Below are 100,017 nucleotides of genomic sequence, written 5' to 3' on the forward strand. Positions count from 1 at the left end.
CCAGGTGCAGAACCTCGTGAATCTTTTCTGGAGAGATCGGGATTTGGACCCGTTGACCGGCGTTTTGCAGTGGGAGCAGTTTTTGAAAAAGGCACGGGACACGCTGGCGGAGGTGGAGCAGGACAAGAGGCCACGGTCGCTGTCCATCATCTTCTTAAATATGGACCGCTTCAAGGTGTTCAACGATCTTTTCGGTCGGGCCGCGGGCGACCAGCTTTTGCGGAATCTTGCGGCAAAGCTGACGGCGATGCGGGGCGTGATTCAGGTGGGCCGCGTGGGCGGTGACCGCTTTGTGCTGCTGTGCCGCACGGAAGAACTGGAGCTTTCCCGCTTCAATCGGCTGGGCGCCGAACTGATGCGGCGGTTGCATCTGAAATATGCGCTGCATCTGTGCTGCGGCGTTTATGAAATTGATGATCCCACGCTCCCGGTAGCGGAGCTTTGCGACCGCGCACAAATCGCGCAGGAAACCGTTTCCGGCCGCAGCGACAAGAGCGTGGCTCTTTATGACGAGGAGCTGCGCCGAAGCCTGCTGTGGGAGCAGGAGGTGGCCTCCGGGATGTATGAGGCGCTGGAGCAGGGCCAGTTTCAGGTGTATCTCCAGCCAATTTTCAGCCTGTCGTCCAACGCGCCGGTGTCGGCGGAGGCGCTGGTGCGCTGGGACCACCCCAAGCGTGGGCTGATTCCACCTGATCAATTTATCTCTATTTTTGAAAAAAACGGCTTTATTAACCGGCTGGACCAGTATGTATGGGAGCGGGTATTTCAATATCTGGCGGAGCTGAAGGCATCGGGCTATCCCGACGTGACCATTTCTGCCAACATGTCGCGGCTGGATATTTACAGCGCGGATATCTGCGGGCAACTGACGGGGCTTGCGAAAAAGTACGATGTGAACCCCGCCGTCTTTCGGATAGAGGTGACGGAAAGCGTCTATATGGAGGACCCGGGGCAGATGCTGGATTTGACTCGGCAACTCAACGCGGCGGGCTTTGCCGTTTTGATTGACGATTTTGGCAACGGCTACTCCTCACTCAATATGCTGATGAACATGACGGTGTCGTCTTTGAAGCTGGACATGGGCTTTATTCGCAGCGTTGGCAGCGACGAGCGGACCAACTGCGTGGTCAGCAGCATCGTGCGCATGGCCAAGTGGCTGGAGATGAGCGTGGTGGCGGAGGGTGCGGAGACACAAACTCATGTGGACTATCTGCGCTCTATCGGCTGCGACCGGGTGCAGGGTTATTATTTCTCCCGCCCTGTTCCCAAAGACGATTTTTTCTCCCTGCTGGAGCGCTACCGGTCGGCTTCCGCGCTCGAGCGACCCCGGATTTTTGACAAGACGGCGGACACCCGGGCCGTGTGGGGCGCTGTGAAGTCCTATGACAGGATGATGCGGGGGAGAATGGACGCGGCGGCCATGTTTGAGCAGTTTGGAGACGCGGCGGAGATCCTCAGCGTGAACGACGGGTATTACCGACTGATGGAAAGTTCTCCCGAGCTTTTGTTCCGCAGCGGGCAGTTGATTACTGACTGGCTGGAGGAACGGGACCGTCCCGCGTTTCTCGGCGCGATGGACGCCGCTTCGGAAACGGGAGAGCGGCAGGAGCTGGTGATTCGGCGGTATATGGATTCTTACCGGATTAAAAGTCTGATGGTCAGTGTCTGCTATATGGGGCGCAAGGACAGCCGCAAGCTGTTTTTGGCACTGTTTCGGGATATCTCTTTACTGAAGCTGCCTGCGGAGTTTGGCTGCATGGTGCCCTCCGCCGCCCCCCGCGAGGAGGATGGGCAGCCCCGGCAGCCGCAGATATTGGGCTGCCGTACCTGCCCCAAGCTCTTAATTGTGGAGGACAACCGGGTGAATCAATTGGTGCTGGAGAAGATGCTCTCTTCTCAATACAGCATTCTGGAAGCGTCCAACGGCAAGGCGGGGCTGGATGCCCTGCGCAGCGGGGAAAACATCGGCGTGGTACTGCTGGATATCATCATGCCCATTATGGACGGATACGAATTTCTGCAAAAGAAGGCGCAGGACCCGGCTCTGAGGGACATTCCGGTGCTGGTGCTTTCCCAAACGGATAATCTGGACAGCGAGGAAAAGGCCCTGCGTCTGGGGGCCAGAGGCTTTGTGCGCAAGCCATATGACCCTGAGGATTTGAGAAAAACGCTGGATGCGCTGGCGAATGGAATCTGATGATTGATAAAAGCACCCCTGCAACTCGCGGCGGCAGCCTTTGCCGCCGCGAATTTTGCGGGAACGCCGTGCAAAAGCATGAAAACGAGGAGACAGCAAACCCTATGTTGAAGTCAAAGGCTTATGAAATTGATATGTGCAGCGGACCGATTCTGAAAAAAATGCTGCGCTTTGCCGTGCCGCTGATGGCCTCCGGTGTGCTTCAGTTACTGTTCAACGCGGCGGACGTGATTGTGGTGGGACGGTTCTCCGGGGACAATTCCATGGCTGCGGTGGGGTCCAACGCGGCGCTGATCAACCTGCTGACAAATTTGTTTGTCGGGCTCTCCGTGGGCGCAAACGTCCTGGCGGCCCGGTATTTCGGGGCAAAGCGGGAGCGAGAGCTCCACCGCGCGGTCCACACCACCATGCTTCTTGCCTTTTGCAGCGGCATGGCGCTGATTGTGGTGGGCATCGCCATGGCCCGGCAGGTGCTGGTCTGGATGCAGACGCCTCCCGCCGTGCTGGATTTGGCAGTGCTGTACCTGCGAATCTACTTTTTGGGGATGCCCGCCCTGATGCTCTATAACTTCGGCGCGGGTCTTCTGCGTTCCAAGGGAGATACCCGGCGCCCCCTGTATTACCTGCTGCTGGCGGGCATTGTGAACGTGGCGCTGAATCTGCTGCTGGTCATCGTGTTTGATCTGGACGTGGCGGGCGTGGCCATTGCAACCGTGGTGTCTCAGTGTATTTCCGCGGCGCTGGTGGTTGCCTGCCTGATGAGGGAGACGGGGAGCTTTCATCTGGAGCTGCGGGCGCTGCGCTTTTACAAGGAGCAGCTCCTCGGCATTTTGCGGGTGGGTCTGCCCGCCGGAGTGCAGGGCATTATTTTTTCGCTGTCCAACGTGGTAATCCAGTCCTCCGTCAACTCTTTGGGCGAGATTGTCATGGCGGGCAGCGCCGCCTCCAGCAATATCGAGGGGTTTGTATACGTGGCGATGAACGCTGTCTATCAGGCAACGCTGTCTTTTACCAGCCAGAACGTAGGCGCGGGGCGGATGGACCGCGTCAATCGCATTTTGATGACGGGGCTGGGCTGCGTAACGGCCACGGGACTGGTGCTGGGCGTTGGTGCGTGGCAGGCAGGACGGCTTTTGCTTGGAATCTACTCCAGGGACCCGGCGGTGGTGGAGGCTGGCTTTGTGCGCCTTGGCATTATCTGCGGGACCTATTTTGTCTGCGGCATGATGGACACGATGGTAGGCGCTCTGCGGGGCATTGGCTACTCCGTGATGCCCATGATGGTGTCGCTGATGGGGGCCTGTGTCCTGCGTCTTGTGTGGGTTGCCACGGTCTTTCAGATTCCGGCGTATCACACACCGGAGTGCGTTTACTGGTCCTATCCCATCTCATGGATAGTGACCCTTTTAATCCATGTGCTCTGCTATCTCTGGGCCAAGCACAGGGCAGACCAACGCTTCGCCGAAGCGCAGGCGAGACGGGAAGTTGCGGAGATTTCTGGCCAAAATACTAAATAGGGTATTGCAAAATGAATTGATACACTATATAATGTGGTTATTATAAAACCGTTTGGTTGACATAAAAGTAAGTTGGGAAGAACTATTTTGGCTTTTCGACAAGAGGGAGCGGCAGAAAATCATGAAAATTATTAAAAGAAACGGCAGTGAAGCGGGCTTTGACCGGGAGAAAATCGCGGCGGCGGTGGAAAAATCAAACCTTGCGGACGGGCAGACGCCGGAGCTGTCCCATGCGCAGGTGGAGCAAATCGCGCTGAACGTCGAGACCACGGCGGAGAAGGTTGGCCGGACGCTGAACGTGGAGGAAATTCAGGAGCTGGTGGAGACGGAGCTAATGCGCCACAGCGCCTATGAAACAGCGAAGCGCTATATCCGCTATCGTTATACCCGGACGCTGGCCCGGGCCGCCAATACCACGGATAATCAGATTCTCAGCCTCATCGAGTGCAACAACGAAGAGGTTATGCAGGAAAACTCCAATAAGAATCCCACGGTGAACTCCGTCCAGCGGGACTATATGGCGGGCGAGGTGTCCAAGGACATCACCAAGCGGCTTCTGCTGCCGACGGAGGTTGTGCAGGCCCACGAGGAGGGCGTGATTCACTTCCACGACATGGACTATTACGCCCAGCACATGCATAACTGCGATCTTGTCAATCTGGAGGACATGCTGCAAAATGGAACGGTGATTTCCGGCACGCTGATTGAAAAGCCCCACAGCTTTTCCACCGCCTGCAACATTGCCACCCAGATTATTGCGCAGGTGGCTTCCAGCCAGTATGGCGGGCAGTCCATTTCCCTTGCCCATCTGGCGCCCTTCGTGCAGGTTTCCCGAGATAAAATCCGGGGCGACGTGCTGGCGGAGGCCGCCGCAATGGGCGGTCATCCCGAGGGGGAGGTTTTGAACCGGATTGTGGAAAAGCGCCTTCGCGCGGAAATCCGCCGGGGTGTGCAGACCATCCAGTATCAAGTGGTTACGCTGCTGACCACCAACGGGCAGGCCCCGTTCGTGACGGTGTTCATGTATCTGGGCGAGGTGTCCGACCCCCAGACCAAGCGGGACTTGTCGGTGATTATCGAAGAGACGCTGACCCAGCGGTATCAGGGCGTGAAAAACGAAGCGGGCGTGTGGATTACCCCGGCGTTCCCCAAGCTCATTTACGTGCTGGAGGAGGACAACGTCCGCCCCGGAACACCCTATTACTATCTGACGGAGATGGCGGCCAAATGCACTGCCAAGCGGATGGTGCCGGACTATATTTCCGAAAAGGTGATGCTTCAGAACAAGATTGATAAAAATGGGCAGGGCCACTGCTACACCTGCATGGGCTGCCGTTCCTTCCTGACCCCCTATGTGGACCCGGAGACGGGAAGCCCCAAGTATTACGGGCGGTTCAATCAGGGGGTGGTCACCATCAATCTGGTGGATGTGGCCCTGTCCTCCGGCGGAGATATGGACCGCTTTGAGGAGGTTTTTTCCAAGAGGCTTGAGCTTTGCTACCAAGCGCTGATGTGCCGCCACAAGCGGCTCAAAGGCACTCTCTCCGATGCGGCCCCCATCCTGTGGCAGTATGGTGCGCTGGCCCGACTGAATAAGGGCGAAACCATTGACAAGCTGCTTTACGGCGGATATTCCACCCTGTCTCTTGGCTATGCGGGGCTTTACGAGTGCGTGAAGTACATGACCGGGAAATCTCACACCGACCCGGAGGCCACGCCCTTTGCGCTTTCCATCATGCGTCGGCTCAATGAGGCTACCGCTGCGTGGAAGGCCAAGGAAAACATTGACTTTTCCCTGTACGGCACGCCGCTGGAGTCCACCACCTACCGATTCGCCAAGTGCTTGCAAAAGCGGTTCGGCATTGTCCCCGGTGTGACGGACAAGGCCTATATCACCAACAGCTATCACGTCCACGTGTCTGAGGAGATCAACGCCTTTGACAAGCTGGAGTTTGAATCTCAGTTTCAGGCGCTGTCCCCCGGCGGGGCCATCAGCTACGTAGAGGTTCCCAACATGCAGGACAACATCCCCGCGGTGTTAAGCGTGATGGAGTATATCTACGACCATATTATGTACGCCGAGCTGAATACCAAGAGCGACTATTGCCAGACCTGCGGCTACGATGGAGAAATCTCTATTGTGGAGGACGATGGCAAGCTGGTTTGGGAGTGCCCTAAGTGCGGCAGCCGGGATCAGAACAAGCTGAACGTGGCCCGGCGGACCTGTGGCTATATCGGGACCCAGTTCTGGAATCAGGGCCGGACGCAGGAGATTCGGGAGCGGGTGCTCCACCTCTAAATCAACGAAAAAAAGCCCGCCGGAGGTCCTCCGGCGGGACTTTTCGAGGTGTGCCATGAATTATGCCAATATCAAAACCTGCGACATTGCAAACGGCGTGGGGGTGCGGGTCAGCCTGTTTGTCTCCGGCTGTACCCACGGCTGCCCCGGCTGCTTTAACGCCGAGGCGCAGGATTTCCAATATGGAAAGCCCTTTACACGGGAGACGGAGGAGCTGGTGCTCCGGGCGCTGGAGCCGTCCTATGTGGCGGGACTGACGCTGCTGGGGGGCGAGCCCTTTGAACCAGAAAACCAGCGTGCGCTGCTGCCCTTTCTCCGCAGGATACGGGCCGAGCGCCCGGGAAAAACCGTGTGGGCCTTTTCCGGCTATACCTGGGAGGAGCTGGCGGTGGAGAGCCGCGCCCGATGCGAGGCAACGGACGAGCTGTTGGCCCTCACCGATGTACTGGTGGACGGGGAGTTTGTCCAGTCGCTGAAGGACATTTCCCTGCGCTTCCGCGGCAGCGCCAACCAGCGAATTATCGACGTGCCCGCGTCTTTGCGGGAGGGAGAAGCGGTTCTCTGGAAGGGCTGACAAGATAAAGCCCCTTCATGTGCAGAATGGACGGAGGGGGTTTGCACAAGCCCGCCGGGACCGACGCGGCAGAGGGGGCTCGCCCTTGCGAGGCGGCGGAGAATTACCCACAGCGGGCTGCGGAAGTGAATTTCGCAGCCCGCTGTGTTTTTACCGCCCGGGGCTTGAAAATGGGCCGGGCCTTTGTTGGGAAAACAAACCGCAGGACAAGGCAGGCAAGCGGATTCTCGCTTTTGGCCCTGCCCGGCATGAAAGCGCTTCCCTCCGCATACATCCAAACAGCCGGGTGAAACTGTTTCACGGGGGAGGAGGAGAAGCAAATGAAAACCCCACTTTCCAAAGCGGAGTCAACGGGATGCTCTTCCGGGGCTGTCCCCGGTCTGAGGACGCTGAAAAATCTGCTGACAACCGCCTTAGTGCCAATGGGGAGCGCGCTGTACATCTACGGCGGAGGGTGGAACCGGGAGGATACCGGCGCGGGCCCTCAGGCGGTCCGCATCGGGCTTGCGCCGGAGTGGTGCGCATTTTTCAGGGCGCAGAACAAATGCTATTTTTATCGGGACTATTATCCCGTATTGGGTAGAAACATCTATTATTACGCGGGGCTGGATTGCTCCGGTTATCTGGGCTGGACGGTGTACAACACGCTCCATGACCAAGACGGCCTTCCCGGCTATGTGTACTCTGCTGCCGAGATGGCAGGGAATTTCGCCCGTCGTGGCTGGGGCCGTCTGACGGAAATCGGGGAGGGAAATGCGCTTTGTCCGGGGGATATTTGCAGCATCGCGGGACACGTCTGGCTGTGCATGGGGACCTGCGGCGACGGCAGCGTTCTGCTGGCCCACTCCACGCCTTCCGACAGCCGCGTGGGCTGCCCCGGAGGGGGGGTACAGCTCAGCGCACTGTCACCCGGTAATTCTGATTGCTGCGAAGCGCTGGCGCTGGCGGAGACAGTGATGCGGCGCTGTCCCGCGTGGTATGCACGTTATGCGGCGGTTAAAAAACCGTGGGAGGTTTATATGGCGTTTTCCGGCGGTGTGTTCCGTTGGGCGCTTGACGGGGGCGTGCTTACTGACCCGGAGGGGTTTGCCACTCTCTCGGCGGGGGAGGTGCTGTCGCAAATTTTCGGAGGGACGGGGCTTTCTTGTTCTCACCGGTGAATGGAGGTTGGGATTTCCCTGATGAGAACCCGCTCTCTTCCTTTGAGTGTCGCGCAAGAAAACGATTCTTCCCAGACAAAAGCCCCCGCTTTTAACGCCGCTGCGTCCCAAGCTCGGGCCGAAAAAGTGGAACTCCTTTTCTTTTAGAACTGCTCGTTTCCACACAAAAGCTTTGGAAGCTTCTATGTAAAAACGCAAAAAGGTCCGGGGGATCAACTCTGTTGATCCCCCGGACCTTTTTTCCTTACATGGACCGAAATATGTCCTTATTCTGCGTAAAATACTCCACGCCGGAATACAGAGTGGTCACCACAATCACCCACACGCATGCGGTGTTTAGCACCTTTGGGATGGGCAAAAACATCAGCACAAGGCAGACCATGGTGGCCGCGGTTTTCACCTTGCCGGACCAGCCGGCGGCGATGACGCGCCCCGCGTCAGACGCCAGCATTCTAAGCCCGCTGACGGCAAATTCCCGGCAAATGACAATCAGCAGGGCCCACGCGGGCATCTGTCCGATTTCCACAAACCAGAGCATGGCCGCAGTGACCAGCATTTTGTCGGCGAGAGGGTCTGCAAACTTCCCAAAATCCGTGACCAAATTTCTGGACCGGGCAATGTGGCCGTCCAGCAAATCGGTGAGACTTGCCAGAATGAAAATGGCCAGCGCCGCGTAATTCGCGCCGGGAAAGCCCCAGTACAGCACCGTCATGAATACCGGAATCAGCAAAATGCGCAGCAGGGTCAGCTTATTCGGCAGATTCACCGTGGCTCACTCCTTTTCTCCGGTCAGCTCGCCGTCCGTGGTTCCGGTGAGGCGGACATTTATAAATTCTCCGGGACGGGCCTCGTCGGCATCAAACCAAATGCGTCCGTCAATATCCGGGGACTCGGCATAGCTGCGCCCGTAATAGCGCTGGGCCTGAGGGTCAAAGCCCTCGCACAAAACCTCCCGCACAGAGCCGAGGACGGATTCGTTGTACCCGTCGATCACATCGGACTGTACGTCCACCAGCAGCTCCGCCCGGCGGCGGGCCTCGTCGGCATCCACATGGTCCATTTTGGCGGCGGGAGTTCCCTCCTCGGGAGAGAAGGGGAACACGCCCGCCCGCTCGATTTTCGTCTCCCGCAGGAATTCGCAAAGCTCTTCAAAAGCCGCGTCGTCCTCCAGCGGCAGTCCCGCGATGATGCTGGTGCGCAGCACCAGACCGGGAATGCGCGCCCGCAGTTTGTCCAAAAGGACCAGTAGCTCCGCCTTGGTGTCACGGCGGTTCATGGCCTTTAAAATCACGTCGTTGCAGTGCTGGATAGGAAGGTCGATATACTTGAGAATCTTCGGTTCCGCCGCGATGACCTCCATCAACTCATCATCGATCTCGTCAGGGTAGAGGTAGTGGAGCCGAATCCAGTGGAAGTCCAGCTTGCACAGCTCCCGCAGCAGGGGAGCAAGCTGATGCTTACCCGTCAGGTCCGTTCCATACCGGGTGATATCCTGCGCAATCACAATCAGTTCCTTCACGCCCCGGTCCGCCAAATCTCTGGCTTCCTCCAAAAGGTGCTTCATGGGGCGGCTGCGGTATTTTCCGCGCAGAGAGGGAATGACACAATAGGCGCAGCGGTTGTCGCAGCCCTCCGCGATCCGCAGGTATGCGTACCAGCCGGGAGTGGAGAGAACCCGCTCCCCCTCTTGCTCCGCCGTGTGGATGCTGCCGAAGCGGCAAGGCCGCTCTCCGGCCATCACGGCTTCCACGGCGGCGGCCACGTCGCCGTAGCTTCCGGTGCCCAACACGCCGTCCACCTCCGGCAGCTCGCCCAGCACATCCTCCTGATACCGCTGGGCCATGCAGCCGGTGACGAGAATTTTTTGGACCTTTCCTGCCTTTTTCAGCGTACCCATCTCCAGAATGTTGTCAATGGCCTCCTCGCAGGCAGAGGCCAGAAAGCCGCAGGTGTTCACCACCGCCACGTCCGCGCCCTCCGGCGCGGGGGCAACGGTGTGGCCCGCCGCCGTGACGGTGGCCATCATCTGCTCGCAGTTCACCTGATTCTTCGCGCAGCCAAGGGAAATAAACGCAACACTGTACTTCAAAATAGCTCCTCCATTGCATGGGTTTCGATTTGCGGGCCGCGCCAAGAGCGCGGCCCAATGTGTCCTGATGGTTTTGACGCGGCCTGATTGTTACAATGCGGACTTGCCTGTTTTTACACAGCTTCTGCCTTCATACGGCTTTTTTAAAACAACTCCGGCCTGTTTCGGCGCAGACAATGCCTTAAAAAAAGGATACTCAGGAATCGTCCGGCAGCTCTGCCCACGCGGACAGCCCGGTTCTCACGTCGCTCCAGCCAAAGCCCCGGCGCGCCAGCGCGCCGGCGGCACGGCGGTGCTCCCGCTCGTCCGGCGGACCCTTGCGAAAGCGGTCTTGCAGATACGCCGCGATAATGTCCGCCGGGTCCGGGGCGGAAGACATGGCGTCTTCCCACAGTTCCCGGGGGACGCCGTGTTTGTAAAGCTCGTCCCGGTAGCGCGCGGGGCCGTAGCCCTTTTCCGCCAAGTGGCGCACCAGAAGGGCGGCATACTCCCCATCGTCCAGCGCGCCAATGGCTTCCAGCCATTCGGCGGCGTAGCGAGCCTCCGTTTCCGACGCGCCTTTTTCCGTCAGCTTTCGCTCCAAATCCCGTCGGGACATTGCCCGCCGCCCGATCAGCTCCGCTGCCCGGGCCTTTGCGTCGGAGCCGGAGGCGGAAGCCTTCAGCCGCCCCAATGTCTCTTCGTCCAGCCCGTCTCCGGCCCGCAGGCCAAAGTCCAGAAGCTCCTGCTCGGTGATTTTCAGCAGCGTCCCATCCTCAAGAAACACCAGAACTCGCCCGGAGACATGCTTCGACCGCTCTAAACGGTCAATTTTCATCGTTAAAATCGTCTGCGTCCACATCCACGGCCCGGCCCGCCGCCTTGGCCGCCACGCGGGACTGACCGGTGAGCAGTTTATCGAAGTTGGCGCGGATATCCGCTTCCAGTTTTTCCATCACTTCCGGGTTATCACGCAGGTAGTTTTTCGCGGTGTCACGGCCCTGACCGATGCGGGTTTCCCCCATGGAGAACCAAGACCCGGATTTCTGCACCAAATCCAACTTAATTCCCAAGTCAATCAACTCTCCGCTGCGAGAGATGCCCTCGCCGTACATGATGTCAAACTCCGCCTCACGGAATGGTGGGGCCATTTTATTCTTCACCACCTTGGCCCGGGTACGGTTGCCGATCAGCTCCGTGCCGTTTTTCAGGGCCTCGATGCGGCGCACGTCGATGCGGATGGAGGAATAGAACTTCAGAGCCCGGCCGCCGGTGGTGACCTCGGGATTTCCGTAAGTAACGCCCACCTTTTCCCGGAGCTGGTTGATAAAGATGACGATGCAGTTGGTTTTGCCGATGGCGCCGGTGAGCTTGCGCAGGGCCTGGCTCATCAGCCGGGCCTGAAGGCCCACGTAGCTGTCGCCCATGTCGCCCTCGATTTCCGCACGGGGAACCAGCGCGGCTACGCTGTCAACCACCACCACGTCGATGGCGCCTGAGCGCACCAACGCTTCGGTGATCTCCAATGCCTGCTCGCCGGTGTCCGGCTGGGAAATCAGCATGTTCTCAATGTCCACACCAAGAGCCCGGGCATAGGTGGGGTCCAGCGCGTGCTCCGCGTCCACGAAGGCCACCTCGCCGCCCTTCTTCTGGGCCTGTGCCACTACATGCAGGGCCAGCGTGGTTTTACCGGAAGATTCCGGCCCGTAAATCTCAATGATGCGGCCCCGGGGCAATCCTCCCACGCCCAGCGCCAGATCCAGCGCCAGCGACCCGGTGGGTACGGTGTCGATCTCCAGGTTCGACCGATCTCCCAGCCGCATGATGGAGCCCTTGCCATAGGCCTTTTCAATCTGGGCGATGGCGCTTTTAATGGCCTGATCCTTGTCCGAGGCGATTTCCGCCTTCTTATCCGGCAGTGAGGATGCGGCTGCTTTATCTTTTGCCATAGTCTTCTTCCTCCTTATTTTTAGGACCGTGCAGTAAAAACTCTTTTAAAGCGCGCAAACAGACACACATTGGTCCGTTTGTCCCGGCTTAAATCTCGGCGCACAGCGTTCCAAACACCACGCGGGGAATCCCGTTTGTGTCCTTCACCACCTGAATGTCCCCGAAACCGGCGGCGCGCATGATGCGCAGTACGCTGTCCGCCTGCCCGATGCCCACCTCGAAGTACAGCCGCCCGCCGGGGGCCAGCGCCTGCCGCCACCGCTCCACAATGTCGCGGTAAAAGTCCAGCCCGTCCGCGCCGCCGTCCAGCGCCAGATGGGGCTCATAGTCCCGCACCGCCGCATCCAGCGAAGGAATGTCCCCCACGGGGATATAAGGGGGATTAGACACGATGCAGTGAAACTCCCCCAAAGCGGGGGAGGGCTTTTGCCGCGCGTCCGTCTGCATGCAGACCGCCCTTCCGGAAAGGCCGCAGCGCCGCACGTTCTGGCGGCAGATTTTCAGCGCCGCTTCGCTTAACTCGCCCAGCACCACCCGGGCCTGAGGCACCCGGCAGCCGATGGCGAGTCCCACGCAGCCGCTGCCGGCGCACAAATCCAGCACCCGGCACTCGGACAGAGCGCCGCAAAACTCAATGGCCTGCGCGGCCAAAACCTCCGTGTCTGTCCGGGGAATCAGCACGGCGGGGGAGATGTCCAGCGGCAGGCCGAAAAATTCCCACTCGCCCACAAGATACGCCACCGGCTCTCCCGCCAGACGCCGCTTAAGCAGGTCGTGGGCCCGCTGCTCCAGCTCCGGCGAGGCGTACAGCGCCCCGTCCCGCACCAGTTCTTCCCGGTTCTTCCCGGTGGCGAAGCACGTCAGCTCCCGAGCCTCCAGTGTGGCCATTTCCACACCGGCGGCTTTCAGTCCGGCGCGAAGGTCCATATATAAATTGTTATAGGTCTTGGTCACGTTTGCTTCATCCTTTTTAAAAAAGCTGTGATTACCAGGCGTCCTGCCCCTTTTCGTTGGGCAAAACCAGCTCCAGCGAACGGATAGCGCACTCAATCATAGAGTCTTCCGGCTCGTTGGTGGTGAAATTCTGCATCCACATGCCCGGGGCGGTCAGGGCCTTTGCAAGGCCGGAGCTGCTGCGGCCCACCCAGCGGTTGAACTCATAGGTAATGCCCACCACCAGCGGCAGCAGCACCAGATGTACCAGTGTGCGCAGCCACACGTTGGTGATCGGCCAGATACCGAACACCGCGGAGGAAATAAGGATGGACACAAAAATCACCACAAATAGAAAGCTTGTGCCGCAGCGGGGATGGTGCCGGGGTTGAATGCGGACGTTTTCCACCGTCAAGGGCAGGCCCGCTTCGTAGCAGAAGATGGTTTTATGTTCCGCGCCATGGTACTGAAACACCCGGTAGATGTCCTTCATTTTCGAACAGGCCACCAGATAAATCATAAAGATAATGATTTTCAAAACGCCTTCCACCACGTTGCGCCCCCACAGAGGGAAGCCGGGGAAGAAGTGGAGAATCCCGCCGGTGATAAACGTGGGCAGCACCAGAAACAGCAGCAGTGACATTCCAACGCCCACCACGGTGGCCACCGCCACCAGCATTGCCTCCAGCTTTTTGCTGGATAAGTGCTTTTCAAGCCACAGATCAAACTTGGACGGCTTTGCCGCCTCGTCCTCCGGGTAAAAGTCCGCGGAGTACATCAGGGCCTTCACGCCCTTGACCATGGAGTCCAAAAAGTTTACGGTGCCCCGCACCAGCGGCCAGCCCAAAAACGGATGCCGCTCCTTGATAAGGTGGAGCTCTTCCACCTTTTCCACCAGATTTCCCTCGTGATCCCGCACGACAATGGCCTGCTTTTCAGGCCCGCGCATCAAAATGCCCTCGATCAAAGCCTGTCCGCCGATGCTGGTGCGGAAGGCACAGGAATTGTTTTCTGCCATGTGTGGTCCTTTCTAGTTACTTAGAATAGCACAAAATTTCCGTAAATGCAACATTTGTTCTACAATATTTTTGCCGCCCGCGTGATCCGGCGGCAAAGACGCCCGTGTGTCTGCCACAAAAGGCGGCGGACGGCAGGGGCGGATTTTTTAGTTTCCGATTGGCAGGGAGATGGTCACCACCGTGCCGCCGCCCTGTGCGTTGGTAATGTCGAACTTTCCGCTGTGCAGGGTGACAATTTCGTTGCACACAGCAAGGCCGATACCGCTGCCCCGGGCTTTGGAGGAGCCTTTGTAAAATTTCTGCTTCACGTAGGGCAGCTCCGCCTCCGGAATGCCGGGGCCGAAGTCCCGCACCCGAACCACCTCGTATTCGTTTTCAAGAGCCACAGAGGCGGCGATCCGTTTGCCGGAGCCGCCATGTTTGGCGGCGTTATCCAGCACGTTGCAAAACACCTGCTTCAGCCGTTCCGGGTCCGCGGAGATAGGGGGGAGGTCCTCGCCGTCGGCGTCGTAGTCCAGCTCAATGTCCTCCTGACGGAACAGCTCGCGATAGGTAAAAATCGCGTCCTCAAACTCGCTGCGAAGGTCTACACCCGCCTCTACCCGCAGGGTGAAGCGCCCGTCCTCCATTTTGGAGAATTCTAAAAGCTCCTCCACCATGGTACTTAGGCGGCGGGCCTCCCGCAGAATAATGCGGATGCCCTTGCGAAGCTGCGCCGGGTCGCCGGAGGCGTCTGCCAGAATTGTCTCGCCCCATCCGTTGATGGCGGTGAGAGGGGTGCGCAGCTCGTGGGACACGGAGGAGATAAACTCCGTTTTCATCTTCTCGTTCCGCCCGATTTTCATCGACATGTCATTGATATTATTCACCAGCTCGCCCAGCTCGTCGGTGTACCTATTTTCAATTTGAAGCCCGTAGCCCCCGGCGGAAATTCGCTTCGCCGCATCGGACACCACCGCCACCGGCTCCACCACCCGATTGATGAACAGGAGGTTTGAAACCACCACCATCGCCATGCAGACAGCCGCAATCAAAAATACCGCCAGCACGGATAAAAGCCCCTGCCGGTCCACGTCCCGCAGCGCCGTCACCAGCCGCAGCACGCCCACTACCCGGCTGTTAAACATCAGCGGGTAGGACACGGAGAGGATGCGCTCTCCCGTGGCGGGGTCCTCACCCTGAAACACGGCCTTTTCCCCGGTGGAAACCGCATCGGGAATGTCGGCTGTTTTGGGAGAGGTTCCCACGGTGAGTCCGTAGCTGGAGGCCTGAATGCGTCCGCTGGGGCTGATGAACTGCAATTCAATGCGGTCCTTGTCCTCAAAAGAGTCAGTGGAGTACACCGCCATCTGATAGTACTCCGCATAGCTGTTCATGAAATAGCTGTTGAAGGAGTCCGCCGCTTCCTGCGCCCGAATCTCCAGGCCACGCTGCATCCCGCCGTAATAATAGCTGGCAACGCCGGCGGAAAACAGCGTCACAATCAGCACCAGCAGGGCAAGTACGGGCATAATGGTGTTGAGAATCCACCGCTGGCGCAGCCCGCCGATGTGCAGATATTTTTTTCGCATACTTCCGCCTGTTTTCGGCATGATTCTCCGTCCTCTTTTTCCTTTTATCGTAAGCGCGGCGTCACAGGCCCCATTTGTAGCCGTAGCCCCAAATGGTGGTGATAAACGCGGGGTTTGCCACGTCGTCCTCAATTTTTAGACGGAGCCGCCGAATGTTCACGTCCACGATTTTCAGCTCCGCAAAATAGTCCCGGCCCCAGACCGTGTCCAAAATCTCCTCCCGGCTCAGGGCCTTTCCGGGATTCTCCATAAACATCTTCACAATGGAATATTCCACCTGCGTCAGTTTAATACGCTTGCCGTTTTTCTCCAGCGTGCGGTTCCGGGTGTTCAGCAAAAAGGGCGGCTGGTTTAACTCCCCGGCAGGCGCTGGGTCCTCGCCCCCCGCCCTGCGAAACAGGGCGTCCACCCGGGCGGTAAGCTCGGCAGGGGAGAAGGGCTTTGTCACATAGTCGTCCGCACCGGTCATCAGGCCCGTCACCTTGTCCATCTCCTGTGTGCGGGCGGTGAGCATGATGATGCCGATTTTCGTGTTGGTGGCCCGAATCCGGCGGCAGACCTCAAACCCGTCGATACCCGGCAGCATAATGTCCAGCAGCGCCACCGTCACGTCTGGGTTTTCCCGCAGCCGATCCATGGCTTCCTCGCCCGTTTCCGCCTCGATGGCGTCGTAGCCTGCCCGGCGCAGATTGATGACAATGAAATCGCGAATGCTGGACTCATCCTCCAGCACCAAAACTTTTTTCATGAGTGCTCCGTCCTTTCCAAGTATTCTCAGTTGTCTCCCGCCAGCCATTCTCCCGTGATGAGGCTGAAAGCGGCGCGCAGTTCGTCCTCCGTCATGCTCAGTGGCCAGGTGTTGTTGGCTTCCGGCAACAGCTCCGCCGAGTAGACCGTTTCGGCCCGGCGGCTGAGTATGAACCGCCCGCCCCGCACGGCTTTAATCTCCCGGCTGCTTCCGGTGACGGCACTGATTTTCAAAAATTCCCGCGTCCCGGTATCATCGCGGTAGGAGAAGGTCACGGTGGCTTCCTCCGGGCCGGAGTCCCGCCGCACCGTCACCTGATTCAGCCAGCTTTCCGGCAGGACCAGATACCAGCCATCTTCCACGTCATGGTAGGTAGACGCGACCCGCGTGGAAGCGCCTGAAATGTCGTAGCCCCGCCACTCGATGCGGTAATAACCCTGCCCGCCCTCGGACATGGCGATCAGCGCCGGAACCGGCGCTTCGGTGGTTTTGTCGCCATTGATGTCCGTGGGGTAGAGGGAGAGGAACCGGGCGATCTCGGTGGATATCCCGGTAATGTCGGAGAGCACAATGTTGTCCAGCTCCCCGTCCCGGTCCACCAAAATATCTGTGATGGCGGTGGTGGAATCAGAGACGCCTACCACAAACAGCGCCGGCGTTCCGTCCTGCAAGGCGCCGGATACCACCCGGCCCAGATTGCTCAGCTCCGCCATGGTGACGGATATTTTGCAGGAGGATTTCAGCGCCATGGTTCCATCCTGCCAGACATACCGCTCGGCGACACCCATGCCCTCCGTGTCCGCCCGGAAGGCCACCAGCTCGCTGCGGCCGTCTGCGTCCAGATCGGTCAGGACGTACTTGACATAGGTGGTGCGCAGCAGCTCCTCGGGCTGCTGGCCGCGCAGGGCGTAAATCGTCAGCGCTTGCATCTCGGAGGCGGTCTTCCAGCCCACCGCCAGCTCCGTGTAGCCGTCCCCGTCAAAATCGCTGTATACGATGCTGAAGATGGCGCTGCCGCTGCCTTCAATCACGGCGGAGCGATGGTAGCTTCCGTTGCTGGCGCTGAAGATATAAATTTTCAGAGGCTTTTCCTCGTTTGGTTTGCGCATAAAGGCAAGGGCTTCCTCTTGTCCGTCTCCGTCCAGATCCACCAGTTGCACCGGCTGGATGTTGGACCCGGAGGTGGGGGCGGCGTATTCCGCGCCTTCTTCAATCAGCGTGTTGATGCTGGCCTCCAGCTCCCGGTATTCGGCAGGAAGACTGGGTAGGCTGTAAAGGTCCTCCGCAGTTTCCGGCTTTAGCCCGGCGCAGCCGCTCAAAAGAAGACAGAGAGCCGAGAAAAGCGAGACTGCGGCCATACACCTCAGCTTGTTTTTCAATAGGTCCGCCTCCTTTTTGCCGCCCCGTTAGGGTCTAAACTCTTTTTATCTCAATTATAACAGTATATCATACCTTTTATCGGTTTGGTAGTGTTTCTTCACGTTTCCGGGCGCAATTTACCGACTGTTCACGTTCCGAAATTTTCCCCGCGGCGGTTCAGCACCAATTTTCGCAAAATTGCACTTTACATTTCCAAAAATCATGCTATAATATCATTTGTCTCTGGCTCCGGAGAATTCTGGTGTGCGCCCTGCCTTGGGGGAGCGCCTTGCTTGGCTGGAGCCGCAGCCGGTAAGTCTGCGGGAAATATTTGGGGGCGTAGCTCAGCTGGGAGAGCAAGTGGTTTGGTTCTATGCCCTCTCGTTTTGGGGCGTAGTTCGTTTGGCTGGCATTTGGTTCGCATCACACAAGAAAACTAAAAATTTAAAAAATCTGGGGGCGTAGCTCAGCTGGGAGAGCGTACGGTTCGCATCCGTAAGGTCGTGAGTTCGATCCTCATCGTCTCCACCAGATAAACCGCGAAATTATATGATTTCGTGGTTTTTTCATAACCTTTTTAGGGCTTTGCGTGGGATGCGAACCGCTTGCCTGCAAGCCTTTTTGCGGAATTTCTGGAATTGTCCACCACCCGGTTCGCATTTCAAAAATGGCTCTCACTTCTATATCAGGCCGTAGGCTGGAGCATTGCTGCTCCGGCCTTTTTGCGATCCTCCCCCGCCTCGTTGGGGCACAGGGATTGAAAGTCCTCAAAAGATACGTTAAACACAATTTCAAGCTCATAGTCGCGGCGGACATAGACCGCCTTGACAAACTGGATAAGGTAGAATAAGTTGCGCGAATTGAAGAAGGAATAAAAAGAGACATGGTTTGCAGCTCTTTGATAGAATGAAGTCACGACACACCATTCTGAAAGGAAACAGCAAACCATGTCTGAGAGAATTGTACAGTTTAATGAGGAAGTAATCAAGGGCAAATCAAGGAATTAGTCCGTGGGAGTGTGGAAGAAACGCTCAACGTGCCTCGACTCAAAGGAATTTCCTCCGAGACTGCCATCATTGAGCGGTATCGCGGCTGGATCGCGCAGCGCGTGGGCGTATAGCAAACGCCGTCTGTCACTTGCTCCATGTCCGTCTCTCAAAAGCCGAGACGCCCGTAAATCCCCAATGCGGAGTGCGGAGAATTTATCGTTATATGCCCCGTGGGATTCTCCCGGCCTGGCGTATAGGAAAATTCAATATTGGTTATTCCATTGCCCTCCTTTAATTCCAACAGTTCATCGTCGCACAGCTCCCGTATTAGTGGAAACAGCTCCGATCTTGTGCCAAATGTAACGCGGCTGATCTTCGAAACGCCGTTGGGGTGGACAAACCTCTTTGGCTTGGGATCGATGTTAAAATAGGTCATCAAGAATGGAATTTGGAGATCATTCGGGGCGCCCACCCTGAATCGAAGCTTGCGTCCCTTCGTATCGTTGCGGCGAGAAGGCGTTTGAAACATTGTATACCCATATTTTTTAAGAATGGCGCTCTCGCTCTCCAAATTTTCCGCGTAGTTTTCCAGCGCCAGCTCGCAGGGACCGCCTGCGTGGGCATCATAAGAATCCAGACGATCAACCAGCTTTCCCTGTCCCAAAAGGCGAAACATTTTTTTCGCCGCTGCGGGCATTTTCGTGCCTGCCAGAAGCTCAAAATAAGGGCCCTCGGAAAAGTAAACCAAGGCATTGATCGGATTTTTCTCTCTGCCGTATTCTACCACAAAGCCTTTTTCTCGAAACGCTTCCACACCCTGCTCCAAATTCTGAACACGGTATATAATGTGACTGACTTTCACCCTTCTTTCCTCCTATAAAAAAATACCGCCGAGTATTTCCTCCTGCAGGGCAGAGGTTCTCGCAAACTTTGGTTAGTTTTATCTAACTGCATTTTACTCCTAAACAATTTCAAATTCAAGAAAAATCTGCGAGCAGTTAAAAAAAGCGCAGGAGTGCAGGCCGTCGGCCCGCACTCCTGCGCTTTCGCCATTGTATGGAAATCCATTTTCTTTAAATGTTGAAGATATTTTCGGTCAATTATTGTCCGAGCTGCCAGCTTCCCGCGCGGCTCTGTTCCTCCCAGAGATGGGCATACAGGCCCTCACGGGCCAAAAGCGCTTTGTGAGTCCCACTTTCTGCCACACGACCATTTTCCAGAACGATAATGCTGTCCGCGCTCATTATGGACTGAAGCCGGTGTGCAATCACAACCACGGTTTTATTCGCCACCAGCGCCGAGATGGCCTGCTGAATCAACACCTCGTTTTCCGGGTCCAGCGAGGCGGTGGCTTCATCCAGCAAAACGATGGGGGCATCCTTCAGCAGAGCGCGGGCAATGGAAATCCGCTGCTTTTCTCCACCGGAGAGCGTTGACCCGCCTTCTCCAACCACGGTCCGGTATCCGTTTGGAAGCGCCATAATAAAATCGTGGCAGGCCGCCGTTTTTGCCGCCGCAATAATCTCTTCCGGCGAGGAGTCGGCGCGCCCCATCCGAATATTTTCCTCAATGGTATCGTGAAACAGGTAGACGTCCTGAAATACAATGCTGACGCGCTCTAAAACCTCGTCGGCTTTCATATGCCGGATATTCGCACCGCCAAGGCGGACCTCACCCTCCATCGGGTCCCAGAAGCGGGCAGCCAGACGCGTAATTGTGGATTTTCCAGAGCCAGAGGGACCAACCAGCGCTGTCACGCTGCGCGCGGGGAAGCAGAGAGAAATGTCGTGGAGAACCTCCGTCTTCCCATACGAAAAGGAAACGTGGTCAAAGGTAATGTCCGTGCCATTGGGAATCTCCTGCTCTTCTGGCTCGGTCAGCGGCTCTTCCGCGAAAAGGTCTGCGATTCGCTGCCCGCTGCGGCGGGTCCGGGCAAAGTCGGCAATAAAGGTAAAGAGGGTCAGCACAGGCTCATAAATTGTAAGCGTGAGGATCAGAAACGCAATGTAGTAAAAGGGATGGAGTTCGCCCCGGGTGAGAAGCACGGCGCCCATTAGCATCACAATGCCCATTCCGCAGTTCAGCACAAAGCGGCCCAGCATACTTACGGGAGCCGCCGCCCCCGTCTCCAGCCGAATGGCGGAGCTGCGCTGCCGCTCGAAGGACGCTTTCAGACTTTCAAACTGCGCACCTGCCATGTTAAATGCCTTTAGGGTCTGAATCCCGCCCACATATTCCAGAATGCGGGACGAAACCTCCTGCTGAGATTTTTGAAGGTCCGCGCTGATATACCCCATTTTCCGCAGACTGAGAAACGCAAAGGGCAGCGCCAGCGGAATGACCAGAAATACCGAGGCCGTCATCCGCCAGTCGAAGGTGGAGAGCACCGCGATGGCCAAGGCAAAGCGGATCAGAATGACCGCCACCTGAGGCAGCAATTGCTGAGCGAGGTCCCCGATGGTCTGATAATCCCGCAGAAGGACCGTAGAGAGATTTCCGGCGTCCCGATTGGAGTAAAACCCCATGGACAGACGGCGCAGGTGCTCTCCCAGCGTAATTTGGGAATCCCTGATAATGCCGGCAAAGCCCGTGCACGCGTCCAGATAGGTCTTTTGGCGAATAAAGTTATAGGCAATAAACTGTGCCAGCAGGCCACCGGCAAACATCCATAAATTTTGCACGGGCAGCGGTGTACCCGGGCTTTCCAAGGGCACGAGCAGATAATAGACCGCCCCCAGCATCAATCCGTAGGGTACGCTCATCACAATGCTGTCGAATAAGCTCCAGCGCAGCAGCCGCAGATATTGCCCGGGCTGTCCCAGCGTCACGGTTTCAAACCACTGCTTCATATTCATACGCAAGCATCCTCCTGCCGAATGCTCCAGCGGTCCCGCCGCTCATTGGCATCCACCAAATTTTTATACAGCTCACAGTCCCGCAGCAGCTCGCCGTGGGTTCCGCTGCCCACCAAGCGCCCCTTTTCCAAAACCAGAATACGGCTGGACTTTTCCACCGTTTTCAGCCTGTGGGCAATCATCAGCACGGTTTTGTTCTTGGAAAGCGCAGCAAAGGCTGCCTGTATTTTTGACTCGTTATCTGCGTCTGCATAGGCCGTGGCTTCATCCAAAATTACAATGGGCGAATCCTTCAAGAAAATGCGCGCAATGGCAATCCGTTGCTTTTCTCCGCCGGAAAGATACGCGTTTGAATCGCCTACCACCGTCTGATACCCATTGGGCAGTGCCTGAATTACGTCATGGATACCTGCATTTTTTGCCGCCTGCTCCACCTCTTCAAGACTTGCCTGCGTATTTCCCATGCGGATGTTCCGTTCCACCGTATCGTGAAACAGTACGGAATCCTGAAATACGCAGGACACCAGATTCATCAGCCGGTTGGGCGGAATTTCCCGTATGTCCACTCCGCCAATTTTAATGCTTCCCGCCTGCGGTTCGTAAAATCGCAGCAGAAGCTGCGCCAGCGTGGATTTTCCGCCGCCGGACGGCCCCACAAGGCCCACCACGCTTCCCTGCGGGGCGGAAAAGCTTACCTCCGACACCGCTTGAAGGTCCTGCCCATAGGAAAAAGATACGTTTTCAAACGTAATGTCATAGGTCTGAGGATTTCCTGTGCCGTCTTCCCCCAGCTCCGGCTGTGTCAAAATATTGTCGATTCGGTTCACGCCCTCTACAATCCGGTTTGACATAATTACCATCTGCATCATATTTTCCATCGGCTCTTTCAGTCCGCCGCCCACCAGAAAAAATAGCAGGATTACCGGCAGAAAATCAAGATAGCTTTTTGCTGTGGGAAGCAGCACCAGCGCCGCAGGTAGCAAAAACATGAGCTGGGCACCAAAAAAAGCGTAATATGCGCCTATGGGCTTTGCGTTGGCATGGGCCGTGCGGCTTACGATATCGGCAAAGGCGTTCAGGTCGTTTTCATAGCGCCGAAACGCGCTGAGGGACCGGTTAAATACCTTTACAACGCTCATCCCGTGAATGTACTCGACAATGGTTCCCTGCATTCTTTCCTGACTGTCGTGCAGCTCCACCTGTAACGCCGCCTTGTCAGGCTGCTTCAGACAGGCGGAAAGCAGGCACAGGGAAATGCAGATAGGCAGAAGCGTTACCAGCGTCAGCCGCCAGTCCATTCCGAAGAGATACAGCAGGGTAAACACCGGCGTGGCAATTGCCGCGGCAATATCGCAGATGTGATGGGCAATAAATGCCTCTAATTGCTCCGCGTCGTCCGAAATAATTTTTTTAATGGCGCCCTGTGTGGTGCCGGTAAAATAGCCGGAGGAAATCCGGGCCAGCTTATCCATCAACTGTATGCGCAGCTCATAAATAATGTCGTAAGCCGCCGTGTGTGATATGGCGGAGGAGAAATAGGCGCATACACCGTAAATCAGCGCCGCCCCGAACGTTACTTCGGCAAGAAAGACAATGCGTCCGCCGTCCACCTCCGCCGCAAGCGTGTAATGCACAAGCAGCTCCCGCACCACGCCATAAATGGTGAAAAATGGCACAATTCTTGCCGCTGAGGAAAGCACCGCAAGAAAACACGCGAAGACCAGCTTTTTTCTTTTTCCGCCTGCAAGTTCAAAAAGGCGGGAGAGCCCCTGCTTTTTTGGGGGAGTCTTTGGCAATTGCTTCATATTATTTTTCCTTTCTCAAGTTAGCTTTAGCTAACCTCTGAACAAAAAAACACCGTTTAGTCGCTGTCTTCAAAAACAAGATAGAACAGAAGCCCGTAGATATGCTCCAACGTTTCATCCAGCACATCGGCGTGCAGCGCGTCTCTGTTGACTTTTGCCAGTGTCATGAGCTTAATTAAATTTGCAACAACATGGATATTCAAATCCTTGCGCACATGCTCCATATGGTCGAAGAGGGCGTGCATAATCCAGGCTTCCCGCTGATCGTAGACACTGTCGTCGGGATTGCAGTATTCAACAGGCGAGATAGCTTTCAGCTTTTCCATATCCGCCGCCGTGAGATATTGGTAGATGCTGTCCTGGCTGAAAACAATCTTTTTCAAATACGCTTTGCCCTCGGCGGCAGTCATTTTTTCCCGCCCGTCAAGAAGCTGGTCAAAATACTCTTTGGAACGGTCCCTCTGAAATTCAATAATTTCGGTAACAAACTGCTCCTTAGACGAAAAAAAGTTGTAAAATGTGCTTTTTCCAAGTCCTGCCGCCTGCGTGATTTTTTCCACGGAAGCGTGGGTCATCCCGTGCTGCTTAATCAGGGCAAAGCCCTCGTTCAGCATCCTTACCCGCAGATCCTCCCGCTCCTTCATGGTAAATACTCTGAGGGGCATCCTATCATCTCCCTTTCTTGGCTTGCGACCGATATTGCATGATTGGTCGCAAGCCAAGTGTAGCACCGCCGATCCCACTTCGTCAATAGGGATACGAACTTTTCTAAAAAACATTTGTATGTTTGACGATTTATGTGCCTCCGCTTATCGCTTTATACAGCTTTAAGGACCCGCCCGCGTTCATAGACGGGGAAGTATGCCGGATTGGGGTATTGCGTACGGGCGGCATGGCATATGCTTTTCCCGGGAGGATAAGGAGAAGCTCCGGGAACGGGCCAGATTAGGACGCAGGGGTCAAAGGCGGCCGAAAAACGTGGTGGTCAGCATTGTCCGGGATATTTTTCACTGGTTTGTGCTGGACGACATGAGTAAGCGGGGCATCGCCCTCAAGCTGAATGAGTTGAGAGTTCCAAACCTCACGGCCTATAAGCAGCAGATTCAAAAGCTCAAGTATCAGAATCCCGGAGCCAGACAAAACGACGGACTGTGGTCCGCCAGCAATGTGCTGAGTATTCTGAAAATCAGGTGTACATTGGCAGCATGGTGCAAAAACGATATGGAGTAATCAGCTATAAGGTGCACACGCAGGTAAAAACAATCTAGAATAAATGGTATGTTGTTTCAATTGCCCATGAAGCCATTATCAGCGAAGAACTGTTCCGTCAGTCCCAGACCTTGAGTGACACGCTGGAAGCAATTCAAAAGCGCCCTGTTGTAAACTCCCAATTTAATCGGCTCAGCGAGATGCAAACGCTCCGACAGGAAGAGCTGGATAAAGTGGGCAGGGCCGTCAGCATCAGTAGGGTGCACCTATAAGAAAAATGTGAAACGCCTTATTCGGAATAGAAACTCTCAAAATAAAACATGTGCTGCCACCTTTACACAGTATATAGGACAGATGGTTAATTTGCCCCCAGTGCGGTAGGGGCAAGGTGTTGAAGCTAAACCCAGGAACCAGAGCAAAAGACCTGACAGTGTTTTGCAAGGTCAAATCTATTGTAAATATTGACGAGTGCCTGTGCCACATGATCCGCGATCTGCGGAGACATGCTGGTGCAGGCACTTCTATTTTACAGTCTATGGTGGAGGTGCTGTCGGCGGCCCGTTTGCTCGGGCTTTGGTTGACAACGGCCTTGGAATCAGATATAAAAAAGGTGCGCGGGTAATTTCAAGCGGCCGATGCGTTGCCTGAACTATGTTCGGGCCGGAGGTTTTGGGTAAATTTGAAGCAGGGGCTTCACATGGTTTTTGTACGGAGAAATGATATATGGAAAGCTTAAAAGCATTTTTAGCACGGAAAGACATCGTGATTTCGCTCAGAAGATACGGAATTGACGCAATGGGCGCGATGGCGCAGGGCCTGTTTTGCTCTCTCTTGATCGGTACGATTATCAATGCAATGGGGGCCCAGCTTCACATCCCGTTTTTGATCGCGCCGGTTGTGACGGTCAATGACGTCGCCTATACAGTCGGTTCTCTGGCCACGATTATGAGCGGTCCCGCGATGGCCGTTGCCATCGGATACGCACTGCGCTGTCCCCCGTTGGTCTTGTTCTCGCTGATTACCGTTGGCTTCGCTTCCAACGCGCTGGGCGGTGCGGGTGGTCCGCTGGCCGTGCTGTTTGTTGCGATCTTCTCCGCCGAAATCGGGAAGGCCGTGTCAAAGGAAACAAAGGTGGACATTTTGGTAACGCCGCTTGTCACCATCGGAACCGGCGTGGCCCTTTCCGCGTGGTGGGCCCCCGCGCTGGGAAGCGCCGCCATGAAGGTGGGCGGCATTGTCATGTGGGCGACAAACCTGCAACCGTTTTGGATGGGGGTTTTGGTATCCGTCGTCATCGGCATTGCGCTGACGCTTCCCATTTCTTCCGCCGCAATCTGCGCGGCGCTGGGCCTCACGGGAATTGCAGGAGGCGCGGCCGTCGCAGGGTGCTGCGCGCAGATGGTGGGGTTTGCAGTGATGTCCTTCCCGGAAAACCGATGGAGCGGACTGGTGGCGCAGGGGCTGGGGACTTCTATGCTGCAAATGGGAAATATCGTGAAAAATCCGAGGATATGGATTGCACCGATTCTCACGTCCGCCATTACCGGCCCGCTGGCTACCTGTTTGTTTCATCTGGAGATGAACGGCGCCCCCGTATCCTCCGGAATGGGAACCTCTGGCCTTGTGGGCCAAATCGGCGTGTATACCGGCTGGATAGACGATATCGCGCGGGGTTCCAAGGTGGCCGTAACCTCAGGGGATTGGATTGGATTGCTTCTAATTTCGTTTCTCCTTCCGGCTGTCATCTGCCCGTTGATCAACCTCGTTTTAAAAAAGATCGGATGGATTAAAGACGGCGACATGACGTTATCGTAGGCGGCGCTCGGGTTTTATCAATGCCGATTGTTTCGGCGAAGCCGGATGCACCCGCTTCGCGGCGCCTGTTTTAAAATGACTGATAGGAAAGAAAGGTTGTAAAAACAGAATGGTGAATACGATTCTATTTGATTTGGACAATACCCTGCTGGATTTTAACCAGGCGGAGAGCATCGCGCTGACACAAACCCTGCTTCGACTGGGGATTCATCCGAATGAGGCCGTCATCCGCAGATACAGCGAATTGAATCTGGCGCAGTGGAAGCTGCTGGAGCAGGGGAAGCTGAGCCGAAGCGAAGTGAAAACGCGGCGGTATCGACTTTTGTTCGATGAGCTTGGCGCGGCGTGTTCAGCCGAGAAGGCGGCGGAGATTTATGAATCCCTACTGGAAGTCGGACATTATTTTATAGAGGGAGCGGAAGAGCTGCTGCGGGATATTTCCCCCCATTATCACCTGTACATCGTCACAAACGGAACGGCAAGCGTCCAGAGAAGCCGCATCAAAAGCGCCGGCCTTGAAAAGTACATGGAGGGTATCTTTATTTCGGAGGAGATTGGGTTCAACAAGCCCAGCAGCGACTTTTTCGATTACTGCTTTGCGCAAATTCCACACGTTCGCAGAAGTGCCGCAATGATCGTCGGAGACAGCCTTTCCTCGGACATTCAGGGTGGCATAAATGCGGGAATTCAAACGGTGTGGTTCAATCCGGCACGGCTGCCCAACGATTCGGGCATCCTGCCGGATTATGAAATATATGCGTTAGAGGAGCTTAGCTCCTTGCTGGATAGAAAAGTGCAACCTCAACGCCGGAGATAATGCGTATTTCATCTCTACGAAGCCGACAATCTGATCCACGGTTTCCCTTGCAGAATCGGCGGAAGAAGATGCCTTCTATCAGAAAAAACCATTATAGTTTTTCAAAGGTCATGGGCTGTACAATTCTCCCCAGGTCAACGATTGTGTCTGATAATGCCAGAGCGATCGGGAAGTCCACCGTTTTAATTTGCAGATTTTCATATGTATTAAAAAAATATTTGCATGTGTGCAGGTCAATGAAGGCTGTATACTGCGTGTAATCGTTCGTGTCTCGTACGGTCACAACAGCCCCTTGGGGGATTGACACACTTTTCATAATCTGGAAGAACGAGATGACTGCGGCCTCGGTATTTTCCGGTGGGGGAATATGTGTTTTTAGATATGCTACCCGGACAAAGCGCTCCGGAGAGGTATACCCGCCAGGTAAAGGCATTGTTCCCCCTCCCTGGCCGAAGGGCATCAGTTGAACATCGCCCCAAACCGCTTTCTCCATCTGCCGGGGCGATGTATTCATGTAATTGCGCAGGTTCGTCATATGCCACGGAAAATCAGGGCTGTTGGCTAAAACACCGATTGAGTTGTGGAACATCTCGGCACCTCTGTCCGTCAGCTCCAGAACAACACAATTTCCAGTGCGATCCTCGGCAATCCAGTGTAGCGGAGCCACCGTTTGAGTCAGTGGATCTGATACGCCTATGATATGAATATGATCCATCTGATTCAAGAGGTCTTCCACAGACGTGCAATGCCCCAGAATATAAGTGAGAAAATCATAGGATGCCACCTGAGTGGCCGACGCATCCCGCATGGCGGCGTCATCATACTTGGCATATCCGGCAAAGTACAAAGCGGCGGCCGCAAAACCGTGTTCGTTGACCCCATCGAAAAAGCCGAGAACCCCGTCCAGCTCCTGACCAATTCCCATGAAACTGTAAGGGTTGCATATGTCTTCATGGGTTATCGTGTTTGTCCATCGGTAATTTTCTGGTGCAAAATAAAAATGGGGCTGGAGCAAATAGGAGAAGTCCATGGTCCTTCCAAGGGAGGCTGCCCCCGGCAAAGACTGTAATGTAATGGCCGTACACATGGGTTTCACCGCCTATCAAAATAAACTATAAGTTATCTTATGTGATTGGCACTTTCTGGGTGCTTTATAGACTCCGTCTTGATTTTACGGCATCTTAAAGATAACCGCCTCGACTGTTTTGAGGCTAGTCTGTTTTTATAACGATACCCACTGAATACTGTGAAATCGGTTTTAAGGCTTGAAACTTTACAGGGCAAGCCCAAGGGTGGTATCCCTTGGGCTTGCCCCATTAAATATTAAGCGGAGCACCTTACAGCAGTTTCACAAAAACTGCAAGGAGTTCAGCGTGCAAAAAGGCTGTCTGCGGCGTTGTCGTCCTTGACGGGCGTCAGCCCGCCAGCGTCCTCCGTCTTGCAGCCAGCCGTCTTACGCGGCTCCCTTTTTCGTATTCCTCTGTAAAATTTAATTTAATAGATCATGCGCGTCGCCTGTAAGTGGAATGAGGTCGCTCCGGTCCAAAAGCGACAAATTAAATTTCCTGTTCAGCGCCGCAAAATGGGCGATGCCAAAACCGATTTTTCTTAAATAGGAGAAGACTCCAATCGCGCCGGTGGGGTAACTACGTGCCTCGGTTCCATAGATGGCGCAGAGATCCGGCAAATCACCGAAAATTTCTTCCACGGTTGAACCGTACTTTTGAAACAGGGGGCGAACGGTTCCATTCTTAATTTCATTTCCGATCCTCTCGCCCGTCATAGCCGCCGCCATGGAAGCACGGCACAGGCCGACACTTTTCACCAGCCCATCACCAAAGGCAAGCGCCTTAAATACCTGGTCTTCACTGGCGAAACCGCCCGTTATCGTAATTGCAGGAAGGGGCAAATTCTCGCGTTGGAGCTTTTTTGCCAAACGCACCACTTGATTTTCAAGCATAATGGTGGGGTAGGACCACTCGTTCATCATTTTTGACGGACTGTAGCCCGAGCCGCCGCCAGCGCCATCAAAGGTCACCATATCAACGCCGTTGACGCTGGCCATCCTTAAAACCCGCTCCAAATCAACGGAGTCATACCCCGCCATTTTGAAGTAAATGTTTTTGGCCCCCATGGAGCGAAGCAGTTCAATGTGCTTTGAAATCGTTTCTTCCGTCCACATGGGGAGCCTGCCGTATGTATAAAAATTGGGACAGACACCGTTTTCATATGCTTTTTGCACCGCTGGGTTCTCCGGGTCGGGATGGACCAGATTTCCCAGCGCTTTCTTTTTCAGGGCGGTTTCCATATCCTTGATTTTTATAACAGGCTGGACGCCCTTTGCCGACTGCCCAAACTTAATTTCAATCGCATCAAAGCTGTATTTTTGCAAAGCAATCTGGGGAACGCCCAGCAAATCGTCGTCGGGGTTGCACTGCAAGATCATTTGACCTTTGCCTCGGTAATACGGCTCATAGCTTTTTCTGATGGAGGCGAGAAAGGGAAAGTCCACAACCTGCCCATTTTTAATAACGAGTTCTGAGTCGTTATTTCTGGCGTGCTCACCGATTACACAGCTTACGCCCGCCATGGCAGCGCCGGCAAAATAGTCCTTCCAGTTGAGCTTTATCAGCGCGGGCAGAATCAGGGGCAAATCCATCTCAATTTGATTGCGCGTTCCATAGGTCGTGGATAAATCCATGTTAAAAACCGTAGCTTGCTCCATATCCTCCGCAATTCCCCGCGCGCCGAATACCCGCCCGTTCATATTGAAATGAGAGTAATCAACGGGATAATTTTTTTCGGAGGCAATCTGATTGTCGCCCGTTGTTATGGGGTATACAGTTTGAGCGCCCAGCACCGCCGAAAGCGCAATTTCGCAGGTGCCCGGGCAGTCTCTGGTGCACATGGAGCACATGCCGGATGTGGAACAGGTGGTCTTGCTCTTGTTCATACCGCCGGTGAATGGGGAACTCAAGTTCGGTGAATACGACATTTTAAAACCTCCTCAAGATTACATTTGCTATGATATCTTTTTACAAATAACTGTACCATATATCGGTTAAATTGCAAGCAATTTGCACAAAAAGCAATATGCCGTAATCATTAAGCGAAGTTTCACTGTGCAAACAAACTGCGCAGCTCAATCAGTTCTTGCAATACAGCGTCGAAACGTATAACATAAAGAATAATATTTTAAGTTAAGCAATTATATGGTGAGCCACCGCTGTAAAGAGGTCGGCTGTGTCCCCGCCACCATGTGAGATCATATGCCATTCTCTCAGGCAATTTGCAGCATGCCCTGCGTCTGTGCGGGATGAGGGAAATCCTCTGCACTCCGACCCATGAAAACTGAAGCTGTGTGTAACAGAGAAAAAGTAGAGGACGGTGACCCTATATGCATAGCTCGGCTTTCTCAAAAAGACACTTTTTGCAGCTCTATCTGCTAAGTATATTGATTGTGGTTCTGCTGGCAGCTCAGATCGGCAATGCGGTCATCCAAGGCGGCTGGTTTGCCGGTGTTCCAGAAGTAAAGATAGCAGCCGACAATTCCTATGAGAGGACATTACGCGTAGTGGGAGACATTGATTTTGCGCCGTATTCCTCCGTTGCGGACAACGGCTCCTATACCGGCCACGACATCGAGTGCATCAATGAAGTTGCCAATCGGCTTGGTGTAAATGTTGAGATTCACCTGACGACCTGGACAAAAGCCACTGAAGCAGTGAAAAACGGGAGCGCGGATATCGTCATGGGGCTGGAGAGCATCTCCAATCGAAATGACGGGCTGATGATTACCTCCATCGTGGCTGATGACGCGTTCGTTGTATATGGAAAGGCACCCATCAGCGGTGTGAATGATCTGAAGCAGGGGCGCCTTGCCACCATTAACGGAAAAACCGAAGTTGATATCTATGGCATCGAGGAAAACGCGATTTACTATGATACTTATTCTCAGGAACTGGAAGCGCTGGAAGCCGGAGAAATTGACTACGCCGTTATGCGCGCATCCGTGGCAAAGATGCTGATTCAGCAGGAAGGATATACAGATCTGCTTCAAGTTTTTGCGATGATGGACAGTGGATTGGGTCTGGGCGTCCGGGAGGGCGAAAAGGAATTGGCGGCAGAGCTTGACGGTGTGATCCGGGAGATGCAGTTGGACGGGACACTGTCCTCCCTCCAAAGGAAGTGGTTTACCACCTATGTGTTTACCCGTTCTCTTCCAGAGGTTCTGCATGAAAGCAGCACGTTTTATCTGGTTACCACCTGCGTGATCCTTTTGAGCGCCGCGGGAATCGGTGCCCTCATCCAGCGGGAGCGGGCAGCCGCCCGAGAAGCACAAGCGGAGCGGGAACTTGCCCTGAGTCAGGCGGCCTTGGCGATTAAGGAAACCGAACTGGCAGATGAACGGGCCAGAATTATCCTGTCTCAAATCCAGCCCCACTTCCTTTTTAATGCCCTTGGAACGATTGGACAGCTCTGCCGTAAAGATTCCGAGCAGGCCGCGATCGCCATCGACACCTTCGCCCGGTATCTGCGAACCAATCTGGAATCAATGGAAAATGTCAGGATGGTTCCATTTACTCAAGAATTGCAGCACATAAAAACGTACCTGTGGCTGGAAAAAATGCGCTTCGGAAACGACCTGAAGGTGGTATACGATATGGCGTGTGAGAATTTCTATTTGCCGCCCCTGACGGTGCAGCCAATCGTGGAAAACGCCGTAAAGCATGGGCTGGGACAAAAAGAGGAAGGCGGCACCGTGATTATTCGAAGCAGGGACCTGGGAAGCATCTGTCAGGTGCAAATTGAGGATGACGGCGTTGGGTTTGACGAAAAGACCGTGCTGGAGGACGGCCGCATCCACATTGGCATTGAAAATGTGCGTCGACGGTTGCGATTCATGTGCAGCGGCAGCTTAATCATTGAGAGCCGCGCGAACAAAGGCACCGTCGTAACAATTTGCATTCCGAGGGATGAGTGACGTACGGAGGTGGATTCTATGAGAGTTCTTGCTGTGGATGACGAAGCAATCATGCTGGAGCGGCTGGAGGAGTGTATCCGCGAGGTGCTGCCCGATGCGGAGGTCCATGGTTTTCGCCGCCCCTCGGAGGTGTTGGCTTTTGCCGAGGAAAACCCGGCGGATATTGTGTTTTTGGATATTCAGATGCGTGGAATGGATGGAATTGCGCTTGGTAAAGAGCTGCAAGTTCTTCTGCCGAAACTCAACATCATCTATATTACCGCCTATGCAGAGCACGCGTTCGACGCCTATCAGCTCAATGCCAGCGGTTATCTTCTAAAACCGGTAGACCCTCAGGAGATGCGCAAACAGATGCAGCACCTGCGATATCCGGTTCCTCGGAAAAAGCGGATTACCTTTCACTGCTTCGGCAATTTTGAAGTGGCCGTGGACGGGCAGCCGCTGAATTTCAAGTACAAGCGCACCCGGGAGCTATTGGCTTATCTGGTGGATCGCTGCGGTGCCAGTTGTATCATAGACGAAATCATGTCCATTCTCTGGGAGGATGAGACTCACCCATCGTATTTTCAGAATCTGCGAAAGGATTTGCAGGACACTCTGCGTGGGGTGGGCTGTGAGGACATCCTTGACAAGCGGCGAGGAAAGCTGGCGATAAAAACAGAGCTGGTAGATTGCGACTATTACCAGTGGAGAAATCGCAATGCAGCCTGCAAGGATTTATACCGAGGGGAATATATGGCGCAATATAGCTGGGCGGAAGCAACCAGCGGAATGCTCAGTAATTCCTCTGCGGGCAGGAGCGGCGGAACGGGTACGTCCTCAGGCGGCGGCTGATAGCTGGCGAAGCTGTGTGATTTAAGTGTGACTCTTGCTGTGATATGATTCTCTTATAATACCCATCCAAAAGATGGATTAAGAGGAGGAGAAATTATGGCAGAAACCACCAAGAAAAATTCAAGCAACGCAGTAAAATTCATTTTGTGCAGTCTCTTAGGATTCTTCATGTTCTTCGTCAGTATTCCGTTCAACGGGAAAACCACGATTCCTGTGGATCATGTCACCACTCTGCTTCGAAATCTACTCGGCACCACGGTTCAGGGATACATCGTTTTGATCGTCGTCGCGATCGGGGCGATTCTGCCCTTTGTCAAAAAGACTTGGAACAAAAGTGCAAAAGATCTTGTATTCTCGATTTTCAAAGTCATCGGTTTAATCTGCGCTGTTATGTATGTATTTCATGTGGGACCGGAAGAGCTGCTGTCAAACCCCGATCTTCTGCCCTATCTGTTTGTGACGCTATGCTGCAGCCTTTGTTTTCTGATTCCCATTGGAGCGGTTTTCCTCTCTTTTTTGACTGACTACGGCCTGATGGAATTTGTCGCCGTGTTTTTGCAGCCGGTGATGCGCAAGATTTGGAAAACGCCGGGCCGGTCTGCCATTGATGCGGTTGCCTCCTTTGTGGGAAGCTATTCTCTGGCGCTCATCATTACAGACGACATGTATCTTAAGGGGCGCTATACCAAAAAGGAAGCGTATATTATTGCCACCGGCTTCTCCACCGTATCCACCACCTTTATGGTTGTGGTCGCCAAGACGCTGGACTTGATGGATCGCTGGAACTTCTACTTCTGGACAACGCTGCTAATCACTTTTGCTGTAACTGCCATCGTTGCGCGCTTCTACCCCACATCGAAGGTTCCCGATGAATATATGGAAGGTATTACACCCAATCCGGAGGCCACTGTTACCAAGGACCACCTGAGAGTTGCTTGGCATGAGGCGCTGGAGGCAGTTGACCGCTCTGGAAATATAGGGACCAACGTTCTGAAAAATACGAAAGACGGTTTGCGGATGATTACCAATATCCTGCCGACTATTCTCTCCATCGGTCTGCTGGGTATGCTGCTGGCGCTCTATACTCCTATTTTTAGCATTATTGGATACATCTTTTATCCTTTTACGCTGCTTGTCCAAATTCCCGATGCATTGCTTGCCGCCCAGTCTTTGGCTACAACGATTGCTGAAATGTTTCTGCCGGCAGCGTTTGTTACCGGTGCGGCGCTGGCGACACGATATGTCGTTGCGGTATGCTGCATCTCCGAACTGCTGTTTTTCTCTGCTGTGATCCCCTGCATTCTATCCACCAAGATCCCTGTTAAAATTGGAGAACTAATTGTCCTCTGGATCGAGCGCGTGATCCTGTCGATCCTGCTGGCAGGGATTGTTGCACTCATCGTTTTCTAAGCGCCTGATTTGATGGTGTACATTTCGAAAAACGGGAAAATGCATCATCACGTTGGCGGATGGCAGGCTCTAAAAAAAGCAAAGTCAGAACAGTTGCGTGAATATGTCACGCAGCAATGCTTTTAAATTTGCTCGACAGACATTGCTTAAAAATATAAACCCGAGGCGAAGATGTAAATCTTTACATCTTTGCCTCGGGTTTGTTCTTTTGGTGACGGATGATACAGTAATAGAATGTGTCATTCTGCACGATTTGATTTTTATTAAAATAGAAGCAACTATACAGAATAAGTCATTGGGACAGGGCTTTCATAAACTGTTTATCCAAGTTTCTATCAGATTGTTACAATCTGTGACATTGTTTGAAACACTTGCAAAAGCGATGTGTCATCCGCAGAATTTTCCGACCAAGCAAATTAAAACATTTACCATTGTCTCCAGCGCCTCTACGGAGATGAACTCAAACTTCCCGTGAAAGTTTTCGCCGCCCGTGGAGAGATTTGGACAGGGAAGCCCACAGTATGACAGCCGCGCACCATCTGTGCCGCCCCGGATAGGAGCCACACGGGGAACCACGCCGCAGTCGGTAAACGAAGCTTTTACAAGATCAATTAACTTCATATGTCCGGCGATCTTTTCCAGCATATTATAATAGCTGTCCGTGATTGTCATGAGAACGGTATCCCGGCCATACTTGTCATTCAAATATTGAGCGATCTTTTCAAGGGACTTTTTCTTATCGTTGAATTTCTGCATGCTGTGATCCCGGATGAGGTAGTGCATCCGGGTTTTACTGACATCGCCATGAATGGACACGAGGTGGAAGAATCCCTCATAGCCCTCGGTATACTCGGGCCTCTCACCCGAGGGAAGCAGCGCATTCAGTTCCATAGCGATCTGGGTGGAGTTCCTCATTTTGTTTTTGGCGGAGCCGGGATGAATATTGATACCATTGATCGTAATATCTGCGTCCGCGGCATTGAAGTTTTCAAATTCAATACTGCCCAATGGGCCCCCGTCCACCGTATAGGCAAACTCCGCGCCGAATTGCTCTACATCAAAGTACCGGGTTCCCTGCCCCACCTCTTCGTCAGGCGTAAAGGCCAGACGAATCTCCCCGTGAGGCAGTTCTGGGTGCATCAGCAGGTATTGAGCGGCGGTGACGATTTCAGCAACACCCGCCTTATCGTCCGCCCCCAGCAGCGTGGAGCCGTCCGTAACGATTAGGCGGCAGCCCGTGTAATCTCTCAATTGTGGGAACATCTCTTCCGACAATACAATCTGACCTTTTTTGTCCAGCGGAATGTCGCCGCCCTGATACTCCAAAATGCGCGGCCGGATGTCGGAACCCCGCATTTCGCTGCTGGTGTCTATGTGGGCCAATAGACCCAAAACTGGCACGCCAGCCCGGTTTGCCGGCAGCGTGGCAGTCACATAACCGTAAGAGTCCAGCTTTACGCTGGAAAGCCCAATTTCTCCCAGCTCTTTTGCAAGTGCCTGTGCAAATTCCAACTGGGAAGATGTGGAAGGATAGCTTTCGCTGTGCATACTGGAAGTGGTGTCTTTGGAAATGTACTTTAAAAATCTATCTAACACGACTGACATGGATTTGTCTCCTCGTTATTGTTCTTCGGCATAAATTGTAATCAACTCCTGAAGCATCCGAACCACCTGATCCATCCCCTCTATGGTGATATGCTCATACGGGCCGTGGAAGGCCTGACCTCCGGTTCCCAGATTGGGGCAGGGAAGGCCCATAAAGCTGAGACTCGCACCGTCGGTGCCACCTCGGGTCACCCTGATTTTCGGCTGGATTCCGGCGCGGCACGCAGCCTTCTGCGCATTTTCGATGATATGGAAGCAAGGCTCTATCTTTTCCTTCATATTGTAATAAACGTCGTTCATTGCAATAGAAACTGTGTGTTCTCCATACGTTTCATTCATCTGCTCCACGATCTGACATAGCAGTTCCTTGCGCTGGCGGAACAGGTCTGTGCTGTGCTCGCGGACGTTATAGGTTAACTGGGCGTATTCCACGCTGCCGTGAAAGTGCAGCAGATGGAAAAACCCCTGGCGCCCCTCGGTCTTGGAGGGAATCTCGGCGGGTGGCAGCAGATTGTTGATTTCAATGCCAATTAGCTGAGCGTTGATCATCACGCCTTTCGCCCTGCCGGTGTGCATGTTTTTTCCGTTGATGCTGATCACCACGCTGGCGGCATTGAAGTTTTCATAGACGATTTCGCCCTCTTCCCAACCGTCCAGTGTATAGGCATATTTTGCCCCGAACTCATCCAGATTAAATCTGGCGATTCCGGTACCGACCTCCTCATCCGGGGTAAAGGCAATGCAGATTTTCCCGTGGGGACGTTTATCCTGAATCATTGCCTCCAGGGCTGTGAGAATTTCAGCAATGCCAGCCTTATCATCAGCCCCCAGCAGAGAGGTTCCGTCGGTGGTAATCAGGGTGCTGCCCTTCAGCGTCTTCAGCCGCGGAAAGTCCAAAACGCGCAGCACCCGTCCGGATGTACCCAGCGTCACATCCTCCCCGTTATAATTCTCAAGAATCTGCGGGTGGACATGCCGTCCGTTAAACTCCGGGGAGGTGTCCATATGCGCAATGAAGCCGATAGGCGTGACGTGCTCATAGCCGGGCGTTGCTTCAAGGCTTCCGTAGACAAAGCAATCGTTGTTGATGCGCGCGTTGTCAATGCCCATGAGCTTAAGCTCATAAGTCAGTTGATGTGCCAGATCGAACTGACGGAAGGAGGTAGGCATCGTGTCGGCTTCCGGATCGCTTGTCGTCCAGAAATTCACATAGTTTAAGAGCCTCTCATATGCCCGCATTCTTTTGCCCTCTTTCGAAAATATAAGGGGTTTCAATCTCGACGCAACACACAAAGCAGACGGGGACAAATCTTGCCGCCCTGTGCGAAAGCTGTGGCTGCCGCTTGCGCGGCAGCCACAGACCGGACTTTTATAAAGCGAAGGTTTTATTCCTGAATCATCAGCCTGCGGTCCTTCACCGCCACGCTGACACTATAAAACTTCTCGCAGATCCGAGTGAAGTCTAAATAATCCTGCACGCCTGCTGTCTCATAGGGAGAGTGCATGGCAAGCTGGGGGAGCCCAATGTCCACGGTGTTGACGGCAACCTGATTGCCGGAGAGGTTTCCCAGCGTGGAGCCGCCCAGCATATCGGAGCGGTTGTGGAAATGCTGCGGCGTGGTCCCTGCCCGGTCGCAGATACAACGGAACAACGCGTCCGACACGGCGTCGGTGGTGTATTTCTGATTAGCGCTATGTTTGATCACCACGCCGCCATTGAGATGGGGGCGGTTGGTGGGGTCACTCTTGTCGGCATAGTTGGGGTGCATGGCATGTGCGTTATCCGCCGAGACCATAAAACTACACGCAATGCTGGTGAGGTATTCCTCCTCGCCGCGGCCCGCACTGCCGTTAATCCGGTGCAGTGTATCCCGCAGGAAAGTGGACGCCGCGCCCTGTTTGGTCCCGCTGCCCACCTCCTCATTGTCAAGCATACAGAACACCGGAACGCTGGCAGAGACGCTGCCATGCAAAAAGCCCTGCAAAGAACCATAAGCACATTCGATGTCGTCCAACCGAGGGGCAGAGAGGAAGCGTCCGCCGTCCCCCCACACGCAGCCGTGCATCCGATTGTAGAGGAATAGGTCACTGCCGCGGATACTGTCCGGCTCGGCACCGGCTTCCCGCGCCACCATGGAGAGGAAACTCCCCTCCTCCGCAGACCCGTCTCCCCAAAGGGGCAGCAAATCCTTTTGAACGTTATAGGAGTAGCCGTCGTTGACGTCTCGGTTCATATGAATGGCCAGACTGGGGATCAGCAGCAGATCCCGGTCTACCCGCACCAGCCGGGACTCCAGACCATTCGGCGTCTCTACAATCAATCGGCCCGCCACAGAGAGAGGGCGATCGAACCAAGGCGCGCAAAGCATCCCACCGTATTTTTCCACATTCAGTTTAACGTACTGGTCCTCCACCCGCATCTCAGGGGATTCCTTGATCTTAAAAGAGGGAGAGTCGCCGTGGCTGGCCACGATCTGGAATCCTGAATACTTCCGCGTGGGCAGCCGGAAGGCGATGAGCGCCGACTGGTTGCGGACGACAAAGAATCGTCCTCCTTCATCAAGTTTCCAGCTCTGGCTCTCCTCCAGCTCCGTATATCCCGCCGTCAGTAGCTGACGGCGCATATTCTCCACAGCCTGAAAAGCCGAGGGGCTCTGTTCAATAAAAGACAATAAATCGTTGATCTGATCTGACATAAGAAACTCCTTACTTACCAACAATGTTCTGTTCACTGGAGTTTTGCGCCTTCATACGCTCCCGCTTCGCAAAATACGGCATGATAAAGCCCAGTCCAATGAGAATGAAAGGCGTGATGATGTTCAGCATCAGACGGAACGGGTCGTCGGAGTAAATACCGCTTAAACAAGCATAGGCCGTCAGAGCGAAACACCAGCCGCCCAGAAACATTCCCAACCGCCGGTTTTTCACAAAACGATAGGTCGCGGGGAAACGCTCTCCCGCCTTCTTCAGTGCGATATAGGCGGCAAATACCCACAAATAACGCAGCGGCATACACACGGAGTTCAGCTTGACCAACCACTTGACCAGCACATCCACATTGCTGATGCCCAATGCCGGTACAATAATTATAACAGAAACGATTACAAAAACAAGCTTCAAGCCGTTGGAATAAGCGCCGTATTTGTTCTGCTTCAGTAACGCGGAGGGGACATACTGCGTATCGACGTTATTGAGCATGATGCGCAAAGGCGCGTCCACGGAGAGGATGATAACGGATACCTGCGTGATAATGTTGCAGATTGCGTAGAGAATCAGGAACAGGTCGCCCAGTCCGTAATGCACGCCCAGTTGCTGGAAGGCATAGTAAGCGCCGTTGGTCATCAGGTCACCCGGAATATGATTGGAGTCAAACATCATCCCCAGCGCAATCGTACCCAGCACTGCGCAGAGAACCACCATGCCGGTCAGGGCGATCATGCCCTTCGAGAAGTCCCGGGACGGATCTTTCATCTTATTGACATAGGGAGACATTTTTTCGCAGCCGCCCACGGCGTAGACCAGAATGGAAATGTTCAGGAAGAAAGCCGGATTAAAATTCGGGGTAAAAGTAGAGGGCGTCCAGTCGATGGACAGAACCTCCGCATTCGTCAGCGCGGGAGCCGCGATCATCAGCAGGATGAAGAGAAGCGACATGGCAAACATGGCGGTTCCGGCCAGTGTGGAAAGACGGCGCAGAACGCGGATCCCCCGGCTGGCCAGCAGCAGAGCCATAACAAAGATTACCAGTCGAATCAACTGCATGGTCATGGTGCTCATCTGGCTGACACGGTTATCCCGGAAAATTGCCCAACTGCAGGCAATGATGACGCTACCGGGTTTTTCCGAGATGTAAGGCATATGGACGACCCAATAGGTCCAGCCGGCAAAGTAGGCCATTTTAGGACCAATCGTCTGGTTGATCCAAGAACTGACGCCGCCGCCCTCGTTTTTGAACGTGGAACCAAGCTCGCCCACCATCAGAGCGTATGGAATAAAGTAAATTGCGAAGATCAGAAGCCACGCCGCAATTGCTTTCAGTCCGCCGTACTCTGAAAAGCCGTTGATGATGTTGCCGAAGCCCCACACAGTACTGAAGGCCATTACAGCCAGACTATACCAGAGAATTTGGTTGCTGCTTTCCTTCTTCATATAAAATCTCCATTTCTTTTGCTATTTTTGTTGCATTTTTTGGTAAATTTATTTTACATCCATTAAATATTATTCGCAAATACATATACCTATATAGTAATTATAATAGTTGTGTTATAATACGAGCTGTCAACTGCAAAATTTTTCAACAACCAGCTCATGCATGCCACAACCTTTTAAATTCCGCTTTTGGCGGCACAGAGCGTCAACTTCTATGCGGTGCAAATTCAGGCAGTCCAAGTATTTATTGTGACAAACATCTTAACAAAGGAGAAAACCGGTCATGTTTCATGGTATGGAATATGTTTACGAGGTCTATAAGGAACAAAGTTTTTCCAAGGCTGCCCGAAACCTCTATATCTCCCAGCCCGCGCTCAGCAGCAGCGTCAAACGCGTTGAAGAGCGGGTTGGTATGCCGCTGTTTGATCGCAGCACCACGCCGGTAAAGCTGACAGAGTGCGGCGAGCAGTACATTCAGGCGGCGGAACAGATTTTCAGTGCCCAGCGGAGCTTTTCCGACTATCTGGCCGATACCCGCAAGCTGGAGGCGGGGCAGCTGACAATTGGCGGGATCGGCATGTTTGCATCGTATATTCTGCCGCCGCTGATCTCAGAGTATAAAAGCAAATACCCCAAAATCTCCGTCAGCATGATGGAAGAGAGCCAACCACAACTGGAAAAGCTGCTGATTAAGGGGACACTGGACCTTGTTGTGAATTATCAGGAATTTGCGCAGGATGCTTTTGAAACCTGTCCCTATCGGGAAGAGCATCTCCTGCTGGCGGTACCGCAGCAATTTCCTGTCAACAGCTCTCTTCTTGCGTGGCGGCTCAGTTTGGATAATGTTCTCTCCGGAGATTATCTGGCGGAACGATATCCCGCGGTTCCATTGGAGGCTTTTGAAAATGAACCATTTATTCTGCTCCGCCCTAACAGTGACATCAATCAGCGAGCGATTCAGATGTGCCAAAGCTGCGGCTTCACGCCTCGGGTAATTTTGACGCTGGAACAGCAGTTGACTGCCTATAACATGGTCAGTACGGGCATGGGCATTGCCTTCGTCAGCGACACGCTGGCAAAAAATATTCTGCCCCACCCGAACATTGCCTATTATAAACTGAATAGAGAACTTTCTCGACGAATTATCTATTTTTACTATAAGAAAAATCGCTATATCAGCCGAGCAATGGAGGAATTTTTGGAGATTGCCCGCCAGAAGGAGGAGTAAACTCCGGGCCCGGTGCTTTGGAATTTCCCATATTCGGATTCCTGCCTGCGGCTGGTGATAACCTGCTTCGTGGAGTATACCGAGGGCAGGTCTGTTCCAATTAGTCAATCATCGGCAATTTGCTAAGCAAGGCGGAACTGTTTACCAAGTGTACCATCCGTTGCCAAATGTCTGGCAAGTTTATTGCTGGGCAGATGTACTTGATTTTGTTACTTCAGCAGTCCGGAACCGATGCAATATGCATCTTGCCGTTCGGACAGGAACTTTGTGTCTCTTTTTGCGGGTCACATGGACGCCGGAGTCTCTATGGTGGACTTCGGCGGGTGGGATGGGAACCGCCCCCTCGGGTGCGGTAATTCCAATTCTCTCTATGCCGCTGGCGAGGATGGCAGTGAGTTTTTCTTCGCAAAAAGGCGCTTACATGGGGAGCGGAGCACTGAAAAAACAATCCGCCGCCTATCAGAAAATCATGAATCGAGACTTCAGCGAGATGGATGTGCTGCCCAGATGCATCATGCCCATCACGCTGCTTGATCGAGGTGTCATGCGGGCGGGAATGCCGGTTTCCCGCGCGAAATATCGGCTGGCAGTTGACCTTGTTCATAAGCGGGCTTTGGTATAAATACTGAAGCGGCGGTCAGACCCAACCGGGCCTGACCGCCGCTTTTCAAAGGTTCTTATTTGCTGCGCTTCAAAATCTCACAGACCAGTTGGTACACTCGCGCCGTGGAGGGGATGCTCAGCCGCTCCCGGGCAGAGTGTACGTCGTGAAGCTCCGGCCCCATGGAGATGGCGTCCAGTCCGGGCAGCTTTTCGATGAACAGGCCGCACTCCAAACCGCCGTGGGTGGCGGAGATAATGCCGTCCTTGCCGCTGATGTCCTTATAGGCTGTAAGAGCCAACTCCCGAAGGGAGGAAGCCCGGTTATACTGCCAGCCGGGATAGGAGCTGCGCTCCGCCACGGTGCCCCCGGCGTGTTCCACGATGGCCCGGACCCGCTGAAGCAGCATGGTCTTCTGCGTGGCGATGGAGGAGCGGATGGAGACGGTGAAGTGGAGGCCGTCCGCCTGCATTCCCATCACGCCCAAGTTTAAGGAGGTTTGCACCAGACCGGGGAAATCAGCGCTCATGGCCTGAACGCCCTGAGGCAGGGGCAGGAGGACGTGGAGCAGAGAGAAGGTGGCGTCGGCGCTGAGGGCGGCGGGAACCTCTTCCGTGGAACAGGAGAGGGACACACCGTCGTCGCAGCCGGCGTACTCGTTCTTGAGAGTGGCGTCAAATTCGGCGAGGAAGGACTCGAAGTCCGCCGCCCGGTCCGCCGGGACGGTTACCAAAGCGTCGTTTCGGGGGCAGATGACATTTTCAAATCGGCCACCCCGGATGTCCGCCAGACGCAGGCCGGGGACACGTTCCATGGTAGAGTAAAGAACTCGGCCCATCAACTGGTTGGCGGAGCCGCGGCCTTTGTGAATCTCGCCGCCGGAGTGTCCTCCCTGAAGGCCGGAGAGGGTGACGCGATAGCCCGTTTCGCCGCCTGTTTCCTCCATTTTGACGGGCAAAAAGCAGTCTGCACGAACGCCTCCGGCGCAGGACACGCAAAACTCGCCTTCCTCCTCGGAGTCCAGATTCAGGAGCTTTCGTCCCTTCAAATCGGAGCAGTCCAGAGCGAATGCGCCGCCCATGCCCGTTTCTTCGTCCACAGTGAAAAGTGCCTCCAAAGGAGGATGGGGCAATGTGTCGTCCGCGAGAATGGACAGAATCATGGCCACGGCGATGCAGTTGTCCCCGCCCAACGTGGTGCCTCTGGCCCACAAAAATTCGCCGTCGGTTTCCAAATCAAGCCCTTCCACAGACATGTCCTTGGTGCAGCCCTCCGCCACGGCGCAGACCATGTCCATGTGGCCCTGCAAAATGATAGGCTCGGCGTGCTCATAGCCGGGGGAAGCATCTTTCCAGATGATCAGATTGTTGCAGGGCTCCTGCCGGTAGCGCAGTCCCAGGTCCCGGGCAAAGCCTGCGCAGAGATCGCTGATATGCTTTGTATTTCCGCTGCCGTGGGGAACGGCGCAGAGCTTTTCAAAATAGCTGAATACGTCCTGAGGCTTACAATTTGATAACAAAGACATGCCAATCCTTCTTTCTAGCAAGGCAGCCCATGCGAAAGCATGGGCTGCACAGTCAATTATTCCGCGGGGACTTCCTCAGTGGTGGTCATGCCAAATTCGTCCGTGATTCCTTCGTCGCCAGTCTCCTCTTCCTCGGCGGGAGCGGATACGAACTCGGAGAGATAGGCATCCTCGGGCAGCCCCGCAAGAAGGGCCGGCAGGTTGAGGATGATGCCGTCCATATTGCGGGGCAGGGTCAGCGACACTTCCTGTGTCTCTTCCGTTCCGCCCTTTTTCTGGGTGATTTCCAGAGTCATGGAAAAGTTCTGCCCGATCCAGGTGGACATGCCCCGTTCCTTGCCATAGAGCTTGGCCACTTGCTCGTCGTTCACATAGACCACGACCTTATAAGGCGTTTCATAGGTCTGACCGTTGTAATCCAGACGTTTGCTGTCCATATACACGGTGTGTCCGCGGCCAATGATGGTCATGCTGTACGCAATGACGGCAAGAAGCAGCACTGCGCCCACACGGAACAGGAGGGCACGCATAGGAATCTTTTTCATCGATTCTCCTCCTCACGTTGCGCAAGCAGAAGCTGTTGCCCGATTTTTCCTTTGGCCATGCGCTTTTTCGTCTCATACATCACAAGGGCAATGGTGATGACGCCATAGGAGGCAAATACGCGGAAGTATTCACCGATCATGGAGTCGCCCGTAATTTTGGCGCCTGTGGCCGGAGCCACGATGAACATGGTATGGAACAGAATCACGCCCAAAAACACATTTCCGATAGACGCTTTGTCCACGGACGCGCCGCCCACCAGCAGCGCCGCGATGCAGAACATACCGATCTGTTTGTGGGAGCTGTAAGTAGAGATATTGCCCATGTTTTGCAGATAGATGACCATGCCGAGACCGGCGAACACGGTGGACATCACGATGGCGATGATGCGGGTGCGCTCCACCTTGATGCCGGCGTCCCGGGCCACGTCCATATTCTGGCCCACGGCGCGCATGTCCTGACCCAGCTTCGTCTTGCGGAACCAGACGATGAACAGGCAGAAAATAGCAATGACCGCAAGGGTCAGAACGGGGATTTTAACGCCGCCGATATGAATGGCGCCCAAGTTGTCCAGAGATTGCCGCATATGCAGCAGGCTCACCGTATTGCGGATGCCGTATCCCCGGGGGAGCTTCAGGGTAGAGTGGAGGATGGGGATGACAGGCCCCATCATGAACAGAACCAGAAGCTGATACAAGCCGTCCACAAAGAAGGCGATCATATAGCTGGTGATCATTTCTTTGCCCTTGGCCCGGTTGAGGATCTGCCCACAGAGGACACCCAGCAGGACGGAAATGGGAATAGAGAGGATCATGGCCAGAACAATGCCGGGGATGCCCCAGACTTGCCAGTCGGCTGTAAAGATCAGCGCGATCTCCGCAGCCATGGCCCCTAACGTCATGGCAAAGTTCAGGCCCATGCCCGCCATGATGGGGAAGATGAGGCACAGGATCAAAAACGCGTTTCGGCCCAGCCGGGTCATGATCTCGTTGACCAGATATCCGGGAGAAAAGCCGGAAACGGGAATGCAGATGGCGCAAATCAGAATGAACATGACTGGCACGCTGTTATTTTGAAGCTGCTCGACAAAGCTGCCGCCCTGCTTCTTTGGTTTCAAATTCATTTCGCTCCCTCCGTCTTTCTGGTCAGAGCATACAGGATCATTCCGTTGGAAACGATGATGCGGATGACCTCACTCATGTCCATATGGATGGCAGCGTTCATGACGGTCGGCGTCATGGTGATGATGCCCTGAAAAAGGAACGTACCAATGACGACGTTGGCAATGCTTGCCTTGTTCACCGATGCGCCGCCGATGAGAATGGCGGACACCGCGGGAATGGCCATGTTGAACGGGGCCATATAGAGCTGGATAAAACCGAAGCCCTGCTGATAAACCAAAATACCCACTGCGGCCAGCCATGTGGACATGATAACGGAAAGCATTCTCGTCCTGTCGATGTTGATGCCCGAGGCCTTGGCGAAAAAGGGGTTGGAACCCACGGCAGTCATGGCGGTGCCGGCCTTGGTGTGCAGAAAGGCCCACATCAAAAATGCCAGCACGGCAAAAAACAGCAATGAGCCCACGGGGATGGAGAGGTGCCCGATGTTAATTTGCAGAAAATTGGCCAGCACCTTGTCGTAAAAGCCCTCCAGAGAGATGGTGGTGCGCAAGCCCTTGCCGGACAGGCCCCAAACCATTGTGGGGCTGGTGTATGGAAGCAGCAGCCACATCATGCACATGAAGGACACCGAGGAGAAGCCGACGTAGGTGGCGATCATCATTTCGCCGCCCTTGATGCGGTTGAGAAGCCAGCCGTATCCGCCGCCGGAAAGCAGCGCAAAGGGCGTGGCGATGACAATAGCCATGACGAAGCTCATGCCGCCGGTAAAGCCGAACTGGATGGACATAGTACCGCCCAGAAGGCCGGAGATTATGCCCAGAGGCAGACCGAAGTTTAGTCCGCAGCCGGAGTGCACCATCGGCACCATGGCCAGCACCAGCACCGCGTTCCAACTGAAGCGGTTGATGGTATTGGTGAGCTGGGTGGTGAAATCGGCGCCGACGAGGGGCGCCATGATGAACAGAAACAAAAGAAATCCGGTGATAATCAATCTCGGCAGGCCGAAGTTGTCAGCCAGCTCCCGGAATTTTGTCTTGTTTCCAAGGGTAATGGCTTCGTTTGCAGTTTTGCCCATATTGCCTTCCTCCTTATTTAACCTGGCTGACCATCAGCAGACCGAACTCCTCGGAGGATTCGGTCGCCGGCAGGATTCCAGCAATTTTTCCGCCTGAAACGATGGCGATGCGGTCGCAGGCCATGCGCAGTTCCTCAAGCTCTGAGGAGATCATGACGACAGTCACGCCGTGCTCCCGGTTAAAGTTTTTCAAGGCGTCCAACACCAGAGACTTCGCTCCTACGTCGATGCCGCGCGTAGGCTCGGATACAAACAGAAATTTGGGGCTGAGGGCAAAGGCCTTGGCCAGACAAATCTTTTGCTGATTGCCGCCGGAGAGCTCCTTTGCCTTCTGGGTGGAGCTGGTGCACTTAATGGCCAGCTCGCCGATATATTTCTTCGTCACCTCGTGGATGGCCTTTTCATCCCGCCAGGAGATGAGGCCGCCCAGATATTTCTTGAGGAACTTATCCTGAATTTGCATGGCGGAAAACGCCACGTTCCACTCCAGAGATTCGTCCAGCAGCAATCCCACATCCCGCCGGTCCTCGGACACAAAGGCCAAGGATGCGTCCAGACACTTCCGGGGACTGTTGAGGGGTATGGGCTTGCCGTCAAACTCCACGGAGCCGCCCGATTCATAAAGCCCCATGATCCCGTTGGGAATGCCCAACTTGCCCTGCCCGGCCAATCCCCCGATGCCCAAAATCTCGCCCTCCCGGATGTCCAGATTGACGTTGCGCACGGTCTCGCCTGACATATCGACCCACAGGTTGCGGATGGACATGATGGTTTTGGCGTTGGGGTCGATGCGGATGTCTTCCCTGACGGAGGATTGAACGTTGCGGCCCACCATCCACTTGGTGATGTCGGGAATGTTCGTCTCCTTGGAGGGCACGTCCTTGACCACATAGCCGTCCCGCATGATGACCACCTTGTCACAGACGTTCAAAATCTCATGGAGCCGGTGGGTGATAAAAATGATGGCGATGCCGCTGGCGGCCATGTTGCGGATGGACGTCAGCAAAGCCTCGGCTTCCTTTTCCGTCAAAACGGCAGTGGGCTCGTCCAGAATCAGCAGCTTCAGATGCCCCTTGCTCAGCTCACGGGCGATTTCGGTAAATTGCTTGTGGCCCACGGGCATGTCGCTGATGGCCATATCAGCATCAATTTCGACGCCCATTTTTTCGATGGCTTCCCGGGAAAGCGAGGCCATCTGCTTATAGTCCAAAGTGTCCAAGCGGTCGCCGAAAATCTCGGAGATCACATTTTTTTTCTTGGGTTCACGGTTGAGCAGGATGTTTTCCGAGGCGGAAAAGCCGGGGATCAGGGAGAACTCCTGATGCACCATACCGATGCCCGCCGCCAGAGCGTCAAAGGGCGTGGAGAAACTGACCTTTTCGCCGCTGATCAGAACGTCGCCGCCGTAGCCGCCGGTCTCCCGGATGACATCCATGCCGAAGAGAATCTTCATCAGGGTGCTCTTACCGGCGCCGTTTTCGCCCACGAGGCCCATGACCTCGCCGGCCTGCAATGTGAAATTGATGTCCGTCAGGACCTGGTTGCCGAAGAAATCCTTCTTGATATTTCGCACCTCCAGCAGGGGGGCGTTATTATTCATCATAGTCCTACCTCGCCTAAAACAGCGGGGGGAGGGATGTACCCGCCCCCCGCTATCCGAACTTGTTATTTTGAATGGGAAAATTACTTGACAGTGAAGTATTTCTCGGGAACCTCAATCTGTGCGTTGCCCATGAAGTGGCCGGGATCACCCATAATATAGGTGTCCTGATACACCAGGAACACGTTGTCGGCCTTGACGCCGGTTTCCACGTTGGTGTAGTTGGAGCCGCTCCACTCCGCCTTGGGAGAGAAGACCTGATACGCCTTGGCAATATCGTCAATGTCGCGAAGCTCGCTCTCGCCGTTGATGACGTTCAAAGCGTGCTGGGCAAGGCCCGCAGCGGTGGTGTAGCCATAGGAGTAGGCCCAGGTGCCGAAGTGACCGGCGCCGCCCTTTTCGTTGATGGTGGATTCCACCTTGGCCAGAATCTTCTCAAAGTCGCCGGCCTCGGCGGTCAGGTCGATGCCCAGAGCGCCGGGATAGCCCAGCAGGGGAGAGGGCAGGTCGGCTTCGATGAAGTAGCCGCCGTATTCCATCAACTGCTTGAGCAGAGGCTCGGTATGAGCGTCGTTGGTGCAGAAGTAAGCGGCATTCTCACCGTACTTGCCGACCCACTCGGGAACCTTCTCCAAAATGTAAGCCTGCGCGCCGGCGACGCCGACGTCGGAGGTGGGATCGGGAGCAGTTTCCATGACGAACTCCATGCCGAATTCCTTGCAGGCTTCCTTCATGACGGCCACGCGGCGGCTCATGGTTTCATAAGCCATGTGGCGCGGGAAGGAGATATGTACGAAAGTATCGCAGCCCAGCTCGTGGGCGGTGCGGATGATCAGGTAGCCACGGGCCACAAAGTCGTTGTTGCAGACCAGATCGGCGGCGCTGCCAATCTCGGGCAGATCTTCGTGGGACTCGCCGGCGATGCAGAGGATGTCGGGGCGGGTCTCCTTGATTTTACGGAAGGCCTCGGTGGTGCCGGGGACAGACTGATTGACAATGATGGCCTTCATGTCGGGATCGTCCGACAGGTTGACGATGGTCTGAATGGTGGTTTCCAGCTCTTCGGTGAAGTTGTCGGGATAGATGGCCAACTTGACCATATCCTCGCCGTACATGTCACGGAAAGCCTCGGCGCCGCGGCGGTCGTCCTCAGCTTGAGAAACGGAACCGGTGACGATGCCGATGTGGACGTTCTGGGCGTCAGAGCCCTGAGCGCCGGAGGACTGTGGGGTGGAAGATTGGGAGTTGCTGGGAGTAGTGCCGCAGCCGGCAAGTGCGAGGAGCATGGTGGTCGCAAGCAAGATACTGACTAGCTTCTTCTTCATTTCTAACCTCCAAAATCTTTATTAACAAGGGATACGATGACCTTTATATTTTATCATGTGTTCATGGATTGTCAACAGTTCACAAAATGTTAGTTTTTGTAGAACCATGCTTTGTATAAACTGGTTGGGATAAAAACAACTGCTTTTTCGCATAAAAATAAACTGCCTTTTGTGCATTTTTCTTGATATTACAGGCTTTTTGACAAAAGTAGATATCCCTTCCTTGGCCGAAACCTGCTTCTTTAAGCAGTACCCGGCCAAACGTGTGCTTTGAAAAAGTTTTTTGGTTTCCGTTGTTTTTCCAATTGAAAAGGCATGCCGCAGTAAAAAACCATGCGAAACGGCAAGGCCGTGGAGGCGAAAAATTTGGCGGCACTTGTTGCCGCCGTTCTCTGATTGAATTGCAGTCTACGGCATCCACACGCGACAGGCCCCATGCACATAGTATGAACTATTCTTACAGACTTCAAAGGTAAGGAGTAGCTTATGATAAATCTTTCTCTGATACATGTTTCATATCTCGTGTTGATTGTTATATTTCTGATAGTCATGGCTTGCAAAAAAAGCATTGTAATTCCATGTGCTCTTGGCATCGTGTTGCTTGGCGCAATCGTAACCAGAAGTCCAATTGGCGCAATTCAGACCTTGTTTAACGCGCTAGTCTGGGCGGGATCAGAGTTCTTGGGAATTATTGTGGTCATTGCATTGGTGGTGGCCATGAGCCGGTCCCTCATCTCCATTGGAGCGGATCGGATGCTGATTTTTTCTCTGAAAAATCGAATGGGAGGACCCAGATCGGCTTTCTTTATTCTTGGGTTCGTGATGTTTGTTGTATCAATTTGCGTATGGCCATCCCCCGCGGTGGCACTGGTGGGAACACTGCTGCTGCCAATGGCTGTAAGAACTGGAATGCCCGTTCTTTGGGCGGCGGTTGTTATGAACATATTCGGCCACGGTATGGCGTTGTCGGGTGACTTTTTTATTCAAGGCGCACCCACAATCACTGCCAAAGCGGCCGGAACGGATGTTGGAACCATGATGTCCCAGTCGGTGCCGCTGTGGGCCATTATGTGTGTGGTAACGGCGGCAGCGGCCTTTTTATGCTATTGCAGGGATATGCGAAGCTCGCCCGTGCAGACAGTTGATATGGATGCAGTTCAAATGAAAGCCGTGGGGCGGTTTGCACCGTTGATGGCTGTGCTGACGCCCGTCATTTATCTGGGAAATATCGCCGCAATGCTGGTATTTAAGCTTCAGGGCGGAGACGCAACGGCACTGGTGGGCGGGTCCGCATTACTTTTGCTGGTGCTGTGCGCGTGCCTTGATAAAGGTGTTTCCCACGCGCTTGACGACGTGGGAGATTATCTAAAAGAGGGGTTTGGCTTCAGCATAAAAATCTTTGCCCCGGTCATTGTCATTGGCGGCTTCTTTTTCTTAGGCGGAGAAGGCGGCAGTCAGGCGGTGTTTGGCAATCAGATGACAGGAATTTTAAGCGATATTGGCAGGTATATTGCAGAAAATGTTCCTGTAAATCGTTTTTCCGCAATTGTCACACAAGCTGCGGTGGCAGTCATTACAGGATTGGATGGATCCGGCTTTTCAGGGCTGCCCATTGTAGGCGCAACTGCCAAAACCTTTGCAGATGCTCTTCCGCTGAATAAAGAAGTTCTGGCATCCATGGGACAGATCATCACCATTTGGGTTGGCGGCGGGACCCTGATCCCGTGGGCGGTTGTCCCGGTCGCGGCAATTTGTGATGTGAGTCCGGCGGAGCTGGTGCGTAAAAACTTTGTTCCGGTGATGTGCGGATTAGTGTCCGTTGCGATTGCAACGTTTTTCTTGTTGTAACTCTGCCAAATCCGGAAGTTGACACACCCATAGAGAAATTTTTCCTGCAAGCTCAATCTTAGGGCATCAGCGCACAAAAAAGACGAACCTCGGGAAAACTCTTCCCGAGGTTCGTCTCATAGGCCTGTGGTAACCTTGACTGTTACAAGCGCCTACATAAATTTGAGATTTTTCAAATTGCACCTTATAAAAATGTGCGGGAGGCATATCCGGCGTGATGGTGTGGCGAAGACGAGATACGATTACATCTCCGAGGGAGCGGCAGCGCCCCGCGGCTCCGGTGCTTCCTTCGTGTCTCTGGCGGCAAACATATTGGCCACGATGGGGCCCACCACCTGATGAACCACGGTGGCAAGCACACAGGGAAGGATGGCCATGGTACCGGGGAAGGAGGAGTTTGCCAGCGTGCAGGCAAGGCCGCTGTTTTGCAGACCTACCTCCAGAGAAAGCGCGCGAACCTTGGCCTCATCAAAATGAAAGACCTTTGCAATGCCGTAGCCTGCGAGCAGTCCGAGAACGTGGTGAAGCAGCACGGCCATGACGCTCACGCCCACCACTGCCAGACCGTTCTGGGTGAAGCTGCTTTGGTTCGGGCCGACGCACATGCCGATCACCAGCAGAATGCAGACGGTGGAAACCAGCACCAGCAGTTTCTTCATCTGTTCCACCAGCTTAACGATGGCGGCGTGTACAGCCAGCCCCAGAAAGATGGGCAAAAGGACGATTACAACAATGGAGAAAAACATGCTCCAAAAATTGACCTCGACCCACTGTCCGGCCAGAGCCAGGGTCAGCGCGGGCGTCAGCGCGGGCGCCAGCAGAGTGGTGCACATGGTAATGGTGATGGACAGGGGCACGTCGCCCCGGGCCAGAAAGGTCATGACGTTGGAAGCGGTTCCGCCCGGCACACAGCCCAGCAGCACCAGACCAACCGCCAATTGGGCACAGACCTCCGGACCACCCACGCCGGTTAAAGTCAGCAGCTTTGCCACCAGCCAGCCGAAACCCGCCATGCACACATACTGACTGCAAATTCCAATCAGCACGTCCCGGGGACGGCGCAGAATCAGAGCGAAATCTTCTGCACGCAGGGTCATTCCCATGCCAAACATGATTACGCCCAGCAGCAGATTTACAAGACTGAGCTTTGGAAAGTAAGTGCCCATAAACGGCACCCACGCCAGATTGACGCTGACGCTGCCCGCCAGCTTCACCCACACGGAGGGGACGACCAGCGCAAACGCCGCCACGGCGACGGCCAGCAGCGCCAGATTTTTATTGAGAAGGTCGGCAGCACGGTTCATCGCTTTCATTGTACTCTCTCCTTTTATATACGGCGGTTACTGTTCGGTTGCCAGCAGGGCTTTGCCTGCGGCGTCAGCGTCCCGCATAGCCTGCATGAATGCCTCTTTTGTGACGGGGTAGGGGGCCTTTGTCCACTCCAGAACGGTGGCGGCCTTGTCCGCAATGGTCTGGAGATTTTCCTCTGACAGATCAATTTCGCCCAGTGTGACCGGCAGACCGATGGAGCGGTTGAAGCACATCACGCGGTCGCGTTCCTCAAACTGCTTGTCATAGGTCAGCAGCGTCAGCACGCCGAAGGCCACAATCTCACCGTGCAGGTGCTTTCCGCCGGAGGCGGGAACCATTGTGGAGCCGTAATAGACACAGTGAGCCAGGCTGCTGTTGTAATAATACTTTGTGGCGTCCGTGGTCAGGTTGGAAACGATGCCCGTGGACATCACGATGGCCAAGGAGACCTGCTCCAGTTCGTAACCGGGAGTGTTTTGACGGCACTGTTCCATGGCTGTGGCGCCGTATTCCACCATGGGGTTTGTGCAGGAGTGGGCAAGCTGGGCGCCCAGCAGCGTGGTGTGAAACAGCTTCTGCCCACGGGAGGCCAGCTCCACCTCGCACTCCTTGGACAGCCCGTCGCCGATTCCGGCCCACAGCAGGGCCTCCGGCGCTTCCGCGACGATTTTCGTGTTCAGGAACGTATGCTCGGGACAGCGGGTGGGGTAAAAGTAATCCCGGAAGGTATCGTCGGGATTGTAAAACACGCCGATTGCCGTGCAGGCCGCACAGTTGGAGGCGATGGTGGGGAAGGTGAACAAAGGTTTGTCCAGATGTTCGGCCACGGCCTTGCAGGTGTCCACTGCCCGTCCTCCGCCCACGGCGAAAATCATGTCGGCGGATTTGACGGCGTCCAGCACTTCCAGCGCGGCGGCGTTTTCATAGGTGGCGTTGTCGCCGTACCAGACTGGCTCGGACAACATGAAGGGCGTGCCGCTCAGGGCCTCCTTCAGCGACTCGTAGGCCTTGGAAAGCGCGGTTTTGCCGCCAATCACGGCGGCGGTTTTGCCGAAGCGGCGGACGATGCCGTAAACGTCCTTGTAGCAGTCGGGGCCAACGCTCCAGGCGGGCAGGCAGTTGGTGTAGCTCATAGTATTTATCCTCCCAATTTTACGGGACAAAACAAAAACAGCCTCGTCCCAAAGTTTTACTTTGAGACGAAGCTGTAAATCAACTCCGCGGTACCACTCAAATTGCACGGCGGCGAAACCATGCCACTTTACAGGCTCCAACAAGCCCATGGCACTAACGCAGCCTGCGCGTGCGACTCTACTTACCAAAGTGTTCGGTCGCCGGCTCAGAAGGGATTGCTTGGACGATACCCGGTTACCTGCTTTCAGCATACGCAGGCTCTCTGTGAACCATCTTTCGTCGGCGTTCTTCGTCATTGCCTTTATTGTTTTTAAGAATAGCAAACTAAAGCACGAAATGTCAATGGCGACATTGCCATAATTACAGCGTATCCGTTAAAAATAATTATGCAAAACACAACATTTCAGGCGAAAACTTTCTTTTATCCGGCCCGATCAGTTCCGGTCGACACCTGTGCTCGAGCCGACGAAATCCTTGCATACTGAATGATCAAAGGAATCGGCGGTTGACAACTATAACTAAATGTGTTACTATAAAAGCACTCAATATAATTTCTTCGTATTCGCATATTTTGTAGGACATTGTTTTGATGTTCCGCAAAATATGTGAGTTTTGTTTTTATTGGAGCGTTCACTGCTGTACATCATATTTCTAAAAGCGAAGCGGCTGGATAGATTGCCGCTCGTTAAAACTGGATGAATGGGTGAGTTAAAATCAATCTTGTACACGAACAGGTAAATCATCCGAAATTTGGAACCGGGACGATTATTGCGCAGGATTCGTCAACGATCACGGTCCAATTTGCGGAAGAAAGCGGAGCAAAAAAGTTTTTTTATCCCGCGGCATTTAAGTCGTTTCTCAGTTTGTGCAACCCTGCTGCAAAGGATCGAATGAACAATGAGATGAAGCTGACGCAGGCATTTGCGGAAATAGAGCTGAATAACCGCCTTGCGGAGGAAGAAGAAAAAAAGCGCGCCTTGCTGGAACAGAAGGCCGCCTTAAAGAAAAGAGCCCCTGCAAAAAAGAGCACCAAAAGCCCTTGACTGAGGGGGAAGAGACTTTATAAGCAGGACACTTAAATTGATTGAAACGAGGAAATCCATGACAAATCAAACCTTTTCCCAACTCGCCCTTTCCGAGGAACTGCTGGAGGCGGTGACAGAGATGGGCTTTACGGAAGCCACCGATATTCAGGCGGAGTCCATCCCTCTGATCCGCACCGGCGTCGATATTCTGGCGCGTTCCCAAACCGGAACCGGAAAGACGGTGGCTTTCGGCATTCCCGCTGTGGAGTGCATTTCGCCTGATTCCCGGAATGTACAGGTTCTGGTGCTTTCTCCCACACGGGAGCTGGCACGCCAGTGCGGAGGGGAAATCCGCAAGCTGGCCCGTCACCTTCCCTATATAAACGTTGCCGATATCTTTGGCGGCGGAGACTATCGGGGGCAGTTCCGGGAATTGCAGTCTGCCAATGTGGTCATTGGCACCCCGGGGCGAATTATGGACCATATGCGACGGGGAACCCTGAATCTGAGCCATTTGAAAATGGTGATTCTGGACGAGGCCGACGAAATGCTGAACATGGGCTTCCGGGAGGATATCGAGGTTATTTTGCAAGATGTGCCGGAAACCCGGCAGATCGTGTTGTTCTCCGCCACCATTCCGGAGGAAATCCTGACCATTGCCCAGCAGTTTCAGCGGGATCCGGTTCGCATTGAGATCAACCGCGAGCAGATTACGCTGGAAAACATTCGGCAGGTCTATGTGGAAATTCCCCCGAAGAAGAAGCCGGAAGCATTGACGCTTCTGCTTCATTATTATCAGCCCTGCCGAGCCATCATTTTCTCCAATACCAAGACCATGGTGGACGAGCTGACCGAGCAGCTCAGCGCCGCCGGATTCTCTGTGGAGGGTTTGCACGGAGATATGAAGCAGCTTCAGCGTACCACGGTGATGAACAGCTTCCGTCAGGGCCGCGTCTCCATTCTGGTGGCCACCGACGTGGCGGCCCGGGGAATCGACGTCAGCGACCTTGACTATGTAATCAATTTTGATATTCCAAAGGAACCCGATTCCTATGTCCACCGCATCGGACGGACCGGACGGGCCGGACGGGCCGGCACAGCGGTGACCCTCTGCTGCGGACGGATGCAGGTGATTCAGCTTCAGCGGCTGGCCGCGCGCACCCGTTCCGGCATCGAGGCGATTTCTCTGCCCAGAGTGTCCGACATTGAGCAGGTCAATCGTGAACGGACCCTCAAGGAGCTGGAGCGGGCCATGAAGTCGGACCCTCTTCCTTTCCATACGGAGGTGGTGGAGGAGCTGATTCGGCGCGGACATGCGCCGGAGCGCATCGCCGTCACACTTCTGGGCCTTTCTCATCTTCATGACACCAAGGCGCTGAAGGATTTGAGCGTCCCCGGAGCCACGGGGAAAAAGACCAGAGTGCAGGAGCGCCGCCCCATGTCTGCCTTTGTGGTCAGCGTTGGCTCGGCCAACAGAACCACGGAGCGGCATATCATCGGCGCCGTCACAGAGCGGGCGGGCGTCAGCTCTCACGACATCGGCAAGGTGCAGATTTCCGAATCCTTTTCCACTGTTCAGGTCCCCTCTGATCTGCTGGAGGAGGTTATGCGGGCCATGCGTGGGTGCAAAATCTGCGGCAAGCCCGTTCATGTTATGCCGGTTCCGGAGCAGCAGGTCCGAAAGAAACCTGCGCATCACGCCGCCGCAAAGCCCTGGGCAAAAAAGCCGAAACACCGTACTTTTGGCGCGTAAATATGCGTCCGGTGTATTGAGCTGCGGACATCTGTCGCTGCAAGTGCTATATTAGATAAAGCGCTTTGGTTTCAGGCGCATTATTTTAAAAAAGGGCCCTCTCCGGAAGGAGAGGGCCTTTTGCTTTGCAAAAAGCTTTGGGCGGGAGCTTGACCATTTGCCAGCGTCTTTTAAAAGACACGCTCTGTTAAAAATAAATTGGAATTATAGCTCCGCTGCCTGATCCACATAAATTTGACAGGCGGCCTTGAAGCTAATCTGAACGCGCTTACCTTCCAGTTCAAGCGTAAGCGGCCCCTCATAGGCGGCTGCTTCCAGTATGCGGACAGAATTTCCAATTTCAACGCCGCTGGTTTGAAGATAGTCCAGCAGCTCCTTTTCTTCCATGACCCGGCGGATATGAGAGGGCACACCCACGGGGAGAAGGGTTAGCGGCTGCATCGGAACCATGTCCACCTGCCCGTCAGGATGTGGAATCGCACTGCCGTGGGGACAGTACGCCGGGAAATTCAAAAAGTTGTCCAGTCGGGAGATCAGCCGGGGGGGAGTGATGTGCTCTAACAGCTCCGCGTCCTCATGGGCCTCGCTCCAAGAGTACCCCAAATGGCGCATGAGAAACACCTCCCACAGGCGATGCCCGCGCACCAGAGAGATGGCCGCGCTCACACCGCCGTCCGTCAGGCGAGAGCCTTTATAGGGCTCATAATGAATCAGCCCTTCCTTTTTCATTTTTCCCAGCATTTCCGTCACCGAGGCGGGCGAAATCTGAAGAGCTTCCGCAATCTGCTTATTGCTCACCAGATTTTTCACACCGCCCAGCTTATAAACGGCTTTCAAGTAGTCTTCTTTATTCGGCGTCATGTCGTTTCCCTCCGCTTTTTCGCAATTGCGCTGCACCGTGCCGCTTGATGCCCTATCCTGCAAACAGCTTTGCAAGCGTGCCAAACAGCAGAACCAGAGCGATTGCGGTTAATATCGGAAGTTTACGAAGCAGCAGCCGTTTGATATAAGCGTCCATAGCTTCTCCATTCGTTATCCGCACGTTGTTGATTTTAGGCATACCTAAATATATTTTAAGTATATGCCAAAATGCATCGGACTGCAAGTGTTTTTTAAAATATTAAGGTAATATTGCCTGCACCTTTCCGCTGGGAAACGCTTCGCCGCTTCGTGCGGCGTTTTAATCTGATTTTTGCATTGCTTCCCCGTTTTTGTGAGACGCTCATGATTTAAGCGATGGTGCCAGCCTTTCCAGTGACTGGGAAGATGTGCACGCCTGATTACGCGAGCGATTGCCAATTGTAAACAATTTGCGTCTTTTGTCACGGAGGACTTGCTTTCCGAAAATATGTGGGATATAATGACATTACACCAGTTAGCAATAACTAACCAAATTAATTCAGGAGGTTTAAATATGTACACACAATATAAGTTGCCTTATGCTTACGACGCTCTGGAGCCGCACATTGATGCGCTGACCATGGAGACGCATTATTCCAAACATCATGCCGCATATACGAAAAACCTCAACGACGCGGTGGCAAAGGCCGGCGTCAATAAGGAAATTGAAGAGCTGCTGCGCTCGCTGGGAGACATTGAAGACCCCGCTGTTCGGCAGGCCATTCGCAACAATGGCGGAGGGTTTTACAACCACAACCTTTATTTCTCCACCATGGGGCCCGACGGTGGGAAGGAACCCACGGGAGCTTTCTCAAAGCTGCTGGAGCAGGAATTCGGAAGCGTTTCCGCCCTTCAGGACAAGCTTGGAGCATTGGCCACGGGCCAGTTTGGTTCCGGCTGGGCATGGCTGTCCGCCAATCGTGATGGAAAGCTGGTGCTTTCCTCCAGCGCGAATCAGGACAACCCCCTCATGGAGGGAATGGGCTATGTCCCCATTCTGGGCATCGACGTGTGGGAGCATGCGTATTACCTCAAGTATAAAAACCTGCGGGCCGACTATGTGAAGGCGTTTTACAACGTTGTTCGCTGGGATACGGTGGCGGAGAACTATGAGAGGGTAAAGCGGGGAGAATAATCGTCCCAGCTGCTCTGCAAGCGATAAAATAATGATAAGGAGGAGTGCTTTATGAGCGCAGACTTGTATGAAAAAATGAACGTCTACCTTGCAAATCAGGAGGTTGCCTATATCAAGCTGCACAATCTCCATTGGTATGTGAAAGGGCGGAGCTTCTTCACCCTCCATACCAAGCTGGAGGGACTTTACAACCAGACCGCGGTCATCATTGACGAGGTGGCCGAGCGGCTGCTGGCTCTTGGGCAATTCCCCGTGGCCAGCCTGAATAAGGCGCTGACCATGACCACCATTAAGGAGCGGGAGGACGTGCCTGTTTCCTCAGAGGACACCATGCGAAGCCTTATGTCAGACGTGGAATACTGGATTCGGGACACAAAGGAGATTGCGCAGCTCGCGGACGAGGCGGGCGACGGTGCCACGGCCGATCAGTTTAACGGCTATTTGAGCGAATACCAGAAGCTTTTGTGGATGCTCCAGTCTTATCTGGGATAGTCGAATTTCTCCATACCGGAAAAAATACGAAAAACAGTACGGCCATGAAGGCCGTACTGTTTTCTTTTGTTAACAGGCAGGTTGGCCTGCACTTACAGAAAAAATTTAAAACGTTGGAAAAACAACGTGAATATTTACCCTGCCGTGGTATACTTCAGATATAAAAAACAGATACAAGCAAAGAGCGGACAAAACCGAACAGACCTGAAAGGAAGGCTTTTATGGCAAATTATTTTAAGGTGACGGACAGCATTTACGATATTACGGAGAAATACCCCGAGCTGATTGCCTTTTTGGCGGCCAACGGCTTTGAGCCGCTGAAAAACGAGATGATGAGAAAAACGCTGGGTAAAACCATTTCACTGGAAACAGCTCTGCACAGCAAAAAAATCAATGTGGAGCTGTTTGTAAAGAAGCTGGAGGACGCAATTGAGCAAAGCCAGTACAGCGTTTCCACGGGACTTACCCAGATGAAAAAGGAAACCGGGGCCGATGTACGCATCGAGGGCGTGCTGCCCTGTCCCATCCGTATTCCTCTGCTGGAGCGGTTTGAAGGCTGGTTCAACAAAAAGAAGGACAGCTTTGGCTTTGAAGTGGATTACAGCTTACAGGCCGCCAGCATGGGCCTTGACCACATCAAGGCGCGGGTGCTGGAAGCTAATGGAAATCCCGGCGCACTGTCTGATTTGTACCTGTCGGCGGGCTTTGATTTGTTTTTCGATCAAACGCTGATGGGGCAGTATCGGGATGCGGGAGTATTCGAGGAGATCTCCGGCGTGGAGCATTTGAACCCGGATTTTGAAAACGAGCGCCTGAGCCTGAGGGACCTGAAAGGGCAGTATGCCATCATCGGCGTGGTTCCCGCCATTTTCATGGTGAACACCGCCGCGCTGGGAGACCGGCCCTGCCCCGAAAGCTGGGAGGATTTGCTCCGCCCGGAGTTTGAAAACAGTGTGTCTCTTCCCACCCGGGATTTGGATTTGTTCAACGCGCTGCTGCTGCACATTTACCGTTATTACGGCGAAGAGGGCGTCACCAAGCTGGGCCGCGCCATGCTGCGCAGTATGCACCCGGCTCAGATGGTGAAATCCCACATTAAAAGGGGAGAGAACGCAGTTCCCGCCGTGACCATCGCCCCGTATTTCTTCACCCAGATGCTGGACGCCAAGGGCCCCATGATTCCCGTGTGGCCTAAGGACGGCGCGATTGTCAGCCCCATTTTCCTTCTGGCAAAGGGCGCCTCCAAGGAAAAGATCAAGCCCTTTGTGGACTTTTTGTTCTCGAAGGAGGTGGGGGAGGTCTTCACCTCCGGGGGCAAATTCCCCTCCACCAATCCGTTGGTGGAAAACGGTCTGCGCCCCGATCAGCACTTTATGTGGCTGGGGTGGGACTATATCCACCAGCATGACATCGGGCAGTTGATTAAAACCACGGAGGAGCTGTTTTTCCGGGCATATAAGGAGGATTGAATATGAATCTGACGATTTTTTCAGGCCCTCCCTCGTCGGGGAAGACCGCGGTCATTCTGAAAACCATCGCGTCCCTGCAAAGCCGGGACATCCGGGTGGGCGTGGTGAAATTCGACTGTCTGTATACCGACGACGACGTGGCCTATGAAAAGGCGGGCGTACCCGTAAAAAAGGGGCTTTCCGGTGCGCTGTGCCCTGACCATTTCTTTGCATCCAATATCGAGGAAATCGTCCGCTGGGGAAACCACGCGGGGCTGGATTTGCTCATCAGCGAATCTGCCGGACTGTGTAACCGCTGCTCGCCCTATATCAAGGACATCAAGGGCGTGTGCGTCATTGATAATCTCTCCGGCATCAACACGCCGAAAAAAATCGGACCCATGCTGAAGTCTGCCGATCTGGTGGTCATCACCAAGGGGGACATCGTTTCTCAGGCGGAGCGGGAGGTGTTTGCCTCCCGGGTCAGCTCAGTGAATCCAAAGGCTGTCACCATGCATGTCAACGGCCTGACAGGCCAAGGGGCCTACGAGCTGGGGACTTTAATTTATGACGCATCCCAGCGGGTGGACTCGGTGCAGGGGATGCAGCTCCGCTTCCCCATGCCCGCGGCGCTTTGCTCCTACTGTCTGGGCGAAACCCGCATTGGCGAGGCGTTCCAGATGGGCAACGTGAAGAAAATGGACTTGGGGGTGGACCGCAAATGATGGACTTGAGCATTGCCCGCCTGCTGGCGGAGTATCCTTACGCGGCGGCGTATTTCGAGCAGAATAAGCTGGACGTCTCTGGCTATGAGGAGCTGACCTTTCCCCAGTATTTAAAACATTTTACGCAGGACGAGCTGGAGGATTTGGCCATTGACCGGGAAAAGCTTCTCTCTGACCTTGAGGTGTTTATTGCCCAGATGCAGGAATTTCTGGGGCTGGGTGCGTCCAATCAGGTGCACTCGCTGACCATTCTTCCCGGACATGACAAGTCCGGCGGAGCAGAGGGCTTTGCGCGGTTCACAATTCACGCCTCCGAAATTGTCTCCATTGTCGGACCCACCGGCTCGGGAAAAAGCCGCCTGCTGGCGGATATCGAGTGGGCTGCCCAGAACGACACGCCCACCGGGCGCAGCATTTTAATCAATGAAGAGGTTCCCGACAACAAGTGGCGGTTTTCCTCCAACAACAAGCTGGTGGCCCAGCTTTCACAGAACATGAACTTTGTAATGGATTTGACCGTGCGGGAATTTTTGGAACTTCACGCCCAAAGCCGTCTGCGGGAGGATCCGGACGCAGTGATTGACCGCATCATTGAGGAGGCAAACAGACTTGCGGGGGAGCAGTTCCGCATGGACACCCCCGTGACCAGCCTTTCCGGCGGACAGTCCCGGGCGTTGATGATTGCCGACACTGCGATTTTAAGCTCCTCACCCATCGTACTGATCGACGAGATTGAAAACGCGGGCATTGACCGTAAAAAGGCGCTGGAGCTGCTGGTGGCCGAGGATAAAATTGTGCTGATGGCGACCCACGACCCGCTGCTGGCGCTGATTGCCGACAAGCGCATCGTCATCAAAAACGGCGGCATCAGCAAGGTGGTTGAAACTAGTCCCGAGGAAAAGGCCCTTCTGGCGGAGCTTGAAAAAATGGACGCCGTGGTCCAGCACGCGCGGCATAAGCTGCGCAGCGGAAGCGCGCTTTCCGCGGCTGACTTAAACCGGGAAAACTTCGAAGCTTAAAACGATTGATATAGGTCGCTTGCAGGAAATTTTTAATTCGGATATTAAAAGCGTGTTACTCCTCCAGCTCCCAGGCAAAGGGGTCGGGCAGGGTCTGCCAGTCGGTCTGCATCTCCGCGTCCGTCAGCAGGCAGCCGTCAAGCTCTGCCACAATTTCATCCCGGTTTAGGTTGATGCCGATAAAGACAATCTGATTGCGCCGGTCGCCGTATTCGGCATCCCATTTTTGGACAAGTTCCGGCTCGTCTTTCAGATATTCTGCCCGGTCCTCCTCCGACATGGCGGCGGCCCAGTAGTCCACGGGAGATATTTCAATGTTTCTGCCTGCCTGCTCCATCAGGATCACCACATCGTTGTGGTTGGGAAGCCACATAAATCCTTTGGCCCGCACCACAGACTCGGGGAAACGCTCCATCAGAAAAGCGTTGATGCGCTGGGGGTGGAAAGGTCTGACTCTTTCATATACGAACGAGGTAATGCCAAACTCTTCCGTTTCCGGCGTGTGGGATTCGCGGTTAAGCTCCTTCAGCCAGCCCGCAGAATCATAGGCCCGTTCAAAATCGAAACGTCGGGTATTTAGAATCTCGGAGGGAGGGACCACGCCCCGCACGGAGCGGAGCAACTTTGCCTCGGGCTGGAGCGTCTGCAGAACGGCCTCCACTTGGGCAACCTCCTCCGGGGAGAGAAGGTCGCACTTGTTCAGCAGAATCACATTGCAGAACTCGATTTGAGAGATCAGAAGGTCCGTGATATCCTCCGATTCGTCCGTGTCCATGTCCTGCCGTGCGATGAGCGCGTCGCCCGGTCCGAAATCAGACCAGAACCGGTGGGCGTCCACCACCGTGACCATGGTATCCAACCGGGTTTTCTCCGCCAGATTTACGCCCTGGCTTTCGTCGTAGCACACAAATGTCATGGCGATGGGGATGGGCTCGCTGATACCGGAGGCTTCAATGAGGATGTAGTCGATGGTTTCAAGGGCGGAAAGCCTGTCTACTTCCTTGAGCAGGTCGCCCCGCAGAGTGCAGCAGATGCAGCCGTTCTGCATCTGTACCAGCTCCTCCTGGGCGCGGCTGAAGCCGCCCTGCTTTACCAGCTCCGCGTCAATGTTCACCTCGCTCATGTCGTTGACGATTACGGCAATTTTATAGCCGTGGTCGCTGTTTAAAAGATAGTTGAGCAGGGTCGTTTTTCCCGACCCAAGATAGCCGCACAGGACGGTTACGGGGATTCTTGTTTGCATAGGATTTCCTTTCCGAATTCAGTGGGATGTGGACAATGGATTTGCGGACTCCGCGCATTCTGATAAAAACGCCGGTCAGCGGGACCTGCAATCTCTGCAATAGCCGAACACCTCCAAATTGTGTCCCACAATCTGAAAGCCCTCCTCCGCAAGCATCGGCGTAAAATTTTCCATGGGACAGTTGCCCATGGGGATAATCTTGCGGCACTTCATGCACACGGCGTAATGCTTATGCTGAAAGCGGTTCAGCTCATACACGGCCATTTCATTGTTCAGCACGGTGGTTTTAAGGGCCACGCCTTTTTCAACGAAAAGCTCCAGCACCCGATAGACGGTGGACATCCAGACGGTGTCCCCGTCCATTTCAATTTTGGAGCAAATTTCCGCGGCACTCAATGGCTTGTCGGAATGTTCAAGAACTGCCAGCACGCTTTCCCGCTGCCGCGTTCGCTTCACACCCGCCTGCCATACCGTCTTATTTTCTTTCACGGGATTCACCTCGTCACTTTTTTAAAGGGGGATTGGGGTCGCTGTCCTCTGGGCTGATTTTCGGAGTACGCGGGGAGTAAGACTGCATTTCAAATGCAAATGCAATTCATTCGCATTTTAGGTGATTATATACGCAGAATTGACAAAAGTCAAGCGCTTCACGGGCGGGGCCCCGGAATACGCCACACCCATGCGGAAAAGAGCCGCTGTTATAACCCTGACAGGCATCCAACAGTAAACGGGGGTGCTTGCCATAAGGAAAGCCGTCCTATCCGATTCTGTCAAATTTTCAGGAGTGGGTTTCTGTGTACTTTGTGCAAAAATCCAAATTATTTTTTGGCGTCTTGACAGGTAAGAATTTGATGTTATCATATCAGATAGCAAATTATATAGGTATTACCTTTGCTCCTGACAACTTTGGAAAAACGGGAACAGGGGAGAAGGAGAACGGGATGGAAGCAAAGATGGACGCAAAAACCGCGCGGGTCAAAATCTGGGAGGACCTTTTGAAGGTGGCGAAGCCGGACTCCAAGTTTAGCTGGGAGTTTTCGGAGTTTATTTGTGATTATGAGGGCAGCGAGCAGGGAACCGCGCTGCTGACGGCAACAGAGATGTACAAAAACGCGAGGGTTATTTTCATCACCCCCGATAATAATTTGGAAACGCTGAGAGAGCAGGCGTTTCTGGATCAAAAAACCGTGGTCATGACCAATTATGGCATTACCCGCGGTTTTTTTATGATCGCCCCCGGCCAGATTCCCGCAGGGAAGGAAGAGGTTGCCTCGTTGCTTGACGGCGTGTCCCGCTACTGGAAGCACCAGACGCTGGAGCAGTTGGCGAAAAGTGTGGGCCACATCGACATGATGGTCACCGGCGCGTCTGCCATCACGCCCAGCGGCATCCGTTTTGGTAAGGGTCATGGGTACTTTGATCTGGAGTGGGCCATGCTGTCCTCCTGCGGAATGGCTGATGCGTCCACCGTGATTATCGGCGCGGGCCACGACTGTCAGGTGGCGGATGTGGACGTGACCGTGGAGGAATACGACACAGCGATTGATTACATTGTGACCCCCACCCGGATTCTTGAAACCCGCCACGAGTTTCCCCGGCCCGGCAAGGGCATCATCTGGTGCCGTCTCGCCCCCGGAATGCGGGAGCAGATTCCCCCGGTGCAGGAGCTGTGGTGCCGGACCCACTGCAAATGAGAAGTCGCTATGAAAGAGCTTGAAAGCAGGCTTCTGGAGCTGCGGGGCATCTCAAAATACTTTGGCGCGACGGCGGCCAACGACTCCATCGACCTGTATTTAAACAGCGGAGAGGTGCTGGCTCTGCTGGGGGAAAACGGCGCGGGGAAAAGCACCCTCATGAATATTATTTTCGGCATGTATCGTCCGGATGCCGGTCACATCCTGCTTCGCGGTCGGGAGGTAAAAATCACCGGCCCGGAGGACGCCATGCGCCAAGGCATCGGCATGGTGCACCAGCATTTTATGCTGGTGGGCCGGTTTGACGCGGTGCAGAACGTATGCCTGATGGATGGGACGGCCTCCTTGACTGTGTGGAACCGGAAAAAGGTGCGCGCGGAGCTTGAAAAGCTGAAGGATCAGTACCATATCGAGGTGGAGCTGGACTGTCCTGTGGAGCGGCTGAGCATCAGCATGCAGCAGAAAATCGAAATTCTAAAGCTGCTGTACACCGGCGCGGAAATTCTGATTCTGGATGAGCCCACCGCCGTGCTGCTGCCGCAGGAGTGCGAAGCGCTGTTTGAAATGATTCGGGAGATGGCGGCGCAGGGCAAGGGCGTCATTTTTATCAGCCATAAGCTGGGAGAGGTGCTGCGGGTCAGCCACCGGATCAGCGTCCTTTCCCACGGAAAGGTCACAGGAGAGGTGGCAACGGCGCAGGCCGATCAGGCCCTCATCCTGCGGATGATGTCCGGCGATGACGTGCCGGAGCTTGGCGGTTATGTCAAAAAGCCCGCCGGGGAGCGGGTGTGCCTTTCCTGCCGGCAGCTCGAAGGATTTGACGACCGCGGGGTGAAGACGCTGAACGGCGTGGACCTTATGGTGCGCTGCGGGGAAATCGTGGGCGTGGCGGGAGTAGAGGGAAACGGACAGGACGAGCTGGCCGAGGTTCTTTCCGGTGTGCGGCCTGCTTCTTCCGGTGAAATACAGGTGGACGGGAAACTGTTAAATTCCGCAAAGACGGGCCGCTTTATCGAAAGCGGCGTGGGCTATATCCCGTCCGACCGGAATACGGTGGGAACCGTTCCGAATTTCCCCCTTCGTGAAAACTGGCTGCTGCGCAACCGAAATTGGCCCAAGCGGCACGGGCTGACAGACCTTCGCGCGGCGGCAGGGCAGGCTTCTCGTGCCATGGAGGAGTTTGACGTTCGGGGGGCCGACTGCACAACCCGCAGCGCCAACCTCTCCGGCGGAAACCTTCAAAAATTTATTCTCGCCCGGGAGCTGGGGGGTGCGCCAAAGGTGCTTGTGTGCTCCTATCCCACCCGGGGACTGGATATGAAGGCCGCGTGGTTCGTGCGCAGTGAATTGACCCGGGCCAAGGAATCGGGCGTTGGAATTGTGCTGTTTTCCGGCGACTTGGACGAGCTGTTTGCCCTTTCCGACCGGATTGTGGTGCTGTACCGGGGCCGCGTGGTGGGCGAGTGCCGACCGGAAGAAACCACGCCCCAGAATATCATTCTGATGATGATGGGAGGACAGGCATGAATAGAGTATCCTCCTTTGTGGCTTCCGTGGGCGGCGGTCTTGCCGGGAAGAGACAAGGCGGCGTGAGCAAGCTTCTTTTGCTTCCGGCGGCTGTGGCGGCGGCGATGCTGGTTGGCTCCGTGTTTATTCTGGCGGTGGGGGCGAATCCGCTGGAAGCTTATTATTACATGCTGATTCGCCCGCTGACCTCCGTCACGGCGCTGGGAGAGGTGTCCATGTACTTTACGCCGCTGCTGCTGGTGGGAATCGGCGTGTCCTTTGCCTTCCATGCAAAGCTCAGCAATCTGGGCGGAGAGGGGCAGATGCTTTTCGGTGCGCTGGGTATGACCTTGATGGGGATTCCCCCCGTGGGCGGCGCGCTGGGGATTTGGTCCCTCCCAGCGGGAATTTTACTCGGGATTGTGCTGGGGGCGGGCTGGGCGGCCATTGCCGGGTATTTTAAATTTAAGTTTCACGCAAGTGAAATCATCATCACCCTGATGCTCAATTATGTGGCCCGGCAGATCATCAGCTATCTGGTGTTTTACCCGCTGCGCAGCGGCGCGGAACCGCAGTCCGCCAAGCTGGCGGCGGCTTTGCCAAAGCTGTGGGCCACCTCCCGGCTGAACTGGGGGGTGCTGATTGCGCTGGCGCTGACGGTGGTTTACGGCGTGGTGGTGCGGCGCACCGCCTTTGGCTACCGCCTGCGGGCGCTGGGCGGCAGCGAAAAGGCCGCGGTTTACGGCGGCGTGCCCAAGGACCGGTATTACTTTCTTGCCATGGTGCTCAGCGGTGCGCTGTGCGGCCTTGCGGGTGCGCTGCAAATCAGCGGCAACACCATGCGGCTGATGGAGGGCGTAGCCGGGGACTTTGGCTTCGGCGGAATCGTGGTGGCCATGCTGGGCGGGCTTCATCCATTGGGCATCGCCGCTGCCGCGCTGTTTATGGCGCTGCTTTCGGCTGGCTCTGTGACCATGCAGGTGAAAACCGGGATACCAACCTCGTTTACCAGCGTGTTGGAGGCCCTCATTGTGCTGTTTGTTCTGCTGGGGATGGCGGTGGGCGGCATGAAGCTTGGAAGGAAGGGGGACAGAAGCTGATGGATGCATCAGGTGTTTTCAACGTCGGATTTCTCGCGGCGCTGTTCGCCTCCGGCGTGCGGCAGAGCGTCCCGCTGATTTACGGCTCCGTGGGAGATACCCTTTCGGAAAAATCCGGGGTCATGGGCATCTGCATCGAGGGCGAAATGCTTTTTGGCGCGTTTTTCTCCTATCTGTTCGCCCTGCGCACTGGAAGCCTGTGGGCAGGTGTTTTGATGGGCGCGGTGGCGGGAATGCTCAGCAGCGTCATCGTGGCGGTGTGGTCCGTGCTGCTTCGGCAGGATCAGGCGATTGTGGGCATCATGTTCAATATTTTTGCTATGGGCTTCACCAATTTCTTAAACCGCCTGATTTTTGGAACCTCCAACGCCAACATTTCCGTGGAGACGTTTTCTCATATTCCGATTCCGGGCCTGAGCAAGCTGCCATTGATCGGAGACGTTTTTTTCAATCAGGATATTTTGACCTATCTTTCCGTTCTGCTGGCGGCGGGAGTGTACTTTGTCCTTGCGAAAACGAAGCTGGGCCTTCGGCTGGCGGCGGCTGGGGAAAATCCCAAAGCGGCGCAGGCCTGCGGTATCCGGGTTGCCCGGTTTCGGTTTCTCTCATATCTGTTCTGCGGGTTTTCCGCCGGGGTGGCGGGGGCTTCGCTGACGTTAAGCTCCGTCGGCACGTTTACAGAGGCCATTTCGGCGGGCCGGGGCTTTATCTGCCTTGCCATCGTGATCCTGGCCCGCTGGAACCCGCTGATGGCGGTGGTTGCCGCCTTTGGCTTCGGTTCCATTCAGGCTTTGCAAATCCGTTTACAGGTGCTGGGCTCGTCCCTGCCCTATCAATTCTTTGTGGCGCTGCCCTATCTGATTACCGTGCTGGTGCTGGTTCTGGCAGGCCGGAATATCAGAGCGCCGCGAGAGTTGGGCATACCCTTTGAGCGGGAACGCCGCTGACGCACAAATTCCCCGCTTCCAAAGGAAGATATGATATATTTTTAGGAGGTCCCTTATGAAAAGACACACGAAGATTCTCTCTCTTGCCCTGACGCTGGCTCTGTCCGCCGGAATCCTTGCCGGCTGCGGCGGCAGCTCCGCCGGTCAATCCTCCGCCCCCGCTTCGGGCGGCGCGTCCTCCGAGGTGAGCGACCGCTCCACCGTCTCCAAAATCGCCATCTTGCTGCCCGGCTCCATCACGGACGAATCTTGGAACCAGACCGCATACGAGGGCCTGATGCAGATTAAGGACGCGGGCTATGAGGTGGCGTATACGGAAAATGTCGGCTCCAACGACATGGAGGCGGTGTTCCGCAGCTATTGCGAGGACGGCTATGACTTCGTCATCGGCCACGGCGCACAGTATGGTGATGCGTGCTGCCGCGTGGCGGCGGATTATCCCAATGTGAATTTCTTTATCACCGGCAACGCCCCCGAGGACATTGCCGAAGCGGAGCTGCCTGTCAACATCATGTTCGCGGACTATCGAGAGTGCGAGGGAGCCTATGTCTCCGGCGTGGTTGCCGCCCTGATGACCGAAAGCGGCAAAGTCGGCTATGTGGGCGGGGGCAACAACACCACCCAGCAGTCCGATAAAAATGCGTTTATTGAGGGTGTTGCCAGCGTTAGCGCCGACGTCGAGGTAAAAACCGTCATCACCGGAACCTTTGATGACTCCGCCCTTGGCAAGGAAACCGCAATCGCCATGATTGAGGACGGCGTGGACGTGATTCTTCAGACCTGCGACCACACGGGCCTTGGCGTTTTGGAGGCGTGCAGCGCCGAAAAGGTCTACTGCATCGGCTATACCTCCGACCAGTCCGCCCTGGTTGCCGACGGGCTGTGCCTCACCTCCATGATGGTGGACATCCCCTACATGATCTCCTCCCAGATTGACCTCATCAAGGCGGGCGGCTATGGAGGACAGGCTTTCCCCGGCCTGCACGACGGCGTGGTCAGCATGGCGGCTTTCAGCGCGGAGGTGTCCGACGACGTGTCCGGAAAGGTGAACGCCGTGATCGATCAGATCAAGAGCGGCGAGCTGGTGATTACACCCAATTACAGCGAAAACTAAAACTGCCCCGCACTCCGGGGCCCATATTGAGTCTCATTCCTTCGAGCTTGTTCAGGCCCGCCCAACGGGCGGCCTGAACAAGCTCTTGTGCAGCCGGGGATAAGCGACTGCTCTGTGCTCTGTAAGAAGGCGGGCGCATTATAAAAATACACATATCGTTTGGCAAAGCGAAAGTTTTTAATGCGCGGCGGAGTGAAAAAAATAAAAGCTGCGGCTATTAGCACTGCATCAAAATGACTAAAAAGCAGCAAAAATTAAAAAAGAATATTATACATAAATTTGTGAATAATTTTACATAAACTAATTGACGGAAGAGCCGAAAAAGCAGATAATAATTAAAATGAAAAGAAGCCGCCACGGTGGAATTGCGGACGGGAAAGGGACGGTCAAAAAGGGATGAAAAAGGCGTATCTGGTTTTACAGGACGGGCAGATATTTGAGGGAATTCGCTTCGGCGCAGACGGGGACACGGTGGGGGAGCTGGTGTTTACCACCGGCATGTGCGGCTATCTTGAAACGCTGACGGACCCCAGCTATCACGGGCAGATTGTGTTGCAGACCTACCCCTTGATGGGAAACTACGGTGTAATACCCGAAGATTTCGAGGGAAGCTGCGCCGTGCGGGGCTATGTTGCCCGGGAGTGGTGCGCCGCCCCGTCCAACTTTCGCTGTGAAATGGATTTGGATGCGTACCTGAAACAGGAGAATGTTCCGGGCATCTGCGGGGTGGACACCCGGGAGCTGACCCGGATTATCCGGGAGCACGGCGTGATGAACGCCACAATTTGTGCTGCGCCGCCCGCCGGGCTGGAGCAGGTGCAAAAGTACGCCGTCACGGGCGCGGTGGCGGCCGTCACCTGCCGGGAGACGCGGGTCTATCCGGCGGAGGGAGAGAAAAAGCATTCCGTGGCCCTGCTGGACTACGGAGCCAAACGCAATATCGTCAGGGAGCTTCAAAAGCGGGGCTGTGAGGTGACGGTTTTACCTGCGATGACCACGGCGGCGGAGGTGCTGGATCTGAAGCCGGACGGTGTGATGCTTTCCAACGGCCCCGGGGACCCGGCGGAGGCGGAATTTCAGATTGACCAGCTCCGGGAGCTTGCGGGAAAGCTGCCCCTGTTCGGCATCTGCCTTGGGCACCAGCTTCTGGCGTTGGCGTTGGGGGGACGGACCTATAGAATGAAGTACGGACACCGGGGCGTGAATCAGCCCGTGCGGGACCTGAGCGGCCCTCGGACCTTCATCACCAGCCAAAACCACGGCTATGCGGTGGACGCCGATTCTCTACCTGCCGGGCGCGTCCGCTATGTCAACGCCAATGACGGCACCTGCGAGGGCATCGACTATCCGGAGCTGAGGGCGTTTACTGTCCAGTTCCATCCTGAAGCCCGCTCGGGGCCGGAGGACACCGCGTTCCTGTTTGACCGCTTTGCCGCGCTGATGAAGGGAGGAAACCTGTAATGCCTTTGGATACGTCGATTAAAAAAACCTTGGTCATCGGCTCCGGCCCCATCGTCATCGGACAGGCCGCCGAGTTTGACTACGCGGGGGCGCAGGCCTGCCGCGTTTTAAAAGAGGCGGGGGTGGAGGTGGTTTTGTGCAACTCCAATCCCGCCACCATCATGACTGATCAGGCCATGGCGGACGAGATTTACTTAGAACCTCTCACCGTGACCACGGTGAAACGCATTATTAAGAAGGAACGGCCCGACAGTCTTTTGGCCTCCCTCGGCGGGCAGACGGGACTGACCCTTGCCATGCAGCTTGCCAAGGAGGGATTTTTGGAGCGGGAAGGCGTCCGCCTGCTGGGAACGGACGCGACCGCCATCTCCAAGGCGGAGGACCGGGAGCTGTTTAAAGAAGCCATGGAGACTATTGGTCAGCCGGTGGTTCCATCGGATATTGCCAACACCGTGGACGAGGCACTGGCTGTGGCAGAGCTAATCGGCTATCCCGTGATTGTTCGCCCGGCGTTTACGCTGGGCGGCGCGGGCGGCGGCGCGGCAGCGAACCGGGAAGAGCTGAAAATCATTGCCGCCACCGGACTGGACGCGTCCCCCATTTCGCAGATTTTGGTGGAGCGGGCCATCTTTGGCTGGAAGGAAATTGAGTTTGAGACGATCCGCGATGCCGCCGGAAACGTCATTGCCGTGTGCTCTATGGAAAATCTGGACCCCGTGGGAGTTCACACGGGGGACTCCATCGTGGTGGCCCCCGCCCAGACCCTTTCGGACCGCGAGTTTCAAATGCTGCGCACCGCGTCGCTGGAAATTATCTCGTCTCTTGGCATCGTGGGCGGGTGCAACTGCCAGCTTGCGCTGGACCCCGACAGCTTCCACTACGCGGTGATTGAGGTGAATCCCCGTGTCTCCCGATCCTCCGCGCTGGCGTCTAAGGCCACGGGCTATCCCATCGCCAAGGTCACGGCGAAAATTGCCCTTGGCTATACGCTGGACGAAATCAAGAACGACGTGACGGGCAAAACCTGCGCCTGCTTTGAACCTGCGCTGGATTACATTGTGGCGAAAATCCCCAAATGGCCCTTTGACAAATTTGCCGACGCAAGCCGAAAGCTGGGAACCCAGATGAAGGCCACCGGCGAGGTGATGGCCATTGCCCCCGGCTTTGAAATGGCCATCATGAAGGCCGTCCGGGGTGCAGAAATTGGACTGGACACCCTGAACCGTCCGGCGGAAGACGGAGATAACGCATCCTTGCGGGAGCGGCTGACCCGGGTGGACGACCGACGGCTTTTCACGGTGTTCGAAGCGCTGAAAGCGGACGTGGACGTGGAGGAAGTCCACCAAATCACAAAAATTGACCGCTGGTTTCTGGGAAAACTTCAAAATTTGGCGGATTTTGAAAAGCGCCTGACAAGGGACGGTCTGACTCCCGCGCATTACAAAACTGGAAAGCAGTACGGCTATCCCGACGGGGCGCTGCTGCGATTGTCCGGTGAGACGGCGCTTCCCGGCGGGGCCAAGTCCGCCGTTTATAAAATGGTAGACACCTGCGCGGCGGAATTTGACGCGCAGACCCCCTATTTCTACTCCTCTTTTGACAAGACCTGCGAGTCCCGGTCCTTTCCCCGCAGCGGAAAGCCTGTGGTGCTGGTGCTTGGCTCCGGCCCCATCCGCATCGGACAGGGCATCGAGTTCGACTATTCCTCCGTCCACTGCGTATGGACGCTGAAAAAGCTGGGCTATGAGGTGGTCATCGTTAACAACAACCCAGAAACCGTCTCCACGGACTATGACACCGCTGACCGGCTGTATTTCGAGCCGCTGTGCCCCGAGGACGTGATGCACATCATCGAGGTGGAGCGCCCGGTGGGTGTGGTGGTGGCCTTTGGCGGTCAGACGGCGATCAAGCTGACCAAATTTTTGGACGCACAGGGCGTGAAAATCTTGGGAACCTCCGCCGAATCCATTGATATGGCGGAGGACCGGGAGCAATTTGACGCGCTGTTGGAGCGGTTTTTCATCAAGCGGCCTCAGGGCCGGGCGGTACTGAGCTTGGATCAGGCCCTTTCCGCTGCCGGGGAGCTGGGCTATCCTGTGCTGCTGCGGCCCTCCTACGTCATCGGCGGGCAAAACATGGTCATCGCCCACAACGAGGCGGAAGTCCGCCGGTATATGGAACCGATTCTGACCAACGGAAACGGAGAACCGATTCTGGTGGACCAGTATCTTCAGGGGCGGGAGCTGGAAGTGGACGTGATTTCCGACGGGACGGACGTGCTGATTCCCGGCGTGATGCAGCACATCGAGCGCACCGGGGTTCACTCCGGGGATTCCATTGCGGTCTATCCGCCCTTTAATATCAATGACCGACTGCTGAAAACCATTGTGGACTGCTCTGAAAAGCTGGCTCTTAGCCTGAAAACCAAGGGCCTTGTCAACATCCAGTATTTAATCTATCAGGGTGAGCTGTATGTCATTGAGGTGAATCCCCGTGCCAGCCGCACGGTGCCTTACCTCTCTAAGGTGACGGGTGTGCCCATGGTGGACCTTGCCGCCCGGGTGATGACTGGGCAGCCCCTGCGCACCCTTGGATACGGCACAGGACTTTATAAAACGCCGCCCTACGTGGCCGTGAAGGTTCCCGTCTTCTCCTTTGAAAAGCTCACCGACGCAAACGCCGCCCTTTCTCCGGAGATGAAATCCACCGGGGAGGTGCTGGGCCTTGGGAAAAATTTGCAGGAGGCTCTGTTTAAAGGTCTGGTTTCCGCGGGCTATCGGGTGGAGCGGGAACGGCGGGGCGGTATTCTCGTCTCTGTTAACCGTCGGGACCAGCCGGAGGTGGTGCATATCGCCCGCAAGCTGGTGGATTTGGGCTATAAGCTCTACGGAACCGAGCGCACGGCCTATGAAATCTCCCGCCTTGGCGCGGACGTGGAGGTTGTGGGTAAGCTGGGGCAGGACAACCGGGTCTTTAAGCTGCTGGAAGCGGGGGAAATCGACTTCGTGATTCTCACCGGCTCTACAGAGCCGGAGTATATCCGGGACTTCATCCATCTGAACCACCGCTGCGTTCAGTTGGGGATTCCGTGCCTTACCAGTCTGGATACCGCCGCGGCGCTGGCGGATATTCTCGCCAGCCGCTATACGCAGGAGAACACGGAGCTGGTGGACATCTGCCGTCTGCGGACAAAGCGGCAGAAGCTTCCCTTTGCAAAGCTCCAGACCTGCGGCAACGACTTCGTGTTTCTGGAGGATTTCGACGGGGCCATTACCTGCCCGGAATCCCTCTGCATCACATTGTGCGACCGGCATACCGGCGTGGGAGCGGACGGCATCGTTTTGATGCAGCGCTCCAAGACGGCGGACGCGAAGATGCGCCTGTTCAATGCCGACGGGTCCGAGGGGAGCATGTCGGGCAGCGCCCTGCTGTGCATGGGGAAATACCTGCACGACAAGGGGCTTACAGATAAGGAAAAGCTGCAAATCGAAACGGTCAGCGGCGTTCGTGCCGTTGAGCTTTCCGTCATGAACGGGCAGGTTTCCTCCGCCTGCGTGTCCATGGGGCGGGCCTCGCTGGACGCAAGGCGGCGGCTTGTGAATGCGCCTGTGGAAATCGGGGGAACGGAGTGGCGCGTCACCTGCGTGGACATGGGAAGCCCTCACTGTGTGGTGTTCTGCCCCCGGGTGGACGAAGTTGACGTGGCGACGCTGGGTCCTCGGTTCGAGCGGGGCGTGCTTGCGCCGGAGCGGACCAATACGGAGTTTGTCCGGGTGGTAAACGAAAGCACCGTGAAAATGCGGGTCTGGGAGCGGGGCAGCGGCGAGACGGCCGCCTGCGGCGACGGAGCCTGCGCAGCGGTGGCGGCGGCAGTGGAGCTGGGCCTTTGTCCAAAAAATCGGGACATCACAGTGAAAGCCGCCGGAGGGGACATGGTTGTCCGCTATACCGGGGAAGAGATGACGCTCACCGCCGATGCAACGCTGGTGTACGAGGGCATTGCGGAATATTAAGAGAAACGGAAAAGCGCGGGCCGCAATGCGGCCCGCGCCCTTTTTAATAGATGGGAGGTTTCATCCGCCCGTCAGGGGCAGGGAAATCCCTTTGGAGGCAAGCCGCCTCTTACAGGGCGGAGAGTACCTCGTCGATGTCTGGCAGCTCTCCGATGGGATAGACCTTGACCCATTTCACAGTGCCTTCCGCATCCACCAGCACGTTGGCCCGGCCGGACATGCCGTGGTGCTCCATATATACGCCGTAGTCCTGCGAAACTTTGCCCAGAGGCCAGAAGTCGCTGACAAGGGGGGTGTTCTCAATGGCCAGAACTGTGGCCCAAGCCTTTTTGCCCGGGGCCGGGTCCACGCTCAGTCCAATGGCCACGGTGTTCTTCGCTGCGAAAGCGTCGAAGTGTGTCTCCAGTGCCCGCATCTGGTCGGTGCACACGCTGGTCCACGCCAGGGGATGCCAGGACAGCAGTACCTGTTTGCCCCGATAGTCGGAGAGCTTGATTTCCTTGCCGAATCCGTCGGACAGGGTGAAGTCGGGAGCTTTTGTGCCCACTTGAATTGCGTTCATGCTGAATCCTCCTCTTTTCAAATAATACTTGGGGAGCGGGCCCGGCCCGGACGGCGCGCTCCTGTGTTTGGGGTGTTTTGCATTTACCCAACAGCTTTCCGGGGAAGCGATGGTATCTGTATGGTCTTTCTGTGAAACCCGTCATGGGTCGGGAACTCAGTCCGGGATGTGAATTTTTTCAAAGACCCATGCGGTCAGCTCGTTGAGGGAGGGATGGATAACCATGGAGTTGTTGATGGGGGCATAGGTCCCAAGGTTGGGGTACATGATTCGCAGGTCGTCCACCTCCCGGGCGGCCATGGCGCGCCGGACCTTCTGGCACTGATAGCCCGCGTTCATGAGATATACGAAGGGCTGAAGCAGCACTGCCGCCTGCGGGCCCACAATGTGGACGCCCAACAGCTTTTTATCGTACCCGATAATCACCTTCACAAACCCGTCGTCCCCGTCCCGCCTGTGATAGCCCATGGCCCGACCGCCCACCACCTCGGAAAAGTGGTTGTATGCCGTCTGATACGGGATGCCCTTCTCCTGCACCTCCTGTTCCGTCAGGCCCACATGCGCCACTTGCGGATGGGTGAAAACGGCCCAAGGAACAGCGTCGTAGCGCACCTCCTGCTTGCCTTCGCCGGAAAACAGGTTTTGGCTGAGAATTTGGGCCTCAAAATTGGCCTTGTGTCGGAGCTGGTATTTCCCGTTCACGTCCCCCAGCGCCCAGATGCCGGGCTGAGAGGTTTCAAGATACCCGTTTGTCACAATCCAGCCGTGCTTGTCCGTCCCCACTCCGGCCTTGTCTAAGTCCAGCGTGTCGGCGTTGGAGCGGGTGCCGGAGGCCATAAAAATTTCCTCGCACTCTAAAACAGATTGCTCTTTCGTGGCGGTGTTTTCCACGGTGACGTATTTTTTTCCACCCTCGGCCCGGACGGAGACGGGAGTGCTGTAGGTCAGAATTTCGATTCCGTTTTCGGCAAACTGGCGGCTGACAAATTCTGCGACCTCCGGCTCCTCCTTATTCAAAATCCCGCCGGAGCGGACGAGAATCGTCACCTTTGTGCCGAATGCGGAGAAAATGTGGGCAAATTCCGTGCTGATGGAGCCGCCGCCGATGATTATAAGACTTTCCCATGGTTTTTTGGGATACTTTTCCCCGAAAAAGGTTTCCGAGGTGACGTAACCGGCTTCCTCCAAGCCCTCCACCGGGGGAACGGAAGTTCTGGCTCCCACCGCCAGCAGAAATTTGTCTCCGGTGATCTCCTCCTCCGTCCCGTCTTCTTGTAGAACGGTCATGCTGTTGGGACCGGTAAAAGCGCCGGTACCCTTGTACAGTGTCAGATTCGGAAGCTGCCCCAGATTTTTTTCGATGGTTTTGTGAAAGTCGATCTGCACCCACATCCTGCGGGAGATCACCTCCCAGTCGATGGTAGGATGCCCCACGCTGACGCCGATGCGGGAAGCCCGCTCCGCTTCCCGGATAAAATCCGCCGGATAAACCAGCATCTTTGACGGAATGCAGCCCTTTGTCAGGCAGGTTCCGCCCAGCTTTGCCTTTTCTATCAGCGCGCAGCGAAGGCCCTTTTCCAAGGCGGCCTCCATCACCATCAGTCCCGCGCCGCTTCCAACAATGACCAAATCAAAATGCTTCACCCTGCGATGCCTCCTTTATAACTTATCCCGGGTCTGCGTGGCTTTCCCGGGCCTGTCCCTCATACTCTCTATTTTACCGAAAACCCCGCCCGCGTCAAGTCATTCAAGGGAAATCCCGGAATTTATACGCAAAGCGGTAAGCTGCGGGGAAGGGACGTTTGGCCCAAGGAGCGCGAAACACCATATGACAGCTCAATGATATTAAATGGAGTCTTTGAACGCATATGAAAAAGCGCCCGCCCAGTATAGCGGGGTGGGTGCTTCTGACGTAATAAATGCAGGGCTTATTGTGCCTTGTGTGGGCCGCGCTATGCGGGATTGCCGATATTAAAACTCGCTTAGCCCTGGCCCCATGTTATAAGAGTCCATGGGTCGCTGCTGCTGTCTCTGATCAAATACCACTGCCACGTATATTCGGAATCTTCCTCCAACGCAGTTTCTGTGCTGGACTTCACTGGAGAGTGAAATGTGGAATTGAAGACAATACATTCCTTATAGGTCGGATTTCCCCAAGTGTTATATTCTTCAAGATAGTTGTTGCCTGCCTCATCACCGTAAAATGCAAGTGAATGCAATACGCAGCCGTCCCATGTGGCAAATTCGCTTTGAATCGTTTCAATCGCCGAATCCATGTCTTGCTGTGTAAACTGCGTTGATGCTCCGTAATCAATGGCAATATCCACAGGGGGCGTATTTGATTCGACGGAGCTGCTGGCGTTTGTCCATAAGGAATCGTTGGGGTCCTTAGTGTTTTTCCCACAGCCAACTAAAAGAAGTAGAAGACATACCATAAAAGCAATACAGTATTTTTTCATAGATATCACGCTTTCCATCAATCTCAAGTTGTTTAATTGCTGAATCCTGTTAAGCTATATTGTATCACTTTTTACCGGAAATGGTAGGGCCAAGAAGAATACCTTACTATTGCAATAAGACGCTTGCGCGCAGGGAGGTTCACGGCGCTGGCTGACAGTGCACGCGCGGCGCGGATTCATCTTGCAATCGGAAATGTGGTATGATAACATAAGGAATAGCTCGGATGCGTATTTTTCGACAGTCAGGCTGGTCTGGCTGTCTGTTTTTTGCTGTGGAGGAAGAACGATGTCGTTTTCAATGATCTGGCCCATTGCGCTGGTGGTGCTTTCCAACGTGTTTTATAATGTGTGCTCCAAGGAGACGCCGGCGGAAATCAATCCCTTTGCGGCGCTGACCGTGACGTATGTCATCGGCGCGGCGTTTTCCGCACTGATGTATTTTGCCCTGAACCGGGGCGGTTCGCTTTTCCGGGAATATCAGAGCATCAATTGGAGCAGCTTTGTATTGGGCTTCGCTGTGGTGGGGTTGGAGGCCGGATCCATTTATATGTACAAGGCGGGCTGGAACGTCAGCAGCGGGCAACTGGTTTACAGCAGCATTTTGGCCGTTTGCCTGATTTTGGTGGGTGTGCTTGCCTATCACGAGACGATTAGCCCCACCAAAATCGTGGGGATTTTGGTGTGCATGCTGGGGCTGTTCCTGATCAACAAATAAAGCCCCTGCGAAGCGCGAAAGAAAGCGCGCCGGTAAAAGAAAAATCGGACAGTGAGCGGGGCCGGACGGGAATTTCCCGCCCGGCCCCGCCGTGCATATCCCATTGTAGATGTACTCCGCGTCGATCAGGAATTTCTCCATATTGAAGTGCGTTTTTATGCGGCAGTTTCCGGCCTGTCCCCCAAAAAGCGAGTGGGAACCCGAAAAACTCTGCCGCTCCTTTCTGGGAAAAAGGGGACTATACGCCGCTGAGCACGCGACACGGAGCGGCGCACAGTGCATCCTCCATGCGGCGAAGTTGCTCCAGATGAAAGGACAAGGGATGCGCATCCACCGAGAGGGCCGATTTTCCCGTGCAGCCGTCTACACCGCCGGAGGCGATCACGGCTTGAAGCGCCATCAGCTCTTCTTCCGGCGAGGGAAGCAGCCGCTGCCTGGTGGCGGCGGACAAAAGCGCAGCCGCCGCCCAACCCCACCAGTTGGAGACCCCGGCTGCCAGCGTGAAATTCGCCCGCCCCACGGCGGCAAGGCGCTTGCCGTGGGGCACATGGGCCTCCACCACCGGACGAAGCGCGCCCATCCCCAGTTCATTTCCCCCGTCGCCCACGGCAATGGTCACGGCCCCCATCCGGCGGGCCAGCGGCAGAAAAATCTCCGCGTCCGTCACCATGTCGTCGATTACGCATCCGTGCATATTGTAAAAATGGCCGTCCGCGCTTTTGCCGGGGTGCTCGATGGTAAAAAAGTGAGTGGGACAGATTCGGTTCAGAAGACCTTGGGCAAAGGCCGCCGTGGCTCTGTCGGGAAGACAGACAATCTCAGCCCCCGGAGCAAGAACACCGGCTGCGGCCCGCACCTGCGGGAGGGAGACGCTTCCGCACAGCAGGATTGCGTTGCAGTCCGCCGCCATCAATGCCCGGGCCAGATTGGCCGCGCCGGAGGGGCCGTCCGTCTCGCCATGAAACACGCCGCCGCAGTCCACCGGAAAGCCGGTGAGAATCACCGCCCGCTCTGCCGAGAGCAGCGTGTGGGTCAGCGCGTCAAAATCCGGGGTGGGCAGCCACCGGGCAAGGCCCCGGCCTGTCTCGTCCCGGCGCAGAAGCGCCCAGAGCTGTTCGTAAAAATCCATAAAATACCTCCCGAGGAGGGCCTTTTCAACAAAAAAAGACCCACTAATTTTGTGCAACACAAAATTCGTGGATCTTGGCCGCGGGGGGAAGCGCCGGAGAGACGTTCCGCGCGGGCAAAAACGAATCAAAGAGCCAAAGCGGACCGCTTTGCTCTGGGGACAGTATAGCAGGGAAGCGCCGGTCCGTCAAGGCGGCGAGAGGACAAATTTCACGCTGGATTTTCGGCAAAATCTGTGGTATAACCACTTCATGGCGCCTTGCCCGACCGGAAAGAACACGGAGCGGCGTCTCCCCGGAAGGGGAAGGAAAGGGGAAGGAAAGGGGCGGCTATGGGATATCCGGAAAACACGATTTTGGTGGTGGGACAGGCCAAGCCCAGCCGGGGCGACGCCATCTGCCAAACCCACGGAGAATTTTACATCAGTCTGGTGCTGGAGCGGGACACGGGGCTGATTCTGGACGCCGCCTGCAACACGATTTTGGACGTGACGGCCGCGTTCGTCCGAGAAATGCTGGTGGGCCGCCGCCTTGGAGAGGACTTGGCGGCAATGGAGGCGGACATCCGCACCCGCTATTTTGCGCTGACGCAAAAGCCCCTGATTGCCTGTCTGAAGGACGCGGCCAACCGCTATCGTGCCGCCCAAAGCGGTGAGAGCGTTTAAAGTGGAAAGACCCGCGAAAAGCGCGGAGCGGACTTGAATAGCACCGAAAAATATGTTATAGTTAATCGGTTGCATGATTTAACCGATGAATTTTTTAGACCAAATGATTGAAAAATGATCAGATAACTGCACTGGAAGCGAGGGACCGGATTTGAATGAGATATTAAAACGCTTTGTATTGCCGGAGGAGCTGGCCGCTGTTGTGGATTGCAGTCCCAGTGTCATCGTTCCGGAGAGCAAGGAGACGCTTTACGAGCTGATTTTCGGCAACGAGCACACTACCCGGATTGACGTGGTATACGACGTGGATGGGCGGCCCGTCCACGAGGCGGACGTGGTCCGCTGCAAAAACGGAGCCGTGGTGAATTACACAGAGGACTATATGCGCCGCCGAGACCCGGATTGCATGCGCATCGCCGACGACCAGCCCACCGATAAGCCCCGGTTTGAGGACACGTATGGCTATGGCTTTGACGAGGTGCGGGAGGAGACGTTCCACTGGCTCTCCGGGCAGGAGCTGATTGTGGTGCCCTTCAAGGCCGGAGGATACGACTATGGCTATGAAGCGATGCTGGTGTGCCCCCGGAACGCGGCGTTTTTTGCTTTTGCCCTCTCCCAGCTTCAGGCCTTTGTCAACGTCCGGGAGCTGGAGAAGTTTGAGCCCCGGGCCATCGTTTACGTGGCCCCGCCCCTGCGCCACACCCGCTTTGGCGGGCGGCAGGTGGTGGTGCACAGCCGGGGAGAAAAGCTCCACGAGATTTTCTCCTATAACCTCTATCCCGGCCCCTCGGCGAAAAAGGGCGTGTACAGCGTGCTGCTGGACATTGGAGAGCAGGAGGGCTGGGTCACGGCCCACGCCTCCGCCGCCCGGATCATCACCCCTTATGAAAACGAGATGGTGATGATGCACGAGGGCGCGTCCGGCGGAGGAAAGAGCGAGCTGCTGGAGGATGTACACCGGGACTCCGACGGACGGGTGCTGGTGGGCGTGAACTCCATCAGCGGGACCCGCCACTATATCAGCATGAGCGACACCTGCACCATTCAGCCCGTGACGGACGACATGGCCATCTGCCCGCCGGATTTTCAGCCTGCAAACGGCAAGCTGGCGCTGGCGGATGGGGAAGACGGCTGGTTTGTCCGGGTGGACGGCATTACGGAGTACGGCTGCGACCGGCTGTATGAACGCATCACCATCCACACGAAGGAACCGCTGATTTTCTTTAATCTGGACGGCGTGCCCAATTCCACCTGCCTTTTGTGGGAGCATACGCTGGACTCCACGGGGCGGCCCTGCTCCAACCCCCGGGTCATCATTCCCCGGCGGCTGGTGGACAACATTGTCACCGGGCCGGTGGAGGTGAATGTGCGCAGCTTTGGCGTGCGCATGCCCCCGTCAACGGCCCAGCGTCCCAGCTATGGCATCGTGGGGCTGTTGCACATTCTGCCTCCTGCGCTGGCGTGGCTGTGGCGGCTGGTGGCTCCCCGGGGATACAACAACCCCTCCGTCAGCGGGGATTCTGCGCTGGCGGCGGAGGGCGTGGGGTCCTATTGGCCCTTTGCCACCGGATTGCGGGTGAAGCAGGCAAACCTTCTGATGGAGCAGATTCTGCGCTGTACCGCCACCCGGTATGTGCTGACGCCTAACCAGAATATCGGCATTTATCAGGTGGGCTTTGCCCCGGAGTGGATTTCCCGGGAATATCTGGCCCGGCGTGGCGGCGTGAATATGCGCATGGACCGGCTTACACCCGCGCCCTGCCCGATTTTGGGCTATTGCCTGAAGGACATGAAGGTGGATGGTCAGCATATCCCCCCCAAGTTCCTCCGTCCGGAATTGCAGGAGCTTCTCGGCGAGGAGGGCTATCGGGTGGGCGCGAAAATACTCACCGACTTTTTTGCCAAGGAACTGCTGGTCTACGACACGCCGGAGCTGCATCCGGTGGGGCGGCAGATCCTGGAGTGCTTTGCTGCCGGCGGCACCGTGGAGGATTACTGCAAAATCCTACCTCTGGGTCTTGAATAAACGACATAATGCGGCCCCGGCGCGGAATTTTCCGCGCCGGGGCCGTTCTTTTTAGAAAAAGGTAATTTTTTATGAGGGTATGCCATCTTGCGCCGCACCGCCGGGGCGATGGACAATTATTTAAAAATTTAGCGGCGTAAAGTTTTCTCTATGCAACGCCCTTGATAGTGACGTTCAAATAGCCAAAATCATCCTTCAGAGAAATCTCAAAGGGCTTTACCGCTCTGCCGTCCTGTCGGTAAATACGGACCTTGGGCCGCAGGCAGTAGGACGCGTAATTTCTGATGACCAGTCCGGTCCACCCGTTGCTCAGCGCCACGGAGGTGCCCACAGGATAGGGGGCAATTCTCTTTGTAAAGGCGTTGACCGCCTCCGGGTCGAACAGGGTTTCAGCGCTGGCCATCACAAATTCAACACCCTCGTTGGCCGGCAGCGCCTTCCGATAGGGCCGCTCGGAGGTCAGCGCGTCGTACACGTCGGCAAGGGCGGTAATCCGTCCGTAGAGGGAGATGCCTGTACCCTTCTTTTGCAGAGGATAGCCGGAGCCGTCGTACCGCTCGTGGTGCTCTAAAATAGGCCGGCAGCTTCGGGGCGGAAGCCGGTATTCCGACATGATATAGTCGTAGCCCATCTGGGAATGGGTTTTCATCAGCTCGAATTCCTCTGGAGTCAGAGGCCCGCTTTTTTGAACAATCTGCTTGTTGATAAATACTTTTCCGATGTCGTGCAGCAGAGCGCCGCTGCCCAAGGCAATCAGGTCGCTCACGGGAAAATTCATAGCGATGCCCAAAACGATGGACAGCACCGCAACGTTAAGAGAGTGGGAATACGTGTAGCTGTCGTAGCTGCTTAAATCCAGCATGTTCACCATTACGTTCCGGTTTCCGGAAAGCTCCCGCACAATGCATTCAATCTGGGCGGAGACATTGACCGGGTGCGGTTTTTTACCGCCCTGTCGGGCGGTGGAAATGATTTTCTGAATGCCCCGCATCGTCTCCGTGCGTAGCTCGCCGCTGATGGTGTCGATGACCTCAATGTCCCGGGAAAGGTCGTCTTCAATGTAAGCGCCCGCATAGCCGGCCCGCAGAATGCCGCCAATATATGCGTTGTTCAGTGTGATTCCGGTAGAGAGCATGGTGTTCGGTCCGCGGTACAAGGGCTTTGCAAGCTGCATGCCCTCGCGTAAACAATTTGCCGCTACGAATCTCATCGCGATACCCTTTCAACATATGTTCTGCACACGATATCCTCCGTCCCAGCGGAGACACGGCTTCTTCGCGGTCCGGCCGTCAGGGTTGAAAGCGGTTCGCCTCGCGGTCCGGTCCGTGCCCTCCGTCTTGGGAGCGCAAGGCCAAAAAATACGGGACAAACCATTCGTTGCCAGAGGTTGTATTATATCCGTATTTGAGAAAAATGTCAAATACTTGAAGAAGAATTTTCCTTGGTTCGTGCGGCCCGGGCGCACCGCCCGGGCTGCGCGGCGCAGTATGATACTTAAGGCAACACCGAACAAAAAGCGACTAACGCCTGAAACGCAGACTTGCTTGCATCCTTTGATTATACTTCAAATCTGACGGCGCAGTCCCGCGCTTCCCTTTGTATGGTGTTGCCGTAAGCGTGGCTGAGGAATCCGCAAGCCAATTATTTTCGGAAAGCAGAGGGATTGCATAGAGCTGCCCCGGCGCGGAATATCTCCGCGCCGGGGTCCTTTGCCGCGGGGGAAGGGGACGCGTCGGGATGACGGAGACGTTGTACCCCGGATAAGGCGGTTTATTAAGAAATGGTGGATGTTGAACCGGACAATTTTGGAGCGGCCCCGCGTCAGGTATTTCCAGCGGAGGCGGCCGGAGAATTTTCCGCGCTGCCGCTTGCTCCGGGCGCGGCGCTGCCCTCCGTGGAGCTTTTGGCTGCTTTCTGGCGGCCGGTGTGGTCGATGGTGTAGTCCTGATTACACTCGCCCTTGACGATGATTTGTGAGATGGGAACCACGGAGTAGCCTTGCCCGATCAGATATTCCAGAATGCCTGGCAGGGCGGCGGGGGTGTGCTCCGCCGCGTTGTGGAATAGGACGATGGACCCGGGCTGAACTTTGGAGGTCACCCGCCGTGTGATTTCGTCCGCCGATAGACCCTTCCAGTCTAAGCTGTCAACATACCACACAAAAATAAAGTGTTGATGCTCAACGCAATTTGACTTCAATACCCGATGGAGCGCACAGCACATTTTTGATGACTGCTGCGGCGGTCTTCTTTTTTGTTTCAAAATCCAAGCCACTGAAATCATATGCAATTGCTTCTGTGGAAGGCGTGTTTGCGACGGTTTCTATCCTGCTCAGGATGGCTTGCTTTTCGTCGTCCAGCTTTTGAATCGCCGCATTGATGTACTGTTTGGAAACATCATTGCCGTCTGCGAGAGCCTGTATCAAATTAAAAATTTTATTTTCGATTTGCTCTAACTCATTCACCCATTTGTCTTGCGGCTTTGGACTGAGGGTTTCTGCGGGTGGAAAAGCCTGCTGCTTTGCAAAGCGCTTCATCAAAACCGATTCTACCATTGCTTCGACGTCTTCGATACGTTCGCTATGGACAACAGAACAGATGTGGAGGTTCGAGCGGCCCGCGCAGGACAGGTACTTTCGATTGTACTGCTTATCTTCGATAACGCGCAGGCTATAACCGCATTCCGCACAGTGCAGCAGTCCGGAAAGCCAAGTAAGCTTTCCCTTTCCGGTGTTTTTAATCTGCCGGTTGTTGTCCATGCGGAATTGACAGGTTAAAAATTGCTCCCCTTCGATCATTCCTTTGTGAGAGGAGATTGCCAGAAGATGCTCCTGCATGTTGGTGTACTTTCTTTCATTTGACGTGCGTTTCCCGATCATAATGGAGGCGAATTTCCCTGTAAATTCAGAGGCGTCATTATAAATAATTGCGCCTTTTGCTTTGTAATACGCATAGACTGCTTCGGTCGCTTTGGCGTAGGCTGGGTTGCGCAAAATGCGCCCCACGGATACGCCGTCCCAGCCGGTCCTTCTGGCACACGGAATCCCCTCTTCGGTCAGCGCTTTTGCAATTTTGCCAAGCGACGTTCCGGCCTCTGCGTACATGTTGAAAATGTGCTTTACGGTTTCTATTTCCGGCGTCGGTTCAAGGGATTTCTGCCCGTTTACCCGCTCCTGTGCAATCTGAAAGCCAAAGGGCGCAGGGCCGCCGGGCCAAGCGCCTTTTTTCACGCGCTGGTAATAATTATCCTTCACTCGTTCTGCTATGGTTTCCCGCTCTAACTGCGCGAAAACCATAATGATATAGAGCATGGCGCGTCCGACCGGCGTGGACGTATCAAACTTTTCATTGATGGAGACAAACTCAACATGATTCTGATTCAGCGTCTCCCAAATCATGCCGAAGTCCATAATGGAACGGGAGATTCGATCGAGCCGATAGCACACCAGTTTTTCAACCTCTCCGGATTCAACGTCCTTCATTAGCTTGGCAAAGGATGGACGGTGAGTGTTCTTGCCGGAAAAGCCCTTGTCGGTATAAACCTTAAATTCATCGGCAGCCTCGGCGCGGCACAGGTCCACCTGCCCCTCAATGGAAAGACTGTCCTTTTTGTCAAGGCTCTGCCGGGCGTAGATTGCCGTATACATGCCTCACCCCCATCTGCCCAATTCGAGCACGCTATACTTTGCGCCGCCCCGGCGGGGCGGCGCTTTTGGTCACTGGGCTTTCTTCAGCTCCGCGACTTCCTGAGACAGGATTTTAACGACGGACTTCATGAAGGCCACCTCGTCCTCCAGAGCTTCCACACGGTTCTTTGGGGCCAGCGTGGCGAGGAGATTCGCCTGTCCTTCGGACAGAGTCTGAATGCTGGGGATGATGACATTCTCCTGTGTGATTTTAATTTTCACCACGCGCTCTTTCAGATCGTCCCCAGCAGTCTGGATCGTCCCCAGCAGTTTACCGTGCCGCTCCAGCATTTACCCCTGTTTTTCCGGAATTTCTAGAATCTTTTCTTCGTTGTTCATATGCCCTCCAATGTGTCCGGATTGGACACATTGTTACAGATACCGCTGTAAGACGGCAGGCAGTGCGTCCTTGTACTGATTCAGTTCATAAATATCCTGAAGCGGATACTTCATATCATTCTTATTTTCATCCGGGATAATCAACATTTTTTGGCTAGCCGTAAGACGCAGACGACAAATCCCCTTGCGGGTATTCGCTTTGTACAGAATGTTGATGTAAGACTCGGTAACGAAGGGGTCACTCATCTTATTAGTTTCAACTGATAGGTTATTTTATCACGGAAGTACAGATGTTTCAAGACCTCAGGAAGGGAGGAAATGCCATGAACAATATCAAGCGGTTTTGGGAGGAGCGCCCGCTGATGGATGAAATCATGGCGGATATCACGGAGGTCCGAATTGCAACGAAAGTCTAGAGAATATGCGGAAGAGGCGGATAGCACCTCAATGTTTGGGGATGGGGTGAATAGTGGACAGGCCCTGCCAATAAAATTCCAAAGGAGGTGGTGCCTTTCATGGAATTAAAACTGACATGGAACGGGCGGGAAATCACCGGGGACGAGCCGGAATACCAGGAGCACTTCAGAAAAATCATAATTCGGGACGTCATCCCTTATGCACTCGCTCACCCAGAGAGGACGGCAAATGCCATTCGATTCGTTCCTATTGAAGATACTTATGAAAAAAAATAATTTGTGCGGCTGGGAGGGCCCGGCTGCGGAAAAAAGACGGACAAGCTTGCCGAGGATACCGCCTATGAGGTGGCGCGGCTGTCGGAGGACTATCAGTGAAAACTGTACGACGCTAAGCAGGGCGGCAATTTGAGCCTATAGGGCACGGACGTTGAGACGTGGGGCGAGGAGCTGGCGGCGCTGGACGACATCACCGGCCCGGAGGGGGAAAAGTATGTTGCTGCCAGTTGGGCGCGGCTCCACGTCGCCCGCGGCGCTGCAAAATAAAAATTCAGTATGTCTTGGGGGTTGCCTATTAGCGAAATGAGAACAGGTCGCCCTCGTGGGTGTTCTGGAAAGCGGATTTCTGGTCGAAACTGGAGCGCGGGGAGGATATCATCGTAAGTAGCCGCTGTATCGCCGCCTCCCATGAGGGGTGGATCGGCTGGAGCGAATATCACGACAGCGGCGACGAGTGCGTTACCGCCACTTTGCAAATGGATACCACAAGTCCGTGAAAACCACCGGGGACAGCCTTCACTCCAATTCGGGCACATCTGCCCCGGCCCCGTATGACGGGCACTCTGAGCTTGTCGAGGAGGAGGAATCCGGGGAACTGCCTTGTTGATCGGTTATGGCAAGCGCGGCCCTCAGGAGACGGGGAAAGAAAGTGGGGAATAAAAAGTGGTGGATTATTTCTTCTCCTTGTAGCAAAGGCCGTCAAATACCGTTGTGCCAATCATTGACTTGCTGAGTTCGCGCAGGAAAATACTCAGGCATATAAAATCCTTTTCCGAGAGATTGGTATAAAAATAATTGGTCAGGGCCGCAATCAGCATATTCATTTCACAAGGATTCAAGATAATCACCCAAAGCATCATATGCAAATGAAAATAGTCGGTGTGAGTACCGGGGGAGAGGATTACCATGGGCAACGCGATTGTCAAAAATACCTGAAACGCTGCATCAATTGCAAATGGCACGATGCGCCTGAGGGTGCAGCAGGCCGGAGAGGGCGGACAAGATAAATAAGGAGCAAAGAAGCGCCCCGCCGAAACGGCGGGGCAATAGGTCACTCAATATCAATGCCAAGCTTTTGGGCAATTTCGTTGGGTGTCATGCCGGATTGCTTTGCCTTCATAACGAGATCTCTGATAGACACAGGATGCGTAAGCGCATATTTCTGAGATTCCAATTTTGCAATTTCAGTTTTCTTTTTGGCAATTTTCTCGTCCAGAATGGCAATGCGTTCTTCCATGGTTTTTACCGTGCGGGCCATTTAATCACCTCGTTTACAATGATTTACAATAGTACAATAAATGGAATAATTTGTCAATTAAAATTTTTGCGGAGAGAATTGTACTTACTGGAAATTATTCGCTATATGCGGCCGGAAGGAAGTTGGCCCGATGCCTGAATATACTAGCTACGCTCGTGCGCAGGAAAAACGGAAAGCTCGCCGAAAGATTCCTTTCGGCGAGCATATGAAAGATTATCGCTTAGGTGACCAGGGTGGCTTAGGAGGGCCAGGAGGTCCCGGTGGCCTAGGCGGTCCCGGAGGTCCCGGCGGCCTAGGAGGTCTGGGAGTCCAGGGGGGCCATGGGGACCAGGGTGGCCTGGGCGGCCCAGGCGGTCCGGGCGGAGGCCCGGGTGGCTTAGGTGGACGGCATTTGGGATTCCACGGTGTAAAAAAACAAAAAGGATTTCTTGCCATATTAAAGTCCTCCTCTACCCCCAGCATATGCGGAGTGCCTTGCAGGGGTTTTGGAGGGAGGCAGTTGATGGGCGATCATCCTCCCGCATATCAGTGTGTGCAGCAGAGAGCGGGGCCGTTTGTGAAAATAATTTCTTTTTTGAAACTTTATCTGGGAGCACGTCAGAAAGCTCATTAACATCAACAGCGCATACCGCACGAAATTGTGGAATGCCAAGCAGGAAGAGAATCCCAAGTCTGGGCATCTGCTGGGTATGGCGGGACAATATAAAGACTAATTCCCGCCTTCACGATGGAAGGCGGGAATTAGTTTGCAGGAGAGATAGAAGAAGAAAATGAAAAAGTTTATACTCTTCGGCAGTGCCTCGTTCCGTTGAGCATGTTTGTATCATATCGGGAAAGTTTATAAACAAGCTTAAAAAACTATGAATAAAATGTAAATATCGCCGAAAAAATTGCATGCGTTTTGACACGCCGGGTTATGCTCAACGCAGATAGCGAATCCATATAGGCGGCAATAAAAATTTTCCATAATTTAAGCTTTTTTTCAGAATTTTGGTTTATGTATAGTCCATACAAATAAGGAGGCAAAACAATGAAACTAAAAAGTACATTATCTCTTTTGTGTGTTACGGGACTGATGGCCATGGCGCTGGCCGGATGCGGAAGCAGCGGCGCGAATTCGGAAAATCCCACAGGCGCGGCAAGCAATTCTGCCAGTACATCCGGTTCCGGTGAGTCTGGCGGCTCTCAAATTATCGGACAGGTGCAAAGCATCAGTGACAAGACAGTCACGTTGCTTCTGGGGACAATGGAGGACGGTGGACAGGGGCAAGCCGGCGGACCCGCCCAGCCGGCCGGCAGTAGCGCAAGCGGCGAGCCAATAAAGCCCTCTTCGGATGAAGGGCAAGCCCCCTCAGGTAGCCAGCCCAGCGGTCAGCAGCCCAGCGACCAGCCCGACGGGAAACAGCCTGGCGGCGGCCAGCCCGGTGGCGGAAAGACCTTCGTGGCGGGTACAGAGACAGTATTTATTACAATAGCAGGCGACACGGCAATTACAGTGCAAAGCATCTCCGGAGAGACAGACGGAACGATTGATGACATTAAAGAGGGAACTGTTCTTGATGTTGTACTCGGAGATAATAACACGGCCACTTCTGTAATTGTCAAGAATATCATGGCAGGCCCTTCGGCTGTGCCTGATGATGCAAATGCCGATCTTTCTGCTGGCAGCAGCTCCGGCGCTCAGTCTGCCAACAATTAAATCCCGCCGCACCTATGCGATGACTTCTTCCCGCGCTTAAAGCAGGAACCGCGCAGCCTTCAATTTCCCCAGAGCCTTGATAGGCTCTGGGGAAGTTCTACGTAACTGGGCTTGGCTTTTCCACGAAGTATAGGGCTGGGTGCTGTTCTCTTATCAGGTTTCAAGGCTATATCAATATTCAAGTTGTATGTTAGTTAACGTCCTCGAGATGAGGATGTTTGCCAAGTGGCATATCCCTACAAAAGCAGACTCGCCTGCGTGGATCCATCCCACAATGGCGAGTTTGCTTTATTATCTAAGCTTAAAAAAAGAATGCCTAAATTTTCAAAATTGCTGTTATCATAATCAGAAGCGAGGCCGATAAAAAGATGTAGGGATAGCAAATTTTGGCAACAAAAATTTGCTGAAAAGGGATGACGAAAGCATGAAAATTGATGGCAACAGTTCTCTGATGGCATTATACCAAACTCAGCGTACCGACAGCACAAAGAACAGTTCTTCGTCCAGCGATTCCAGTTCCACAAAATCAACCGAGCGACAGAGGTTTGACACAGTTGAAATAAGCGACAATGCTTATAATGACTATGCTGAATCTTTGGGGAGTACCTCTGCTGTTTCTGATGCACTTGACAGTCTGGTAAGTGATGGAACAATTACCAGCGATCAGGCTAACGCAGTTTTAAATTCCATGAACTCGAATTCTGTGGATGTATCAGATGGATCAAATCCTTTGAAAACAACGCTTGATAGTCTGGTGAATGATGGGACGATTAGCAGTGATCAGGAAAGTGCCGTTGCGGAAGCTCTGGCTCCGAAAGATGATGGCGCCGCCTCTGGCCTAAAGGCTGATAAACCGATGGGCCCGCCGCCTCCCCCTCCTGCCGATTCGGAGGATGACAGCGATGAAGATGAAGATTATTTGGAGGAACTGCTGCAAAGTCTGGTTGAAAACGGTACGCTGTCGGATGACCAGCAAGATGCGATTGAGAGTGCCATAAGCTCAAGCTCCTCGGATTCAGATACCGACTCGAGTTCCATTCAGGTAACGTTGGATAATCTCCTCAACGCTGGTACGATTTCGGATGATCAGGCAAATGCTATTCTGGAAGCGCTGAATCCGTCGAACATGGATTAAATTTTCACTTTAACATAGTTCGCGCTGGCAGACATATCGTCACAAGAAAAAATAGAGGGACTGGGAAACTCCCAGTCCCTCTGTATTTATTTTTATAACATGACTATCAACATCCCATTGAATAGGTTCCATTCCGTAATCCCGAATGGCCTTGACCACATGGTCGTCATACTCTCCGTAGGGACAGCGAATCAGTGTGGGACGCACGCCGGTGATGGCCTCAATCTTGTCGCTGCTCTCCTTTAGGTCGGCGGTGATTTTCTCGGTGGAGAGAGAATTGTAGTGGTCGTGGTGGGCGGAGTGGCTCATAATTTCGTGGCCTGCGTCGTTGAGCGCCTTGACGGACTCCGGGTATTTGTCCACCCAGTCGCCCACCACAAAAAAGGTGGTTTTTACATTGTATTGCTCCAGAATGTTAATGAGGGTCTGGGTGTCCTCGTTTCCCCAGGCGGCGTCGAAGCTGATGGAGCAAATCTTTTGCTGCCCTCTGTCCACGCAGTAGATGGGAAGCTGGCGTTCCGTGGCGAGCGCCTCGGTGGGGTAGGAGGCCGCGTAGCCGCCAAGGGACACCGCCAGCGCCGCCGCCAGCAGGGCGGTGGCTTTTTTTTTCCAAATAATGATTTTCATAAAATCCCTCCTCAGATAAAAAAGTATATGAGCATAAGCACTGGAAATTGCGCCAATCCGTGGGAAAAGCAGAGGAGACTGCACGGGGACAAGGGGTTACGAATCATGCTTGGCAGAGAGTGAGGAAAAAATTTCCTAAAAAATTGGGTTTGTTTAGAATTGACAAAGCGGAAAAATTCTGTTACAATTTGGTTACAAAATAATTTCAAAGGAGCATGTTGATGGCTGAAAGTATGGAGAAGGCCTCGGGCCTGACCTATAAGGGTCACCCGCTTCGCCGGGTGGATAATCTGATTTACTACGGCACGATGGCTGAGAAATATATCATTATGATGCAGGTAATGGACAGCAAAAAGATTCAGGACATGAATGTGGCTACCAAGGTTTCCGTCCAATTACAATTAACGGACCCGGATCTGAAATCCCGGGATCGCGTGGTGAAAAAAAGTGAAAGAGAGAGCCTGTACGAGGCCATGGACATCTCCGCCATCTGGCTGGAGCGCGCATTGGCCGGCAAGCTGTAAGGCAGGCGGCTTTTCCACTTCCCGACAAACGAAAATTCGAAAGGAAGCGTACACTTATGAAACACCGTGCAGGTAAAGCGGCCGGGATGTTCGTTCTTTCCGCCGCAATGACGATGCTTTTGGCCGCCACGGCCTCCGTTTCCGCCGCCGATCAAATTGCAATCGGCGTCGGTTGTACCACCGGCTCCAGCCTGCGGCTTCGGGCCGAGGCATCCACTTCCTCTTCCGTTGTCACGCAGTTGGACAAAAGTGTCGCCGTCTCCATTCTGGGCAAGCAGGACGGGTGGTACTATGTGGGCTTTGACGGGAAGTCCGGCTATGTTTCCGCCGAGTATGTCATTGAGGATCAGGATGGCATTTTTACTGCTCCGGGCCGCATAAACGGCGATGGAGTGAATGTTCGTGCTTCCGCCGATCCTGACGCGCAAGCCGTTGCCACGGTAAACAAGGACGCCGCCGTAACGGTGGACGGCTTTGCCGACGGCTGGTACGCCGTGACCTGCCAGTATGGGACTATCGGTTATATCCGCAGTGATTTTGTGGATTTGGTCTCTGACGAGGCATCCGCCTCCGGCGCGGCTGATATTGCAACGCAGTATCTGGGCACCCGGTATGTCTATGGCGGTTCGTCTCCCAGCGGCTTTGACTGTTCAGGCTTCACTATGTACGTGTTCAAGCAGATGGGCGTGAGCCTGCCCCACAGTGCCACCAGCCAGTGGCAGAGCGGAAAGGGCCAGAAGCTTTACTCTGCATCGGAGCTGAAGTCCGGCGATCTGGTGTTTTTCAATGACCCCAGCCGCTCTAATGGAAAAGCGTGTTCCCACGCCGGTATTTATATGGGCGGCGGGCAGTTTATCCACGCTTCCTCCGCCAACAGCGGCGGCGTGATTGTCAGTACGCTGACCAGTGGGTATTACAACACCTATTTTGTGGGCGGTATGCGCGTTTGAGCTTGGTTTACATAGGAAAATGAGATTTACGGCGGACGGCTTTGCTGTCCGCCGTGTTTTTTTGCAGAGCGGCACGGCGATTGTACAGGCAACATTTCACACTAAATTGCGCAATGTTGCGCAATTTAGTGTTTTCTTTTTCCGGGAACTGTGATATACTGTCCACAGAAGAACATTTCACAGCGGTGTTTTGCATCCGCAGCGGCAAGCCTGCGGTGCAGAAAAGGGTTCCGTCATCATGGATCATATGTGGGGAGGTATACAAATATGAGCTATCCGAAGACCGGCAAGGAAGTGTTTATCAGCTTTTCCATTTCCAACACCATGTTTTCCGGCATTGGAAAGGGGACCATCACCAGAGAGGAAGTCTCTGTCGATTACTTAAAAGAACTGTTTGAAAAATATGGCGTGATTGTTTCGGCCAAACCAGAGCAGCGCAGGTTGCTGGAAGAGGTCAACGAGAGTTACGATCTGAAGCTGGAAATCCCGGAGAACTTGCGCATCATTCACCTCTCGGAGAAAAACCGCCGCATCGTGGTGATCTCCGTTCAGGGGCTGAAACGGGAAAACGGCTCACTCCTGCCTGAATATACAGAGAAGGAGTTTCAGGAGGCCAGTTTTAGCTTTGTAAAGTATTACGTGCAGAGCCGCCACTATGACGAGCTTTTGGCGGAGAACGCCAAGCTGAAGCGGGACTTGGAGATGGAAGTTGCGTGGCGTACCAGAGAGTGCGACATTTAAATCTTTTAAAAATTCCCGTAGTTGAATTTTGAAGAGAATACGCCGCGCCCCGCCGCCCGTTAAAAGCGGGCGGCGGGGCGCGCACAGCACGGGATAAATTTTCGGAAGCGTACATGCCCGGGGCTTTTATAAGTTGAAAAGAGCAGGCCGCACAAGCGGCCCGCTCTTTTGCAAATCCGGCGATTTACCGTGGCTCTCTTGGTCCCGGGCGAAATTCCTCTCCCCGCTTTGTCATGGACAGCGCTCCGGCGGACAGTTCCGTCAGCCGAAGAGAAAAGTTTTCTGCGCCGCTTTTGGGAAATGCGGCAAGCAGCGTAACGGTTTCGCCGTAGTCTGCATTTTCAACCACCGCGTCTGCGGCCCCCAGCTCCAGCTTGATGCGCTCCAGCAGAGGATAGGGGCAAGGGACCTCCCACAGCGTCCAAAGGCTTACACGGCTGATGCCGCTGCTGTCCAGCGCGTCCTTCGCGCCCTTGGAATAGGCGCGGGTCAATCCCCCCGCTCCCAGCAGCACGCCGCCGAAATACCGCGTTACCACGCAGCAGAAATCAGTGATACCCTCCCGCTGAAATACGTTCAGCATGGGTTGTCCCGCCGTGCCCTGAGGTTCGCCGTCGTCGGAGTAGCGAACGATCCCGCCTGCCCGGATGGAATAGCACCAGCAGTTGTGGCGAGCGTCGTAATGCTGCTTTTTCGTCTCCTCAATGCGGGCGCGGGCCTCGTCCTCGTTTTCTGTTCGCCAGAGGCGGCTGATAAAACGGGAACGCTTTTCCGTAAATTCGCTTGCCCCGTCCGCAAAGGGGACCAGATACTCGTCCATACCGTTCCTCCTATTTCGGCGCGACCGCCCCGGTCCTGCCCCACCAAATTGACCGGGGCGACAGCCTGGTGCTTCAGAGCTGAGAAGAACTCAGCGGGAAAGAAGGCGCTTCACGCAGAGTTCATTCGCCGTCCTCGTTCTCCGTCTCCTGCACATAGGGGACCAACTGCCCCAAAACCCGGGGGGCGCATACGGCGGTCACGTCGATGGTGTCGGTGTATTCCACCAGCTCCACCTTCGCTTCCCGGTACAGCATGTCAAGCATTCCGCCCTTGTCGTAGGGGAGGTGGATGACCACCCGCCGCGCGCCCTTGTCCAGCCGGAGGTCGATGAGGTGCAAAAGCTCCTCAATGCCCGCTCCGGTTTTGGCGGAAATGGTGACCATGTCCTCGCCCCGGGGCAGAATTTCCCCGCCGGAGAGATCACTCTTGTTAAATACCTCAATTTGGGGCAGGTCGCTGGCGCCCAGCTCCCCGATCAGCTCCTCCACGACCTGAGCCTGCTGCTGCCACTCTGGGTTGGATACGTCGATGACATGCAGCAGAAGGTCCGCGTACTCAAGCTCCTCCAGCGTGGCCTTAAACGCCTCCACGAGCTGATGGGGAAGTTTCCGGATAAAGCCCACGGTGTCGCTGAGAATCACGTCCTGCGTCTCGCTGACGGTCAAAAGACGGCTGGTGGTGTCCAGCGTGTCAAACAGGCGGTTGTTGGCGGGGATCGCCGCGCCGGTAAGCCTGTTTAACAGGGTGGACTTGCCCGCGTTGGTATAGCCCACAATGGCCACCACGGGAATCTCGTTTTTTCGCCGCTGTTGGCGCTGGGTGCTCCGCACCCGGCGCACATCGTCTAAATCCGCCCGAAGCTTGTCGATTTTCTTGTGAATCAGCCGACGGTCGGTTTCAAGCTGGGTTTCGCCGGGGCCTTTGGAGCCGATGGCTCCCATTCCACTGGTGCCGCCCTGACGCTCTAAGTGGGTCCACATGCCCGTCAGACGGGGGAGAAGGTATTGATACTCCGCCAGCTCCACCTGAAGGCGGCCCTCTCTGGTCTTGGCCCGTTGGGCAAAAATGTCCAGAATCAATCCGCAGCGGTCCAGCACCTGAATGCCCAAAAGCTCCGTCAGCACCCGCTGCTGGGAAGGGGAGAGGTCGTTATCAAAAATGACCATCGTAGCTCCCGTGTTTTCGCAGTAGAGCTGCACCTCCGCCACCTTTCCCTCGCCGATGAAAGTGCGGGGGTCCGGCTTTTCCCGGTTTTGAAGGATAATTCCCTCCGTCACGCCGCCGGCGGTATCCACCAGAGCGGACAGCTCCTCCATAGTGGTTTCATCGGCCAGATCCTCTTTGCGCAGCACGGGGGAGTTCAGCCCCACCAGCACCACTTTATCTCTGATTTCGTTTGTTTCTTGCATAAATCTCCTTTTTCCGCCTGTGGCGGTTATGCCTGATAGGCCTCCACGACCTCGCCGATATACATACGGTGCCAGTCGCCCTCCGGGTAAAAAGAGGCCGCTGCGCCGGAGTCGATGACAAACTCAGACGTCATGTCTTGCGCATACAGCTTGCGACACACCAAAACCAGCTCCGCTTCGTCGAAAAACGGGGCGTCGCCCGCACCGTAGCAGAGCGTAAAACCGCAGTCGGCAATTTTGTCGGTATCCCTGCCGCTTTTGGTGCCGCACAAGGTCAGCGCGTCCTTTCGCTCCTTGGGGAGGATGGACACGGTGAAATAGTCGTTGGATTCCATAAATTGAAAGGTGTAGCGGGAGGGACGCACGTACACCGTGCAGGCGGGCCTGTTCCAGAGGCTGCCCAAGCCGCCCCAGCCGATGGTCATGGTGTTGCAGGCCGTCTTGTCTCCCGCTGTCAGCAGAGGCATCCGCCCCGTAAACAGGCGCAGGGCCTCTATGGAAAGCTCCTTGGGGTTTACAGATTTCAAGCGCATGACAATCGTCTCCTCCATCATTTTAATAGTGGTAGTATTATATCCGCTTCGTGAAAAATTGTAAAGCGGACAAAGGCGCAAAAGTCCCGTATCCTCACGGATACGGGACTTTGTGAACGTGTCGTCGGTCTTAGTTGCTCAAGCCGAACTTCTTGTTGAACTTGGCTACGCGTCCGCCGGTATCCACCAGCTTCTGCTTGCCCGTAAAGAAGGGGTGACACTTAGAGCAGACTTCCACCTTGATATTCCTCTTGGTAGAACCTGTCTCAATCACATTACCGCAGGCGCAAGAAATAGTAGTCTGCTGATAATCGGGATGGATTCCTTCCTTCATTGCTCTCGTTCACCTCTTTCGATCCAATCGCTAATGCCCCTTACAAAGGCACAAGTCAGTCTAACACAGTTTTTTACGGATTGCAAGGACTTTTTCAAGAAGATTTCGGAAAAAACGAAATCTTTGACGAAAATTACAGCGGAGCATATAAAGAAACATAAACGGCTGCCCGGCAAAGAGTCGGTGAAGAACAAGAAAACTCTCCGGAATACAAAAGAAAAGTGAAGCAACGCGGTCTGCGGCTTTCCGTGAAAACCGCAGACCGGGCAATGGAACTTTACAAAAAATTAGCAGAAGCAGACGGGGCCTTTGCAGTCATTGAACACAGGTTAAGGCTATAATAAAACAGGAAAATACGTCGGGCGGCGCGCGGAGGAAAGGCGTGTCCGCTTTACAAAAGGGAATGGGAGGGAAGCGAGATGAACGAGGAGCTTAGAGAATATCTGTGGGATGGCGAAGTCGTCCGCTGGAGCGGACGGTCGGCGCCGGTTCCTTTGCTGAGTCAGCGGGAAAGAGGAAAAATTCTTGTCAGATGGGCGATCACGCTGGTATGCATTTCCACACTTTTAGGGATTTACAGCACGGGGAGCGACGCGCTCAGCGGGAAATTTGCCGCGCTGGTGACGCTGGTGGCGGCGCTGGTGATTGCCATGCCGTGGCTGGAGCGGTGGAGCGTAATGGGGATGAAGTATTTCGTCACCGACCGCAGAGCCATTCTGCTCACCCGGGATAAAAGTGTATATTATATGGAGTTGGACGAGGTGGACGACGTGAAACGGGTGTGTCTTCAGCCGGAGGCGGACGCGTTGGTGATGGGAAGCGCCATTTTTGAGGATGCGGACCGCCAGCCGCGCTTCAGGGCGTGCAATCCGAAAACGGACCTCCAAAGTGCGGAGGGACAGGACCGAGCGGCGGGTTTGGTTTTTTATGGATTGAGGGACGCTGAGTTTGTAGAGGCGCTTTTGCGCCGGTCTGTGTCGGACGAAAGAGCCGAGGCAATATAGTACCATCAACGCAGAGGCGCGGGACAGAGTTTTCTCTGCCCCGCGCTTTTTCCTTTTGCGATTTATGGGGTACAATAGTTCCGGAAAGGCAAAAAAACTGGCGCTTACGTTATTTTAAAATCGTCCGAATGGCCGAAAGGCACAGGGCCACTTCGTCAGCGGTGTTTTCGGGGCTGAAAGAGAACCGGACCGTGCCCTGTGGAAAGGTACCTAGAGTCTGGTGGGCGCGGGGCGCGCAGTGCAGACCTACCCGGGTCATAATTCCGGCCTCCTGCTCAAGCGCATAGGCCACCGCTGCGTTATCCGCCGGGGAGAAATCCACGCTGACCACGCCAAGCCGCTGGGAAAGCTGGGCCGGGTCGGAAATCCCTGCCACCTTTGCGCCGGGAATTTCGGAGAGTCCCTCTAAAAACTGGGATGTCAGTGCCATTTCTTTTTCAAGAACCATTTCCGGACCGTTCTCAAGAGCCAGCAGAGCCTGCCGCAGACCGATGATTGCAGGGATGGGCAGCGTGCCGCTTTCAAACTTGTCCGGGAGAAATTCCGGCTGCTCCTCGGAGTCGGAACGGGAGCCGGTGCCGCCCTCAATCACCGGGCGCATGGCTTTTGCAAGAAGCGGCAGGACCACAAAGCCGCCCACGCCCTGCGGGCCGCGCAGCCCCTTGTGGCCGGGAAAGGCCAGAAAGTCGATGCACATACCTGCCATATCGATGGGAAGAACGCCTGCGGTTTGGGCCGCATCCACCGCGAACCACACGCCCCGCTCCCTGCAAATCGCGCCGATCTCCCCTATGGGCAGAACGGTTCCGCAGACATTGGATGCATGGGTGCAAAGCACGGCCCGTGTGTTTTTCCGAAGAAGGGCGCGGACCGTCTCTGGCTCCAGTGTCCCGTCCGGGGCGCACGGGGCGGCGCTGACCTCCACCCCAGACTGAGCCAGCGTGCGCAGAGGGCGCATCACCGCGTTGTGCTCCACAGAGGAGACAATGATGTGGTCGCCGGGAACCAGCAGCCCCTTTAAAAACTGATTTACCGAGGCGGTCACTCCGCCGGTGAAGCAGACGCAGGCCTCCTTGGGGGCGGAGAAAAGACGCTTCAATCGCTCCCGCGCGTCCAGCACCTGTCCCAGCAGCTCATAGGACCGCTCATAGCCGCCCCGGCTGATGTTAAAGGCTCCGTTTTCAATCAGCTCGGCCATTGCCCGTCCCACGCCGGGAGCCTTGGGAAACGACGTGGCGGCATTGTCAAAATAAATCGTGTCCATAGCGTTCCTCCGTCCGTATTTTTATAATCATCTTAATATGAATCTCAAAACCGTTCAATCGGCGGATAAGATCATAGATAAACACATATGCAAAAAAACGATTGGAGATTAAAGCAGCCACAGGCTGCTTCTGGAACCCCATCATCGATTGGCTGTCCGGCCACTGAAAAAGTGAAGCCGTTGTTTTAACCTTCCTTGAGGCTGACGAAAGCCTCGCAAGCGGGTGCTATCTTAGCTGCACAGGGTTTTGAGGTTTCTGCGCACCGTGCCGTCAATTTTTTAGAAGGTGAGAATTTGCAGTGTTTCAAAATTTTACCGCCAAAATTTCGGCATATTCTTATTTTTTCGAGTCAAACTACTCTTGCGATACCCAGAAACCCACAAACACGAATTCAATAAATTCGGAATTGAGAAAAGGAGAAACAATTATGGCTAGCAAGAACACTAACAAGATCAACGTGCCCGAGGCCCGCGCGGCAATGGATAAGTTCAAGATGGAGGCTGCTTCCGAGGTTGGCGTCAACCTGAAGGAAGGCTATAACGGCGACCTCACCTCCCGCGAGGCCGGCTCTGTCGGTGGCCAGATGGTTAAGAAGATGATCGAGTCCTACGAGAAGTCCCTGTAACTTCTCTTAAGGCAAATACGCGGCTCCCGGTTTTATCTGTCGGGAGCCGCGTTACGTTTATAAAA

General features: G+C 54.8%; 91 protein-coding genes, 1 tRNA gene and 1 pseudogene (1 of these 93 running past the window's edge). 43 read left to right on the top strand and 50 right to left on the bottom strand.

Translation table 11 applies throughout. The features are described from left to right. From RTU96_RS03135 to RTU96_RS03160, 6 genes are all read left to right on the top strand, one after another. On the top strand, positions 1 to 2,197 hold the 3' portion of the coding sequence (locus RTU96_RS03135) for an EAL domain-containing protein (protein WP_312634891.1). 347 nt of this gene lie to the left of the window's left edge; only the last 2,197 of its 2,544 coding nucleotides appear in the window; its start codon lies beyond the left edge, outside the window; its stop codon occupies positions 2,195 to 2,197. A 104-nt stretch (positions 2,198 to 2,301) separates the two neighbouring features. Continuing rightward, a complete protein-coding gene (locus RTU96_RS03140; protein WP_312634893.1) occupies positions 2,302 to 3,714 on the top strand; it encodes an MATE family efflux transporter in 1,413 nt (470 codons plus the stop codon). A gap of 121 nt (positions 3,715 to 3,835) precedes the next feature. Beyond that, positions 3,836 to 6,013 carry an anaerobic ribonucleoside-triphosphate reductase gene (gene nrdD, locus RTU96_RS03145; protein WP_312634895.1) on the top strand — a complete coding sequence of 726 codons (2,178 nt, stop codon included), beginning with the start codon at positions 3,836 to 3,838 and terminating at the stop codon, positions 6,011 to 6,013. 55 nt (positions 6,014 to 6,068) lie between these two features. Further along, complete coding sequence (nrdG, locus tag RTU96_RS03150; protein WP_312634897.1) at positions 6,069 to 6,587, top strand: anaerobic ribonucleoside-triphosphate reductase activating protein; 519 nt, start codon at positions 6,069 to 6,071, stop codon at positions 6,585 to 6,587. Positions 6,588 to 6,613: 26 nt separating this feature from the next. After that, positions 6,614 to 6,877, top strand: a complete 264-nt coding sequence (locus tag RTU96_RS03155) for a hypothetical protein (RefSeq protein ID WP_312634898.1) — start codon at positions 6,614 to 6,616, stop codon at positions 6,875 to 6,877. A 30-nt stretch (positions 6,878 to 6,907) separates the two neighbouring features. Then, positions 6,908 to 7,747 carry a hypothetical protein gene (locus RTU96_RS03160; RefSeq protein ID WP_312634899.1) on the top strand — a complete coding sequence of 280 codons (840 nt, stop codon included), beginning with the start codon at positions 6,908 to 6,910 and terminating at the stop codon, positions 7,745 to 7,747. A gap of 244 nt (positions 7,748 to 7,991) precedes the next feature. On the opposite strand, the gene pgsA is transcribed toward RTU96_RS03160, so the two are convergent. The 9 genes from pgsA to RTU96_RS03205 form a co-directional block, all read right to left on the bottom strand. Continuing rightward, entirely contained in the window at positions 7,992 to 8,513 is a 522-nt protein-coding gene (gene pgsA, locus RTU96_RS03165) for a CDP-diacylglycerol--glycerol-3-phosphate 3-phosphatidyltransferase (RefSeq protein WP_312634900.1), read from the bottom strand. A gap of 6 nt (positions 8,514 to 8,519) precedes the next feature. Further along, the gene (rimO, locus tag RTU96_RS03170; RefSeq protein WP_312634901.1) at positions 8,520 to 9,836 is read right to left on the bottom strand and encodes a 30S ribosomal protein S12 methylthiotransferase RimO; all 1,317 of its coding nucleotides are present in this window, start codon (positions 9,834 to 9,836) and stop codon (positions 8,520 to 8,522) included. A 196-nt stretch (positions 9,837 to 10,032) separates the two neighbouring features. Next, positions 10,033 to 10,653 carry a regulatory protein RecX gene (locus RTU96_RS03175; RefSeq protein ID WP_312634903.1) on the bottom strand — a complete coding sequence of 207 codons (621 nt, stop codon included), beginning with the start codon at positions 10,651 to 10,653 and terminating at the stop codon, positions 10,033 to 10,035. Next, positions 10,643 to 11,764, bottom strand: a complete 1,122-nt coding sequence (gene recA, locus RTU96_RS03180) for a recombinase RecA (RefSeq protein ID WP_293008810.1) — start codon at positions 11,762 to 11,764, stop codon at positions 10,643 to 10,645. Before recA ends, RTU96_RS03175 begins: the two co-directional genes overlap by 11 nt. An 88-nt stretch (positions 11,765 to 11,852) precedes the next feature. Next, on the bottom strand, positions 11,853 to 12,719 hold the full coding sequence (gene prmC, locus RTU96_RS03185; protein ID WP_312634905.1) for a peptide chain release factor N(5)-glutamine methyltransferase: 867 nt from the start codon (positions 12,717 to 12,719) through the stop codon (positions 11,853 to 11,855). A 31-nt stretch (positions 12,720 to 12,750) separates the two neighbouring features. Continuing rightward, positions 12,751 to 13,716 (bottom strand): DUF1385 domain-containing protein, encoded by a 966-nt coding sequence (locus RTU96_RS03190; protein ID WP_312634907.1) that lies wholly within the window; start codon positions 13,714 to 13,716, stop codon positions 12,751 to 12,753. A 147-nt stretch (positions 13,717 to 13,863) separates the two neighbouring features. Further along, entirely contained in the window at positions 13,864 to 15,288 is a 1,425-nt protein-coding gene (locus tag RTU96_RS03195) for a HAMP domain-containing sensor histidine kinase (RefSeq protein ID WP_312634909.1), read from the bottom strand. A 61-nt stretch (positions 15,289 to 15,349) separates the two neighbouring features. Continuing rightward, positions 15,350 to 16,036 carry a response regulator transcription factor gene (locus RTU96_RS03200; RefSeq protein WP_312634910.1) on the bottom strand — a complete coding sequence of 229 codons (687 nt, stop codon included), beginning with the start codon at positions 16,034 to 16,036 and terminating at the stop codon, positions 15,350 to 15,352. Positions 16,037 to 16,062: 26 nt separating this feature from the next. After that, a complete protein-coding gene (locus RTU96_RS03205) occupies positions 16,063 to 17,415 on the bottom strand; it encodes a VCBS repeat-containing protein (protein WP_312634911.1) in 1,353 nt (450 codons plus the stop codon). 435 nt (positions 17,416 to 17,850) lie between these two features. Here RTU96_RS03205 and RTU96_RS03210 point away from each other — a divergent pair. Further along, positions 17,851 to 17,926, top strand: a tRNA-Ala gene (locus tag RTU96_RS03210). Positions 17,927 to 18,080: 154 nt separating this feature from the next. On the opposite strand, the gene RTU96_RS03215 is transcribed toward RTU96_RS03210, so the two are convergent. Continuing rightward, on the bottom strand, positions 18,081 to 18,311 hold the full coding sequence (locus RTU96_RS03215) for a hypothetical protein (RefSeq protein ID WP_312634912.1): 231 nt from the start codon (positions 18,309 to 18,311) through the stop codon (positions 18,081 to 18,083). 31 nt (positions 18,312 to 18,342) lie between these two features. Between RTU96_RS03215 and RTU96_RS14730 the strand changes: the two are divergent. After that, positions 18,343 to 18,485: pseudogene (locus RTU96_RS14730) on the top strand (IS256 family transposase); the annotation flags it as partial. Positions 18,486 to 18,550: 65 nt separating this feature from the next. Here RTU96_RS14730 and RTU96_RS03220 read toward each other — a convergent pair. From RTU96_RS03220 to RTU96_RS03235, 4 genes are all read right to left on the bottom strand, one after another. Further along, entirely contained in the window at positions 18,551 to 19,246 is a 696-nt protein-coding gene (locus RTU96_RS03220) for a VOC family protein (RefSeq protein ID WP_312634913.1), read from the bottom strand. A 238-nt stretch (positions 19,247 to 19,484) separates the two neighbouring features. After that, positions 19,485 to 21,239, bottom strand: a complete 1,755-nt coding sequence (locus RTU96_RS03225) for an ABC transporter ATP-binding protein (protein WP_312634914.1) — start codon at positions 21,237 to 21,239, stop codon at positions 19,485 to 19,487. After that, complete coding sequence (locus tag RTU96_RS03230; protein WP_397356347.1) at positions 21,236 to 23,044, bottom strand: ABC transporter ATP-binding protein; 1,809 nt, start codon at positions 23,042 to 23,044, stop codon at positions 21,236 to 21,238. Before RTU96_RS03230 ends, RTU96_RS03225 begins: the two co-directional genes overlap by 4 nt. A gap of 56 nt (positions 23,045 to 23,100) precedes the next feature. Further along, positions 23,101 to 23,709 carry a TetR/AcrR family transcriptional regulator gene (locus tag RTU96_RS03235; RefSeq protein ID WP_312634918.1) on the bottom strand — a complete coding sequence of 203 codons (609 nt, stop codon included), beginning with the start codon at positions 23,707 to 23,709 and terminating at the stop codon, positions 23,101 to 23,103. Positions 23,710 to 23,905: 196 nt separating this feature from the next. Between RTU96_RS03235 and RTU96_RS03240 the strand changes: the two genes are divergently transcribed. From RTU96_RS03240 to RTU96_RS03250, 3 genes are all read left to right on the top strand, one after another. Further along, positions 23,906 to 24,274, top strand: coding sequence for a recombinase family protein (locus tag RTU96_RS03240; protein WP_312634919.1), 369 nt, complete (start codon positions 23,906 to 23,908; stop codon positions 24,272 to 24,274). 702 nt (positions 24,275 to 24,976) lie between these two features. Then, a complete protein-coding gene (locus RTU96_RS03245) occupies positions 24,977 to 26,068 on the top strand; it encodes a PTS sugar transporter subunit IIC (protein WP_312634920.1) in 1,092 nt (363 codons plus the stop codon). A 109-nt stretch (positions 26,069 to 26,177) separates the two neighbouring features. Then, positions 26,178 to 26,885, top strand: coding sequence for a YjjG family noncanonical pyrimidine nucleotidase (locus RTU96_RS03250; protein WP_312634921.1), 708 nt, complete (start codon positions 26,178 to 26,180; stop codon positions 26,883 to 26,885). A 91-nt stretch (positions 26,886 to 26,976) separates the two neighbouring features. Here the strand turns inward: RTU96_RS03250 and RTU96_RS03255 are convergent, their stop codons facing one another. Both RTU96_RS03255 and RTU96_RS03260 read right to left on the bottom strand, forming a co-directional pair. Further along, positions 26,977 to 27,972: a choloylglycine hydrolase family protein gene (locus RTU96_RS03255; RefSeq protein WP_312634923.1), complete on the bottom strand. Its 996-nt coding sequence runs from the start codon at positions 27,970 to 27,972 to the stop codon at positions 26,977 to 26,979. 402 nt (positions 27,973 to 28,374) lie between these two features. After that, a complete protein-coding gene (locus tag RTU96_RS03260; RefSeq protein WP_312634924.1) occupies positions 28,375 to 29,838 on the bottom strand; it encodes a glutamate synthase-related protein in 1,464 nt (487 codons plus the stop codon). 477 nt (positions 29,839 to 30,315) lie between these two features. Between RTU96_RS03260 and RTU96_RS03265 the strand changes: the two genes are divergently transcribed. From RTU96_RS03265 to RTU96_RS03275, 3 genes are all read left to right on the top strand, one after another. Continuing rightward, entirely contained in the window at positions 30,316 to 31,869 is a 1,554-nt protein-coding gene (locus RTU96_RS03265) for a transporter substrate-binding domain-containing protein (RefSeq protein ID WP_312634925.1), read from the top strand. An 18-nt stretch (positions 31,870 to 31,887) separates the two neighbouring features. Then, on the top strand, positions 31,888 to 32,703 hold the full coding sequence (locus tag RTU96_RS03270) for a response regulator (protein ID WP_312634926.1): 816 nt from the start codon (positions 31,888 to 31,890) through the stop codon (positions 32,701 to 32,703). Positions 32,704 to 32,799: 96 nt separating this feature from the next. Beyond that, positions 32,800 to 34,113: a YjiH family protein gene (locus RTU96_RS03275; RefSeq protein ID WP_312634927.1), complete on the top strand. Its 1,314-nt coding sequence runs from the start codon at positions 32,800 to 32,802 to the stop codon at positions 34,111 to 34,113. Positions 34,114 to 34,500: 387 nt separating this feature from the next. Here the strand turns inward: RTU96_RS03275 and pepT (RTU96_RS03280) are convergent, their stop codons facing one another. The 4 genes from pepT (RTU96_RS03280) to RTU96_RS03295 all read right to left on the bottom strand — a co-directional run bounded on the left by pepT (RTU96_RS03280) (position 34,501) and on the right by RTU96_RS03295 (position 39,867). Beyond that, on the bottom strand, positions 34,501 to 35,718 hold the full coding sequence (pepT, locus tag RTU96_RS03280) for a peptidase T (protein ID WP_312634929.1): 1,218 nt from the start codon (positions 35,716 to 35,718) through the stop codon (positions 34,501 to 34,503). A 15-nt stretch (positions 35,719 to 35,733) separates the two neighbouring features. After that, on the bottom strand, positions 35,734 to 36,957 hold the full coding sequence (gene pepT / locus RTU96_RS03285; protein WP_312634930.1) for a peptidase T: 1,224 nt from the start codon (positions 36,955 to 36,957) through the stop codon (positions 35,734 to 35,736). A 146-nt stretch (positions 36,958 to 37,103) separates the two neighbouring features. Further along, on the bottom strand, positions 37,104 to 38,414 hold the full coding sequence (locus tag RTU96_RS03290) for a M18 family aminopeptidase (RefSeq protein WP_312634931.1): 1,311 nt from the start codon (positions 38,412 to 38,414) through the stop codon (positions 37,104 to 37,106). A 10-nt stretch (positions 38,415 to 38,424) separates the two neighbouring features. Then, entirely contained in the window at positions 38,425 to 39,867 is a 1,443-nt protein-coding gene (locus RTU96_RS03295) for an amino acid permease (protein WP_312634932.1), read from the bottom strand. A gap of 283 nt (positions 39,868 to 40,150) precedes the next feature. On the opposite strand from RTU96_RS03295, the gene RTU96_RS03300 reads away from it, so the two are divergent. Both RTU96_RS03300 and RTU96_RS03305 read left to right on the top strand, forming a co-directional pair. Then, complete coding sequence (locus tag RTU96_RS03300; RefSeq protein WP_312634934.1) at positions 40,151 to 41,095, top strand: LysR substrate-binding domain-containing protein; 945 nt, start codon at positions 40,151 to 40,153, stop codon at positions 41,093 to 41,095. Between the two features lie 469 nt (positions 41,096 to 41,564). After that, the gene (locus RTU96_RS03305; protein WP_312634935.1) at positions 41,565 to 41,717 is read left to right on the top strand and encodes a hypothetical protein; all 153 of its coding nucleotides are present in this window, start codon (positions 41,565 to 41,567) and stop codon (positions 41,715 to 41,717) included. Between the two features lie 55 nt (positions 41,718 to 41,772). Here the strand turns inward: RTU96_RS03305 and RTU96_RS03310 are convergent, their stop codons facing one another. The 7 genes from RTU96_RS03310 to RTU96_RS03340 form a co-directional block, all read right to left on the bottom strand. Then, on the bottom strand, positions 41,773 to 43,221 hold the full coding sequence (locus tag RTU96_RS03310; RefSeq protein ID WP_312634936.1) for an aminoacyl-histidine dipeptidase: 1,449 nt from the start codon (positions 43,219 to 43,221) through the stop codon (positions 41,773 to 41,775). 56 nt (positions 43,222 to 43,277) lie between these two features. After that, on the bottom strand, positions 43,278 to 43,766 hold the full coding sequence (locus RTU96_RS03315; RefSeq protein WP_397356355.1) for a DUF6672 family protein: 489 nt from the start codon (positions 43,764 to 43,766) through the stop codon (positions 43,278 to 43,280). Further along, positions 43,763 to 44,887 carry an ABC transporter permease gene (locus tag RTU96_RS03320; protein WP_312634937.1) on the bottom strand — a complete coding sequence of 375 codons (1,125 nt, stop codon included), beginning with the start codon at positions 44,885 to 44,887 and terminating at the stop codon, positions 43,763 to 43,765. Before RTU96_RS03320 ends, RTU96_RS03315 begins: the two co-directional genes overlap by 4 nt. Beyond that, entirely contained in the window at positions 44,884 to 45,963 is a 1,080-nt protein-coding gene (locus tag RTU96_RS03325; protein ID WP_312634938.1) for an ABC transporter permease, read from the bottom strand. Before RTU96_RS03325 ends, RTU96_RS03320 begins: the two co-directional genes overlap by 4 nt. A gap of 13 nt (positions 45,964 to 45,976) precedes the next feature. Next, positions 45,977 to 47,566, bottom strand: coding sequence for a sugar ABC transporter ATP-binding protein (locus RTU96_RS03330; protein ID WP_312634940.1), 1,590 nt, complete (start codon positions 47,564 to 47,566; stop codon positions 45,977 to 45,979). An 80-nt stretch (positions 47,567 to 47,646) separates the two neighbouring features. Then, a complete protein-coding gene (locus tag RTU96_RS03335) occupies positions 47,647 to 48,888 on the bottom strand; it encodes a DUF3798 domain-containing protein (RefSeq protein ID WP_312634941.1) in 1,242 nt (413 codons plus the stop codon). Positions 48,889 to 48,967: 79 nt separating this feature from the next. Continuing rightward, positions 48,968 to 49,309, bottom strand: a complete 342-nt coding sequence (locus RTU96_RS03340; protein WP_312634942.1) for a hypothetical protein — start codon at positions 49,307 to 49,309, stop codon at positions 48,968 to 48,970. 173 nt (positions 49,310 to 49,482) lie between these two features. Here RTU96_RS03340 and RTU96_RS03345 point away from each other — a divergent pair, with 173 nt between their 5' ends. Then, positions 49,483 to 50,736 (top strand): hypothetical protein, encoded by a 1,254-nt coding sequence (locus RTU96_RS03345; RefSeq protein WP_312634943.1) that lies wholly within the window; start codon positions 49,483 to 49,485, stop codon positions 50,734 to 50,736. 242 nt (positions 50,737 to 50,978) lie between these two features. Here RTU96_RS03345 and RTU96_RS03350 read toward each other — a convergent pair whose 3' ends face one another. Together RTU96_RS03350 and RTU96_RS03355 are read right to left on the bottom strand one after the other, a co-directional pair. Next, positions 50,979 to 52,049: a bile acid:sodium symporter family protein gene (locus RTU96_RS03350; RefSeq protein WP_312634944.1), complete on the bottom strand. Its 1,071-nt coding sequence runs from the start codon at positions 52,047 to 52,049 to the stop codon at positions 50,979 to 50,981. A gap of 27 nt (positions 52,050 to 52,076) precedes the next feature. Further along, positions 52,077 to 53,180: an iron-containing alcohol dehydrogenase family protein gene (locus RTU96_RS03355; protein WP_312634946.1), complete on the bottom strand. Its 1,104-nt coding sequence runs from the start codon at positions 53,178 to 53,180 to the stop codon at positions 52,077 to 52,079. A gap of 891 nt (positions 53,181 to 54,071) precedes the next feature. Between RTU96_RS03355 and RTU96_RS03360 the strand changes: the two genes are divergently transcribed. After that, complete coding sequence (locus RTU96_RS03360) at positions 54,072 to 54,224, top strand: hypothetical protein (RefSeq protein WP_294856055.1); 153 nt, start codon at positions 54,072 to 54,074, stop codon at positions 54,222 to 54,224. Positions 54,225 to 54,282: 58 nt separating this feature from the next. Next, complete coding sequence (locus tag RTU96_RS03365; RefSeq protein WP_312634947.1) at positions 54,283 to 55,959, top strand: DEAD/DEAH box helicase; 1,677 nt, start codon at positions 54,283 to 54,285, stop codon at positions 55,957 to 55,959. Positions 55,960 to 56,163: 204 nt separating this feature from the next. Here the strand turns inward: RTU96_RS03365 and RTU96_RS03370 are convergent, their stop codons facing one another. Then, positions 56,164 to 56,820: a metal-dependent transcriptional regulator gene (locus tag RTU96_RS03370; RefSeq protein ID WP_312634948.1), complete on the bottom strand. Its 657-nt coding sequence runs from the start codon at positions 56,818 to 56,820 to the stop codon at positions 56,164 to 56,166. A gap of 553 nt (positions 56,821 to 57,373) precedes the next feature. Between RTU96_RS03370 and RTU96_RS03375 the strand changes: the two genes are divergently transcribed. The 5 genes from RTU96_RS03375 to RTU96_RS03395 all read left to right on the top strand — a co-directional run bounded on the left by RTU96_RS03375 (position 57,374) and on the right by RTU96_RS03395 (position 61,678). Continuing rightward, the gene (locus RTU96_RS03375; protein WP_312634949.1) at positions 57,374 to 57,994 is read left to right on the top strand and encodes a superoxide dismutase; all 621 of its coding nucleotides are present in this window, start codon (positions 57,374 to 57,376) and stop codon (positions 57,992 to 57,994) included. Positions 57,995 to 58,045: 51 nt separating this feature from the next. Beyond that, complete coding sequence (locus RTU96_RS03380; protein WP_312634950.1) at positions 58,046 to 58,486, top strand: DNA starvation/stationary phase protection protein; 441 nt, start codon at positions 58,046 to 58,048, stop codon at positions 58,484 to 58,486. Between the two features lie 221 nt (positions 58,487 to 58,707). Beyond that, positions 58,708 to 59,955: an ABC transporter substrate-binding protein gene (locus RTU96_RS03385; protein ID WP_312634951.1), complete on the top strand. Its 1,248-nt coding sequence runs from the start codon at positions 58,708 to 58,710 to the stop codon at positions 59,953 to 59,955. Positions 59,956 to 59,957: 2 nt separating this feature from the next. Beyond that, the gene (locus RTU96_RS03390) at positions 59,958 to 60,659 is read left to right on the top strand and encodes a GTP-binding protein (protein ID WP_312634953.1); all 702 of its coding nucleotides are present in this window, start codon (positions 59,958 to 59,960) and stop codon (positions 60,657 to 60,659) included. Beyond that, positions 60,656 to 61,678: an ABC transporter ATP-binding protein gene (locus RTU96_RS03395; RefSeq protein ID WP_312634954.1), complete on the top strand. Its 1,023-nt coding sequence runs from the start codon at positions 60,656 to 60,658 to the stop codon at positions 61,676 to 61,678. The genes RTU96_RS03390 and RTU96_RS03395 overlap by 4 nt, the downstream gene beginning before the upstream one ends. 55 nt (positions 61,679 to 61,733) lie before the next feature. Here RTU96_RS03395 and RTU96_RS03400 read toward each other — a convergent pair whose 3' ends face one another. Both RTU96_RS03400 and RTU96_RS03405 read right to left on the bottom strand, forming a co-directional pair. Beyond that, positions 61,734 to 62,921, bottom strand: coding sequence for a GTP-binding protein (locus RTU96_RS03400; protein WP_312634955.1), 1,188 nt, complete (start codon positions 62,919 to 62,921; stop codon positions 61,734 to 61,736). Positions 62,922 to 62,996: 75 nt separating this feature from the next. Then, a complete protein-coding gene (locus RTU96_RS03405) occupies positions 62,997 to 63,410 on the bottom strand; it encodes a Fur family transcriptional regulator (RefSeq protein WP_294856064.1) in 414 nt (137 codons plus the stop codon). A gap of 452 nt (positions 63,411 to 63,862) precedes the next feature. Between RTU96_RS03405 and RTU96_RS03410 the strand changes: the two genes are divergently transcribed. From RTU96_RS03410 to carB, 7 genes are all read left to right on the top strand, one after another. Continuing rightward, positions 63,863 to 64,615, top strand: coding sequence for a 5-formyltetrahydrofolate cyclo-ligase (locus RTU96_RS03410; protein ID WP_312634957.1), 753 nt, complete (start codon positions 63,863 to 63,865; stop codon positions 64,613 to 64,615). A gap of 9 nt (positions 64,616 to 64,624) precedes the next feature. Beyond that, positions 64,625 to 66,142 carry an ABC transporter ATP-binding protein gene (locus tag RTU96_RS03415; RefSeq protein ID WP_312634958.1) on the top strand — a complete coding sequence of 506 codons (1,518 nt, stop codon included), beginning with the start codon at positions 64,625 to 64,627 and terminating at the stop codon, positions 66,140 to 66,142. Next, positions 66,139 to 67,221, top strand: coding sequence for an ABC transporter permease (locus tag RTU96_RS03420; RefSeq protein WP_312634960.1), 1,083 nt, complete (start codon positions 66,139 to 66,141; stop codon positions 67,219 to 67,221). Before RTU96_RS03415 ends, RTU96_RS03420 begins: the two co-directional genes overlap by 4 nt. Further along, on the top strand, positions 67,221 to 68,168 hold the full coding sequence (locus RTU96_RS03425; protein ID WP_312634961.1) for an ABC transporter permease: 948 nt from the start codon (positions 67,221 to 67,223) through the stop codon (positions 68,166 to 68,168). Before RTU96_RS03420 ends, RTU96_RS03425 begins: the two co-directional genes overlap by 1 nt. 55 nt (positions 68,169 to 68,223) lie before the next feature. After that, on the top strand, positions 68,224 to 69,282 hold the full coding sequence (locus RTU96_RS03430; protein WP_312634963.1) for a BMP family protein: 1,059 nt from the start codon (positions 68,224 to 68,226) through the stop codon (positions 69,280 to 69,282). 396 nt (positions 69,283 to 69,678) lie between these two features. Beyond that, on the top strand, positions 69,679 to 70,743 hold the full coding sequence (locus RTU96_RS03435; protein WP_312634964.1) for a carbamoyl phosphate synthase small subunit: 1,065 nt from the start codon (positions 69,679 to 69,681) through the stop codon (positions 70,741 to 70,743). After that, positions 70,743 to 74,756, top strand: a complete 4,014-nt coding sequence (gene carB / locus RTU96_RS03440; protein WP_312634965.1) for a carbamoyl-phosphate synthase large subunit — start codon at positions 70,743 to 70,745, stop codon at positions 74,754 to 74,756. Before RTU96_RS03435 ends, carB begins: the two co-directional genes overlap by 1 nt. 109 nt (positions 74,757 to 74,865) lie before the next feature. Here the strand turns inward: carB and RTU96_RS03445 are convergent, their stop codons facing one another. The 3 genes from RTU96_RS03445 to RTU96_RS03455 form a co-directional block, all read right to left on the bottom strand. Further along, complete coding sequence (locus RTU96_RS03445) at positions 74,866 to 75,318, bottom strand: redoxin domain-containing protein (RefSeq protein WP_312634966.1); 453 nt, start codon at positions 75,316 to 75,318, stop codon at positions 74,866 to 74,868. A gap of 156 nt (positions 75,319 to 75,474) precedes the next feature. After that, the gene (locus RTU96_RS03450) at positions 75,475 to 76,962 is read right to left on the bottom strand and encodes a dihydrolipoyl dehydrogenase (protein WP_312634967.1); all 1,488 of its coding nucleotides are present in this window, start codon (positions 76,960 to 76,962) and stop codon (positions 75,475 to 75,477) included. 338 nt (positions 76,963 to 77,300) lie between these two features. Further along, the gene (locus tag RTU96_RS03455) at positions 77,301 to 77,753 is read right to left on the bottom strand and encodes a hypothetical protein (protein WP_312634968.1); all 453 of its coding nucleotides are present in this window, start codon (positions 77,751 to 77,753) and stop codon (positions 77,301 to 77,303) included. A gap of 310 nt (positions 77,754 to 78,063) precedes the next feature. Here RTU96_RS03455 and RTU96_RS03460 point away from each other — a divergent pair, with 310 nt between their 5' ends. Then, a complete protein-coding gene (locus tag RTU96_RS03460) occupies positions 78,064 to 78,492 on the top strand; it encodes an EamA family transporter (protein ID WP_312634970.1) in 429 nt (142 codons plus the stop codon). A gap of 238 nt (positions 78,493 to 78,730) precedes the next feature. Here RTU96_RS03460 and RTU96_RS03465 read toward each other — a convergent pair whose 3' ends face one another. Beyond that, complete coding sequence (locus RTU96_RS03465; RefSeq protein ID WP_312634971.1) at positions 78,731 to 79,621, bottom strand: DUF4392 domain-containing protein; 891 nt, start codon at positions 79,619 to 79,621, stop codon at positions 78,731 to 78,733. Between the two features lie 330 nt (positions 79,622 to 79,951). Here RTU96_RS03465 and RTU96_RS03470 point away from each other — a divergent pair, with 330 nt between their 5' ends. Further along, positions 79,952 to 80,284, top strand: a complete 333-nt coding sequence (locus RTU96_RS03470) for a DUF3870 domain-containing protein (protein WP_312634972.1) — start codon at positions 79,952 to 79,954, stop codon at positions 80,282 to 80,284. Between the two features lie 151 nt (positions 80,285 to 80,435). After that, positions 80,436 to 82,310: a DUF4914 family protein gene (locus tag RTU96_RS03475; protein WP_312634973.1), complete on the top strand. Its 1,875-nt coding sequence runs from the start codon at positions 80,436 to 80,438 to the stop codon at positions 82,308 to 82,310. Between the two features lie 148 nt (positions 82,311 to 82,458). Here RTU96_RS03475 and RTU96_RS03480 read toward each other — a convergent pair whose 3' ends face one another. The 5 genes from RTU96_RS03480 to RTU96_RS03500 form a co-directional block, all read right to left on the bottom strand. Next, positions 82,459 to 83,520: an HD-GYP domain-containing protein gene (locus RTU96_RS03480; RefSeq protein WP_312634974.1), complete on the bottom strand. Its 1,062-nt coding sequence runs from the start codon at positions 83,518 to 83,520 to the stop codon at positions 82,459 to 82,461. Positions 83,521 to 84,131: 611 nt separating this feature from the next. Further along, a complete protein-coding gene (locus RTU96_RS03485) occupies positions 84,132 to 84,509 on the bottom strand; it encodes a hypothetical protein (RefSeq protein WP_312634976.1) in 378 nt (125 codons plus the stop codon). Then, on the bottom strand, positions 84,490 to 85,956 hold the full coding sequence (locus RTU96_RS03490; RefSeq protein ID WP_312634977.1) for a recombinase family protein: 1,467 nt from the start codon (positions 85,954 to 85,956) through the stop codon (positions 84,490 to 84,492). Before RTU96_RS03490 ends, RTU96_RS03485 begins: the two co-directional genes overlap by 20 nt. A gap of 69 nt (positions 85,957 to 86,025) precedes the next feature. Continuing rightward, positions 86,026 to 86,286, bottom strand: a complete 261-nt coding sequence (locus tag RTU96_RS03495; RefSeq protein WP_312634979.1) for a hypothetical protein — start codon at positions 86,284 to 86,286, stop codon at positions 86,026 to 86,028. Between the two features lie 81 nt (positions 86,287 to 86,367). Further along, entirely contained in the window at positions 86,368 to 86,580 is a 213-nt protein-coding gene (locus RTU96_RS03500; RefSeq protein ID WP_312634980.1) for a hypothetical protein, read from the bottom strand. A 269-nt stretch (positions 86,581 to 86,849) separates the two neighbouring features. On the opposite strand from RTU96_RS03500, the gene RTU96_RS03505 reads away from it, so the two are divergent. Both RTU96_RS03505 and RTU96_RS03510 read left to right on the top strand, forming a co-directional pair. After that, positions 86,850 to 87,026: a hypothetical protein gene (locus tag RTU96_RS03505; RefSeq protein WP_312634981.1), complete on the top strand. Its 177-nt coding sequence runs from the start codon at positions 86,850 to 86,852 to the stop codon at positions 87,024 to 87,026. Positions 87,027 to 87,352: 326 nt separating this feature from the next. Further along, positions 87,353 to 87,523: a hypothetical protein gene (locus tag RTU96_RS03510; protein WP_312634982.1), complete on the top strand. Its 171-nt coding sequence runs from the start codon at positions 87,353 to 87,355 to the stop codon at positions 87,521 to 87,523. Between the two features lie 174 nt (positions 87,524 to 87,697). Here RTU96_RS03510 and RTU96_RS03515 read toward each other — a convergent pair whose 3' ends face one another. Both RTU96_RS03515 and RTU96_RS03520 read right to left on the bottom strand, forming a co-directional pair. Next, on the bottom strand, positions 87,698 to 88,081 hold the full coding sequence (locus RTU96_RS03515; protein ID WP_312634983.1) for a hypothetical protein: 384 nt from the start codon (positions 88,079 to 88,081) through the stop codon (positions 87,698 to 87,700). Next, positions 88,078 to 88,263 (bottom strand): hypothetical protein, encoded by a 186-nt coding sequence (locus RTU96_RS03520; protein WP_312634984.1) that lies wholly within the window; start codon positions 88,261 to 88,263, stop codon positions 88,078 to 88,080. Before RTU96_RS03520 ends, RTU96_RS03515 begins: the two co-directional genes overlap by 4 nt. Before the next feature lie 1,051 nt (positions 88,264 to 89,314). On the opposite strand from RTU96_RS03520, the gene RTU96_RS03525 reads away from it, so the two are divergent. Continuing rightward, positions 89,315 to 89,983 (top strand): hypothetical protein, encoded by a 669-nt coding sequence (locus RTU96_RS03525; RefSeq protein WP_312634985.1) that lies wholly within the window; start codon positions 89,315 to 89,317, stop codon positions 89,981 to 89,983. Positions 89,984 to 90,407: 424 nt separating this feature from the next. Then, a complete protein-coding gene (locus tag RTU96_RS03530; RefSeq protein ID WP_312634986.1) occupies positions 90,408 to 91,118 on the top strand; it encodes a hypothetical protein in 711 nt (236 codons plus the stop codon). 39 nt (positions 91,119 to 91,157) lie between these two features. On the opposite strand, the gene RTU96_RS03535 is transcribed toward RTU96_RS03530, so the two are convergent. Beyond that, complete coding sequence (locus RTU96_RS03535; protein ID WP_312634988.1) at positions 91,158 to 91,745, bottom strand: polysaccharide deacetylase family protein; 588 nt, start codon at positions 91,743 to 91,745, stop codon at positions 91,158 to 91,160. Positions 91,746 to 91,966: 221 nt separating this feature from the next. Here RTU96_RS03535 and RTU96_RS03540 point away from each other — a divergent pair, with 221 nt between their 5' ends. Continuing rightward, the gene (locus RTU96_RS03540) at positions 91,967 to 92,269 is read left to right on the top strand and encodes a hypothetical protein (protein ID WP_312634990.1); all 303 of its coding nucleotides are present in this window, start codon (positions 91,967 to 91,969) and stop codon (positions 92,267 to 92,269) included. A 56-nt stretch (positions 92,270 to 92,325) separates the two neighbouring features. After that, the gene (locus RTU96_RS03545) at positions 92,326 to 93,219 is read left to right on the top strand and encodes an SH3 domain-containing C40 family peptidase (RefSeq protein WP_312634991.1); all 894 of its coding nucleotides are present in this window, start codon (positions 92,326 to 92,328) and stop codon (positions 93,217 to 93,219) included. Positions 93,220 to 93,226: 7 nt separating this feature from the next. Here RTU96_RS03545 and RTU96_RS03550 read toward each other — a convergent pair whose 3' ends face one another. Beyond that, entirely contained in the window at positions 93,227 to 93,466 is a 240-nt protein-coding gene (locus tag RTU96_RS03550) for a hypothetical protein (protein ID WP_312634992.1), read from the bottom strand. A 20-nt stretch (positions 93,467 to 93,486) separates the two neighbouring features. On the opposite strand from RTU96_RS03550, the gene RTU96_RS03555 reads away from it, so the two are divergent. Further along, positions 93,487 to 93,960: a hypothetical protein gene (locus tag RTU96_RS03555; protein ID WP_312634993.1), complete on the top strand. Its 474-nt coding sequence runs from the start codon at positions 93,487 to 93,489 to the stop codon at positions 93,958 to 93,960. A gap of 184 nt (positions 93,961 to 94,144) precedes the next feature. On the opposite strand, the gene RTU96_RS03560 is transcribed toward RTU96_RS03555, so the two are convergent. The 4 genes from RTU96_RS03560 to rpmE all read right to left on the bottom strand — a co-directional run bounded on the left by RTU96_RS03560 (position 94,145) and on the right by rpmE (position 97,058). Further along, positions 94,145 to 94,780 carry a YigZ family protein gene (locus RTU96_RS03560; RefSeq protein ID WP_312634994.1) on the bottom strand — a complete coding sequence of 212 codons (636 nt, stop codon included), beginning with the start codon at positions 94,778 to 94,780 and terminating at the stop codon, positions 94,145 to 94,147. Between the two features lie 121 nt (positions 94,781 to 94,901). Next, positions 94,902 to 96,191: a GTPase HflX gene (gene hflX / locus RTU96_RS03565; RefSeq protein ID WP_312634995.1), complete on the bottom strand. Its 1,290-nt coding sequence runs from the start codon at positions 96,189 to 96,191 to the stop codon at positions 94,902 to 94,904. Positions 96,192 to 96,217: 26 nt separating this feature from the next. Then, a complete protein-coding gene (locus RTU96_RS03570) occupies positions 96,218 to 96,724 on the bottom strand; it encodes a flavin reductase (protein ID WP_312634996.1) in 507 nt (168 codons plus the stop codon). A 130-nt stretch (positions 96,725 to 96,854) separates the two neighbouring features. Next, positions 96,855 to 97,058 carry a 50S ribosomal protein L31 gene (rpmE, locus tag RTU96_RS03575; protein WP_293007616.1) on the bottom strand — a complete coding sequence of 68 codons (204 nt, stop codon included), beginning with the start codon at positions 97,056 to 97,058 and terminating at the stop codon, positions 96,855 to 96,857. Between the two features lie 419 nt (positions 97,059 to 97,477). On the opposite strand from rpmE, the gene RTU96_RS03580 reads away from it, so the two are divergent. Beyond that, positions 97,478 to 98,062, top strand: a complete 585-nt coding sequence (locus RTU96_RS03580; RefSeq protein WP_312634997.1) for a hypothetical protein — start codon at positions 97,478 to 97,480, stop codon at positions 98,060 to 98,062. Positions 98,063 to 98,171: 109 nt separating this feature from the next. Here RTU96_RS03580 and RTU96_RS03585 read toward each other — a convergent pair whose 3' ends face one another. After that, positions 98,172 to 99,326, bottom strand: coding sequence for an aminotransferase class V-fold PLP-dependent enzyme (locus tag RTU96_RS03585; protein ID WP_312634999.1), 1,155 nt, complete (start codon positions 99,324 to 99,326; stop codon positions 98,172 to 98,174). Positions 99,327 to 99,754: 428 nt separating this feature from the next. Between RTU96_RS03585 and RTU96_RS03590 the strand changes: the two genes are divergently transcribed. Continuing rightward, the gene (locus tag RTU96_RS03590; RefSeq protein ID WP_293007622.1) at positions 99,755 to 99,952 is read left to right on the top strand and encodes an alpha/beta-type small acid-soluble spore protein; all 198 of its coding nucleotides are present in this window, start codon (positions 99,755 to 99,757) and stop codon (positions 99,950 to 99,952) included. Positions 99,953 to 100,017 lie beyond the last annotated feature (65 nt).

It is taken from the genome of Oscillibacter sp. (genome assembly GCF_032018205.1).
Taxonomy (GTDB): domain Bacteria; phylum Bacillota; class Clostridia; order Oscillospirales; family Oscillospiraceae; genus Oscillibacter.

What these genes read in the sequence shown, in the direction of transcription:
- RTU96_RS03425 (WP_312634961.1), top strand. Translation starts at nt 67,221, where the DNA reads ATGGATGCATCAGGTGTTTTCAACGTCGGATTTCTCGCGGCGCTGTTC.
- RTU96_RS03315 (WP_397356355.1), bottom strand. Translation starts at nt 43,766, where the DNA reads ATGAAAAAGATTCCTATGCGTGCCCTCCTGTTCCGTGTGGGCGCAGTG.
- RTU96_RS03590 (WP_293007622.1), top strand. Translation starts at nt 99,755, where the DNA reads ATGGCTAGCAAGAACACTAACAAGATCAACGTGCCCGAGGCCCGCGCG.
- RTU96_RS03555 (WP_312634993.1), top strand. Translation starts at nt 93,487, where the DNA reads ATGAGCTATCCGAAGACCGGCAAGGAAGTGTTTATCAGCTTTTCCATT.
- carB (WP_312634965.1), top strand. Translation starts at nt 70,743, where the DNA reads ATGCCTTTGGATACGTCGATTAAAAAAACCTTGGTCATCGGCTCCGGC.
- RTU96_RS03160 (WP_312634899.1), top strand. Translation starts at nt 6,908, where the DNA reads ATGAAAACCCCACTTTCCAAAGCGGAGTCAACGGGATGCTCTTCCGGG.
- RTU96_RS03455 (WP_312634968.1), bottom strand. Translation starts at nt 77,753, where the DNA reads ATGGTATGTCTTCTACTTCTTTTAGTTGGCTGTGGGAAAAACACTAAG.
- pepT (WP_312634930.1), bottom strand. Translation starts at nt 36,957, where the DNA reads ATGCGGGCATATGAGAGGCTCTTAAACTATGTGAATTTCTGGACGACA.
- RTU96_RS03585 (WP_312634999.1), bottom strand. Translation starts at nt 99,326, where the DNA reads ATGGACACGATTTATTTTGACAATGCCGCCACGTCGTTTCCCAAGGCT.
- RTU96_RS03240 (WP_312634919.1), top strand. Translation starts at nt 23,906, where the DNA reads ATGCCGGATTGGGGTATTGCGTACGGGCGGCATGGCATATGCTTTTCC.
- RTU96_RS03520 (WP_312634984.1), bottom strand. Translation starts at nt 88,263, where the DNA reads ATGGAAGAACGCATTGCCATTCTGGACGAGAAAATTGCCAAAAAGAAA.
- RTU96_RS03580 (WP_312634997.1), top strand. Translation starts at nt 97,478, where the DNA reads ATGAACGAGGAGCTTAGAGAATATCTGTGGGATGGCGAAGTCGTCCGC.
- RTU96_RS03400 (WP_312634955.1), bottom strand. Translation starts at nt 62,921, where the DNA reads ATGCAAACAAGAATCCCCGTAACCGTCCTGTGCGGCTATCTTGGGTCG.
- RTU96_RS03430 (WP_312634963.1), top strand. Translation starts at nt 68,224, where the DNA reads ATGAAAAGACACACGAAGATTCTCTCTCTTGCCCTGACGCTGGCTCTG.
- RTU96_RS03495 (WP_312634979.1), bottom strand. Translation starts at nt 86,286, where the DNA reads ATGCTGGAGCGGCACGGTAAACTGCTGGGGACGATCCAGACTGCTGGG.
- RTU96_RS03370 (WP_312634948.1), bottom strand. Translation starts at nt 56,820, where the DNA reads ATGACGCCGAATAAAGAAGACTACTTGAAAGCCGTTTATAAGCTGGGC.
- RTU96_RS03275 (WP_312634927.1), top strand. Translation starts at nt 32,800, where the DNA reads ATGGCAGAAACCACCAAGAAAAATTCAAGCAACGCAGTAAAATTCATT.
- RTU96_RS03480 (WP_312634974.1), bottom strand. Translation starts at nt 83,520, where the DNA reads ATGAGATTCGTAGCGGCAAATTGTTTACGCGAGGGCATGCAGCTTGCA.
- RTU96_RS03290 (WP_312634931.1), bottom strand. Translation starts at nt 38,414, where the DNA reads ATGTCAGATCAGATCAACGATTTATTGTCTTTTATTGAACAGAGCCCC.
- RTU96_RS03465 (WP_312634971.1), bottom strand. Translation starts at nt 79,621, where the DNA reads ATGGATTTTTACGAACAGCTCTGGGCGCTTCTGCGCCGGGACGAGACA.
- RTU96_RS03155 (WP_312634898.1), top strand. Translation starts at nt 6,614, where the DNA reads ATGGACGGAGGGGGTTTGCACAAGCCCGCCGGGACCGACGCGGCAGAG.
- recA (WP_293008810.1), bottom strand. Translation starts at nt 11,764, where the DNA reads ATGGCAAAAGATAAAGCAGCCGCATCCTCACTGCCGGATAAGAAGGCG.
- RTU96_RS03190 (WP_312634907.1), bottom strand. Translation starts at nt 13,716, where the DNA reads ATGGCAGAAAACAATTCCTGTGCCTTCCGCACCAGCATCGGCGGACAG.
- RTU96_RS03245 (WP_312634920.1), top strand. Translation starts at nt 24,977, where the DNA reads ATGGAAAGCTTAAAAGCATTTTTAGCACGGAAAGACATCGTGATTTCG.
- RTU96_RS03270 (WP_312634926.1), top strand. Translation starts at nt 31,888, where the DNA reads ATGAGAGTTCTTGCTGTGGATGACGAAGCAATCATGCTGGAGCGGCTG.
- RTU96_RS03415 (WP_312634958.1), top strand. Translation starts at nt 64,625, where the DNA reads ATGAAAGAGCTTGAAAGCAGGCTTCTGGAGCTGCGGGGCATCTCAAAA.
- RTU96_RS03375 (WP_312634949.1), top strand. Translation starts at nt 57,374, where the DNA reads ATGTACACACAATATAAGTTGCCTTATGCTTACGACGCTCTGGAGCCG.
- RTU96_RS03470 (WP_312634972.1), top strand. Translation starts at nt 79,952, where the DNA reads ATGGGATATCCGGAAAACACGATTTTGGTGGTGGGACAGGCCAAGCCC.
- RTU96_RS03500 (WP_312634980.1), bottom strand. Translation starts at nt 86,580, where the DNA reads ATGAGTGACCCCTTCGTTACCGAGTCTTACATCAACATTCTGTACAAA.
- pepT (WP_312634929.1), bottom strand. Translation starts at nt 35,718, where the DNA reads ATGTCAGTCGTGTTAGATAGATTTTTAAAGTACATTTCCAAAGACACC.
- RTU96_RS03535 (WP_312634988.1), bottom strand. Translation starts at nt 91,745, where the DNA reads ATGAAAATCATTATTTGGAAAAAAAAAGCCACCGCCCTGCTGGCGGCG.
- RTU96_RS03225 (WP_312634914.1), bottom strand. Translation starts at nt 21,239, where the DNA reads ATGAATATGAAGCAGTGGTTTGAAACCGTGACGCTGGGACAGCCCGGG.
- RTU96_RS03550 (WP_312634992.1), bottom strand. Translation starts at nt 93,466, where the DNA reads ATGATCCATGATGACGGAACCCTTTTCTGCACCGCAGGCTTGCCGCTG.
- RTU96_RS03460 (WP_312634970.1), top strand. Translation starts at nt 78,064, where the DNA reads ATGTCGTTTTCAATGATCTGGCCCATTGCGCTGGTGGTGCTTTCCAAC.
- RTU96_RS03435 (WP_312634964.1), top strand. Translation starts at nt 69,679, where the DNA reads ATGAAAAAGGCGTATCTGGTTTTACAGGACGGGCAGATATTTGAGGGA.
- RTU96_RS03335 (WP_312634941.1), bottom strand. Translation starts at nt 48,888, where the DNA reads ATGAAGAAGAAGCTAGTCAGTATCTTGCTTGCGACCACCATGCTCCTC.
- rpmE (WP_293007616.1), bottom strand. Translation starts at nt 97,058, where the DNA reads ATGAAGGAAGGAATCCATCCCGATTATCAGCAGACTACTATTTCTTGC.
- RTU96_RS03420 (WP_312634960.1), top strand. Translation starts at nt 66,139, where the DNA reads ATGAATAGAGTATCCTCCTTTGTGGCTTCCGTGGGCGGCGGTCTTGCC.
- RTU96_RS03195 (WP_312634909.1), bottom strand. Translation starts at nt 15,288, where the DNA reads ATGCGAAAAAAATATCTGCACATCGGCGGGCTGCGCCAGCGGTGGATT.
- RTU96_RS03175 (WP_312634903.1), bottom strand. Translation starts at nt 10,653, where the DNA reads ATGAAAATTGACCGTTTAGAGCGGTCGAAGCATGTCTCCGGGCGAGTT.
- RTU96_RS03305 (WP_312634935.1), top strand. Translation starts at nt 41,565, where the DNA reads ATGAATCGAGACTTCAGCGAGATGGATGTGCTGCCCAGATGCATCATG.
- RTU96_RS03545 (WP_312634991.1), top strand. Translation starts at nt 92,326, where the DNA reads ATGAAACACCGTGCAGGTAAAGCGGCCGGGATGTTCGTTCTTTCCGCC.
- RTU96_RS03570 (WP_312634996.1), bottom strand. Translation starts at nt 96,724, where the DNA reads ATGCGCTTGAAATCTGTAAACCCCAAGGAGCTTTCCATAGAGGCCCTG.
- RTU96_RS03445 (WP_312634966.1), bottom strand. Translation starts at nt 75,318, where the DNA reads ATGAACGCAATTCAAGTGGGCACAAAAGCTCCCGACTTCACCCTGTCC.
- RTU96_RS03505 (WP_312634981.1), top strand. Translation starts at nt 86,850, where the DNA reads ATGGAATTAAAACTGACATGGAACGGGCGGGAAATCACCGGGGACGAG.
- hflX (WP_312634995.1), bottom strand. Translation starts at nt 96,191, where the DNA reads ATGCAAGAAACAAACGAAATCAGAGATAAAGTGGTGCTGGTGGGGCTG.
- RTU96_RS03255 (WP_312634923.1), bottom strand. Translation starts at nt 27,972, where the DNA reads ATGTGTACGGCCATTACATTACAGTCTTTGCCGGGGGCAGCCTCCCTT.
- RTU96_RS03325 (WP_312634938.1), bottom strand. Translation starts at nt 45,963, where the DNA reads ATGGGCAAAACTGCAAACGAAGCCATTACCCTTGGAAACAAGACAAAA.
- RTU96_RS03560 (WP_312634994.1), bottom strand. Translation starts at nt 94,780, where the DNA reads ATGGACGAGTATCTGGTCCCCTTTGCGGACGGGGCAAGCGAATTTACG.
- RTU96_RS03330 (WP_312634940.1), bottom strand. Translation starts at nt 47,566, where the DNA reads ATGATGAATAATAACGCCCCCCTGCTGGAGGTGCGAAATATCAAGAAG.
- RTU96_RS03355 (WP_312634946.1), bottom strand. Translation starts at nt 53,180, where the DNA reads ATGAGCTACACCAACTGCCTGCCCGCCTGGAGCGTTGGCCCCGACTGC.
- nrdD (WP_312634895.1), top strand. Translation starts at nt 3,836, where the DNA reads ATGAAAATTATTAAAAGAAACGGCAGTGAAGCGGGCTTTGACCGGGAG.
- RTU96_RS03230 (WP_397356347.1), bottom strand. Translation starts at nt 23,044, where the DNA reads ATGAAGCAATTGCCAAAGACTCCCCCAAAAAAGCAGGGGCTCTCCCGC.
- RTU96_RS03300 (WP_312634934.1), top strand. Translation starts at nt 40,151, where the DNA reads ATGTTTCATGGTATGGAATATGTTTACGAGGTCTATAAGGAACAAAGT.
- RTU96_RS03260 (WP_312634924.1), bottom strand. Translation starts at nt 29,838, where the DNA reads ATGAACAAGAGCAAGACCACCTGTTCCACATCCGGCATGTGCTCCATG.
- RTU96_RS03385 (WP_312634951.1), top strand. Translation starts at nt 58,708, where the DNA reads ATGGCAAATTATTTTAAGGTGACGGACAGCATTTACGATATTACGGAG.
- RTU96_RS03365 (WP_312634947.1), top strand. Translation starts at nt 54,283, where the DNA reads ATGACAAATCAAACCTTTTCCCAACTCGCCCTTTCCGAGGAACTGCTG.
- RTU96_RS03310 (WP_312634936.1), bottom strand. Translation starts at nt 43,221, where the DNA reads ATGTCTTTGTTATCAAATTGTAAGCCTCAGGACGTATTCAGCTATTTT.
- RTU96_RS03540 (WP_312634990.1), top strand. Translation starts at nt 91,967, where the DNA reads ATGGCTGAAAGTATGGAGAAGGCCTCGGGCCTGACCTATAAGGGTCAC.
- RTU96_RS03525 (WP_312634985.1), top strand. Translation starts at nt 89,315, where the DNA reads ATGAAACTAAAAAGTACATTATCTCTTTTGTGTGTTACGGGACTGATG.
- RTU96_RS03350 (WP_312634944.1), bottom strand. Translation starts at nt 52,049, where the DNA reads ATGAAAGCGATGAACCGTGCTGCCGACCTTCTCAATAAAAATCTGGCG.
- RTU96_RS03380 (WP_312634950.1), top strand. Translation starts at nt 58,046, where the DNA reads ATGAGCGCAGACTTGTATGAAAAAATGAACGTCTACCTTGCAAATCAG.
- nrdG (WP_312634897.1), top strand. Translation starts at nt 6,069, where the DNA reads ATGAATTATGCCAATATCAAAACCTGCGACATTGCAAACGGCGTGGGG.
- RTU96_RS03140 (WP_312634893.1), top strand. Translation starts at nt 2,302, where the DNA reads ATGTTGAAGTCAAAGGCTTATGAAATTGATATGTGCAGCGGACCGATT.
- RTU96_RS03360 (WP_294856055.1), top strand. Translation starts at nt 54,072, where the DNA reads ATGAACAATGAGATGAAGCTGACGCAGGCATTTGCGGAAATAGAGCTG.
- RTU96_RS03530 (WP_312634986.1), top strand. Translation starts at nt 90,408, where the DNA reads ATGAAAATTGATGGCAACAGTTCTCTGATGGCATTATACCAAACTCAG.
- RTU96_RS03395 (WP_312634954.1), top strand. Translation starts at nt 60,656, where the DNA reads ATGATGGACTTGAGCATTGCCCGCCTGCTGGCGGAGTATCCTTACGCG.
- RTU96_RS03320 (WP_312634937.1), bottom strand. Translation starts at nt 44,887, where the DNA reads ATGAATTTGAAACCAAAGAAGCAGGGCGGCAGCTTTGTCGAGCAGCTT.
- RTU96_RS03200 (WP_312634910.1), bottom strand. Translation starts at nt 16,036, where the DNA reads ATGAAAAAAGTTTTGGTGCTGGAGGATGAGTCCAGCATTCGCGATTTC.
- RTU96_RS03235 (WP_312634918.1), bottom strand. Translation starts at nt 23,709, where the DNA reads ATGCCCCTCAGAGTATTTACCATGAAGGAGCGGGAGGATCTGCGGGTA.
- RTU96_RS03410 (WP_312634957.1), top strand. Translation starts at nt 63,863, where the DNA reads ATGGAAGCAAAGATGGACGCAAAAACCGCGCGGGTCAAAATCTGGGAG.
- RTU96_RS03490 (WP_312634977.1), bottom strand. Translation starts at nt 85,956, where the DNA reads ATGTATACGGCAATCTACGCCCGGCAGAGCCTTGACAAAAAGGACAGT.
- RTU96_RS03295 (WP_312634932.1), bottom strand. Translation starts at nt 39,867, where the DNA reads ATGAAGAAGGAAAGCAGCAACCAAATTCTCTGGTATAGTCTGGCTGTA.
- RTU96_RS03390 (WP_312634953.1), top strand. Translation starts at nt 59,958, where the DNA reads ATGAATCTGACGATTTTTTCAGGCCCTCCCTCGTCGGGGAAGACCGCG.
- RTU96_RS03250 (WP_312634921.1), top strand. Translation starts at nt 26,178, where the DNA reads ATGGTGAATACGATTCTATTTGATTTGGACAATACCCTGCTGGATTTT.